At 69.7% G+C, this 96,145-nt stretch carries 89 protein-coding genes and 2 pseudogenes; 47 read left to right on the top strand and 44 right to left on the bottom strand.

Annotated elements, in window-relative coordinates; translation table 11 throughout:
- The coding region (locus tag HH310_RS37795) for an adenosylhomocysteinase (protein ID WP_211192704.1) at window positions 1-265 on the top strand (265 nt) is incomplete at its 5' end.
- Between the two features lie 68 nt (window positions 266-333).
- On the opposite strand, the gene HH310_RS37790 is transcribed toward HH310_RS37795, so the two are convergent.
- A complete protein-coding gene (locus tag HH310_RS37790; RefSeq protein ID WP_169180552.1) occupies window positions 334-720 on the bottom strand; it encodes a MerR family transcriptional regulator in 387 nt (128 codons plus the stop codon).
- Between the two features lie 113 nt (window positions 721-833).
- On the opposite strand from HH310_RS37790, the gene HH310_RS37785 reads away from it, so the two are divergent.
- The 3 genes from HH310_RS37785 to HH310_RS37775 all read left to right on the top strand — a co-directional run bounded on the left by HH310_RS37785 (window position 834) and on the right by HH310_RS37775 (window position 4,317).
- Window positions 834-2,144 (top strand): alpha/beta fold hydrolase, encoded by a 1,311-nt coding sequence (locus tag HH310_RS37785; protein ID WP_169180551.1) that lies wholly within the window; start codon window positions 834-836, stop codon window positions 2,142-2,144.
- A gap of 606 nt (window positions 2,145-2,750) precedes the next feature.
- Complete coding sequence (locus HH310_RS37780) at window positions 2,751-3,089, top strand: DUF488 domain-containing protein (protein WP_169180550.1); 339 nt, start codon at window positions 2,751-2,753, stop codon at window positions 3,087-3,089.
- Between the two features lie 154 nt (window positions 3,090-3,243).
- Window positions 3,244-4,317, top strand: a complete 1,074-nt coding sequence (locus HH310_RS37775) for a D-alanine--D-alanine ligase family protein (RefSeq protein WP_169180549.1) — start codon at window positions 3,244-3,246, stop codon at window positions 4,315-4,317.
- A 10-nt stretch (window positions 4,318-4,327) separates the two neighbouring features.
- On the opposite strand, the gene HH310_RS37770 is transcribed toward HH310_RS37775, so the two are convergent.
- Window positions 4,328-5,638, bottom strand: a complete 1,311-nt coding sequence (locus HH310_RS37770) for an ATP-binding protein (RefSeq protein ID WP_169180548.1) — start codon at window positions 5,636-5,638, stop codon at window positions 4,328-4,330.
- 279 nt (window positions 5,639-5,917) lie between these two features.
- Between HH310_RS37770 and alr the strand changes: the two genes are divergently transcribed.
- Window positions 5,918-7,108 carry an alanine racemase gene (gene alr, locus HH310_RS37765; RefSeq protein ID WP_248294812.1) on the top strand — a complete coding sequence of 397 codons (1,191 nt, stop codon included), beginning with the start codon at window positions 5,918-5,920 and terminating at the stop codon, window positions 7,106-7,108.
- Here the strand turns inward: alr and HH310_RS37760 are convergent.
- Genes HH310_RS37760 through HH310_RS37750 form a run of 3 tightly spaced genes read right to left on the bottom strand, consistent with a single transcriptional unit; the run spans window position 7,090 to window position 10,372 of the window.
- On the bottom strand, window positions 7,090-8,583 hold the full coding sequence (locus HH310_RS37760; protein WP_169180547.1) for a diguanylate cyclase: 1,494 nt from the start codon (window positions 8,581-8,583) through the stop codon (window positions 7,090-7,092). The genes alr and HH310_RS37760 overlap by 19 nt on opposite strands.
- Window positions 8,584-8,639: 56 nt before the next feature.
- Window positions 8,640-9,776, bottom strand: coding sequence for a sensor histidine kinase (locus HH310_RS37755; RefSeq protein WP_169180546.1), 1,137 nt, complete (start codon window positions 9,774-9,776; stop codon window positions 8,640-8,642).
- On the bottom strand, window positions 9,776-10,372 hold the full coding sequence (locus HH310_RS37750) for a response regulator transcription factor (protein WP_169180545.1): 597 nt from the start codon (window positions 10,370-10,372) through the stop codon (window positions 9,776-9,778). Before HH310_RS37750 ends, HH310_RS37755 begins: the two co-directional genes overlap by 1 nt.
- Window positions 10,373-10,504: 132 nt before the next feature.
- Here HH310_RS37750 and HH310_RS37745 point away from each other — a divergent pair, with 132 nt between their 5' ends.
- Genes HH310_RS37745 through HH310_RS37730 form a run of 4 tightly spaced genes read left to right on the top strand, consistent with a single transcriptional unit; the run spans window position 10,505 to window position 15,666 of the window.
- Window positions 10,505-11,530, top strand: coding sequence for an iron ABC transporter substrate-binding protein (locus HH310_RS37745; protein WP_169180544.1), 1,026 nt, complete (start codon window positions 10,505-10,507; stop codon window positions 11,528-11,530).
- Window positions 11,527-13,050, top strand: coding sequence for an iron ABC transporter permease (locus HH310_RS37740; RefSeq protein ID WP_169180543.1), 1,524 nt, complete (start codon window positions 11,527-11,529; stop codon window positions 13,048-13,050). The genes HH310_RS37745 and HH310_RS37740 overlap by 4 nt, the downstream gene beginning before the upstream one ends.
- Window positions 13,047-14,063 carry an ABC transporter ATP-binding protein gene (locus tag HH310_RS37735; RefSeq protein ID WP_169180542.1) on the top strand — a complete coding sequence of 339 codons (1,017 nt, stop codon included), beginning with the start codon at window positions 13,047-13,049 and terminating at the stop codon, window positions 14,061-14,063. The genes HH310_RS37740 and HH310_RS37735 overlap by 4 nt, the downstream gene beginning before the upstream one ends.
- A gap of 58 nt (window positions 14,064-14,121) precedes the next feature.
- Entirely contained in the window at window positions 14,122-15,666 is a 1,545-nt protein-coding gene (locus tag HH310_RS37730; RefSeq protein ID WP_169180541.1) for a M1 family metallopeptidase, read from the top strand.
- A gap of 33 nt (window positions 15,667-15,699) precedes the next feature.
- Here HH310_RS37730 and HH310_RS37725 read toward each other — a convergent pair whose 3' ends face one another.
- Complete coding sequence (locus HH310_RS37725) at window positions 15,700-16,704, bottom strand: sialidase family protein (protein ID WP_169180540.1); 1,005 nt, start codon at window positions 16,702-16,704, stop codon at window positions 15,700-15,702.
- 120 nt (window positions 16,705-16,824) lie between these two features.
- Here HH310_RS37725 and HH310_RS37720 point away from each other — a divergent pair, with 120 nt between their 5' ends.
- Together HH310_RS37720 and HH310_RS37715 are read left to right on the top strand one after the other, a co-directional pair.
- Window positions 16,825-17,529, top strand: a complete 705-nt coding sequence (locus tag HH310_RS37720) for a bifunctional 2-polyprenyl-6-hydroxyphenol methylase/3-demethylubiquinol 3-O-methyltransferase UbiG (RefSeq protein ID WP_169180539.1) — start codon at window positions 16,825-16,827, stop codon at window positions 17,527-17,529.
- Between the two features lie 8 nt (window positions 17,530-17,537).
- Window positions 17,538-17,909, top strand: coding sequence for a VOC family protein (locus HH310_RS37715; protein WP_169180538.1), 372 nt, complete (start codon window positions 17,538-17,540; stop codon window positions 17,907-17,909).
- On the opposite strand, the gene HH310_RS37710 is transcribed toward HH310_RS37715, so the two are convergent.
- Together HH310_RS37710 and HH310_RS37705 are read right to left on the bottom strand one after the other, a co-directional pair.
- Complete coding sequence (locus tag HH310_RS37710) at window positions 17,878-18,465, bottom strand: TetR/AcrR family transcriptional regulator (protein WP_169180537.1); 588 nt, start codon at window positions 18,463-18,465, stop codon at window positions 17,878-17,880. The two genes, HH310_RS37715 and HH310_RS37710, sit on opposite strands and share 32 nt — an antisense overlap.
- Window positions 18,466-18,478: 13 nt before the next feature.
- Complete coding sequence (locus HH310_RS37705; RefSeq protein ID WP_169180536.1) at window positions 18,479-20,878, bottom strand: PEP/pyruvate-binding domain-containing protein; 2,400 nt, start codon at window positions 20,876-20,878, stop codon at window positions 18,479-18,481.
- Window positions 20,879-21,138: 260 nt separating this feature from the next.
- Between HH310_RS37705 and ribA the strand changes: the two genes are divergently transcribed.
- The 3 genes from ribA to HH310_RS37690 are packed head-to-tail and all read left to right on the top strand — an operon-like array spanning window position 21,139 to window position 22,740.
- Complete coding sequence (ribA, locus tag HH310_RS37700; RefSeq protein ID WP_169180535.1) at window positions 21,139-21,813, top strand: GTP cyclohydrolase II; 675 nt, start codon at window positions 21,139-21,141, stop codon at window positions 21,811-21,813.
- Window positions 21,810-22,286: a deaminase gene (locus tag HH310_RS37695; protein ID WP_169180534.1), complete on the top strand. Its 477-nt coding sequence runs from the start codon at window positions 21,810-21,812 to the stop codon at window positions 22,284-22,286. Before ribA ends, HH310_RS37695 begins: the two co-directional genes overlap by 4 nt.
- Window position 22,287: 1 nt before the next feature.
- On the top strand, window positions 22,288-22,740 hold the full coding sequence (locus HH310_RS37690; protein WP_169180533.1) for a MarR family winged helix-turn-helix transcriptional regulator: 453 nt from the start codon (window positions 22,288-22,290) through the stop codon (window positions 22,738-22,740).
- Here HH310_RS37690 and HH310_RS37685 read toward each other — a convergent pair whose 3' ends face one another.
- The 4 genes from HH310_RS37685 to HH310_RS37670 form a co-directional block, all read right to left on the bottom strand.
- Complete coding sequence (locus HH310_RS37685; RefSeq protein WP_312034589.1) at window positions 22,741-23,211, bottom strand: GNAT family N-acetyltransferase; 471 nt, start codon at window positions 23,209-23,211, stop codon at window positions 22,741-22,743.
- 161 nt (window positions 23,212-23,372) lie between these two features.
- Window positions 23,373-24,752: an IS607 family element RNA-guided endonuclease TnpB gene (gene tnpB, locus HH310_RS37680; protein WP_169180531.1), complete on the bottom strand. Its 1,380-nt coding sequence runs from the start codon at window positions 24,750-24,752 to the stop codon at window positions 23,373-23,375.
- Window positions 24,749-25,330 carry an IS607 family transposase gene (locus HH310_RS37675; protein WP_169180530.1) on the bottom strand — a complete coding sequence of 194 codons (582 nt, stop codon included), beginning with the start codon at window positions 25,328-25,330 and terminating at the stop codon, window positions 24,749-24,751. Before HH310_RS37675 ends, tnpB begins: the two co-directional genes overlap by 4 nt.
- A gap of 67 nt (window positions 25,331-25,397) precedes the next feature.
- Window positions 25,398-26,072, bottom strand: coding sequence for a maleylpyruvate isomerase family mycothiol-dependent enzyme (locus tag HH310_RS37670; RefSeq protein WP_169180529.1), 675 nt, complete (start codon window positions 26,070-26,072; stop codon window positions 25,398-25,400).
- A 36-nt stretch (window positions 26,073-26,108) separates the two neighbouring features.
- Here HH310_RS37670 and HH310_RS37665 point away from each other — a divergent pair, with 36 nt between their 5' ends.
- A complete protein-coding gene (locus tag HH310_RS37665) occupies window positions 26,109-26,633 on the top strand; it encodes a hypothetical protein (RefSeq protein ID WP_169180528.1) in 525 nt (174 codons plus the stop codon).
- Between the two features lies 1 nt (window position 26,634).
- On the top strand, window positions 26,635-26,976 hold the full coding sequence (locus HH310_RS37660) for a hypothetical protein (RefSeq protein ID WP_169180527.1): 342 nt from the start codon (window positions 26,635-26,637) through the stop codon (window positions 26,974-26,976).
- A 38-nt stretch (window positions 26,977-27,014) separates the two neighbouring features.
- On the opposite strand, the gene msrA is transcribed toward HH310_RS37660, so the two are convergent.
- Window positions 27,015-27,530 carry a peptide-methionine (S)-S-oxide reductase MsrA gene (gene msrA, locus HH310_RS37655; protein WP_169180526.1) on the bottom strand — a complete coding sequence of 172 codons (516 nt, stop codon included), beginning with the start codon at window positions 27,528-27,530 and terminating at the stop codon, window positions 27,015-27,017.
- Window positions 27,531-27,576: 46 nt separating this feature from the next.
- On the opposite strand from msrA, the gene ligD reads away from it, so the two are divergent.
- The gene (gene ligD, locus HH310_RS37650; protein ID WP_312034584.1) at window positions 27,577-28,512 is read left to right on the top strand and encodes a non-homologous end-joining DNA ligase; all 936 of its coding nucleotides are present in this window, start codon (window positions 27,577-27,579) and stop codon (window positions 28,510-28,512) included.
- Window positions 28,513-28,573: 61 nt separating this feature from the next.
- A complete protein-coding gene (locus tag HH310_RS37645) occupies window positions 28,574-30,442 on the top strand; it encodes a hypothetical protein (RefSeq protein WP_312034583.1) in 1,869 nt (622 codons plus the stop codon).
- Here the strand turns inward: HH310_RS37645 and HH310_RS37640 are convergent.
- Window positions 30,439-31,221, bottom strand: coding sequence for a GNAT family N-acetyltransferase (locus tag HH310_RS37640; protein ID WP_169180524.1), 783 nt, complete (start codon window positions 31,219-31,221; stop codon window positions 30,439-30,441). The two genes, HH310_RS37645 and HH310_RS37640, sit on opposite strands and share 4 nt — an antisense overlap.
- Window positions 31,222-31,318: 97 nt before the next feature.
- Between HH310_RS37640 and HH310_RS37635 the strand changes: the two genes are divergently transcribed.
- The 5 genes and pseudogenes from HH310_RS37635 to HH310_RS37615 all read left to right on the top strand — a co-directional run bounded on the left by HH310_RS37635 (window position 31,319) and on the right by HH310_RS37615 (window position 36,872).
- The gene (locus HH310_RS37635; protein ID WP_169180523.1) at window positions 31,319-31,879 is read left to right on the top strand and encodes a dihydrofolate reductase family protein; all 561 of its coding nucleotides are present in this window, start codon (window positions 31,319-31,321) and stop codon (window positions 31,877-31,879) included.
- 43 nt (window positions 31,880-31,922) lie between these two features.
- A complete protein-coding gene (locus tag HH310_RS37630) occupies window positions 31,923-32,828 on the top strand; it encodes an NADP-dependent oxidoreductase (protein WP_169180522.1) in 906 nt (301 codons plus the stop codon).
- 5 nt (window positions 32,829-32,833) lie between these two features.
- Window positions 32,834-33,574: pseudogene (locus tag HH310_RS37625) on the top strand (class I SAM-dependent methyltransferase); the annotation flags it as partial.
- 1,366 nt (window positions 33,575-34,940) lie between these two features.
- Window positions 34,941-35,288, top strand: coding sequence for a cupin domain-containing protein (locus HH310_RS37620; RefSeq protein ID WP_169180520.1), 348 nt, complete (start codon window positions 34,941-34,943; stop codon window positions 35,286-35,288).
- A gap of 186 nt (window positions 35,289-35,474) precedes the next feature.
- A complete protein-coding gene (locus HH310_RS37615) occupies window positions 35,475-36,872 on the top strand; it encodes an MFS transporter (protein WP_312034582.1) in 1,398 nt (465 codons plus the stop codon).
- Here HH310_RS37615 and HH310_RS37610 read toward each other — a convergent pair.
- From HH310_RS37610 to HH310_RS37600, 3 genes are read right to left on the bottom strand one after another with little or no spacing between them, the layout of a single operon-like run.
- Window positions 36,866-37,342, bottom strand: coding sequence for an SRPBCC family protein (locus tag HH310_RS37610; RefSeq protein WP_169180518.1), 477 nt, complete (start codon window positions 37,340-37,342; stop codon window positions 36,866-36,868). The genes HH310_RS37615 and HH310_RS37610 overlap by 7 nt on opposite strands.
- Window positions 37,339-37,689: a metalloregulator ArsR/SmtB family transcription factor gene (locus HH310_RS37605; protein WP_169180517.1), complete on the bottom strand. Its 351-nt coding sequence runs from the start codon at window positions 37,687-37,689 to the stop codon at window positions 37,339-37,341. The genes HH310_RS37610 and HH310_RS37605 overlap by 4 nt, the downstream gene beginning before the upstream one ends.
- 21 nt (window positions 37,690-37,710) lie before the next feature.
- Window positions 37,711-38,637 carry a sigma-70 family RNA polymerase sigma factor gene (locus HH310_RS37600; protein WP_169180556.1) on the bottom strand — a complete coding sequence of 309 codons (927 nt, stop codon included), beginning with the start codon at window positions 38,635-38,637 and terminating at the stop codon, window positions 37,711-37,713.
- Between the two features lie 110 nt (window positions 38,638-38,747).
- Between HH310_RS37600 and HH310_RS37595 the strand changes: the two genes are divergently transcribed.
- From HH310_RS37595 to HH310_RS37575, 5 genes are all read left to right on the top strand, one after another.
- On the top strand, window positions 38,748-40,235 hold the full coding sequence (locus tag HH310_RS37595; RefSeq protein WP_169180516.1) for a hypothetical protein: 1,488 nt from the start codon (window positions 38,748-38,750) through the stop codon (window positions 40,233-40,235).
- Window positions 40,228-40,872, top strand: coding sequence for a hypothetical protein (locus tag HH310_RS37590; protein WP_169180515.1), 645 nt, complete (start codon window positions 40,228-40,230; stop codon window positions 40,870-40,872). The genes HH310_RS37595 and HH310_RS37590 overlap by 8 nt, the downstream gene beginning before the upstream one ends.
- A 622-nt stretch (window positions 40,873-41,494) precedes the next feature.
- Window positions 41,495-42,205 (top strand): SDR family NAD(P)-dependent oxidoreductase, encoded by a 711-nt coding sequence (locus HH310_RS37585; protein ID WP_169180514.1) that lies wholly within the window; start codon window positions 41,495-41,497, stop codon window positions 42,203-42,205.
- A 27-nt stretch (window positions 42,206-42,232) separates the two neighbouring features.
- Complete coding sequence (locus tag HH310_RS37580) at window positions 42,233-43,240, top strand: DUF1152 domain-containing protein (RefSeq protein WP_312034579.1); 1,008 nt, start codon at window positions 42,233-42,235, stop codon at window positions 43,238-43,240.
- A gap of 132 nt (window positions 43,241-43,372) precedes the next feature.
- Window positions 43,373-43,780: an SRPBCC family protein gene (locus HH310_RS37575; RefSeq protein WP_169180513.1), complete on the top strand. Its 408-nt coding sequence runs from the start codon at window positions 43,373-43,375 to the stop codon at window positions 43,778-43,780.
- A gap of 90 nt (window positions 43,781-43,870) precedes the next feature.
- Here HH310_RS37575 and HH310_RS37570 read toward each other — a convergent pair whose 3' ends face one another.
- The gene (locus HH310_RS37570; protein WP_211193121.1) at window positions 43,871-44,158 is read right to left on the bottom strand and encodes a hypothetical protein; all 288 of its coding nucleotides are present in this window, start codon (window positions 44,156-44,158) and stop codon (window positions 43,871-43,873) included.
- 202 nt (window positions 44,159-44,360) lie between these two features.
- Here HH310_RS37570 and HH310_RS37565 point away from each other — a divergent pair, with 202 nt between their 5' ends.
- Together HH310_RS37565 and HH310_RS37560 are read left to right on the top strand one after the other, a co-directional pair.
- A complete protein-coding gene (locus tag HH310_RS37565) occupies window positions 44,361-45,065 on the top strand; it encodes a hypothetical protein (RefSeq protein ID WP_169180512.1) in 705 nt (234 codons plus the stop codon).
- A 368-nt stretch (window positions 45,066-45,433) separates the two neighbouring features.
- The gene (locus tag HH310_RS37560; protein WP_169180511.1) at window positions 45,434-47,233 is read left to right on the top strand and encodes a DUF6461 domain-containing protein; all 1,800 of its coding nucleotides are present in this window, start codon (window positions 45,434-45,436) and stop codon (window positions 47,231-47,233) included.
- A gap of 112 nt (window positions 47,234-47,345) precedes the next feature.
- Here HH310_RS37560 and HH310_RS37555 read toward each other — a convergent pair whose 3' ends face one another.
- The 4 genes from HH310_RS37555 to HH310_RS37540 are packed head-to-tail and all read right to left on the bottom strand — an operon-like array spanning window position 47,346 to window position 50,813.
- Window positions 47,346-48,530: an ABC transporter permease gene (locus tag HH310_RS37555; RefSeq protein ID WP_169180510.1), complete on the bottom strand. Its 1,185-nt coding sequence runs from the start codon at window positions 48,528-48,530 to the stop codon at window positions 47,346-47,348.
- Window positions 48,527-49,213, bottom strand: a complete 687-nt coding sequence (locus HH310_RS37550) for an ABC transporter ATP-binding protein (protein WP_169180509.1) — start codon at window positions 49,211-49,213, stop codon at window positions 48,527-48,529. Before HH310_RS37550 ends, HH310_RS37555 begins: the two co-directional genes overlap by 4 nt.
- Window positions 49,210-50,298 (bottom strand): HlyD family efflux transporter periplasmic adaptor subunit, encoded by a 1,089-nt coding sequence (locus HH310_RS45650; RefSeq protein ID WP_169180508.1) that lies wholly within the window; start codon window positions 50,296-50,298, stop codon window positions 49,210-49,212. Before HH310_RS45650 ends, HH310_RS37550 begins: the two co-directional genes overlap by 4 nt.
- Entirely contained in the window at window positions 50,295-50,813 is a 519-nt protein-coding gene (locus tag HH310_RS37540) for a hypothetical protein (RefSeq protein ID WP_169180507.1), read from the bottom strand. The genes HH310_RS45650 and HH310_RS37540 overlap by 4 nt, the downstream gene beginning before the upstream one ends.
- A 171-nt stretch (window positions 50,814-50,984) precedes the next feature.
- Between HH310_RS37540 and HH310_RS45645 the strand changes: the two genes are divergently transcribed.
- The gene (locus HH310_RS45645; RefSeq protein ID WP_169180506.1) at window positions 50,985-52,328 is read left to right on the top strand and encodes a histidine kinase; all 1,344 of its coding nucleotides are present in this window, start codon (window positions 50,985-50,987) and stop codon (window positions 52,326-52,328) included.
- Window positions 52,325-52,981: a response regulator transcription factor gene (locus HH310_RS37530; protein WP_169180505.1), complete on the top strand. Its 657-nt coding sequence runs from the start codon at window positions 52,325-52,327 to the stop codon at window positions 52,979-52,981. Before HH310_RS45645 ends, HH310_RS37530 begins: the two co-directional genes overlap by 4 nt.
- Before the next feature lie 76 nt (window positions 52,982-53,057).
- Here HH310_RS37530 and HH310_RS37525 read toward each other — a convergent pair whose 3' ends face one another.
- Window positions 53,058-53,603, bottom strand: a complete 546-nt coding sequence (locus HH310_RS37525; protein ID WP_169180504.1) for a hypothetical protein — start codon at window positions 53,601-53,603, stop codon at window positions 53,058-53,060.
- A gap of 110 nt (window positions 53,604-53,713) precedes the next feature.
- Between HH310_RS37525 and HH310_RS37520 the strand changes: the two genes are divergently transcribed.
- Window positions 53,714-53,944 (top strand): hypothetical protein, encoded by a 231-nt coding sequence (locus HH310_RS37520; protein WP_169180503.1) that lies wholly within the window; start codon window positions 53,714-53,716, stop codon window positions 53,942-53,944.
- Between the two features lie 791 nt (window positions 53,945-54,735).
- The gene (locus HH310_RS37515; RefSeq protein WP_169180502.1) at window positions 54,736-55,218 is read left to right on the top strand and encodes a glyoxalase/bleomycin resistance/extradiol dioxygenase family protein; all 483 of its coding nucleotides are present in this window, start codon (window positions 54,736-54,738) and stop codon (window positions 55,216-55,218) included.
- A gap of 4 nt (window positions 55,219-55,222) precedes the next feature.
- Here HH310_RS37515 and HH310_RS37510 read toward each other — a convergent pair whose 3' ends face one another.
- Genes HH310_RS37510 through HH310_RS37500 form a run of 3 tightly spaced genes read right to left on the bottom strand, consistent with a single transcriptional unit; the run spans window position 55,223 to window position 57,231 of the window.
- Window positions 55,223-55,759 carry a pyridoxamine 5'-phosphate oxidase family protein gene (locus HH310_RS37510; RefSeq protein WP_169180553.1) on the bottom strand — a complete coding sequence of 179 codons (537 nt, stop codon included), beginning with the start codon at window positions 55,757-55,759 and terminating at the stop codon, window positions 55,223-55,225.
- Between the two features lie 21 nt (window positions 55,760-55,780).
- Window positions 55,781-56,575, bottom strand: coding sequence for a GNAT family N-acetyltransferase (locus HH310_RS37505; protein WP_169180501.1), 795 nt, complete (start codon window positions 56,573-56,575; stop codon window positions 55,781-55,783).
- A 2-nt stretch (window positions 56,576-56,577) separates the two neighbouring features.
- On the bottom strand, window positions 56,578-57,231 hold the full coding sequence (locus tag HH310_RS37500; protein WP_169180500.1) for a hypothetical protein: 654 nt from the start codon (window positions 57,229-57,231) through the stop codon (window positions 56,578-56,580).
- 90 nt (window positions 57,232-57,321) lie between these two features.
- Here HH310_RS37500 and HH310_RS37495 point away from each other — a divergent pair, with 90 nt between their 5' ends.
- Window positions 57,322-57,897: a hypothetical protein gene (locus HH310_RS37495; protein ID WP_169180499.1), complete on the top strand. Its 576-nt coding sequence runs from the start codon at window positions 57,322-57,324 to the stop codon at window positions 57,895-57,897.
- A gap of 45 nt (window positions 57,898-57,942) precedes the next feature.
- Here the strand turns inward: HH310_RS37495 and HH310_RS37490 are convergent, their stop codons facing one another.
- Window positions 57,943-59,097 carry an acyl-CoA dehydrogenase family protein gene (locus HH310_RS37490; protein WP_169180498.1) on the bottom strand — a complete coding sequence of 385 codons (1,155 nt, stop codon included), beginning with the start codon at window positions 59,095-59,097 and terminating at the stop codon, window positions 57,943-57,945.
- 103 nt (window positions 59,098-59,200) lie between these two features.
- On the bottom strand, window positions 59,201-61,936 hold the full coding sequence (locus HH310_RS37485; RefSeq protein ID WP_169180497.1) for an AAA family ATPase: 2,736 nt from the start codon (window positions 61,934-61,936) through the stop codon (window positions 59,201-59,203).
- Window positions 61,937-62,282: 346 nt separating this feature from the next.
- Here HH310_RS37485 and HH310_RS37480 point away from each other — a divergent pair, with 346 nt between their 5' ends.
- Window positions 62,283-65,045 (top strand): LuxR family transcriptional regulator, encoded by a 2,763-nt coding sequence (locus tag HH310_RS37480; protein WP_169180496.1) that lies wholly within the window; start codon window positions 62,283-62,285, stop codon window positions 65,043-65,045.
- On the top strand, window positions 65,042-67,600 hold the full coding sequence (locus HH310_RS37475) for a LuxR family transcriptional regulator (protein WP_169180495.1): 2,559 nt from the start codon (window positions 65,042-65,044) through the stop codon (window positions 67,598-67,600). The genes HH310_RS37480 and HH310_RS37475 overlap by 4 nt, the downstream gene beginning before the upstream one ends.
- An 11-nt stretch (window positions 67,601-67,611) precedes the next feature.
- Here HH310_RS37475 and HH310_RS37470 read toward each other — a convergent pair whose 3' ends face one another.
- Window positions 67,612-68,877 carry an ATP-binding protein gene (locus HH310_RS37470; protein WP_169180494.1) on the bottom strand — a complete coding sequence of 422 codons (1,266 nt, stop codon included), beginning with the start codon at window positions 68,875-68,877 and terminating at the stop codon, window positions 67,612-67,614.
- Between the two features lie 159 nt (window positions 68,878-69,036).
- Here HH310_RS37470 and HH310_RS37465 point away from each other — a divergent pair, with 159 nt between their 5' ends.
- Both HH310_RS37465 and HH310_RS37460 read left to right on the top strand, forming a co-directional pair.
- The gene (locus tag HH310_RS37465; RefSeq protein WP_169180493.1) at window positions 69,037-69,387 is read left to right on the top strand and encodes a PadR family transcriptional regulator; all 351 of its coding nucleotides are present in this window, start codon (window positions 69,037-69,039) and stop codon (window positions 69,385-69,387) included.
- Window positions 69,384-70,367, top strand: a complete 984-nt coding sequence (locus HH310_RS37460; protein ID WP_169180492.1) for a permease prefix domain 1-containing protein — start codon at window positions 69,384-69,386, stop codon at window positions 70,365-70,367. The genes HH310_RS37465 and HH310_RS37460 overlap by 4 nt, the downstream gene beginning before the upstream one ends.
- 71 nt (window positions 70,368-70,438) lie before the next feature.
- On the opposite strand, the gene HH310_RS37455 is transcribed toward HH310_RS37460, so the two are convergent.
- The 4 genes from HH310_RS37455 to HH310_RS37440 form a co-directional block, all read right to left on the bottom strand.
- Window positions 70,439-71,491: a 3-isopropylmalate dehydrogenase gene (locus HH310_RS37455; protein WP_169180491.1), complete on the bottom strand. Its 1,053-nt coding sequence runs from the start codon at window positions 71,489-71,491 to the stop codon at window positions 70,439-70,441.
- 1 nt (window position 71,492) lies between these two features.
- Window positions 71,493-72,077, bottom strand: a complete 585-nt coding sequence (gene leuD, locus HH310_RS37450) for a 3-isopropylmalate dehydratase small subunit (RefSeq protein ID WP_169180490.1) — start codon at window positions 72,075-72,077, stop codon at window positions 71,493-71,495.
- Between the two features lie 15 nt (window positions 72,078-72,092).
- Entirely contained in the window at window positions 72,093-73,520 is a 1,428-nt protein-coding gene (gene leuC / locus HH310_RS37445) for a 3-isopropylmalate dehydratase large subunit (protein WP_169180489.1), read from the bottom strand.
- 210 nt (window positions 73,521-73,730) lie between these two features.
- A complete protein-coding gene (locus HH310_RS37440) occupies window positions 73,731-74,672 on the bottom strand; it encodes an alpha/beta hydrolase (protein WP_169180488.1) in 942 nt (313 codons plus the stop codon).
- A gap of 104 nt (window positions 74,673-74,776) precedes the next feature.
- Here HH310_RS37440 and HH310_RS37435 point away from each other — a divergent pair, with 104 nt between their 5' ends.
- From HH310_RS37435 to HH310_RS37425, 3 genes are read left to right on the top strand one after another with little or no spacing between them, the layout of a single operon-like run.
- Complete coding sequence (locus HH310_RS37435; protein ID WP_169180487.1) at window positions 74,777-75,646, top strand: helix-turn-helix domain-containing protein; 870 nt, start codon at window positions 74,777-74,779, stop codon at window positions 75,644-75,646.
- On the top strand, window positions 75,643-76,002 hold the full coding sequence (locus HH310_RS37430) for a DUF2255 family protein (protein ID WP_169180486.1): 360 nt from the start codon (window positions 75,643-75,645) through the stop codon (window positions 76,000-76,002). Before HH310_RS37435 ends, HH310_RS37430 begins: the two co-directional genes overlap by 4 nt.
- A 1-nt stretch (window position 76,003) precedes the next feature.
- Window positions 76,004-76,240 (top strand): hypothetical protein, encoded by a 237-nt coding sequence (locus tag HH310_RS37425; protein WP_169180485.1) that lies wholly within the window; start codon window positions 76,004-76,006, stop codon window positions 76,238-76,240.
- 28 nt (window positions 76,241-76,268) lie between these two features.
- On the opposite strand, the gene HH310_RS37420 is transcribed toward HH310_RS37425, so the two are convergent.
- Window positions 76,269-77,090, bottom strand: a complete 822-nt coding sequence (locus tag HH310_RS37420; RefSeq protein WP_169180484.1) for an AraC family transcriptional regulator — start codon at window positions 77,088-77,090, stop codon at window positions 76,269-76,271.
- A 429-nt stretch (window positions 77,091-77,519) separates the two neighbouring features.
- Between HH310_RS37420 and HH310_RS37415 the strand changes: the two genes are divergently transcribed.
- Window positions 77,520-77,885 carry an alpha/beta hydrolase fold domain-containing protein gene (locus HH310_RS37415; RefSeq protein ID WP_169180483.1) on the top strand — a complete coding sequence of 122 codons (366 nt, stop codon included), beginning with the start codon at window positions 77,520-77,522 and terminating at the stop codon, window positions 77,883-77,885.
- 668 nt (window positions 77,886-78,553) lie between these two features.
- Here the strand turns inward: HH310_RS37415 and HH310_RS37410 are convergent.
- The 7 genes from HH310_RS37410 to HH310_RS37380 form a co-directional block, all read right to left on the bottom strand.
- A complete protein-coding gene (locus tag HH310_RS37410; RefSeq protein ID WP_169180482.1) occupies window positions 78,554-79,615 on the bottom strand; it encodes a LacI family DNA-binding transcriptional regulator in 1,062 nt (353 codons plus the stop codon).
- A 155-nt stretch (window positions 79,616-79,770) separates the two neighbouring features.
- Complete coding sequence (locus tag HH310_RS37405) at window positions 79,771-82,218, bottom strand: alpha-L-rhamnosidase (RefSeq protein WP_169180481.1); 2,448 nt, start codon at window positions 82,216-82,218, stop codon at window positions 79,771-79,773.
- A gap of 62 nt (window positions 82,219-82,280) precedes the next feature.
- Window positions 82,281-83,534, bottom strand: a complete 1,254-nt coding sequence (locus tag HH310_RS37400; protein WP_169180480.1) for an ABC transporter substrate-binding protein — start codon at window positions 83,532-83,534, stop codon at window positions 82,281-82,283.
- 40 nt (window positions 83,535-83,574) lie between these two features.
- A complete protein-coding gene (locus tag HH310_RS37395) occupies window positions 83,575-84,396 on the bottom strand; it encodes a carbohydrate ABC transporter permease (protein ID WP_169180479.1) in 822 nt (273 codons plus the stop codon).
- On the bottom strand, window positions 84,393-85,274 hold the full coding sequence (locus HH310_RS37390) for a carbohydrate ABC transporter permease (protein ID WP_169180478.1): 882 nt from the start codon (window positions 85,272-85,274) through the stop codon (window positions 84,393-84,395). Before HH310_RS37390 ends, HH310_RS37395 begins: the two co-directional genes overlap by 4 nt.
- Window positions 85,271-86,326, bottom strand: a complete 1,056-nt coding sequence (locus HH310_RS37385; protein ID WP_169180477.1) for a LacI family DNA-binding transcriptional regulator — start codon at window positions 86,324-86,326, stop codon at window positions 85,271-85,273. Before HH310_RS37385 ends, HH310_RS37390 begins: the two co-directional genes overlap by 4 nt.
- 66 nt (window positions 86,327-86,392) lie before the next feature.
- Window positions 86,393-87,199, bottom strand: coding sequence for an aldo/keto reductase (locus HH310_RS37380; RefSeq protein WP_248294809.1), 807 nt, complete (start codon window positions 87,197-87,199; stop codon window positions 86,393-86,395).
- A 350-nt stretch (window positions 87,200-87,549) separates the two neighbouring features.
- Here HH310_RS37380 and HH310_RS37375 point away from each other — a divergent pair, with 350 nt between their 5' ends.
- Complete coding sequence (locus tag HH310_RS37375; RefSeq protein WP_169180475.1) at window positions 87,550-90,882, top strand: glycosyl hydrolase; 3,333 nt, start codon at window positions 87,550-87,552, stop codon at window positions 90,880-90,882.
- A 206-nt stretch (window positions 90,883-91,088) separates the two neighbouring features.
- On the opposite strand, the gene HH310_RS37370 is transcribed toward HH310_RS37375, so the two are convergent.
- From HH310_RS37370 to HH310_RS37360, 3 genes are read right to left on the bottom strand one after another with little or no spacing between them, the layout of a single operon-like run.
- Window positions 91,089-91,838, bottom strand: coding sequence for an SDR family NAD(P)-dependent oxidoreductase (locus HH310_RS37370; RefSeq protein WP_169180474.1), 750 nt, complete (start codon window positions 91,836-91,838; stop codon window positions 91,089-91,091).
- Window positions 91,835-92,686, bottom strand: coding sequence for a fumarylacetoacetate hydrolase family protein (locus HH310_RS37365; protein ID WP_312034577.1), 852 nt, complete (start codon window positions 92,684-92,686; stop codon window positions 91,835-91,837). The genes HH310_RS37370 and HH310_RS37365 overlap by 4 nt, the downstream gene beginning before the upstream one ends.
- Window positions 92,687-92,716: 30 nt before the next feature.
- Entirely contained in the window at window positions 92,717-93,460 is a 744-nt protein-coding gene (locus HH310_RS37360; protein ID WP_312034576.1) for an IclR family transcriptional regulator, read from the bottom strand.
- Window positions 93,461-93,469: 9 nt separating this feature from the next.
- Between HH310_RS37360 and HH310_RS37355 the strand changes: the two genes are divergently transcribed.
- The 3 genes and pseudogenes from HH310_RS37355 to HH310_RS44475 all read left to right on the top strand — a co-directional run.
- A complete protein-coding gene (locus HH310_RS37355) occupies window positions 93,470-95,224 on the top strand; it encodes an IlvD/Edd family dehydratase (protein ID WP_312034588.1) in 1,755 nt (584 codons plus the stop codon).
- Window positions 95,224-95,898, top strand: coding sequence for an SDR family NAD(P)-dependent oxidoreductase (locus HH310_RS37350; protein ID WP_169180470.1), 675 nt, complete (start codon window positions 95,224-95,226; stop codon window positions 95,896-95,898). The genes HH310_RS37355 and HH310_RS37350 overlap by 1 nt, the downstream gene beginning before the upstream one ends.
- A gap of 12 nt (window positions 95,899-95,910) precedes the next feature.
- A pseudogene (locus HH310_RS44475) lies at window positions 95,911-96,145 on the top strand (hypothetical protein); the annotation flags it as partial.

The raw sequence follows: 96,145 nt of genomic DNA, 5'->3' as shown, positions 1-96,145 counted from the left end.
CAACCTGGGCAACGCCACCGGCCACCCCAGCTTCGTCATGTCGAACTCGTTCACCAACCAGGTGATGGCCCAGATCGAGCTCTGGACCAAGCCCGGCGAGTACGACAAGCAGGTCTACGTACTGCCCAAACACCTCGACGAGAAAGTCGCGCGGCTGCACCTGGACGCCCTGGGCGTACACCTGACCACACTCACCAAAAAGCAGGCCGAATACCTGGGCGTCGACGTGAACGGCCCGTACAAGCCGGATCACTACCGCTACTGAAAGTCGGTGCCGCGTCGGCCGGCGCCCAGCTAAATGCTGGTGACGACCCAGGCGTCAACGGGGATCACTCACGACGACGGGGCAACCGAGGTGGCGGCCAGTTCGCGTGCCTCGACCGCTCGGCAATGGGCGAGCTGCTGCTCGGCGAGTTTGCGGACCTGCTGCAGCGACGCGATCCGCTCGTCGATGAGCTGGATCCTGTCTTTCAGGCTCGCCTGGGCGCGGGCGTGATCCAGTGAGCCACCGCTCATCTCCTGGGCGAAGACGAGTATGTCGCGCAGCGAGAATCCCAGCGACTTGCCGGACGCGATGAGGCCGGCCGTCTCGATGTCTCTGTCCGTGTATTGCCGGTAGCCGTTCTCACCACGGCTGCCGGAGAAGAATCCGACCTTCTCGTAGAAGCGGATCGTGTCGGTACTGACGCCGACCCGCTTGGCGAATTGACCGATCAGCATCCGTTGAGCCTCCGTTTCAACACGAGCGGCCGGGTGAGGCAGGGATCACCCTGGACCTTGGAGCCTACTCCAAGGTTTACGTTTCGAGTCGATCGACACTCAAGGAGGCCCTGATGGCTGTGACTCATCCGGAACCCGGCCTGGCGGTGGAAGGCCTGGACGGCTTCAGCCACCGCTACGCCGAGGTGAACGGCACCCGTATTCACTACGTGATCGGCGGGTCCGGTCCGGCGGTGGTGCTGGTGCACGGGTTCCCGTTCACCTGGGCGCTGTGGCGTGAGGTGATGCCGTTGCTCGCGGCGCGGGGCTACACCGTGCTGGCGCCCGATCTGCGCGGCATGGGCGACTCCGACCCGGCCGCGAGCGATACGTTCGCCAAGACGAACGTCGCCGAGGACATCCGGCAGATCGTGCTGAGCCTGGGACTTGGCCCGATCAATCTGGTCGGCATGGACGTCGGCGGAATGGTGGTTTATGCGTACGCGTCACGGCATCCCGACGAGGTGCGTCGGCTGGTGCTTTCCGAGACACTGATTCCCGGGTTCGGACTCGACGAGATGATGAACCCCTCGGTCGAGGGCGGCACCTACATGTTCGGCTTCGCCGGACAGGTCGACCTGGCCACCTTCCTCACCAAGGGCAAGGAGGCGGAGTACCTCACGCCGTTCTACCGGCTGACTTCGGTCCGCGAGGACGCTGAGGAATTCGGCGTCGCCACGTATCTGCCGTATTTCACCGGGCCGGACGGTATCCGGGGCGGCTTCCAGCACTACGGCGCGATGATCGCGGACGGCAAGGCCAACCGGGCGGAGTTGACGACCCGGCTGCCCATGCCGGTGCTGGTGCTCAACGGCGACCACGGCTACTACCGGACCCAGCTCCTGGCCGGCGCGCGGCAGGTGGCCGAGCACCTCGAAACCGACGTCATCGCACAGGCGTCGCACGCCTACGCGTTCGACAACCCGCAGGCCACCGCGGCGCGGTTCGGTCGTTTCTTCGCGGTGTCCGAGGTTGAGCGGCTGGTCGTCGTCGACGAGATCCGGCAGTTCATGGCCGGATACGCCTACCACGCCGACCACAAAGAGTTTGACAAGCTCGCTCAGATGTTCGCGCCCGAGGCGACCTTCACCGTCTATGACCCGCAGGGCGAGCAGGTCGCGCAGATGACCGGCCCGAAGGAGATCGAGCACGTCATCGCCGGCAGCGTGGGCGACGCGACAGCAATCCACCACCTGTTCTCGTTCACGACCGAGGTCCACTCGCCGATCTCGGCATCCTCGGTCGTCAACATGGCGGACTGGATCGACGGCAGCACCCTGAAGGTGCGCGGATACGGCCACTACCGAGGAGAGTTCGCCAAGGTCGACGGAGCCTGGCGAATAGAAACGCTCGTGCAGACCCGGCTGCGTACGGACGTGCTCTAAACGCGTCCTAACCGTGGTGACCCGGTCACAGTGTGGCTCCGGTGGCGCGGTGGCGCCAAAGCTGAGGCGCTGTCGTTCGCGCCCGGGCGGTCCTGCTATGTGGACACCGCGGTCACATCACGGATTTTTGTGAACCTTGGAGAGTTGCGCCCACATACGAGCCATAACTCTCCAAGGTTCACCTTCGGCCGGAAGAATGTGCCGGGCGAAAGCCTCGTTACGTGACAAAGGCACTCTCTACAATGGACGCCAGTCCCACATCGCGGACGCTGGGTCCATGATGCGTGCGCGGGTTTCAGCAGGCGGTCGCCCGTCTCACGGAATGGAAGCGCCGCGCAGCCGCGCGCCGAGCCCGCCCGTCCAGCAGCCCAGCCGATCCGACAAATCTCAGGAAATGTCGGATATGCGAGAGGGGTGGCCGGTGACTGGCCGGCCGGCTTCTCGATGATCCGGGTGGCGCGGGTGGCGCGTCCGGCAACGCGGGCGGCGCGGCGGGCGAGAGGACGCGTGGCTCGGTGGACGGCTGGAACATTCGGTGCGGCTGATCGGGCATATCAGCTCCCCTGGAGGCCCTCACGATAGGGCCGGGCGGCCTACGCTGGGGGCGTGACCTTTCGCGTGAAGCGGGTCTACGACGCGCCGTCGCCGGACGACGGGTACCGCGTTCTGGTCGACCGGCTCTGGCCGCGCGGGGTCACGAAGGAGCGCGCGGCGCTCGACCTGTGGGCGAAGGAGGTCGCGCCCAGCACCGACCTGCGGGTGTGGTTCCACCAGCATCCGGACGAGTTCGACGTATTCGCCGAGCGGTACCGGACCGAGCTCGACGCCAACCCGGCAGCGGTCGACCGGCTGCGTGATCTGGCGCCGGTGGTGACACTGCTCTACAGCGTCCACGACCGGGAGCACAACCACGCCGCACTGCTCGCCGAGTACCTGGGGGACTGACGCTGTCCTTTGTGGGCGCGTGAGCAACGCGACACCGTACGTATCGGGCGAAAAGGTGAACTGAGCAACAAGTGGTCTTCCCTTTGAGCACCAGCATCCCGGATGATCCGCGGGCTGGAGAAGCGAAAACAGCTCAAACGTGGAGTGATGCGACGTGACCCCATCTGTCCGGGTTGCCGTGATTTTCGGCGGGCAGAACACCGAGCATGGTGTCTCGCTGAAGTCGGCGGCCAGCGTCATGCAGCACCTCGACCGGGACCGCTACGAGGTCGTGCCGGTGCGGATCACCGTCGAGGGCGAGTGGATCGTCGGCACCGACCGGCAGGCCGGGACGGTGGACGAGTCCACGCTACGGCTGATGACGCCGGACCGGGCCGAGCCGCTCAGCGCGGCGGAGAGCCTGTTCCGGGCGATCGAGGCGATCCGCAACGTCGACGTCGTCTTCCCGGTGCTGCACGGCGCCTTCGGCGAGGACGGCACGGTGCAGAGCGTGCTCGAGCTCGCCGGGGTGGCGTACGTGGGAAGCGGTGTTCTGGCCTCGGCCGCCTCGATGGACAAGGAGTTCACCAAGAAGATCCTGGTGGCGGACGGGCTCACGGTGGCCGGCGGGGTGGTGCTGCGCGACGACGAGCAGGTCGGTGACGGCGATCGGGAGCGTCTGGGGCTGCCGGTGTTCGTGAAGCCGGCGCACGGCGGGTCGAGCATCGGGGTGTCCCGGGTCACCGACTGGTCGGCGCTGGCCGCGGCGGTCGAGGTGGCGCGTCTGTCCGACACGAAGGTGCTGGTCGAGGCCGCGGTGCCGGGGCGGGAGATCGACGTCGGCGTGCTGCAGATGCCGGACGGGCGGATCGTCGCGTCGCCGCCGCTGGAGATCCGGGTGGCGACCGAGCACGGGTTCTTCGACTTCGAGGCGAAGTACGAGCAGGGCATCACCGAGTTCATGGTGCCGGCCGACCTCGAGCCGGGGCACACCAAGCACCTGCAGGAGGAGGCCGTCCGGGTGTTCCGCGCGCTGGGCTGCGCCGGGCTGCTGCGGGTCGACTTCTTCATGGCCGCGGACGGGGCGCTGACCGTGAACGAGGTCAACACGATGCCGGGAATGACGGCCATGTCGCAGTTCCCGCGGATGTGGCAGGCGGCCGGCACCGACTATCCGGCGCTGCTCGACCTGCTGCTCCGCACGGCCCTGGTGAACCGCCGGCCTGCAACGCCGGCCCTGCCGTCCTGAAGAAAGACCCCTAGACGAAGGTCTCGCGACGCCACAACAAGTTGTTGAGCACTTCCAGACCCCGATTCAAGTGGCGGCGGTACGTGCTGAACGGCAACCCGAGCCGTTCCGCCGCCGCCTCTTGAGTGGGCGCGGTCCCCAGATACGTAGCGGTCAGCGCCCGATACGCCTTCAACTCCCGGGGATCCTCCCCCATGGCGTCCAAAGCCGACCGGAGCACCCCGCGCAGCGTCTCGGCCCGGTCACCATGAGCGTCCACACTGGTCACCATGCGGCTGTGCACCAGCGAGTTCACCGCGAGCAGGTCGGGCCGGCGCCACGCCCGCAGCGCGTCCCGCACGGCCGCCTCGAAGTCGGTGCGGGTCAACGGCTCGGCGGCGCCGGCGCTCTCGATCCGGGACCGGACCACCTCGTCGCGCGCCGGGTCACGCCAGCGGAGCTCGGCGCGGATCGCGTGCCGCACGTACGGCCGCATCCGCACCCCCTCCGAGGTCGTCTCGGCGTACGGGAGATCGCACAGCCACCGCAGCAGCGTGACCTGATCGCCGTCCGCGACCGTCGCCCGCAGCAGTTTCTCGGTGGCCAGATCGGCGTACGCGGCGACCTCGACGGCCTCGCGATGCGCGGCGGACGGCAGCTCGCCGATGACCTTGCGGACCAGCGCCTGCGCCAGGTGCAGACGCAGCTGGTCGTCGTCGAGACCGGCGGCGGCCGCCTCGGCGGCGAGGCGCAACGCGAGCGGGTGCCCGCCGGCGACGTCCAGCAGGAACGCGAGCCGGGCGCGCGGCACCGATTCGTGGTCGAGCAGCGCCTCCGCCTCGGCCGGGGCCAGTTCGCCGAGGCGGATGACGCGCAGCACCTCGTGCCAGCCGGGGTCGGCGGTCCATTCGAGGGTCGGGGCGCCGCGGCCGGCGAACACCACGACGGTGCCGACCGGCAGGCCGGGCAGGAACTCCTCGCGCAGCCACATCTCGGCCTGCTGCCACTGCTCGAACTCGTCGAACAGCAGCACCGGGCCGGGGGTGCCGGACAGGCTGAGCGGCTGGGCGGCGAGCACGGCCGCGACCACGCCGATCGGGTCGTAGCGGTCCATCCGCACGATCGGGCGGCCGGCGCGCTCGGCCTCGGCCGCGAACCGGCGCAGCAGCGTCGATTTGCCGATGCCGCCGGGCCCGTGAATATAGCGGAAAGTAAAAGCGCAGTCACCGGTGAGCGCCGCGCGGAACGACTCCATCTCGGCCTCGCGGCCGACGAAGGCCCGGTTCCGCGCGAATCGCAGATATTGCTCCAGGCGGGCGCCCGCGTGCTCCTGTCGAGCCATGGCCGGCACGGGGTTCCCTTCGTTCGTCAATTGAGGCACCTGCGGGATATCGGAATCGGACCGGATCGAGCATAGCCACGGCCGGCGAGCGGAACGTCGCCGCAGGTCCAGACCTTGATCGCGGATACCGGTAAAACCGCAGGTGAACCAATTCGGGGTGATATTGCGAATGTGATGTCGGTTACCAAAGGGCGATTGACGAACGTAACAACTCTCATCTCGGAATAGACACTGTGCGTGTTTCCCCGGTGACAAAAAGAGATGCGGATTGAGCAGTGAATGACCTACAAAGTGAGCACCCCGGTCGGTCAGCATCGACCGAATGTGGATCACTGTGCCCAGCGGGGAGGAATGCCGGTGACGGCGATGGCCGAGGTCGTCGTGGATCTTGACGCGATCGCCCACAACACCAGGCTGCTCGCTTCGCTGGCGGGCCCGGTGATGGCGGTGGTCAAGGCCGGCGGATTCGGTCACGGTGCGCCGGCGGTCGCGCGCACCGCGTTGCAGTGCGGCGCCACCTGGCTCGGCGTCGCCACCGCTGCCGAGGCGCTGGCCCTGCGCGCGCAGGGCATCACCGCGCCCACGTTGTTCTGGCTCTACCCGCCCGGCGAGACCTTCGAGGACGTGCTGCAGGCGGGCGTCGACGTGTCGGCCGCCACGCTCGGCGCGCTGGAGGCCCTCGCCGACGCGGCCGACCGCACCGGCACCGTGGCGAACGTCCACCTCAAGGTCGACACCGGCATGTCCCGCGGCGGCGCCATTCCCGGCGAGTGGGCCGAGCTGTTCGGCTGGGCCCGCAAGTACGAGAACACCGGCTCGCTGCGGGTGCGTGGCCTGTGGACCCACCTGGCCAACGCCGAGCAGCCGCACGACGCGGGCCTGCGCTCGCAGCTCCGCCAGTTCGACGTGGCCCGCGACGCCGCCCGCGCGCACGGCCTCGAGCCGCAGATCCTGCACGCGGGCAACTCGGCGGCCGCGCTGCAGCTTCCCGAGGCGCGCTTCGACCTGGTGCGGGTGGGGATAGCGCTGTACGGCATCGAGCCGATCCCCGGGCGCGACTTCGGGTTGCGGCCCGCGATGAGCGTCCGCGCGCCGGTGGTGCTCACCAAGCGGGTGCCGCCGGGCACCGGCGTCTCGTACGGTCCGGACTTCCACACCGACCGGGAGACCACCCTCGCCCTGGTGCCGCTGGGCTTCGCCGACGGCGTGCCGCGCCAGTCGAACGGTCACGGTGAGTTTCTCGTACGCGGCGTGCGCTGTCCCGTGGCGGGCCGGGTCAGCATGGACCAGGTCGTGCTGGACGTCGGCGACCTGCCGGTGCAACCCGGCGACGAGGCGGTCATGTTCGGCCCGGGTGCCGACGGCGAGCCGACCGCGGGCGAGTGGGCCGCGTGGGCGGGCACGAACGCGAACGACATCCTCACCGGTATCGGCGAGCGGGTGGTGCGCCGCTACCGCCCGGCTCGCTGAGGAAGGCCGCCCGACAACGGGAGGGCGGCCGCCGCCACCTGGTTGCGGCCGGCGTTCTTCGCCGCGTAAAGGGCTCGGTCCGCGGCCCGGATCAGGTCGTCGATGTTCTCGAAATCCGAGGCCACGCCGGCCATGCCCACCGAGACCGTGATGGGATGCCGGCCGATCGGGGCCGCCGCGATCCCCTGGCGGATGCGTTCGGCGATCTGGCGGCCCACCACCGTGTCGGTGTCCGGCAGCAGCACCGCGAACTCCTCGCCGCCGTAGCGGGCCACCAGGTCGCCCGGACGCACCAGGCGGCTCAACCGCGCGGCCACCTCCACCAGGACACGGTCGCCCACGTGATGGCCGTACGTGTCGTTGACGTTCTTGAAGTGGTCGATGTCCAGCAGCAGCACGCCCAGCGGATGCCCGGCCCGCCGCGACCGGGCCGCCTCGGCTCGTAGCGCCTGTTCCAGGAAGCGCCGGCTACGCAACCCGGTCAGCCCGTCGGTGATCGCCGCCCGCCGCTGCGCCGCCACCAGACCGGTCATCCGGGCCAGCACCAGCAGGAACAGGATCATGCAGACGACCGCGGCCACCCGCACGTGCGGCGCGCCGCCGTACGACTGCACCAGCAGCGTCGCCGGCGCCACCATCGCGGCCAGCGCCAGCGTGGTCAGCCGGCCCACGGTGGCGTCCGGGACCGCGGCCGAGGACGCCGCGACCAGCTTCGGGGCGGACGGGTGCAGGACCCCCGCCGCGAGCAGGAAAGCGGACGCCATCCACACCGCGTCGAGGTGGTTACCCGGGCGGTAGGTGCCGTTCAGGGACTGGATGCTGTAGGCCGCGCCGGCGTACAACTCCAGCGCCAGGTGGCCGCCGAGCATCCCGAGCGCGGCCGAGCGGGGCCCGGCGCCGAGCAGCAGGCGCGACCCGACGGTGATCAGCATCAGGTCGCTGACCGGGTAGGCGACCGACACGAACGTCGTCAGGTTCCCGGTGGTCACCGCCATCGTGGGCGCGATGATGAACTCGTACGTGAGATAGGCGGCGCTGACCGCGACGATCGCCGCGTCGACGGCGCTGGCGCCGTCCCAGCCGGGGGTGCGGCGCCGCACGATCAGCAGCAGCGCGCCGGCCATGAACACGTAGTGGCCCAGGTATCCGATGTCCGCGACGCTCGGGTACGAGACCTGGCCCTGGACCAGCGCGAGGAAGTAGAACACCGAGTCGGCGGCGACGGTGCACGACGCGCTGGCCGCCATCAGCAGCATCACCGGCCGCAGCCCCCGGTGCCGCCAGGCCGTGACCAGGCAGGCCACGGTGAGCGTGCAGTAGGCGCTGACGTAGAGCGCGACCTGCGTGCCGGCCGTGGCGCTGCCGAGGCTGACCAGCCACATGTACGCGACGATGACCACCGGAGCGGCCGCCAGCACCACCTGCCACGGGGGCACCCGCCGTGCCGCCACGGCCGCCGCGACCACTTTGCTCATCCTGGAACGGTCGCCCCGCACGGGTGCAAAACCCGCCCGGATCGGTTGCAGAACGGTTAGAGGTCCACCGTCACCGTCGTCCCGGCCGCGGACGAGTCGATGCGCATCCGGCCGCCGGACGCGCGCACGGAGTGCTCCACCAGCCGCAGACCCACGTGCCCCGGCGGACGCGCCGCGGCCGGCGAGAAACCGCACCCGTCGTCGGCGACCACCAGCCGCCCCCCGGACGCCCGCACGGTCACCTCCGACGCGCCCGCGTGGCGGACGGCGTTGCGCAGCAGCTCCCCCGCGATCCGGTGCATCGGCACCGCCGCCGCGCTGCGCACCGGATCCACGACGATGGTCACCCGCGGCGGCGACCCGGAAGCCACCGCGCTGATCTCGGCGACCAGCCGGTGCAGGGCCGCCGCGCTGATCGGCTCGTCCGGGACCAGCTCGGACAGCAGCGTCCGCAGCGAGCGCACCTCCCCCGCGATCACCCCGTGCGCGCGGGCCACCAGTTCCGGCCGGCCGGTCTCCAGCAGCAGGCCGCTGCCGGCCAGCGACGGGATCACCCCGTCGTGCAGGCGGCGGGCCAGCTCACGGCGGGTCAGGTCGGCCGCGGCCAGGCCGTAGCGCGACACGTCGGCGAACCGGCGGGCCATCATCAGCGACAACGGGACGGTCGCCGCGGCCAGCACCAGCAGGCCCAGCAGCACCACCGGCAGCAGCACCGCGGTCACGTGCGCGGTGGTGCCGGCCACGTCCACCGGCACGTACAGCTCCAGCCGCATGTCGTTGCCGGCCGGGTCGTGGAAGTCGAAGAACGCCTCCATCCGGGAGCCGGGCAGCGCCAGCTCGTACCGGTGCGCGGCGTCGTGCGGCACGGCCTGCACCACCAGCATCGGGACCGTGCTGGTCAGGCCCACGACGCGCGGCTCGTCGGACGCCACGATGGTGGCCCGGCCGCCGGACACCCGGAACACCTTGACGCGCTGCACCTGACCGGCCGCGAGGTACGGGCGCAGGTCGGTGAGCAGCGCCGCGGGCGCGACCGGCCGGGTCAGCACCGCGGCGGCGATCCGGCCGGCCGAGCCGTGCGCCTGCCGGGCGGCGTCGGCCTTGGCGTACCGCCAGACCCCGAGGGTGACCAGCGCCCCGACCAGGACCAGCACGATCGCGGTGAGCAGCAGGTGGCGCGCCAGGACGCGCATCAGTACCGCGCCCCGGGGTTGATCAGGCCGAGCCGGCTCGCGGTCACCACCGCGTCCAGCTGGGTGCGCACCTCCAGCTTGGCCATCAGCGCCTTGATGTGGTCACGTGCCGTGTAGACGGAGATACCGAGCGTGGCGGCCAGCCGGGTCGCGTCCTGCCCACGGCCCAGTTCGCGCAGCACGTCGTACTCGCGCGCGGTCAGCGCCACCGGGCTCTGCCGCAGGTGCGGCGCCACCACCGGACGTGCGGGCGAGCCGAGGCGTACGGCGGAAATGATCTCGGCGAGACCGGCGTCCTTGGCCAGGAAGGCGGCGGCGCCCGCGTCGAGCGCCCGGGCGGCCAGGTCGGCGCGGGGATGGGCGGTGAGAACGACCACCTTCCCGTACGCCCCGAGGGGTTCCACGAGGTCGAGGCCGCTACCGTCGGGGAGGTCGAGGTCCACGATCGCGACGTCGAAGCCGACCGCCGCCGCGCGGGCCAGGGCGTCGCGCACGGTGCAGGCGATGCCCGCGCAACTCATGCCCGGCTGGGTGTCGACGGCGAGGGCGAGCGATTCGGCGAACACCCGGTGATCGTCGACGAGGAGCACCTTCACATCCCGAAATCTAGGGAGCCGAGGGGCCATAAGGGAAGCCTAACCTTTCTTCGTCACACCGAAGTCCCCCGAAGTCCCCCGAAGATCACGAAGATCACGAAGATCACGAAGATCAAGGTTCAAGGAGCCCTCGTGCGCCGTTCCCTAGCCGCTCTGGCCGCCGCCACCGCCGCGGCACTGCTCGCCGTCGCCGGATGTTCGTCCGGCTCCGACAGCGCCTCGGCGACCACCAAGGCGGACAAGCCGACGCTCGTCCTCTACAACGCCCAGCACGAGGACGTCGGCAAGGCGTGGGCCGACGGATTCACCAAGGCGACCGGCATCAAGGTCGACGTCCGCAATGGCAGCGACTTCGAGATGGCCAACCAGATCGTCGCCGAGGGCAAGGCCTCCCCCGCCGACGTCTTCATCACCGAGAACTCGCCGGCGATGTCGCTGCTGTCCAGCAAGAGCCTGTTCGCGCCGGTGGACGCCGCCACGAAGGCGCAGGTGCCGGCCCGGTACGCGTCCAGCGCAGGCGACTGGGTGGGCGTGGCCGCACGGTCCACCGTGTACGCGTACCACACCGGCGCGCCGATGCCGAAGTCGATCCTGGATCTCGCCAAGCCGGAATGGAAGGGCAAGTTCGGCATCTCGCCGAGCGGTGCCGACTTCCAGGCCATCGTCAGCGCCGTCTACGCGGTCGAGGGCGACGCGGCGGCGACCACCTGGCTCAAGGGCATCAAGACCAACGGCAAGATCTACCGGGGTAACACCGCGATCCTGCAGGCCGTCAACGCCGGGCAGGTGCAGGGCGGCGTGATCTACCACTACTACTGGTTCAACGACCAGGCCGACGGCGGCAAGAACAGCAACAACACCAAGCTCGAGTACTTCGGCCACCAGGATCCCGGCGCGTTCGTCAGCGTCTCCGGCGGCGGCGTGCTCAAGTCCAGCAAGCACCAGGCCGAGGCGCAGCAGTTCCTCGCCTACATGAGCGGCAAGACCGGCCAGGAGATGCTGTCGGCGGGCACCGCCATGGAGTACTCGGTCGGCAACAACGTGCCGGCCAACCCCAAGCTCACCCCGCTCGACCAGCTCGACTCCCCGAACGTCGACCTGAACACGCTGAACGGCCCGAAGGTCATCTCCGAGATGCAGCAGGTCGGCCTGCTGTGATCTCCCGCGTCGCGGCGGCGGGCACCGTTCGGTACCCGCCGCTGAGGCTTGCCCTGGCGGCGGTGGTCGGCCTGCTCAGCCTGGTCCCGCTCGGCTACGTGGTGGCCAGCGTCGCGTCGGCCGGATCCGGGATCGGCGACCTGCTGTGGCGGCCCCGCGTCGGCGTGCTGCTGGTGCACACCGTGCTGGTGGTCGGGCTCGGGTCGGCGGGCTCGGTGCTGGTCGGCGGCGCGGCGGCCTACCTGGTCGAGCGGACCGGCCTGCCCGGGCGCCGCGTCTGGACCGCGGTGCTGGCCGCGCCCCTCGCCGTCCCCGCGTTCGTGATCAGCTTCGGCTGGTCGTCGTGGCAGCCCGGGTTCGCCGGGCTGCTGCCCTGCGTGCTGGTGTCGACGCTGGCCTACTACCCGCTGGTGTTCCTGCCGGTCGCGGCCGCGCTGCGGGGCCTGGACCCGGCCGTCGAGGAGGCCGCCCGCGCGCTCGGCGACGGCCCGGTGCGCACCTTCTTCCGGACCGTCGTGCCGCGGCTGCGCCCGGCCGCGATCGGCGGCGCGCTGCTGGTGGCGCTGCACCTGCTGGCCGAGTTCGGGGCGATCCAGCAGCTTCGCTACGACACGTTCACCACCGCCATCTACGACCAGTACCAGTCGACGTTCGACGGTTCCGGGGCATCCGCGCTGGCCGGCGTGCTGGTGCTGCTCTGCCTGCTGGTCCTGGGCGGCGAGGCGGGCCTGGCCGGGCGGCGGCGCACGGCCCGGATCGGCGGCGGCGCGGCCCGGGTCAAAACCGCCAGGACCAATCGTTTCCGGTACGCCGCCCCGCTGCCGTTGACGGTGATCGTGGTCGCGTCCCTGGGCGTCCCGGCCGGCGTCGTCGTCTGGTGGCTCGTGACCAGCACGTCCACCGCGTTCCCGGCCGCGCTGCTGGCCCGCACCGCCGGCTCGACGGTGCTGCTGTCCGCCGCCGGCGCCGCGATCACCACCGCGCTCGCGCTGCCGGTGGCCTGGCTGGTCGAACGCCGTCGCGGGCTCGCGCCGAAACTGATCGAGCGGGCCGGGTACGTGGGGAACTCGCTGCCCGGCATCGTGGTCGCGCTCGCCCTGATCACGATCGCCATCCGGTACGTGCCGTCGCTGTACCAGAGCACCGCGATGCTGCTCGCCGCGTACTCGGTGCTGTTCCTGCCGCTGGCCGTGGTCAGCCTGCGCGCCTCCTTACGCCACATCCCGCCCGAGCTGGACGACGTGGCCCGCTCGCTGGGGCTGCGCCCGGCCGGCGTGCTGTGGCGGGTGACCGTGCCGCTGGTCGCACGCGGCGCCGGGGCGGGGGCGGCGCTGGTGTTCCTGGCCGTGATGACCGAGCTGACGGCGACGCTGCTGCTCGCGCCGATCGGCACGAACACCCTCGCCACGCAGTTCTGGTCGTACTCCTCAGAGCTGCACTACGGCGCCGCGGCGCCCTTCGCCCTGCTGATGATCGTGCTGGCCGCGCCGGCCACCCTGTTACTGACGAGGCGGGCATGAACGGACTCGAAGTCAAGGCCCTGACCAAGTCGTACGGGGCTACCACGGTGCTCGACGGGGTCGACCTCACGGTGCCGGCCGGTGGGTTGACCGCGGTCATCGGGCGCTCCGGCGGTGGCAAGACCACGATGCTGCGGCTGATCGCCGGCTTCGACCGGGCCGACTCGGGCAGCATCAGGATCGGCGACCACCCGGCCGACGGGCTGCCGCCGGAACGCCGCCGGATCGGCTACGTCACCCAGGAGGGCAGCCTGTTCCCGCACCTCACCGTCGCCGGGAACATCACGTTCGGGCTGGGCTGGCGGGATCGGCGGCGGCAGAGCCGGGTCGGCGAGCTGCTCGAACTCGTCGGGCTCGGGCAGGCGTACCGGAAACGGCAGCCGCACCAGCTCTCCGGGGGTGAGCAGCAGCGGGTGGCCCTGGCGCGGGCGCTGGCGCGGCGGCCCGACCTGGTGCTGCTCGACGAGCCGTTCTCGGCGCTGGACGCCACCCTGCGCGGCACCACGCGGCGGGCGGTGCGGGCCGCGCTGGCGGCGACCGGGACGACGACCGTGCTGGTCACCCACGACCAGGACGAGGCGCTGTCGATCGCGGACCGGGTGGCGCTGCTGCGCGACGGGCGGATGGTGCAGGAGGGCACGCCGATGGACGTGTACCGGGCGCCGGTCGATCCCGCGGTGGCGGCGTTCCTCGGGACGGTGTGCTCGCTGGACGCCACCCTCGACGGGGACGAGGCGGACACGGTGCTGGGGCGTCTGGGGACGCCGCTCCGGGCGTACGGGAAGGGAATGGTGCTGATCCGGCCCGAGCAGATCGTGCCGGCCGCGGACGGGCTGGCGGCCATCGTGGAGGGTGTCGCGTTCCACGGGCACGACGGGCTGCTGACGCTGCGCGCGAAGGACGCCACGCTGGTGGCGCGCTGGGCCGGTCATCTGCTGCCGCGGCCCGGCGACGAGGTGCGGATCGCGGTCGAGGGATCGGCGATCGCGAGCTTCCCGGACACGGTCGGCTGACCGGAGCTGACCGAATCGGGGTAACTACATATTCGAATGTGTTCTAGGCTCGGCGGTCATGGAAGCTGTAACGCGCACGTTTTCAGCCCGCCTGGTGGCGGCCGGTGCGGTCGCCGTCCTCGGCGCAGGGGTCGCGGCCGGGCCGGCGTACGCCCACGGGCACGACCACGCCACGCCCGGCGCTGCCGGGGTGGGAGACCGGCTGTATCCGCTGAACGGCAACGGCGGATACGACGTCCAGAACTACGACTTACACCTGACCTACCCGAAGAAGGACCCGGCGCAGCAGGTCACCGGCGACGTGACCATCACCGCGGTCGCGACGCAGGATCTGTCCCGCTTCGACCTCGACTTCGGTGGCGACTCGCTCGCCAAGGTGTCGGTCAACGGCCGGACCGCCAAGTTCAGCCGCGACGGTGACGAACTCGTCATCACGCCGAGCCGCTCGCTGGACAAGCACAAGAAGTTCACGGTGACGGTGTCCGGATTCACGGCCACCCCGATCGCCCCCGACGCGGACTCGCCGGTCGGCTTCGTGGTGACCCCGGACGGCACCATGCTGGCCGGTCAGCCGTCGTCCTCGCACAACCTGTTCCCGTCGAACGACCACCCGCGGGACAAGGCCACCTACACGATCACGCTGACCGCGCCGGTCGGCTGGACCGGCACCGCCAACGGTGTGCTCGTCTCGACGAAGACCAGCCACGGCTACCTGTCCTCGACGTACCGCGAGAAGAACCCGATGGCGAGCGAGCTCGTCCAGGTCGCCGTCGGTGACTTCGTCGTGGTCAGCCGCCCGCCGGTCAACGGCGTCCCGATCCGCGACGTCGTCCCGACCCGCCTGAAGGATGAGCTCCTGCCGCTGTACGCCGACGAGCGTGCCGAGATGAAGTGGATGGAGAGCAAGGTCGGCAAGTACCCGTTCGAGAACTACGGGTCGCTGGTCATCGACGGGGACCTGGGCTTCGCGCTGGAGACCCAGACCCTTTCCCTGTACGACACCTCGTTCTCGGGGTACCCGTCGTACATTCTCAACCCGATCCTGACGCACGAGCTGGCCCACCAGTGGTTCGGGGACAGCGTCGCCCCGTACGAGTGGAGCAACGTGTGGCAGAACGAGGGCCACGCCACCTGGTACGAGGTTCTCTACGCGTACGAGACCGGCACGCTGCAGCAGTACGCCGGTGTCGCGACGCTGGAGGATTACTACAAGAAGGTGTACGCCCGCGGTGACGTCTACCGGCAGCGCTACGGTCCGGTCGCGCACCCGCTGAAGGCCGACTCCATCTGGGACGTCTTCAACCCCAACGTGTACGACGGGGGTGCGCTCGTCCTGTACGCCCTGCGCCAGCAGGTGGGCGACAAGAAGTTCCAGCAGATCGAGACGACCTGGGTGCAGAAGTACAAGGGTGAGTCCAAGTCCTCGGACGACTTCATCGCCCTGGCCTCGAAGGTCTCCGGCCAGAACCTGACGTCGTTCCTGCGGGCCTGGCTGTACGACGCGAAGACCCCGCCCATGCCCGGTCACCCGGACTGGACGGTCACCCCGGTCGCGACGGCGCCCGCCAGCGCCGCCGCCCCGATGGTCGCCCGCGCCAACTGAACCGATCGAAGGGTCCCGCCTCGGCGGGGCCCTTCACCCTCGGTAGTGGTCCGTCTCGGTGAAGATGCCGACGACAGTGCGCTTCGGGATGTCGAAGCCCAGCGTCAGGAAACGGCCGGGCGCCAGCTCCACACTGGACGGGTTGGCCTGGTCGGGGTGGCCCGAGTCGTAGATCTGCACGTCCGGGTACCCGTCCCAGGTCTCCAGCGGTCGCGTGATCAGACGGCCCACGGTGTCGCGGTGCTCGGCGAAACGGTGCGACAGATCGCCGTACGTGAGCAGCACCTCACCGGTGCTCAACAGCAGCGCGTGATGCGACGAGGCCGGCATGCCGGTCGGCTGTGCCTCGCTCCACGTGTGACCGCCGTCGGTCGAGCGCGCCAGATACGCACGGTCGGCGGTGGTGCGGATGAGGGTGACGAGCTGACCGTCCAGCACGGTCAGGGTCGGCTCCTGGAAGTGGATGGTCTCGTCCTCGCCCAGCAGCACCTCGCTGGCGGCCGGCCAGGTGCGGCCGCCGTCGGTGCTGCGGACCACCGTCGCCCGCGCCAGCGTCCGGCCGGGCAGCTTTCCGTAGATCGGCATCAGCAGGTCGCCGCCGGGCAGCTCGGCGGCCGCGCCGTGCGAGCAGGCACCGCCGTCGCCGGTCGACGCCGTCCCCACCGGTGCGGCCTCGCTCCACGTGCGGCCGCCGTCGGTGCTGCGGCGCACGAACGTTCCGTGCACGGTGTGTCGCGGCTTGGTGCCCCAATCGATGACGAAATAGCTCAGCAGCAGCGTGCCGTCGGCGAGCCGGGCGAGTTTCGGATCGCGGTCGTCCCACGGCCCGTCGACCGCGACGCGGGGCTCGTCCCAGGTCTCGCCGCCGTCACCGCTCTCGACGACCAGGATCCGGCCGTCCGCCCGGACGTGACCGGCGCTCTCCCGGAAGGCCGCGAGCAACCGGCCGTCCTTCGCGTCGGAGAGGTGCACGACATCTGGAAAGTGTGCCTGAAGACCCTGCCCGGCCTCGGCTACGGTGGTGATACGGGTGGGCACCGACCCTCTTTTCCGGTGTGTTCACACCAGGTAATTGCATGCATTTCGCTCTCACGGCATGGGTGAGCCTATCGCCGGGAATCTGTACGGCATCGCTGCCCCGCGGACGAGGAGACGCCAGTGCGACACGACGAGGTGACCAAGCTCGCCGCGCTCGAGGACCGCCACTGGTGGTATGCGGAGCGCCGATCGCTGGTGTCGAAGCAGCTCAAGCGGCTGGGTCCGCCGAAGCCCGGCGACCAGGCGCTGGACATCGGCTCGGCGGCCGGGGGCAACTCGGCGGTGCTGGCACGGCATGGCTGGTCCGTGACGGCGGCCGACCTGTCGACGACGGCGGTCACCCTGGCCGCGTCGCGGGGCATTCGGGTGGTCAACTCGGACATTACGCGTCTTCCCGTCAAAACCGAAAGCCTCGGCCTGGTCACCGCATTCGACGTGCTGGAGCACGTACCGGACGACAAGAGCGCGATCGGCGAGATCTACCGGGTGCTGCGCCGCGGCGCCACCACGCTGATCACGGTGCCGGCCTCGATGTCACTGTGGAGCCAGCACGACGTCGCCGTCGGTCACGTCCGCCGCTACAGCCGCGCGGAGCTGATCTCCCTGGTCGCCGGCTCCGGCCTGCGGATCGCCGACGTGTTCAGCTGGAACGTGCTGCTGCGCCCGATCGCCGCGTGGCGCCGCCGCCAGTCCACCGGCAGCGACCTGGACCGTCCCGCCGCCGTCGTCAACGCGGGCCTGCGCGCGATCGTCGCCGCCGAGCGGGTCCTTCCGGTCGGCCGGATGCCCGGCGTGAGCCTGGTATTGCGCGCCCACAAGGCATAGTGAGGCGCATGGGCGTCTCGCTGCACCACATCGTGATCGATTCGCGCGACCTGCCGGCCCAGGCCCGGTTCTGGTGCCAGGTGCTGGATTGGAAGGTGCTCTCGTCGCGGGAACGGGAGATCGTCATCGGGAGCGACGTGGACGCTCCGGTCGGCATCTGCCTGATGCCGGTCGACGATCCGAAGACGGTGAAGAACCGCGTGCATCTCGATCTCACCCCCGGTCCGGACGGCCGGGACGCCGAGGTGGAGCGTCTGCTTTCCCTTGGCGCGCGGCGGGTGGACGTCGGTCAGACCGGCGCGGAGTCGTGGACGGTGCTGGCCGATCCGGAGGGTAACGAGTTCTGCGTCATCCGTCCGAAGCGGACACTTGTCGGCTGAACAGCAGGTCCAGGTGGGCGTCCAGGGCGGCCAGGGCCTGCTGCTGGGTGTACTGGCCGCTCAGCAGGTACATGCCGAGGCCCTCCATCAGCGCCAGCACGCCCGCCGCATTCTCGTTCCGGCCGCGCGGCAGCAGGCCGGCGACGAACTCGACGAGCTGCGCGGTGTCGGTGCGCAGCGACGGCTCGGTCGCCGGACGCACCGCCGTGTACGCCAGGAACGCCAGCGCCACCCGCCCGTCCTCGCGCCCCGCGTCGTCGAGTGGCAGCACCGCCGCCAGGAACGTGCGCAGCAGCAGCCGGGGCGCCGGGTCCGGGCCGAGCCGCGCGACCGCCTCCCCCACCCGTTTCTGGCCGCGCTCCCGGACGACCGACAGCGCGAATCCCATCATCTCGTCCTTGGTCCGGAAATAGTGCTGCACCATCCCGGCCGACACACCCGCCTCGGCCGCCACGTGCCGCAGGCTCACCGCTTCGAGGCCCTGCTCGGCGGCGACCCGCATGAGGGCGTCCGCGATCAGCGTCCGCCGCTCGTGGTGATCGACCTTCTTGGGCATGGCGACGATCGTTTCACAGGGCCGGCGTCACCGTTCCGGACGCGCCGTCCACGGTGATGACCTGGCCGGTGACGATCCGGGTGGTGGCGCCGGGCACGCTGATCACGGCCGGGATCCCGTACTCGCGGGCCACCGTCGGCCCGTGCGCCATGATGGCGCCGGTCTCGGTGACCAGGGCGGCCGCGGTCAGGAACAACGGCGTCCAGCCCGGGTCGGTGGTCGAGGCCACGAGGATCTCCCCGGGTTCGATGTGGGCGGCGCCCGGGTCGTCGATCACCCGCGCCGGTCCGGTCACCCGCCCGGCGGCCGCACCGACCCCCTTGAGCACGCCGCCCTTGTCGTCCCCCGCAGGCAGCGTCGCCTCCACGTCCGTGCCGTCGGACAGAATCGCCACCGGCACCGCCTTGCGCCGCAGCTCCCGCCGGTGCACGGCCTTGCGCGCCGCGACGAGCTCGGTCTGATCGGCCCCGTCGAGGGCCGTCGCGACCTCATCCAGCGTGAGGAACATGATGTCCCCGGCATCGCCGAAAAGCTCCGACCCGATCAACAGCAATTGCTCCCGTACGGCGTGCAGCCGGTACAGTCCGGCGAACTTCCCGGCTTCGCGCAGTCCGGCGAGCTTCCGGGCCCGGCGCAGCAGAAAGATCGCGAGCCGCCCGCGTACCGGACGTCGCTTTTTGACCCGCGCGGCCAGCTCCTCGAGGGCGGTGGTGGCCGCCCGGGCCGCGGCCGCGAACCGCCGGTCGGGCGCCTGTTCGGGGTCGGTGATGCGCAGGTAGTTGGCGATGACGGCGAAGACCGGCGCGGGGTCCTCGGCCCAGCGTGGCACCCCGACGTCGGCTTCGGCGGCGCCCCGATGCCCGTACCGGGAAAGGAAAGCCCCGAGTCCGATGTCCGGCAGCGTGCCGGCGAGATAGCCGACCGCCAGCTCACCCGGCGGGGTGTGCAGCAGCAGGTCGCGGTGCGGGGTGGCCGCCGCGGCTTCGGCGAGGTGCCACAGCGCGAGGTCCATCTCGATGGTGACGTTGTGCGGGACGCCGCGCGGCACCGCGTGAATCTCATCGGCCGTGGCAACGCCGTTGAGCAGCGAGGCGGGCAGCGCCGACGCCAACATGCCGGCGACGATCGGCCAGGTCAGATCATCGGCGGCCGCGTCGCCACCGGCCGTGCCGCCGCCGGCCGTCGCGGCTCCGCCGACGTTGTCCCGGACGAAGGCCAGCCGCTCGGCCGCCGTGCGCAGCCCCTCGGGCGCCGCCGAGCCGATCCGGAGCCGTTCCACCGCGTCGAACACCCGCACCCGCGCCGCGTCCGGCCTGGCGAGGGCCCGCACGATGCCGCGCAGCGCCCGCACCGCCGCCCCGAGTGACGCATCCCCCGGGCGGCCTTTGCCCGCCGTGGCGTCCGGCGCGAACCGCGGGTCCTGCAGGATGTGTTCCATCACCGCTTGCGCCCGCGGCCCGAAGTCCACCGCCATGAGCTTGACGAGCCGTTTGCGCGCCGCCGGCCGCCGGGCCATGTCGGTCAGATCGCCGTAGAGCCGCCCGCCGATGTCCACGATCTCCACGCGCATCCCGAGCGAGGCGACCATGGCCGCGACGACTTGCTGGAGTGTCGACATCCCCATCGGCGTGACCGGCCGCAGCATCCCCTGCACGTTGCCGAACTCGAGGTAGACGCGCAGGTCCTCCCTCTGCGGCGGCAGCGGGAACAGCGTCGTGATGGGCCGCGACTGCAACAGCCACAACCCACCGTCGCGGTCCACCGCCCACTCCACATCCTGCGGCACCCCGAAGTGCGCCTGAACGCGCTCCCCCGCGCCGCGCAGCGCAACGCGCCACCCGTCCTCGCCCCCGGTCGCGGGCAGGATGAAGTGCCGCACGTTCTCGCGGCCGTCGACCACCGCGGTGCCCAGCCCGGCCGCCGCGTCGACCAGCATCTCGGTGCGGTTGCCGGTCAGCGGGTTCGCGGTGAACAGCACGCCCGCGGTCGCCGCGTCGACCATCCGCTGGACCACCACGGCCATGCGCACGGTCGCCGGGTCGATGTCGCGGGCGTCGCGGTAGGCCGACGCCCGGCCGCTGTGCAGCGACTCCCAGCACTTGGCGATCGCCGCGAGCAGCTCCTCGTCGCCGGTCACGTTCAGCAGCGTGTCGTGCTGGCCGGCGAAGCTCGCGTCCGGCAGATCCTCCGCCGTCGCGCTCGACCGCACCGCCACCGGGCCGCCGCCGAGCCCCGCGTACGCGGCCAGCACCTCGGCCGACGGGATCACGCCCTGCCGATACGCCTCGGTCGTGACGCAGAAGCCGTCCGGCACGCGCTCGCCGGAGCGGATCAGCTCGCCGAGGCCCGCCGCCTTGCCGCCGACCAGCGGAACCAGCCCGGCACGCGCCTCGGACAGGGGTATCACCAGCACGTTTCCCACCCCACTATGCAATACGACTGCATTGCATAACACCGTACCCGGCTTCGCAATGCAAGTGCAACGCATCCACCGGACCCATCAACCTGTGTTATGGATCGCCGCCGGGAACAGGGCCCGCGGCATACGGCGTTAACGCGCCGGGGCTTGGAACGGGAGGTGGCGTGACGTACGACATCGAGATTGTTATTGAAGTTTCAAAGTCAACCGCCGACTCTTATTACTGAAAGTTCAACAACCTGACGGAGGTTGGCATGACGGCTTCGATCAGCGAGGAGACGACGCTGGAGGTTCCCCCGGCATCGGTACGCACGCGCGTCGCCGTTCCGCTCAGATTCCCCGACGGATACCGGACGAAGGCGGACGTTTTCACCTTCACCGGCCTGGTCGACGGTCGCGAGCACCTCGCGCTCGGCCTGGGCGACTGGCAACAGGCGCTGCACGACGCCGCGGGACCCCTGGTCCGGCCGCACAGCGAATGCCTCACCGGCGACGTGTTCGGCAGCGAGCGGTGCGACTGCGGCCCGCAGTTACGCGAGGCCGCCGAGCGGATCAGCCAGACCGGTGGATTCCTGCTCTACCTGCGCCAGGAGGGCCGGGGCATCGGCCTGTACGCCAAGCTCGACGCGTACGCCCTGCAGGACAGCGGCCTCGACACGTACGCGGCGAACGTCGCCCTCGGCCACGGCGAGGACGAGCGTGACTACACTGTCGCCGCGCAGATGCTCCAGGCCTTGGACGTCGACCGCATCCGGCTGCTGAGCAACAACCCGGACAAGGCCGTCCAGCTCGACGCCCTCGGCGTGACGGTCACCGACCGCATCCCGACCGGCGTGCACCTGACCGGCGCGAACGGCCGGTACCTGGCCGCCAAGCGCGACCACACCCACCACACACTTGACCTGCCCGAGGGATACGACGCGGCATGAACACAAAGGAAATCGACCGCAGGCGGCTGAAGGCGGCCATCGAGCTCTCCCGGCTCTCGCCGCCCGCCGACTCGCACTACGCGGTCGGGGCGGTGATCACCGACGCGAACGACAACGTGCTCGCGACCGGCTACACCGCCGAGGGAGACCTGCACAATCACGCCGAGGAGGCCGCGTTAGCCAAACTCGCCGGCCGTGACCTCGACCTGTCCGGCGCCACCATCTACACCTCGCTGGAGCCCTGCACGATGCGCAAGTCGCGGCCGGACACCTGCACCGAGCTGATCGTCGCGGCGGGCATCGGCCGGGTCGTGCTCGCGCTGCGGGAACCGTCGGTGTTCGCCGACTGCCACGGGGTCGAGGACCTGACCGCGGCCGGCGTCGAGGTGGTCGAGATGCCCGAGCTGGGACGCCTGGTCGCCACGATCAACGGCCACCTGCTCGCCCCGGCCCCCACCGCGGACGCCGCCTGACATGGAACCGAACTGGCTGGAGGAGGACGAGCTCACGACGTGGCATCACGTGGTGCAACTGTTCATGCTGCTCCCGACGGCCCTCGACCGCCAGCTCCGGGACGAGGCCGGCATTCCGCACGCGTACTACATGATCATGGCGATCCTGAGTGAGCAGCCTGATCGCTCGATGCGGATGACCGAGCTGGCCAAGAACACCGGGACCACCACGAGCCGCCTCTCGCACGCGGCCGCGACGCTGGAGGAGCGTGGCTGGCTGCGGCGGGAGGCGTGCGCGTCGGACAAGCGCGGCCAGACCGCCCGGCTCACCGACGAGGGGATGGCGGCGGTCGCGGCGGCCGCTCCCGGGCACGTCGCCGAGGTGCGCCGGCTCCTCTTCGACCACCTCTCCCCCGACGAGAACGAGCAGCTCCGGGCGATCCTGGCGAAGGTGCTGCCCACCCTCAAGGCCTGATCAGCCGCAGTAGGTGAAGACCAGGTGCCGGTACGCGGCCATCGACGAACTTTGGACGAGCCAGCATCCCGGCAGTACGCCCGGACGGGTCACCGACCGCACCAGCGCCAGGGCCGCCGCGTTCTCCGCCTCGGTCTCCGCCTCGATGTGCCGCACGCCCGCGTCGATGCACCGCCGGACGAGGCCGAGGACCAGGCGCCGGCCGACGCCCCGCCCCTGCCACTCGTCCGCGATCATGATGGCCATGTCGGGCGGCCCGCCGCCGGGCGGCCGGACGCACTCGGCCAGCCCGACGATCTGTCCGCGGTGGACCGCGGACTGCCGCAGCGACGGCCGCATCAGGCTTTTCACGTAGGACGGTGGCAGCGAGCGGGTACCGGTGTGAAAGCGCCGGGACAGCGTCCCCGTCGAGAACAGCGACTCCGCCGATCGGAGTCTTTGGAGATCGCCGGCATGCCACGGCCGGGTCACCAGGTGTGAGCCCACGCCACCCGTGACGACCGTTACGGCCGAAGGTTCACCGTATGTAACGCACGTCTCAGGTCCGGGCGTGGCAGGGGCACGCGGCCGCGACCGGGACTCCGGCCGGCGCCGGGGCGCCGCCGAGTCAGTGGTGCCACTACCGTTACCTTTCAGTGCTCTCTGGTGAGAGCATGATTCGCAGTCCCGCCTTGCGGTGGGGCGGTCCCGGTCTGACCGGCTGGTGCCGTGCCGGGTTGACGCTTCACGGCCACCTGCCCGCGTACGCGGGTCTTCTGGTCGGCTCCACGTCCAGCCACCGAGCCACTCCCGGCGGTGTCGAACTCGGCCGCGAGTGTGGCCAGGTTGAGTGCGGCGTTGAGGTCGCGGTCGATGACCAAGCCGCACGCCTGACAGTGGTACACACGCTCGTTGAGGGCGAGTTTGGTTTTCACCGCGCCACATGCTGAGCAGGTTTTCGAGGACGGGTACCAGCGGTCGGCGACGAGTAGCCGGCCGCCGTTCCATCCGGTCTTGTACGCCAGTTGGCGGCGGATCTCGGCGAAGCCGGCGTCGGCGATGTGGCGTGCCAGTTTCCGGTTGGCGAGCATGCCGGTGACGTTGAGGTCTTCGACCACGACGGTGCCGTGTTCGGCCGCGAGGCGGGTGGTGAGTTTGTGCAGGTCGTCACGGCGCAGGTTGCTCACGTGGGCGTGCGCGCGCCCGAGTCGGGCCGCCGCCCGTTGCCACCGTTTCGACGGACGCCGGCCGGTTCGCCGGTCCGGGCCGCTCTTACGCGACAGCGCCCGGGCGAGCATCCGCATCCGCTGCAGGGCGGTGATCAAGTGACGCGGGTTGGCGACCAGTTCCCCGGTGGACAGCACCGCGAGATGTTTGATCCCGACGTCGACACCGACGATCGAGCCCGGCCGTGCCGGGCTCAGCTGCGCGCGCTCGACCTCGACGGTGAACGACACATGCCACCGTGCTGCGTCACGCCGCACCGTGGCGGACATGATCCGCGCGGTCGCGTTGTCGAGACGACGGGCCAGTTTGCGGGCCGACTCGTGCAGCTTCAACCGGCCCAGCCGGGGCAGCACCACATGCATGCGATCGGGTTCGACCCGGATCGCTCCGGTCGTAAACCTCACCGAAGCGGTGCTGCGGCGACGCGACTTGAACCGGGGAAACCCGACCCGGCGTCCGGCGCGTTTACCGGTGCGGGAGTCGGCCCAGTTCTTCAACCCGCGCGCCAGGGCGTCCAAACCCGTATTGAACGCCTCCTTCGACACCTCGCCCCACCACGGCGCGACCTCGGGCTTCGCGGTGTTCCATGCCTTACGCAGGCCTGCGAGCGACCAGGACAGAGACGGCGTCAGCAACTGCTCGGGCACACCATAGGAGCGTTCCGCAGTCCGCTGCTCCATCACGGCCTTGACCTTCGCGAGCGCCCAGTTATGCGCGACGCGGGCCGCCCCGGCATGCGCCAGGACCTCGCGTTCCTGGCGCGGATTCAGGTCGAGGGCGAACCGGTACGCCTGGATCGTCTTCACGCCGGGGCGCTCTCGGTGACGGCCTCGACGGCCCGGCGGACACGCTTCGCAGCGCCGCGGCGGCCGTAGAGGCGGGCACACAACGAGGTCAGGATCTCGGTCACGTCACGGACCAGGTCGTCATCGAATTCGGCCGCATCGACCACCAGCAGACGGCGCCCCTGCGCGGTCAGCGCCGCCTCGACATACTCGGCGCCGAACCGGGCAAACCGGTCCCGGTGCTCGACCACGATCGTCGACACCGCCGGGTCCCCCAGCAACGCGAGCAACTTCTTCCGATCACCGTTCAGTGCGGACCCGACCTCGGTCACCACCCGGTCCACGCCGAGCTTCTGGCCGGTGGCCCACATGGTGACCCGGGCGACCTGCCGATCCAGGTCCAGCCTCTGATCGGTCGATGACACCCGGGCATACACCACAGTCTGCCCGCCGCCGGTGGTCACACCGGTGACCGGCTCCCCCACCATGATCAAGCGACCAAGGCGGTAAGCGGGAACAGGCAATGTCCCGGACTCGTAACGCCGACGTGCCGTCGCATACGAGACTCCCGTGGTCGCCGCCCACTCCTTCAAGTTCACAATGCCGACTATAGCCGACTAATGAGCACTAATGACAACCAACATGCCAGCAGTTGCTACTCTCCGATCAGGACACCAGCGGCCCGCGCAGCGCGGCACGGGCGGCGTCGTGGTCGCCGTTCAGCGTCGCCCACGGCATCGGGCGGCGACCCCACAGCGCCAGCAGCAGGTCGGCCGCAGTGCCGGTCAGCTCGGCGACCGGCTCGCCCGGCCCGAGCACCCAGGAGTCCCCGAGGTCGGTGGCGGTGAACCGGACCGCCGCCGCGGGCGGGGTGGCGCGACCCTTCTTCACCTGGCGCGGCACGAAGACCTCGATGACCTCGGCGATCCCGTCGCCGCACAACGTGGCATCCAGCTCGGCGGGCCGGACCAGCGCGTGCTGGGCGTCCCAGCGGTGGATGAGCGTCTCCAGGCACCGCCGCCGGCGCCAGAACGCGACGGTGCGCGGCGGCGCGAACGTCCAGGCCTCGGTCCCGGGGTCGATCTCCAGGGTGCTGGTCAGGACGCGAACCGTGTCGGCGAACCAGGGCGCGATGTCGTCCGGCGCGAGCGGCGCTTCGTAGTCACCGCGCCGCTCACGAACCGCGGTGGCCGCCCACAGGTTGCCCCGCCCGAGGTGTTCGGCCAGGTCACGCAGGTCCCAGTCGCCACAATGCTCGATCGGCACCGAGAGGTCGTCGCTCAGACAGTCCTGAAAGGTGGTCAGTTCGCTGCGGAGAAGCGCCAGGTAATCGAGCTCCATGACTGGACTGTAGTCAAGCAGGCGCATACTTCGCTGGTGCGCGTGTGGCTGGAGACGCTGCGGGCAGCCTGGTCGGTCGAGCCGGTCAGCATCCGTTCGCCGCGACCGTTCGATGAGGTCGTTCGCCGGCTGGGCAGCGGCACGGTGATCGCGAGAGCCCCGGACCGCGCGGTGATCCGGCTGCGCCCCGCTGCGCGGAAAGTGGCCGCCGTGTGGTCACCGGTCCTGCGCGGCCGGCTCGTCCCCGATCGGGCGGGCAGCGACGGCGACAGCCGCGGGTGCAGACTGGACGGTGTGATCGGCTGCGAGCCGGAGCAGCGCGCCCTCTGGCTGATCTGGCTCGGCGCCATCGCGCTGGCCGTCGGGATCATGGCGGTATCCGCCGTTAACTACGCGGTCAGTGGGCACGGGCGGGACGCGCTCGACAGCGTCGGTCTGGCCACCGCGGCAACGGCCATCGCCCTGATCCTGCCCGCTTGCGTCGCCTACAGTTACCGGCGGCGCAGGGGACAAACCGCCTACCTGCGCTCCCGGATCACCGCGCTGATGGAGGTGGATTGACGTGCCCGCGTGGTGGGACAAACTGGTTGGTGAGCGGGTCAGTGTCCGTTCGCCGATTCCGTTTCCGGAGGCCGTCCGCTGGCTCGGTGCCGCCGTGACCGAGGCGTCCCCGCAGCGCGCGACGATCCGGCTGCGCAGCACCGCGCCGACCCCGAACTCGCGGGACCTGCCGCCGCCGGTGTTGCGGGGCCGGCTCGTCCCGGACGGCGCCGGATGCCGGTTCGACGGGGTCATCGTGCTGCTCGGCCATTCGAGGCGGGCGCGGCAGGTCGGCTACCTCCGGTCGTGGATCACCGGGGCGCTCGCCGTGCCGTACTTCGGGGCACGCCGCACGCAGGACTGATCCTGGTGCGGGTGCACCGGCGTACGGGGGAAAGAATCTCAGGCCGTGGCGACGTCGCGCTTCGGCAGCACCCAGCCCGGCCTGGGGAAGTGGCAGGTGTAGCCGTCGGGGAGGCGCTCCAGGTAGTCCTGGTGCTCGGGCTCGGCCTCCCAGAACGGGCCGGCCGGCTCGACCTCGGTGACCACCTTGCCGGGCCACAGACCGGAGGCCTCGACGTCGGCGATCGTGTCCTCGGCGACCCGCTTCTGCTCGTCGCTGGTGTAGAAGATCGCCGACCGGTAGCTCAGCCCCACGTCGTTGCCCTGCCGGTTGCGCGTGGTCGGGTCGTGGATCTGGAAGAAGAACTCTAAGATCTCCCGGTACGAGGTGATCGACGGGTCGAAGACGATCTCGATCGCTTCGGCATGCGTGCCGTGGTGGTAGTAGGTGGCGTTCGCGACGTCGCCGCCGGAGTAGCCGACACGTGTGCTGATCACGCCGGGGCGGCGGCGGATGAGTTGCTGCATGCCCCAGAAGCAGCCGCCGGCCAGGATGGCGGTCTCGGTTTGGCTCATAGCGCAACGCTACCTGCCGTGCCTCGCGCGGGTGTCCAATGGTTTGGTGGGATTTCCCGACCCGGTGCCCCCGATGCTGGCCACGCTCGGCACGCTGCCCAGCGGCGGCGGCTGGGCATATGAGTATAAATGGGATGGCGTGCGGGCCGTCGTCTACGTGCAGGGCGACGACGTGCGCATCCTGAGCCGCAACGAGCGGGACGTCACCGCCGCGTATCCCGACATCGCGGACACGATGCGCGGCCTGGGCACCATGATCCTGGACGGCGAGATCGTCGCGCCGGACGCCGACGGGCGGCCCTCGTTCGCCCGCTTGCAGCGCCGGATGAACGTGCACGAGCCGAGTGTGGCGCTGATCTCCGGTACGCCGTTGCACTACAACGTGTTCGACCTGCTCGGCCTGGATGGCACGTCGCTGCTGGCGGCGCCGTTCAGTGAGCGCCGCGCCGGGCTGGAGTCGCTGGCCGACGTCCGGGTGCCGCCGTCGTTCGTGCTCGACGAGGCCGGGCCGGTGGTCGCCGAGTCACGCAAGCGCGGCCTCGAGGGAGTGGTGGCCAAGCGGCTGGACTCCCCCTACTCCCCCGGACGCCGGTCGCCCGACTGGATCAAAGCCCCCTTCATCCGTACGCAGGAAGTGGTGATCTTGGGGTTCAAGGAGGGCGAGGGTCGCCGGGCCGGCACGATCGGCGCGCTGCTGGTCGGTTTGTACAGAAAAGGCAAGCTTTCGTACGTCGGTGGGGTGGGCACCGGCTTCACCGACTCGGCGCTGCGGGCGCTGCAGGACCAGTTGACGCCGCTGGCCGTGGCCGAGCCGGCTGCCGACGACGTGCCGCGGCGCGACGGGCGCGGGGTGACGTGGGTGTCGCCGAGCGTGGTGGGCGAGGTCGAGTACCGCAGCTTCACCCAGGACGGCCGGCTGCGGCACTCGTCGTGGCGTGGCCTGCGACCCGACCGGAACCCGTCCGAGGCGAAGCTCCCGTAGGTGGTTGCTCCCAAGAATGAAGCGGCGTAGACATAGATAGCCACCGCTTCGAGGAGTGCCCGTGCGTCGTCGGCTCCCGCTTCTGGCTGTTTCCGTCCTGATCCTCGCCGTTCCCTCCGTCGCCGTCGCGCATCCCGTCGAGGCGGGACTCCTGCCGTTCCCCAGCAACCGCTTCACGGTGCCGGACCGGACCAGCCCCACCGGGCTTCGGGTGCGTTTCGGGGCCTCCGCGCTGCCGGCCAATGTGGCCGGCAAACACATCGACCCGGCCGAGTGGAACCGGCAGGACGGCTTCAGCCCGGGCACGCCGATCCTGGCTCAGGTCCCGGATCTCGATCCGGTGGCCAGCGGCATCGCGCCGGTCACCGACATCGGACGCTCGCTGGCACCGGACGCGCCGATCGTGCTGCTGAACACGCGCACGTGGGAGCGCACGCCGTACTGGGCGGAGCTGGACGCCCACGCGACGAGCCGGCCGCTGCTCATCGTCCGGCCGGCGGTGGCGCTGCGCGAGGCGACGCGTTATGTCGTGGTGCTGCGGGGTTTGCGCGACCACCACGGGACGTTGATCCGCGGGCACTCGCCGGTCGACCTGCGGCGGGCGAGGATCGACACACGCGAGGTGTATCTCGCGTGGGACTTCACCGTGGCGAGCGCTGCCGGGCTCACCGGGCGGGTCCTGCGGATGCGCGACGACGCGTTCGCGAGGCTGGGCAAGCGGGCACCGGCGTTCACGGTCAGCCAGGTCACGTCTTTCACCGCGGAGCAGGATGCCCGTATCGCGCGGCAGGTGCGCGGGACCGTGACCGTGCCCAGCTATCTCACCGGGGACGGCGGTCCCGGGTCACGACTCCACTATGGATCATCCGCGCCCGGTGCGCTGCCCACGTCGCCGGGTGGGTCGCTCGCGGCCGACTTCGTCTGCAACATCCCGCGCAGCGCCAGTGCCAGCCGGCCGGCGCACCTTTCGCTTTACGGGCACGGGCTGCTCGGCGCGCCCACCGAGATCAACGCGGGCAACGTCAAGGACATGTCCCAGGCGTACGACTTCATGTTCTGCGCCACGAGCTGGATCGGTCTGTCCTCGGCGGACATTCCGTTCGTCGCGCAGACGTGGACCGATCTGAGCACGTTCCCGGCGGTGCCCGACCGGTTGCAGCAGAGCTTCCTCAACTTCCTGTTCCTGGGGCGGGTGATGCTCGCGCCGGGCGGGTTCGCCGCGAACCCGGCGTTCCAGGACGCGGACGGGCGCAGCCTGCTGGATCGCGCCGGCGGGATGCACTACGACGGCAACAGCCAGGGCGGGATCAACGGCGGGGCGCTGACCGCGATCGCCCAGGACTGGACGCGCTCAGTGCTGGGTGTGACCGGCATGAACTACAGCACGCTGTTGCAGCGCAGCGTCGACTTCGCGCCGTTCCAGCAGCTGATGGATCAGTCCTATCCGGACAAGACCGACCAGCAGCTGATTCTCGCGCTGATCCAGATGCTGTGGGACCGCGGCGAGGCGAACGGGTACGCGCAGCACCTGACCTCGTCGCCGTTGCCGCATACTCCGGTGCATCAAGTGCTGATGCACGTGGCCTTCGGCGACCACCAGGTGTCCCCCGCGGCGGCACAGGTCCAGGCGCGGACCATCGGGGCCCGGCTGCATACTCCCGCCCTGGCGCCTGGTTGGTCCGACGAGGCGCAGCCGTTCTGGGGAATCAGACAGATCCAGAAATATCCGTATCGTGGATCGGCGCTGGTGGTGTGGAACAGCGGTCAGGCATTCGCGCCACCGCCCACGAACCTCGCCCCCAGCGGGCCGGAGTTCGGCACCGATCCGCACGAGTTCCCGCGCGCGCAACCCGAGGCGCAGCAGCAGAAGGCGACGTTCCTGCTCACCGGAAAGGTGGTCGACGTCTGTTCCGGCGGGCCGTGCCCTTAAGGGCGCCAGACCCACGGGGTGGTCGTGCTGACCGCGTGCAGGCCGAGGCGCTGCAGGATGGGGGCGCTGTCGGTCGAGGCGTCCACCAGGAGGTATTTGATGCCCCGGGCGGTGGCCGTCTGGGCGCGGCGGGCCACCAACGCGCGGTAGATGCCCTTACGACGCCACCCCGCCAAGGTGGAGCCGCCCCACAACGCCGCGAACTCGGTGCCGGGCATGATGACCAGCCACGCCGCGGAGACGACCTCGCCGCCCGCCTCGGCGACCAGCACGACGATGTTGTCCGGGGCGGTCTCGATGCGGTTGTGCAGGTCGTCGGCCAGCCACGACCAGTCCTGCGACCACACCTCGGACTCCATCGCCGCGATCCGGCGCAGGTCGGCCGGGTCGGTGGTGGCGCGGATCGTGACGCCGGCCGGGGTCTCGCCGGCCGTGATCAGATCGGCGGCCAGGCCGACGACCACGGTCTCCTCGTCGTCCGGAGTGAACCCGGCGAGGCGTAAGCGCTCGGTCAGGTCGGCGCGGTCGTGGCGGTACGTCTTCCACTCGACGGCCTGGTCACGCGCGGCGAAGCGGTCACGCAGCCGGATGATCAGCGCGTCCAGGTCGTCGCCGTCGAGGGTGTCCAGGTCGCGAGCGAAGATGAAGCCCTGCGTGGGGGTGGTGATCTCCAGGGCGGGGCCGTCCCACGACGGGGTCCAGCTGGACGGCAGCCGCGCAGCGATGGTCCCCCGGACCTGCGCGTCGTGCAGGGCCAGAAGTTCGTTCGGTGTAGTCATCGCGGCGCAGCATGTCATCGGCTGCGGGCGATCGGCAAGCAGTGCAGAATTTTCCCAGCCGGCTTGACGGTACGAGCGCGTTCAAGGAGAGCGAACCATGCGAAAGATCATCTACTGGGTGCACGCGTCGGTCGACGGGTTCATCGACGGGCCGGACGGTGAGTTCGACTGGCCGGTGATGGGTCCCGAGCTGTCCGCGTACTCCGAAGGGCTCGACCAGCACGTCGACACCCTGCTGTACGGGCGGCCGGTGTGGCAGATGATGGTCGGGTTCTGGCCGGACGCCGAGGCGGTCTCGCAGGACCCGCACACGCTCGCCTTCGCACCGTTCTGGCGGGCCACCCCGAAGGTCGTGTTCTCCCGCGGCTACCCCGGTGACGAGTGGACCGAGCGCGTGATCCGGGACGACCTGCTCGCCCAGGTGACCGCGCTCAAGGAGCAGCCGGGCGAGGACATGCTGCTCACCGGGGGCTCCGGCCTGGCCGCCGCGCTGACCGATCTGGGCCTGGTCGACGAGTACCACATCGCCGTGCACCCGGTGGTCCTCGGCGGCGGCCGCAAGCTGTTCGCGGATCCGAAGCACCGCCTCAACCTGCGGGCCGCCGAGTCCCGCCTGCTCGACGGCGGCGTGGTCGTGACCAGCTACCAACTCCGCTAGGCCCACCCTCCTCGTAGGATGTTCGAAACAGAGGGAGGCGTCTATGCGTGCGGCGATGGTCACCGCGTTGGGCGGGCCGGAGGTCCTGACGTTGGTCGAGCGGCCCGATCCGGTGCCCGCGAAAGGCGAAGTGATCGTCCGGGTGCGGGCCGCGTGCGTGCATCCCGCCGACATCGCCGCGCGGGTGGGGCAGATTCCCGGGGGCCCGGTGCCGCCGCCGTTCATGCCCGGCTGGGACATCGCCGGCGAGATCGTCGCGACCGGCGCCGAGGTGACCGAGTTCGCCGCGGGTGAGCAGGTCGCCGGGATGATCCCGTGGTATCTCACGCGCGGCAGCATCGGCGCCTACGCCGAGCTGGTGGCGGCGGATCCCGACTGGCTGGTGCCGATCCCGCCCGGCCTCGACCCGATCGCCGCGGCCACCGTCCCGCTCAACGGCCTCACCGCACGCCGCGCCCTGGACATGATGGCCCTCACCGAGCCCACCGACGTGCTGGTGACCGGCGCGAGCGGCGGCGTCGGCGGCTTCGCGGCGCAACTCGCGACACAGCAAGGGCATTCCGTGTACGCCTCGGCCACGCACGACGACGAGGACTGGGTACGCGGCCTCGGCGTGCACACGGTGGTCCCCCGATCGGCCCAGTTACCGACGGCCACGGTCGTGCTCGACGCGGTGCCGCTCGGCGAGCCGGCCGGTGCCGCGGCCCGCCCCGGCGGGGTACTGCTGAGCACCCGCCCGACCCCGCCGGTCGACCCCGCCAAGCGGGTACGCCAGGAGGTGGTGCTCGTGCAGCTCGACCGCCCCGCGCTGCGCCAGCTCCTCGAGTCGGTGGCCAAGGACCAGCTGCGCACGAGGGTCGCGGCCACGTTCCCGCTGGCCGAGGCGGCCGAGGCCCACCGGCGCTTCGAGGCCGGCGCGGTCCGCGGCAAAATCGTCCTGGTCCCGTAATGGCCGGCGCCCGTCTGTACGACACCATCGGAGCGACCTACACCACGACCCGCCGCACCGAACCACGGATCGCCGCCCAGGTCTGGCACGCGCTCGGCGACGCGCGCACGGTGCTGAACGTCGGGGCCGGCACCGGCTCCTACGAGCCGGCCGACCGCGACGTCACCGCCGTGGAACCGTCATCGCTCATGCGTGCGCAGCGTCCCGCGGGCGCGGCGCCGTGCGTGGCCGCCGCCGCGGAGAGCCTCCCGTTCGAGGACGGGTCCTTCGACGCCGCGATGGCTTTCGCCACCATCCACCACTGGCAGGACCCGATCGCGGGCCTGCGCGAGATGCGCCGGGTCGCGCGCCGCGTCGTCGTCTTCACGCACGACACGACCGAGGCCGGCTGGTTGCAACGGTTCTGGCTCACCCGCGACTACCTGCCCGAGGTCCGCGCCCTGATCGCCGGCCGGCCGTCGCTGACCGAGCTGGCGAGCGCCGTCGCGGGCCGCCTGGAGCCGGTGCCCGTCCCGTGGGACTGCGTCGACGGCTTCTTCGAGGCGTACTGGCGCCGCCCCGAGGCGTACCTGGAAGAGCAGGTTCGGCGGGGTGTGTCGGTGTGGTCGAAGGTGGGGACGGAGGCGGAGCGGCGGGCCGTGCGGCAGCTCCGCGACGACCTGGTCTCAGGCCGCTGGGCCGACCGCAACCACGACCTGGTCACCCTCGAGACGGCGGAGCTCGGCCTGCGCCTGATAGTGGCGTGACTCAGCGGCCCGGGCGTTCGCCGGCGCCGAGCCGTCCGTCAGCCATCAGCGCCCCGGTCATTCTGGGCGAGAAGCAGGGTCGCCAGCCGGTAAATCTCAGCCAGCGTTGCGCCGACGTCACCGTCGTCGGACGGGTATGTGTCGTTGATGCTGCCCATCCCGGATCTGGCGCACACAACGTGCGGTAGAGGTGGTCGCGGGTGCGGAGAGCAAGGACGGCCAAGGTCATGACCCAGGCCGGACAGGAAAGCTGAGCCGCTCCGCCTCCGCGGCGGCCAGCGGAGGGGTCGGCTCTGCCGATGCAGCCCAGGTCGTTTCGTAGCCCGGCGGCCCCGATCGCAGCGTGGTGGCTCAGGACGGACATTTGCCGCGCGCCGCCGGGCGGGGCGCTGCAGCCGGCGCCCTATGAGGCCATGATGTGGGATCCGTGCCCGTTGTATGGGACTGGCGACCACATCGTGGCGGCGGGTCCGCAATGTGAGATCCGCGTCCACAATAGAGCGTCTTTCCTGCACTTTCGTACCCTTTGTTCGGCCGCTTTCCCCGACGTTTCGTAGACCTTGGAGAGTTATGGCTCGTATGTGGGCGCAAGTCTCCAAGGTCTCAAGAAAGCCCAGCATGTGGAACTGTTCAGCTGTTTCTCGCGCCGCTCGCCCTGCGATGAGTTGGCCTTGCGCGGCGGACCTGCGCGGACTCCACTCTGTGGGGAGCCGGGACCTTCCGGTGGTGGCGGGTGCCCACACGGGGGTGGGGGTGGCTGCGGTGTGGGCAACCGCAACCTCCTCGGCGTCGCCGCTGCCCACACCGGGGTGGGGGTGGCTGCGGTGTGGGCAACCGCAACCTCCTCGGCGTCGCGGCTCCCCACGCCCGGGTGGGGCGGCCACTGTGGGCAGCTGGGACCTGCCGGGTCTGGCGGCGTCGCCTCGCACGGGGGCTCCCAGCCGACGGAACCAGCTGAACAGTTACAGCATGTGGCCGGGATCGCCGCATAGTGGGATAGGCGGACGAGGCGCGCGCCGACTGGAGACATTGCGTGGCTCGTCAGTCGTCTCGGCGGCGGATCTCGGTCGTGAGCTGCGGCCGGTCGCGGCTTGCCGGTTGCTCGACCCGCACGGCGTCCTCGACCCGCACGCCGTCAAGATCCGCCGCGGCCCGGCGCGGGAACAACGCGGATTCGGACCCGGACCCGCATGTGCCGCACGCTCTGGGTGCTGGCCGTCGTTCCGGGTTCCGGTCGCCCGGCCGGGGCGGCGCCGATATATACAACCTTGCCCCGCGGAAAGCCGCATCATCGCATCTCACGGTGCCGAACTGCCGCTACGGTCGTTCCATAGGGAGGCCAGGCCGAATCGATTCGAGGTGTGCCATGAACGACGACCCTGTGGTCAGCAACAAAGATCTCTACCGCGTGATCATGGAGAACGACCGGGTACGGGTCCTGGCTTACGCCGACATGCCGGGCGACCGGACCACCCCGCACCGCCATCCGGACAGCGTCATGGTGACGTTGAGCGGCTTCCGCCGGCGGTTGTCCGCCGACGGCCGCGACATCGACGTCGAGCTGGCGGCCGGCGAGGTGCGCTGGCTCGACGCGCAGGAGCACTCCGGCGAGAACATCGGTGACACCGAGTGCCGGACCATCTTCGTCGAGCTCAAGGAGCCGAAACCCGCCGGCACCGACGGCACGGCACGGCTTGGCCCGACGCTCTCCTGAGCGGGCCGCAGGCGGTTCACCATCGTGGCGAGCGACTCCGGTGATCTTTGATACCCGCGAGGTTGCGTACATCCGGGAAAGGGGCACATGCCTGCTGGTGTTGGGTCACTTCGGAAACACGAGAGGACCCACGCTATGCAACCGAACGCCGCGTCACCATCATCGCCGACCCGATCCTTGGGAGTCGTGCTCGCCGCGGTCGGAATCCCGGCCTTCATGGTGGCGCTCGACAACCTCGTCGTCGGAGTCGCGTTGCCCCGGATCCGGGACGATCTGCACGTGTCGACGGCGGGCCTGCAGTGGGTGGTCAACGCCTACACGCTGCCGTTCGCGGCACTGCTGCTGACCGCCGCCGCGCTCGGCGACCGGGTCGGGCGGCGCGCCGTCTTCATCGCCGGGATCGTGGTCTTCACGCTGGCGTCGGCCGCGTGCGCGTTGTCGACGCAGGACTGGCAGCTCAACGTGGCCCGCGCGGTCCAAGGCGTCGGCGGCGCGGCGGTCCTGCCCTTGTCACTGACCCTGCTGGCCCACTCGGTGCCGGACAAAGTACGCACCTTGGCGGTGGGTATCTGGGGCGGCGTCTACGGCCTCGGCGTGGCCATCGGCCCGGTGGTCGGCGGGGCGATCGTCGAGTACCTGCACTGGCACTTCATCTTCTGGCTCAACGTGCCCATCGGCGTCGTCGCGGTGGTGCTGGCGACCACCGTGCTGTCCGAGTCGCGCGGCCCCGGGCACCGGCTCGACCCCGTCGGGGTGGTGCTGTCCGCCGGTGGCCTGCTGCTGGTGGTCCTGGGCGTGGTGAGCGGACCGCAGGACGGCTGGGGCTCGACCCAGGTGCTCGTGGAGCTGATCGCGGGCGCGGCGGTGCTCGTGGCCTTCGTCCTGTGGCAGGCCCGCAACAAGGTGCCGATGATGCCGCTCTACCTTTTCCAGTCGCGTGGCTTCGCCATCGTCAACGCGGTGACCTTCACGTTCAGCGCCGGGGCGTACGGGGCAATCTTCCTGACCAGCCAGTATTTCCAGACCGCGCAAGGTCTCAGCCCGCTCGCCGCCGGCGCCCGCATCCTGCCGTGGACGCTCATGCCGACCCTGGTGGCGCCGCTGGCCGGGCACTTCGGCGACCGGCTCGGCCCGCACCGGCTCATCGCGGCCGGGCAGATCCTGCTCGCCGGGGCGTTGATCTGGCTGGGTGCCGGCGACGACCACGTGAACACCCCGTACGTGGATTTCATCGCGCCGTTCATCCTCGCCGGTATCGGCATGGCCTTCACCTTCGCGCCGATCAGCAATCAGGCGATGGCCACCGCCCCGGCGCACGGCCGGGGCATCGCGTCAGGCGTGAACAACACCGTCCGCCAGACCGCTGTCGCGGCGGGCGTGGCGGTCGCGGCGTCGATCTTCAGCAGTTTCGGTTCGTACGCCTCCCCGCAGTCTTTCGTCGACGGACTGCGCCCCGGCGTCATCGTGGGTGGCTTGATCGTCGCGGCCGGAGCCCTGTTCGCCCTGTTCATTCCCGGCATGTTCCCGCGACGGGCGGCGCCCGCCGCCCCGGCCGAGCCGGCCCCGTCCACGGTGAGTCATTGAGGGGCCTGCTCCTCGAAATACTCCGTCATCGCCGGGTAGTAGTCGTTGAAGTCCGGCATCGGCCCGCCGTCCCGGGAGGCGACCAGCGCGTCCAGGTAGAACTCCCAGCCCGGGCCGATGTCGCCGACGCCCTCGTCACCGGTCAGGTGCTGGGTGAAGCGGAGCTCGGTCACGTCCGCCGCCGCGGTCAGCACCAGCTCCAGCCGCCAGCCACCGCCCGACGACAGGGCCAGCCGGGCCGGCGGCTCGCAGGCGTCGATGGTCATGTCCATCCACGGCTTGCCCTCCTCCTGCACCATCTGGACCTTGATCGTGTGTCCCGCGCCGGCCTCGCCCTGCCAGGGGCCGAACCACCGAGCCGTACGCGCCGGCTCGGTGAGGCTGGCCCAGACGTCGTCGATGGGCGCCCGGAACGTGCGGGTCAGCACGAGGTCGCCGCCGAACAGCCGGCCGGTCGGTGTCGGGCTCATGCGCTCTCCCTCTGAGATGGTTGCCGCGACCGATCGCGGCGCGTGCGGTAGACCTCGGTCTCCAGCGCGTCGAGGTGGTGCTCCCAGCCAGACGGCCGGCGAAGCCGCTCCAGCCACTCGGCCAGCTCGTCAAGCGGCTCGGTGACCAGCGTGTAGACGCGCCGCCGCCCGTCGCTCGCGGCGGCCACCAGCCCCGCCGAGCGCAACACCCGCAGGTGCCGGCTGACGGCCGGCCGGCTGATCGCAAACCGGTCGGCGATCTGCCCGGCCGACAGCGACTCGCCGCGCAGCATCAGCAGGATCTCCCGCCGCACGCCATCGGCGATCGCGCCGGCCACCTCGTCCACGGCGAAAGCGTAACCAGCAGGTTACGCTTCCTGCAACGCCAACGCGGGCTTCGGATGGAAAAGCTTCATTTTCCGTACGCGTCCCGACTGCATCTTGTGCAGCCACACCGCGTTGGGCGGGCAGTGGAACGGCTTGTCCGGCGGGTTGAGCATCTCGGTTTCCCAGATCAGCACGTCGGGGCTCGCCACCACATGCAACAACCGCTGCCGTACGCCGTCGTCCAGGTCCTGGGCCATCCCGGCGATGATGGCTTCGCGGCCGTCGAGCCGCACCCCGCCGCCGGCGATCACCGTCGCGTCAGGCAGCCACATGCTGTAGACGACGTCATCGAAGTGGCCCCGCATCGCGTCGTCGATCGCGTCCGAGGCCTCCCGCCGGCGGCTCGCCGCGTACGCCCCGGCATCGGCGTGCGCCGCGTCCACGGTGTCCTGCAAAGCGGAGGCGAGTTTCCCCCGCGCATGGCTCAGCCGGCTACGCACGGTGCCCACCGGCAGGTCACACAGCGCGGCGATCTGCTCGTACGAGTTCACGTGGCTGAAGTGCCGCAGCAGCATGACCAGCCGATCCGCCTCGGAGAGCTCGCCGATCGCGTGCCACACCCAGTCACGCAGCGCACTGTCGTCGACCGCTTCCTCCGGGCTCGGGAAAGGCCCCGGAACCTGGTCGACGTCGGGGCTGGTCACCGGCGTACGGGATCGCAGAAACGCCCGGCAGATGTTGCGGACGATGGTGCGCAACCAGGCACCAGCCGAGTCGGGGTCGCGCAGGTCGCCGATCCGCCGCAGCGCGACCATCATGGCGTCCTGGACGGCGTCCTCCGCGTCCGGGCCGTAGCCGAGGATCGCCAGCGCGACGGCCCGCATCCCGGCCTCGTGCGTGCGCAGCAACAGCCCCAGCGCCGACGCGTCACCGCCCTGCGCCGACCGCACCATGTCGATCTCGGTCATGACAGTCACGCCGAAGTACGGTACGCGTGCGCGGTGCCATCGCCCACCGGTTGGTGACGCCCGTGACAGGAGCGCTACGGTGCCCCTTCGACTTGGCGAAAGGGAGACAGGTGGATCGTGACCGGCTGCGCCAGGCGGTCGTGGACTTCGTCGAGCACCACGACGACCGCCTGCTGCTCGACGACGCCACCCGGGCCGAGGCGGCGGAGCTGACGCCCGGCGACGCGGCGGACGCCTGCCTGCTCGCCATGTTCATGACGTGTCACCAGGAGGCGATGCGCGACCGTGACCCGTCGATCCTGCCCGACCTGGACTGGCCGATGCAGGTGCTGGCGTCGAGCATGTCCGACGAGGTGCCGCCGTCGCTGCGCGAGCTGGCGCTGACCGTCGCGCGGCTGGTGTCGCCCGAGGCCGAGTTGCGGTCGGCGCTGCGTGCGCTGGCCGCCGCGCTGGCCGCCGACGACCCGGACGGGCTGGATGCGGCTCTCGGGCGCGCTGCCCACGCCGTACGCACGCCGGATCTGTTGCCGCACCTGGAGCATCAGGCCTGGTATCTGATCGCCGCCGGATGGTGGCGCAAGTATCTGGCCGGCGGCCAGCCGTCGGACCTCGACGACGCGCTGGCGGCGAGCGCGCGCGACGTGGCGGTCGCCGGCGACGAGGATCGGCGCGAGGCCGCGGTCACGCACGCGACGCTGCTGGCCGAGCGGGTGCGGGCGGGCGGTGCCGAGCGCGACGTCCGCGACCTGGCCGCGCTGAGCCGGGAGGCGGAGACCCCGGAGCTGGCGGGTGCGTTGCGGGACGCGCGGCTGGCCACGTTCCGGGCGACCGGCGACCCGGACGACCTGGACGAGGCGATCCGGCTCGGCGGCACCGAGCTCATTCACGACGCGTCACTGACCGGTGACGATCTGTCCACCCTGTGCTTGCGTCTGCAGGAGCGGTTCCGGCGCGACGGCGACCTGAGCGACCTGGACGCGGCCGTCGCCTGCGGGCGCCGGTCCGTGCAGATGCCGTACGCCGGGCCGGTCGAGCTCGCACACCGCCTGGCGAACCTGTTCGGCGCCCTGGCGCAGCGCGCCGACAACGGACGTGAGCAGGAGTATCTGGACGAGGCCATCGAGGTCGCCGACGTCGCTGTCGAGTTCCTGTCGCGCGCGGCCGACCCACCGACCAGTGTCCTGCGCGGTCTGCAGGGCGATTTCCTCGTACGCCGGTGGCAAATCACGCACACCCGCGGTGACCTGGACGCCGGGATCGAGCAGCTCATCGCCGCGGCGGACACGGCGGCCGCGGACGGGGCCCCGGAGGCCCGGCACCGGCAGGCGGCCGCCGAGGCGCTCATGCACCGCTTCCGCCGCCGCCGCAACGCCGCCGACCTGGACTCGGCCGAGCAGCAGCTGCGGCTCGCCGGTTCGGCCGCCGACCCGGTGCTGCGGCAGTCGATCGTGGCGGCCCGGCACCACCCGCCGAAGCTGTACGTGCAGCCCGCCGACGGCGAGGGCATGCCGTCGCCGCACGCCCTGGCCAACCTGCACGCCTGGAACCAGGGCCAGCCCCGTACGTCCGGTTTGGACTGGGTGCACACCCATGACTGAGCCCCGGGTGCTGTTCGTCCGCACCGCGCGCAACGACCAGCGCAACGTCGTCGTGCTGACCACCCTCGCCTCGGCCGTGCAGGGGTTAGCCCGCCTCGAGGTGGTCGGCGACCCCCGCGACCTGCACACGCTGGAGACCGGCTCGATCCCGGCGGCCGGCGAGCAGCGCATCGCCTCGGCCGACGTGATCGTCCTGCACGTCTCGCCGAAGGACATCGACTTCCCGGACTTCCCGTTCACCCACGTCGGCCCGCCCCGCGTCGAGGATCTCGGCGACGCGGTGCTGGGCGATCGCCCGCTCGCCGGCCGCGGCCTGCTGCGCGGGATCGGGGTGCTGGACACGCTGGGCCGGCTGCCGGACACGCTCGTCGTGGTGGACGGCTTGTACCAGGGCGCGCTGGACGACCTGATCGCGCTCGGCGGCATCCTCGGCGAGGCCACCGACGAATACGGCATCCCGGTGACCCCGCGGCTGAGCGCGGCGGACCGCCAGGTGGGCCTGTTACGGGAGGCGTTCCGGGGCATCACGTACGACTATGACCCGTCCGCGGCCGCACCATTGCCGGGTCTCGCGCTGGCGTTGCGCACGGGCGTCTCCGACGTGATGGGGCGGCGATCGGGCTTAGCCTCGGCCTAGACGAGTAAGCGCTAACCGGGTGTGGCAGTTGCGCGGTGCTGCCAGAGCGTTGTGGCGATCCGTTCGCGGCCGGGCGGTCCCGCTATGTGGGACACCGCGGTCACATCATGGATTTTTGTGAACCTTGGAGAGTTGCGCCCACATACGAGCCATAACTCTCCAAGGTTCACATTCGGCCGGAAAAACCTGCCGGGCGAAAGCCTCGTTACGTGACAAAAGCACTCTCTACAAAGGACGCTGGTCCCACATCGCGGACGGTGGGTCCATGATGCGGGCGCGGGTCTCAGCAGGCGGTCACCCGTCTCACGGAATGGAAGCGCCGCTGCGGCCGCGCGCCGATCCCGCCCGTCCAGCAGCCCAGTCGACGTGATAAATATCGGGAAATGTCGGATATGCGAGAGGGGTGGCGGGGGCTGGCGGACGGACGGCGATCAGATCGCTGACTCACCTGCGGCCACTGACTCGGCTACCGCCACTGACTCGGCTTAGGACTTACTCGTCCAGTGAGCGGCCGGCCGCCTTTCCACCGTGGCTCTGATCACGCGGCTCTGGACTTTTTAGTCCATTTTGCGGCTAGAATTGCCCGGGCGAGGTGGACACCTCCCAGTTAAGGGGCTTGGAAATGAGCAACGAGCGCGGACCCAAGGTGGCTGTCGTCACCGGTGCGTCCCAGGGCATCGGGGCGGCGATCGTCGAGGCGTACCGCAAGCTGGGTTTTGCCGTGGTGGCGAACTCGCGCAGCATCACGCCGTCGGCGGACCCGCTGGTCCTGACCGTGCCGGGCGACGTGTCCGACGCGGCCGTCGGGCGGCGGATCGTGGAGCTGGCGTTAGAGCGCTTCGGGCGGATCGACACGGTGGTCAACAACGCCGGCGTGCTGGTCTCGAAGCCGTTCACCGAGAACACGGCCGACGAGTACGCGCGGGTCGTCGCCACCAACCTCGACGGCTTCTTCAACGTGACACGGCCCGCGGTCGCCGCCATGACCGGCGGCGGCCACGTCGTCAGCATCACGGCCACGATCGCGGACAACGCCGACCGTCACTTCCCGTCGTTCCTCGCCTCGCTGACCAAGGGCGGCCTGAACGCGGCCACGAAGGCGCTCGCCATCGAACACGCAGCCCGGGGTGTGCGCTTCAACGCGGTCTCCCCCGGCTTCATCAAGACGCCGCTGAATCCGCCCGAGATCCGCGACCTCATGACCAGCCAGTCCCCGCTGGGCCACATGGGCGAGGCGTCGGACATCGCGGACGCCGTGGCGTACCTGGAGACCGCGACGTACGTGACCGGCGAGATCCTGCACGTCGACGGCGGCCGGGGAGCGGGCCACTGAGCTGAGCCCATCCGCGATCATCAAACGGTGATCACGACGCCTCCTCCACCGACGGGCAGCGGTCGGTTCGACTTCGTCCGCAACTCGCTGGCCACGCCGCCGCTGTTCGCCGCACTGGACACCGCCCGCAGCGTGCTGATCGCGGGCGCGGGCGGGGGCTTCGACGTCTACGCCGGGCTCCCGCTGGCCATCGCCCTGTGGAACAGCGGCGTCACCGTGCATCTGGCGAATCTGTCATTCACCCCGCTCGAACTGGTCGACTTGGACGCCTGGGCGGCACCGAACGTGGCCTTGATCCAGCCAGACACGGCAGGACCAGACGACTACTTCCCGGAACGCTCTCTCGCCCGCTGGCTGGCCACCAACGACCTCCCCAGGCGGATCTACGCGTTCTCGAAGGTGGGCGTTCAGCCACTGCGGGCGGCTTATCAGCACCTGGTCGACACACTCGACGTCGACGCGATCGTACTGGTGGACGGCGGCACGGACATCCTGATGCGCGGCGACGAGGCCGGCCTGGGAACGCCGGTGGAGGACATCACCAGCCTCGCCGCTGTCGCGGCACTCGACGTCCGGGTCAAGCTGGTGACCTGCCTCGGATTCGGTGTCGATGCCTACCACGGTGTCGTGCACACCCAGGTCCTGGAAAACCTCGCCGCACTCGACCGGGACGGTGGCTACCTGGGCGCCTTGTCCATTCCGAACGCCAGCAGAGAAGCCGCGCTCTACCGAGACGCCGTCGCCGACGGGCAAGCCGCCACCCCGCTTCGGCCCAGCATCGTCAACGGACAGATCGCCGCCGCCACCTCTGGTGCCTTCGGCGACGTGCAGTTCACCCGCCGCACCAGCGGCACCGAACTGTTCGTCAATCCGCTGATGGCCATCTACTTCACCGTCGACCTCGATAAGCTGGCCGCGCGATGCCTCTACCTCGACCGCATCGAACACACCCACGGCATGCGACAGGTCGCCAAACGAATCGAAGCCTTCCGGGACGAGACCGCCACCCGAATCCCCCGAGCCTTCCCGCATTGACGAACGTCCTGGACAGGTCGCAACTCGGCTGGGCGGCGGCGCCTTCGTTGGTTAGCGGTGGTTTGCCGGTCGTCGGTGCCGTGCTCGCTCCAATAGACTCCGGCTCCACACAGCGTTGGGAAGTATCGAATCATGGCCACGGTCCGTGTCGAAGTCCTCGTCAAGGCGCCCGCGCCGCGCGTGTGGGCAGCCATCTCGGATGTCGGCGCGGTACACCGGCGACTCCTGCCCGGCCGGGTGGCCGACACCCGCCTCGAGGGCGACGTCCGCATCCTGACGATGCCGGACGGGTGGCAGGTACGGGAACTCATCCTCGCAGTCGACGACAGCATGCGCAGGATGGCGTACGCGGTGATCGAAGGTCAACGACTGCCGCTGACCTACCACCACGCGGAGTTCCAGGTCTTCGACGACGGCGACCACAGCCGGCTCGTATGGCTCACCGACGTCCTGCCGCATGCGATGGCTGATGCGGTGCGGGCCCGGGTCGAGCGCGGGATCGAGGAGATGAGGGAGGTGCTGGAGCTCAACGAATCCTGAGGCGCGGGTCGTCGCCGGGCCCGGGCGGCCCGGCAAACCCGACCGGCCCGAAGCGTGCGCCCATCCGGGCCCTGCCATGGCGTCGATGAATCACGCAGTGCGCCGCATCAGTCTGACGAACTCCGCCCGAAGTTCGTCGGCTGGCTCACCGAGCAAGATGTTGCTGAAGACCAGCTCAAGCATCACCCGGGCAAACCGCTCCGAGCGACGGTGATAGCGGGATTGGTTCGACTCCTCGACCGCCCTCACGATGCGCCAGCCACCCTCAACAGCCGAAAAGGTGGCGGCGAAGATCTCGTAACCGGTCCAGCTGCGACTCAAGTGCGCCTGCCGGCCCTCCACGAACGCATCCCACTTCTCGTCCATGTTGCGGGCCACGCACCCCAGCCTGATCAGCTCCCATTGATCGTCAGACCACACGCGAGTGGGCAACTCGGCCATAGGTCGTGGAGCAGCAATGGGAAAGTATATCGGCAGGGACGACCGGGTGACCGGCGACAGGGGCGTCACCGATGGATCTTACTAGGGCGCGTCGGCCCCTTCTGAATGTGGTGACGCCCGGTCGATGGATGATGGTGTCGTGACACAAGACAACGGCGACGGCACCGACTCGCTCCGCTTGGCGATCGTGGACGTGGCGCTCCCCGGCAGCAGCGGCTTTGCGGTAGAGGTCCATGTCAACGGGACGGAAATGACCTCGCCACGCGGGGGCCTGGGCATGGACCCGTACGACCTGCTCATTCCGGCGAACATGTTGCTGGCCACGCCGGTGCCGCGGAGCGTACAGATCGCCCGCTGTAAATGCGGTGACAACGGCTGTGCATGGATCAACGTGACCATCACTCGCGACGGCGGCGTGGTGCGCTGGGAATGGGCCTCCGGGACGCCCAAGACGTTCAGCTTCGCGGCCGAGCGGTACGACGCCGAGGTCGACCGCGCCGCCGATGACCATTCGTGGGAGACCGCCGAGCGGACTGTCGGCCGGCTCGTCCTGTCGCACGTGGACCGCGACGCGTTGGGCAGCCACGGACTGGCCGTCGACTGGGCAGGTAATAACCTCTACCACCCTGACCAGTTTTGCGTAGCCTTACGGCTGGGTAACGACTACCAGATATTCGTGGATGTCCCGTGGCGGGACCGTGGCTCGGAGGAACTTGCCACTGACGTCTGCGAAACGTTGGCGCGCGGACCCGAGGAATGGCGGGCAAGGTGGAGCGCGATAAGGCCGGCGAACCAGGAACCCCCGCAGATCGCAAGCGCATCATGGCGACGGGAACCCCTCTGACGGATTCTGCCTCGGGCCCACTTCGCCTCCTACGCGGCCACGGAACGGTCGGAGATCCGTGTCGTGTGCGCCGCCACCGCCAACACCTTCCACCACCCCACATGCCGAAATATCTACCGGAACCGTGCCGATGATGATCATCGCCCAGTCCATTCACATCATTGAAGGCCTCATCGACTCTGATGCTTCGCCAATTCCCTCAGCGGCCGTACCGTACGTAACGGGACGACCAGGACAGCGGCCGCCACACCGGCCCACTGACATGCCTTCGTCCGGGGAGCGGTCGCGCTTCCCACTTTCCTGACCGTCGCAGGATCGGGATCGCAGAAGCCACGTACCCGGCAGACGGGTTGGGGCAGGCTGGATGTGTGGTTGCGGAGGACTATGCGTGGGCGATCGAGTCGTACGCGCTGAGCCTGGATTTCTGTCTGACGTTCGTGCGGGGGCTCGAGCCGGACGAGGTGATCGCGCGGCTCGGCGGCGCGGACCCGGTGCCGATCGTGTCGGCCGAGGCGGCCCTGGGTGCGGCGCAGGCCGTGCAGGAGTGGGTCGACGAGAGCGGCGGCACCCACTCGAGCGAGCTCGACTTCGTCGCGGTGACCCGGGCCGGCGACTGGGCGATGATCATCGAGCCGAACGGGTTCCTTTGCACCGACGACGCGGTGGTGCGGTCGCTGTCCACGGGCGGCGAGATGGTGTCGTTCTATTACAACGAGAACACCACGCCCCAATTCGCGTGGTCGGTCGGGGGCGTCACGGTGGTTGCCTTCGATCCCGGCAGTCCGGCCTATCGGCACGGCATCGATCGCAGCCGGCTCGACCCGCTGCTGGTGGAGGTCGGGTTCGGGCTCGATAACGAGGGCCAGGACTTTGACCAGGAGTTTCAGCAGCGCGCGCTTGCGCTGATGGAACGGATCACCGGCGTAGGGTGGGATGCCGCCTTCCTGCAGACCGCGACGTTCCACTGCGCCGGCGTCGCCGGGGCGGGCCGCCGTGTCGAGCCCTGGTACGCGGAGGTCCGCGAGGAACTGGCGGCGTACGCCGAGGATCCGGACGAGTGGGTCGACGACGATTTCGATCGGTGGGGCGAGCGTGGGGTCACCGACCGGCGGGTCAAGGCGCTCGGGTCGGCCGGGACGAGGCTCTACGAGGAGGACCGCGAACTAGCCCTGGCGATCGCGTACGCGCCGGAAGAGCTGATCGAACGCATGAGCGAGTGGGCGTGGGAGCGCCCATTCCGCGCCGCCGGGGTCCTGGACGAGCCGTGGCTGGCGCCGATCCGAGAGCGGGTGCGCCGCGGCGAGGTGGTGCCGCCGGAGGACGTGCGGCTGGTCGAGGAGCGGCTGGACCCGTACCTGCGCACCGTGTTGCCACCGTGGCTTCGCGACGACGAGGGTCAGCGGAGCAACACCGCGCGAGGGCTGGTGGTGCAGTGGGACTCGTACGGCCCGGCGGCCGACCTCTGCTGGGCGTTCGCCCGGGCCGAGGGGGCCGGGGGCGGTTCGTGGCCGGAGATGTTCGCCGCCCTGCGCCGGGATTTCCCCGAGCTCGATGAGATCGTGGCCCCGCCACCACCACCGCCGCCTCCGGAACGGGACGCCGTGCGGCGCAAGCGCGAGGCCCAGGAACATCAGGAGGAACAGGGGCGGCTGGCCGACCTGAAACGCACGTGGGGAGGCCGGATCCCGTCGAATCCGCGGTTGCTGGAGCCCGAGGTCTCGGCGCGAGCGCTCGGTCTGGTTCCGTACGACCGGGATCTGATCGACCTGGTCGCCGACGCTGAGCCAGCGGACCAGCGGAGGATGGCCGTCTGGGCGGCCCGCTACTGCTGCACCCGATCCGGTCTGATCGCGCGCGACTGGGCCGAGGCGGGACTGGATGCCCTCGAGAACGGTGATCCGCCGCCGCCGTGGTTCGCCGACCACGACGCCGCGTTCGCCCGCCTGTTCGACGTCCCCCGGGAGAGCATCACCCACACGGGCAGGTTCTCGATCGGCGATGCCGAGCCGACGCCGCGGATCGATCCGGAGATCCTGGCGATACACACGGTGGTGATGGCCCGCGACGCCGACCCGCTGATCGCGGCGATGGACACCGTCCACAACGCCGTGGCGCTCGACCCCGACTCCGCCCCCGTTGCCTTCCGCGCCGCGTTCGGTCGGCCATAACCGGCATCCCCGTTCGGAAAGGACAAGATGACAAGGCAGTTAGCCGCGCTCAAGCGCCGCAGCCAGCCTGCAGTCAAATGTGGTCGGGACCGAAGCCCTGGCCCGCCACGCGTCAGGAGGTGCGTAGGGCGTCGGTCGGGGAGAGCCGCGCGGCGCGCAGGGCCGGGTAGAGACCGGCGCATCCGCCGATCACCACCGCCGCGACAAGGCCCGCGCCGGCCGCGTAGGCGGGGACCAGGGTTTGCCAGCCGCGCGCGGTGGCCATGGCGTACGTGAACAAGACACCAAGCACCACCCCGATCGCGCCGCCAGCCATGCCCAGTAGCAGCGATTCCACCAGGAACTGGGCGCCGACATGGCCGCGGGTGGCGCCGAGTGCCCGGCGCAGCCCGATCTCGCCGCGTCGTTCCAGTACGGAGATGACCAGGACGTTGGCGATGCCGATGCCGCCGACCAGGAGTGCGACCGCGCCGAGGCCGAGCAGCAGGATGGTGGTGCTGCCGCTGACCGCGAGACGTGCGGTGAGGGCCTCGGACGGGCGGCTCACCGCGACCTCCTCGGGATGCTCCGGGTTCGCCGCACGACCGAGCAGGCCGGCCACCACATCGGTGCGCTCGGTCTGTGCGCGTACGAAAATCCTTGTGGGGTTGCCCTGATAGCCGAAGTCGGCGGTCGCGACGGGAGCGCCGATCAGGGCCGCGGTGTCGAGCTCGGGCGCGAGGTCGACCGGCGCCAGCACCCCGACCACGGTGTACCAGTGGTCGCCCAGGTAGATCCGTGGGTGGTCGGTGACGTCGCGGATGCCCAGCACCGTGGCGGCGTAGTTGCCGAGCACGACCGCCGGATATCGGGCCAGTGCGGTGTCGAGGAAGCGGCCGTGCAACAGGCTGCCGTCGAGCGTGTCGAGTAATTGTGGGTCGGTGGCGCGTACGGACAGGCCGCCGGTGCGCACACTCGGAATTCGGTCGGTGCGGTAGACCCGTACCGGCAGCGTCGCGGTCGCGGCGGAGGAAAGCACTCCTTCCGTACGCCTGACGCCGGTCGCCGCGGTGGCCGGGAGTTCCGCCTCATCGCCGCTGACGGTCTTGCCGTTGGCCACCGTAAGCAGGTTGGTGCCGACCCGATCGATCTCGGCGAGCACGTCGGCCTGGCTGGAGCGGGTCACGCCGAGCACCGCGACCATGGCGGCGATCCCGATGGCGACGCCGAGGATGGACAATGCCGCCCGCCCGGGCCGGGACCGAACGCCGACGGTGCTCACCGGCAACAGGTCGGCCGTACGCAGGTGAGACCTCACGACACGCTCCCGCTGTCTCGTAGAAGCCGGCCGTCACGTAACTCGACGCGGCGGCACATGGCCCCAGCGATCCGCTCGTCGTGCGTGATCACCACGATGGTGACGCCGTCGGCGTTGAGCTCGTGCAGCAGCGTGACCACATCCTGACCAGCGACCGAGTCCAGGTTTCCGGTGGGCTCGTCGGCCAGCACCACGGCGGGCCGGCCGACCAGGGCGCGGGCGATCGCCACCCGCTGCCGCTCGCCGCCGGACAGATGCGCCGCCCGAAAGCCGGCACGGTGGGCGAGGCCGACGCGTTCCAGCGCGGCCCGGGCGGCCCGCCGGCGGTCGGCGGCCGGCACCCCTCGATAGAGCAGGCCGGTGGCCACGTTCTCCACCGCGCTCAGCCGGTCCAACAGGACGAACTGTTGGAAGACCACGCCGAGCCGGTGCGCGCGGACGCCGGACAGCTGCCGGTCGCGCATCTTCTCGAGCGCCTGCCCGGCGATGCGAACCGAACCTGCGGTCGGGTAGTCCAGGCCGGCGGCGAGATTGAGCAGCGTGGTCTTCCCGGAGCCGGACGGGCCGAGGACGGCCACCAGCTCGCCACTGTGCACGGCAAAAGTCACGCCCCGCAGCGACTCGACCGGCGGGGTACCCGGGTAGACCTTGCGGACGTCGATCAGCTCAAGGACAGCGTTCATCCGGCCGGCACCTCCACGGACTGCCCTTCGCGGACTCCGTTGACAATCTCCACCTGGCCGCTGCTCTCGTCGAACCGGCCAAGCTCGACCGGTACCAGCCCACCGCCGGCCAGCCGGACCTGGTAGCCGCCGCCCGGACGGGCGAGCAGCGCGGCGATCGGTAGCAGCAGCACGCCGGTACGGGTGCCGGTGGTGATGTCGACCGTCACCGGCGCCTGGTCGAGCTCGAAGCCGCCGGGCAGCTGGATCGCGACGGTGACCGGGATGGTCGCCTGATCGGGGTCCTGGCCGGGGGACGGGTCGGTGGCGGGGAGCTGCGCGGCCGGTCCGATCCGGGTGACCCGGCCCTGGATCGGGTCGGCGTCCGGGAGCGAGACCTCGACTTTGTCACCGACATGCACCGTGTCACGGCCCGACGTGTCCAGTTGGGCGGTGACGGCCCGATCGGTCGACGTCCCGGTCAGCACGGTCGTCCCGGGACCTACGGCGGCGCCGATCCGGGCGGCCACCGTGGCAACCCGCAGCGGCCTGGGCAGGAAGACGACCTGGCCCTGGCCCAGCCGGCCGGTCCGCTGGTACGCGGCGCGGCCCCAGGACGCCTCCCAGCGCCGGATCGCCGCGGCGGTGGCGGCGCTGAAGTGGCGGTCGACCGTCATCCGACGACGCGGGTCGAAGCCCATGGCGGCCAAGTTGGCTTCCAGCTGCCGCACGTCGGGGCCGTCGCTCATCCCGTACCGGAAATCGCGGTAGACCGGGACGGCACCCAGCAGGAGCCGGACCGGGGAGTCGGACACCCGGTAGAGGATGCCGCCGCGGCCGACGGTGGCGCCGGGCGCGGGCGCCGCGGTGAGCACACCGGGTGTGCCCAGGTGGTCGACGGCGAAGGAGCCGGTGTAGCCGAGGATGCCGCTGAGCTGAGTGTGTTCGCTGAGCGTGCCACGGACCACCCGGGCCGTTGCGGTGGGCACCTCGGCCGCGGGTGTCTCGGCGGTGCCGGCGTCGGAACGGGCGGCATAGGTCACGCCCGCGGCGAGCGGGACGGCCACCACGATGGCGATCACGACCCCGGCGCCGCGCCGGTTCACTTCTTGCCTCCGCCGCCACTGATGCTGATCTTGCCGCTCCAGATGCTTTTGCAGGCCTGGTGCACCTTGTCGGTCAACGCGGGATTGGCTCCGTTGGCCACCGAGGTGCCGGTGAGGTCGAAGGAGCCGTCCTGTTTCGGGTCCGGGAAGTCGGGGACGCCGTGCGCACGGGCGCACTTCGCGTACTCACCGAGTTTGCGGAGGTCATCGGCGCTGAGCTGCGCTTTCGGACGGAACGCGTCGGCCGGGTACCTATCCTCGATCGACTTGCACGCGTCAATGATCGACTTGCGCTTGCTGAGGTCTTCCTTCCAGTTGTAGCCATCGGCCGGTGGGAAAGAGAGATACCCGTCCGGGGTGAGCTCGGCATCCGGCATCCGCGTGAGGCCTTTGCCACGCAGGCATTGGACCCACTCCTGGCCGAGTGCGAGCAGTTGCTGCCGATTGGGTGTGGCGCGCGGGGTCGCCGCCGGGCTGCCCGGGTCACAGCCGGGCATCGCGGCCAATCCGGCCACGACCAGGGCTGTGCGGAGCAATGTGGACGCTGATCTGGTCATGCATTCACCGTGGCGGTCCCGTCGATCGAAGTCGTCGGACCCTGGTCGGGGCTTCCGCCCTCGCGTGGTACTTGCGAAGTAGCACCTGAGTCCGACGCCGTCGCGGCCGGAAGTTCCTACGATGGGGGCATGCCCCGACCGGTGACGCGGCGCCTGATGACCGACACCGCACTGGCGCTGGCGTTGTTCGTGCTGACCGTGGGCCCGGGCCTGGTGAACGGCTTCATCGTGCGGGATGCGGGCGGGCAGAAAGCCGGTGAGACGACGGCGAGCTACCTGGCCCGCAGCGGCCTCCCGACGGACGTCGCCTGGTGGGTGTTCGCCGGCCTGGTGCTGGCCGGCCTGATGATCAGGCAGCAGAGTGCGTTCGCTGCTCTGATCCTGGTCGCGGTCGGGACCTTCGGTCATCTGGTGAACCAGACCAAGTTCCAGCTCCTCGACCTGGCGCTTCCGGTCGTGGTGTACACGGTGGCCACGGTCGCCCGCAACCGGCGCATCGCCCTCGCCGTGCTGGGGTTGGTCATGGTGCTCACGTACACGGCGTCGCTCGCCAGCCGACTGGTCGACGCCCGGCAGCAGAAGATGGTCGTCGCCGAGAAGCTGGCCGAGCAAAGGCAGGAAGCGGAAGGGCAGCCGATCAAGACGGTGCAGCCGATCGACGCGATAACGCCGGGCGTCCTGGTCGACACCGGTCAGTCGGTCCTGGAGATGTGGCTGCTGCTGGTCGCGGCGTTCGCGGTCGGCGACGGCGTGCGCAGCCGCCGGGCGCACCTGGCGGCCCTCGAGCAACGTGCCGCCGACCTGTCGCGCGAGGAACGACAGCGGGCGGCTCTCGCGGTCGCCGCCGAGCGGGCCCGCATCACCCGGGAGTTGCACGACGTCGTGGCGCACGGGATGTCGGTCATGGTGGTGCAGGCGCAAGGCGCCGCGGCCGCGCTCGACCGGCATCCGGAGCGGGCCGCGACCGCGCTGCAGCACGTGATCGAGCTGGGCCGCTCGTCGCTTGCCGAGATGCGCCGGCTTCTCGCTACCGGGCGCAGCGATGCGGCGAGCGACGCCCAGCTGACCCCGCTGCCGGGCATCGGCGCGGTGCCCGCGCTGGTCGATCAGTTGCGGTCCGCGGGGATGCGCATCGACCTGCTGATCGACGGGGTGCCCGAGACGGTGCCGGCGGCCGTCGACCTGTCCGCGTACCGGATCGTGCAGGAAGGTCTCACCAATACGCTCAAACATGCGGGCCCGCAGGCCGAGGCCGAGGTGCGACTGGATTTCAGTACGGCGTGCCTGCGAGTGGTGGTGGCGGACAACGGCGCCGGACCGGCCGAGGGTGCGGACGGCCGCGGCAACGGGTTGCGCGGTGTCGCGGAGCGGGTCGCCATGCTGGGCGGCGTCCTGGAGACCGGGCAGAGTGGACGCGGCGGGTTCCGGCTGGGAGCGACGCTTCCCCTGTCGTCACCGGCGGTCGAGCGGTGAGCGTCCGGGTCGTGCTTGTCGACGATCAAACTCTGGTCCGTACGGGATTCCGCCTGGTGCTCGACGAGACCGGCGACATCGACGTGGTGGGCGAGGCGGCCAACGGCAACCAGGCCCTCGACGTGGTCGCGCGCACCCGCCCCGATGTGGTGCTGATGGACGTACGCATGCCCGGCCTCGACGGCATCGAGACCACCCGCCGCATCCGATCCGGCCCGCACCCCGCCCGGGTGATCATCCTGACCACCTTCGACCTGGACGAGTACGTGCTGGCAGGCCTCCGCGCCGGCGCGAGTGGCTTCCTGCTCAAGGACGCGCTCGCCGCCGACCTCGTCTCAGCGGTGCGCGTCGTGGCCGCCGGCGAGGCGGTGGCAGCCCCCAGCGTGACCCGCCGCCTGATCGCCCACTACCTCGGCAGCCCGGCGGCACAGCCGGCCAACGGCGAGCGCCTTGCCGCGCTCACCTCCCGGGAACGGGAGGTCCTGGCCCTGATCACTCGCGGACTGTCCAACGCCGAGATCGCCGCGGTTCTGCGCCTGTCCGAAAGCACCGTGAAGACCCACGTCGGCCGGGTCCTGGCCAAGCTCGACCTGCGCGACCGCGTGCAAGCGGTGATCCTCGGCTACGAATGCGGTCTGGCCGAACAGCCGTAGACCCCGCGGTGGCTGACCGGCCGTTCCCCGGCCGCCGTTTGCGGTGTCAGCGATATCGACCCGGGCGTCTTTTGTTTTAGTCGGCGGACGCTGTTCCTGCTTGTACGCGCTTCGCAAAAGAGCGAAGGCCGAGCCGACGATCGGCCTGCTCGTCGCTGACCTCACTGCAGCGGACCGCGAGATCCTCAAGAAATGTAAGCATGGGCCCCTTGTGATGGCCGTACTCGCGCTCGTGCAGGACGAAGGGTTCGATCGCGCTCCAGACCTTCCGCACGCGATATCTCATCATGTATACGACGATCTCATCATCAACGACGTCGAATATGACCATCGCAGCCAGCGCCTGAAAGTAGTAGGCGACGTTGATTACCCGCTCTTTAGCGGGACTAGGGAGATTTGCGATGCCAAGCTTGGGATCGTGCTCGACGGCCAGGCCAGCCTCTACGTACTCGATATCACGCATGAAGTCAGCATTTCTAAAATCCTGAACCATGTGTGCGAGTAATGGCAGGTGATTCGCCTGCCTGACGTAGCGAACTTGCCTCAGCGCGAACCAGGACGAAATGACGAGCGCCACGACTGCTACACAAATCGCCAGGACATTGAGGATCGCTCCATTCATCACTCGACTGTGACTGACAGCGTCAAGACGGTCCTTACCTCCGCGACGGCAGGCCTCAGTCATCACTCCGTTCCAACCACGATCGACTACGCTGTCATCGGCAGATCCGTATGCCGGGCAAGTGGCACAATGAGATCCGCGCTCGCCGCGCGCGGGAAACCGGCATGTGGGTTGCGTCCGCTGATGTCACCGGCGAGCGCGGCGGCACTCACCTCGGCTTGGGACCGACGGGCTTCCTCAACCCGGCGGCCGAGGAACTCGGCCACGTTCCGGTAGGCAGGCCCGGGATGGTCACCGTGGACATTGACCTGCCGGCCCAGCCGAACCCCGATGGCGTGTAACGACAGCGAGCTGCGTGGCCACCGCCGAGTAAGTCCTGACCGTGGTGGTAGGCGGTGAGTGATCTGGTCACGGTGTAGCTCCGGTGGCGCGGTGGTGCCAGAGCTGAGGCGCTGTGGCGATGCGTTCGCGGCCGGGCTGTCCCGTTATATGGGACACCCGCAGTCACATCATGGACTTTTGTGAACCTTGGAGAGTTGCGCCCACATACGAACCCGAACTCTCCAAGGTTCACATTCGGCCGGAAAAACCCGCCGGGCAAAAGCCTCATTACGTGACAACGATACTCTCTACAATGGACGATGGTCCCACATCGCGGACGGTGGGTCCATGATGCGGGCGCGGGTCTCAGCAGGCGGTCACCCGTCTCACGCAATGGAAGCGCCGCGCGGCCGCGCGCCGAGCCCGCCCGTCCGGCGGCCGAGCCCGTCCGATAGATATCGAGAAATGTCGGATATGCGAGGGGGCTGGTTGAAGTGCTGGCGATCAGATCGCTGATTCGCCTACAGCCACTGACTCGGCTTAGGACTTACTCGTCTAGCTACGGTGGTCATCCGTTCGGCTGCGACAACCGGGACGGGCTGGCCTCATTTCTTCGAGAACGGCGCGACCCACGATCGTGACCGGCAGTGCCGAGCCGCCGATGACGAGTCGCCGGGGGCAGCCCACAGATCGCCACCACCGCCGTGACCGCGATCAACAGAATGCCCGGCAGGCGATGGGCGCGCTTCATGAGCGAACATGATGCCATTGCGGTCAGCCGATGGCCGGAATTCCGGCAAGGGTTGAGGGCATGACCATCCAACTATCGGTTCCCCACGGCGGCGCGGTGCTCAATCCCTTCGTCATCGTCGACGACGCGGCCGGCTTCGTCGGCTTCCTATCCGAGGTCTTCGGCGTGCCGGAGACCACCGAGGCACGCACCCAAATGCCCAACGGCAAACTGATCCATGCCCAGGTACGCCTCGGCACCGTCGACCTGATGGTCGCCGACCGCCTCGACGGCTGGCCCGCACGCCCCGGCCTGCTGCAGGTGTGGGTCAGCGACCCGGTCGAGACCCTGCAGCGCGCCGCCGGCCTAGGCTCCACGACGGTCACCGAACCGACCCCGTTCTACGGCGAGACCACCCTCGCCCGCATGCTGGACCCGTGGCAGAACCTCTGGTGGCTGTGGACCCCCACCCCGGGCCAGCCCGACCCGGTACCAGCGTGGGAAGGCGGACCTGACGTCGTATTCGGCACGCTCGACAAGGCGTTGCGGTCCCTGGCGCGCTGACCGGTCAGCCGACGAGCAGGTCGCGGCGCGGCTCCGGCGGTCCCAGCGTGGTCGCCGACGTACCCCGCCGCACGAACTCTCCCCCGCGGGGCCAACGAGTGACAAACTGGTCGCCGGTGGCGTCGTCATAGCGTACGAAAGTGATGTCGTTGATCTGGACGGCGAACAACCGGAACTCGCCCGGTATCGGATGCCAGCCGAGCGCCTCCGACACCGCGGCGGCATAGCGCTCCTGGACGTCCACGCTGGTCTCGGCGCGCGCCGTACCGCGGACCTTGAATTCGCCCTCCCCACCGTCGCGACTCGTGATGACGCTGTGCACGAGCACCCGCGGGTCGCGGAGAAGGTCACGCGCCTTTGTGGACGCCGGCATCATCGACAGCCAGAGTTCGCCGTCCAGCAGGAAGGGCTCGACCGGGCTCAGCCGCGGCGTGCCGTCCCGCCGGATCGTCACGACCAGCACCACCCCGGGACCGACCAGCCGGCGCCGACCGGCCTCGGCCAGCTTCGGCTGTCGTTCGTCCACCTCGGACCATCGCATCACTATCGCCTCCTCCCCTCGCTATACCCCGATCGGCGGCATCCATTGGTAATGGGTGGACGTGGTGATCTCGTGGAAGCCGCTCCGGCGCAGGATGGGCGCGCTGGCCGGGGACGCGTCGACGTGCAGCAGCCGGAAGCCGCGCGCGGCGGCCTCGCGGGCCCGGGCGGCGAGCAGGGCGCGGTAGAACCCGCGGCCCCGCCAAGCCGGCAGGGTGGTGCCGCCGAGCAGCGCCACGAACTCGGTGCCCGGGTAATACACCACCCAGGCGGTGCAGACGAAGCGGTCACCGGCCTCGGCGGCCAGGAGGGTGATCTGGCCGGGATCGGCCAGGATCCGGGAGATGAGGTCGTCGGCCACCCACGAGCAGTCGAAGCCCCAGACCTCGCTCTGCTGGTCGGCGACGCGGCGCAGGTCCTCGGCTTCGGTGATCCGCCGCAGCGCGACGTCGCGGGGCAGGTCCGGTTCGGCGGCCACCTCCGCGGCGAGGCCGAGCAGCACCGTCGCCGGCTCCTCGGCGACGAACCCGGCGGCGACCAGGCGTTCGGGAAGATCGGCGGGCAGGTCGTGGGACCGCAGCTTCCACTCGACGCCCTGGCCGCGGGCCCGGAAGTAGTCCCGCTGGCGGGCGATCAGCCGATCCAGCGCGGCACCGGTGACGCCGACGTCGCGCGGCGCTCGGATGCGCCCCATGTGCCCGCCGACGACCCGCAGGATCGGACCGTCGTACTCGTAGGTCATGCCCAGCGGCACGGCACCGGCCGGCAGGCGCATCTGCGCGTCGTAGGCGGCCAGGAGAGCGGCGGTATCGACCATGGTCACATGATGCCCGTGTCGGACGAGAGCCAGCGCCGCCAGCTGGCCCGCCGGACGGGATTCTCCGGATGCTCCGCGACGTGCAGAAGGAACTGGGCGCGCAGGCGGACCAGGGGATCGTCCGCGTCGCGCAGCGCCTCGATCCGGCCGGCGAAAGAGGTGTCGAGGACATGGCGGACCAGCGGCGCGTACATCCAGTCCTTGCAGCGGTACGGTCGCTGGACGGCGGAGACGATCAGGTCGCCGATGGGTGGCCGGATCTGCTCGGGCACGCCGCCGCGGTCCAGCCGCCGCAGGATCACCTCTTTCGTCGTCCACGGCGACCACATCCACGAGCCGGGCGCCTTCCACTCCTCGGGATAGTCCGTTTCCCAGCGCAGAAACAGAACCAGAAATTCATCGGCCTCCGCGGTGATCGGTCCGAGGATCGTCTGCTCGCGGTGCCAGCGAAAGTCGGCCTGGGCCTGGTCCATCTCGGCGGCCAGGTGGGGTTCGGTCGGCGCGGGGGTCCCGGCCTGGGCCCAGATCCGGTTCGACCAGGTCAGCGCCTCGGCAGCGGCGGCGAGCAACGCCCGGTGCCGGTTCAGCGCACGGTGGCGCACCACGTCATCGGTCGCGACGAGGTCGAAAACCCACGAATGGCTCTCCGCGTCCACGGGCCTAGCTACCCAGGCGACGGTGAATGTCGGTGAACACGCTTCCAGTGTAGAAGGGCGCTTGTTGCACGGTCGGCTCATGCTGCAGCCATGGGGGCCTTTCTGCAGCCGGGCGAGCGGATCCTCTGGCAGGGCCGTCCGTTACGGCATCGGCTGTTCCGGCGTGCCGACCTGTTCCTCGTGCCCGTCAGTCTCTTATGGTTCGGCGTCGTCTTGTTCTGGGCGGCCCGTGTGCCCGTCCTCTTCGTGGTGTGGGGCGTGCCGGCACTGCTCGCCGGCCTGTACATTTTCGCCGGGCGGTTCGTCGTGCGGGTCGTCACATCGCGGCGCACGCGATACACGCTCACCAGCGCCCGATTGGTGGTCCAAGGCGGCTTCACCGGCGAGCGATGCACCATTGTCTATCTAAAATCGTTGCCGCCGCCGGTCATCTCGGTGCGCGAGGACGGGACCGGGAGCCTCGCGTTCGGCGAGTTCCCCACCGTCTCCGACGCTTTCGAGGAGGCCTGCCGGCGACGGCCCGGTTTCTTCTTCTTCACCCGCCGCATCGAGGGATGGCGTCTCTGGGCCAACGAGCCGGGCAAGACGCCGGTGCTCTGGGACATCGCGGACGTCCGCCGGATCCGCGACGTCGTGGCCCACGCGCAGAGCCGGGGCGGTGCCTGATCACCCCTCCCCCTCCACGGGGTGATCAGGCGCTCACCGTGCGGCCTAGAAGAGCGGAACCGCAGGATCAAGCCCCAGCCGTACGCGGCCAGCCGCCTCCAGAAGCGCAGCCGAGTGGTTGGCGTGCTGCAGCGCGACCATCCCGTCCCGGAACAGCCGCTCCACCCGGTTGCCGACGTACACCGACGTCGAGCTGCCCAGCTCGTACATCGCCACCAGCACCTGGCGGCTGACCTCGGCGGCGTGGCTCATCGCGGCGCGCAGCGCGGCCCGCTGCTCGAGTGTGACCGGCTCCCCCGTGCGCCCGGCCTCCTCCAACGTCCCCGCCGTGGCGAACAGCAGCATCCGCGCCGCCTCCAGCGCGGCCTGCGACCCGCCGATGACCGCCTGGGTGCGCGCCTGCTCGGCGAGCGTGCCGCCGGTGAACGTCTTCTTCTCCGGGGCCAGCCGCACGGTCTCGTCGATCGCCGCCTGCGCGACGCCGAGGACGACGGCGGTGCAGCCGGGGATGACCAGCGCGGGGATGAAGCCCCGGTACGTGGGCCGGTCGATGCGGGCCGGCTGGTCGATGCGGGCCGCGAGGTCGGCGGGCACGAAGGCGTCCTCGACGACGACGTCGTTGCTGCCCGAGCCGCGCAGGCCGGTGACGTTCCAGGTGTCACGCACGGTGAGCTGGTCCCGGTGCACGGGGAACAGCCGTACGTCGGGGGTGCCGGCCTCGGTGAGGCGGGGCGCGCCGTCCTGCATGACGATGGCGATCACCACGGTCCAGTCGGCGTTGTTGACGCCGCTGACCAGTTTCCAGGTGCCGGACACCCGGTAGCCGCCGTCGACCGGCACCGCGACGCCCGGCATGCCGGAGTTGGCGAAGACCGGCTCCGGCCCCGGCCCCCAGATCCGGGCGGCGCCCTGCTCGTCGAGCAGCGCGCCGATGAAGCCGAAGTTGGCGTTCCACACGACCCACGCCACCGAGGCGTCGAGGCGGCCGAGCTGCTCGTACACGCTCAGCGCCGTGGTCAGCGACACCTCGGAGCCGCCGAACTCGGTCGGCGTGAGCATCCGGAACGCGCCGGCCTCGCGCAGCTCGGCGACCAGCGTCGCGGGAAGATCCCGGCCCGCCTCGATCTCGTCGGCCGCCGCGCTGATCGCCGGCGCGAGCAGCGCCGGCAACGCCGCAACGGACTCTTGGTGCAAACTCATTCGAAACTCCCCATTCCCCTGACCCGCCGCAGGATCGCGGACAGGTTCCTGCCCACGAGATGCGCGGGGCCGGGAAAAAGTTCGGCCGGATCGAAAAATATTTTCAGCCGCTGTGCAGCGCGGACAACGCGTCGCGCAACGCCGCCCGCGACGTGATCCCCAGCTTGGGGAACGCGCGGTACAGGTGAGCGGCCACCGTCCGCGGCGACAGCGCGAGCCGTTCCCCGATCTCCTTGTTCGTCATGCCGGTCGCGGCCAGCTGGGCGATCTCGCGCTCCTGCGCGGTCAGCGTCGCCCGCGGCTCGGAGCCGGCCATGCCGGTGGCGCGCAGCTCGTTCTCGGCGCGGCGCGACCACGGCACGGCGCCGAGCCGGCCGAAGATCTCCTGGGCCATGGCGAGCTGCCGCCGCGCCTCGGTGATCTGCCGGCGACGGCGCAGCGTCTCGCCGTAGCACAACCGGACGCGGCCCAGCAGGAACGGCCACTGCTCGACGTCCGGCCCGGCCAGGGCACGTTCGAACAGGCGTACCTTGTCGGCGTCGTCGGCCGCGAGGGCCTCGGCGCCGTGCAGCGAGAGCGCCAGCCGCGAGGACAGTCCGTCGAGCTGAGCCTCCCGGGCGGCCGCCACGTGCGCGCGGGCCTCCTGCTCACGGCCGGTGCGCATGGCCGACTCGACCAGGTCGAAGACCACCCAGAGGGCGTGCGGCATGTGCGAGCGCAGCACACCGGCCGGGCTGATCTCGACGGCCGCCTGGTACGCGGACTCGAAGTCGCCCCTGGTCAGCGCCGCCATGCAATAGATTTCGTACGCCATGGCGCTGACCACGAGCGCACCACGGGCCCGGCCCCACTGGTCGAGCTCCTCGGCGCCGGAGACGGCCTTGTCGTCGCCGCGGGCCGCGCGCACCAGGTTGAGCACGTAGCCCTCGAAACACCACGTATACCGCAGGTAGCCGTGCCCGCTGGACAGTTCGCTGCCCTCCGCGACGAGCTGCTCCGCCTCGTCCCACCGGCCGTGTTTCCAGGCGTCCACGCTGAGGTTGACGATCGCGTTGATCGCGGCCGCGGTCGCGCCGCCCCGGCGGCCGTCCTCGACGACCCGTAGCAGCGCCTCGCGGCCCTCGCCGATACGGTCGGCGAAGACGGACGCGACGGTGAGCCGCATGATCTCGGCGGGGTTCTCCATCCGCGGCAGCCGGTGCAGTTCGTCCTCGAGCAGATGGACGGTCGTCGCGCCGAGCCGGGCCGGGTCGCCGTGCATCGCGCTGAGCAGCACCAGCGAGGTCGGCACGTCGTCGCCCAGGTATTTGACCGCGGCGTAGTACGGCGGCCACAGCTCGGCCCGCCCGCCGAAGTAGCAGACCACGATCAACAGGTAGAGCGCGTCGGACAGGGTCTCCCGGTCGGCGCTGTCGGCGTGCGCCTGCAGCGCGAGCGTGAGCAGCCGGTGCGGGGTGTCCACCACGGACTCCCGGTTGAACAGCAGGCTGGCGGCCGCGGTGGACAGCTGCAGCGACCCGGACGGGTCGTCGGCGGAGCGGCTGGCGCTCTCCAGCAGTTCCTCGGCGTTGCCGAGCTCGCCGATCAGTTCGGCGCCGATGGTCGCGGCCTCGGCCAGCCGGCGGACCCGGGCGGCCTGGTCGACGCTGAGCTCGGCGGCCCGGGTCAGCGTCTCGACGCTGGAGACCGCGTCACCGCGGGCGAGCACGATGTGCGCGGCGCGTTCCACCACGCCGGCGATGGCGTCGTCCGGTTCGACAGTGGATTCGGCCAGGTGAAAGGCGCGGCGCACCGGGTCCGGTGAGCGGTCGGCCAGGGACCGGTGGGCGCGGTTGCGTTCGCCGGGGGTGGACAACTCGACGACGGCGAGGCGGCTGAGCGGGTGCCGGAAGCTGAGCCGGCCGGACTGCGGGTCGAGCGAGACGATGCCGTCGCGCAGGGCGGGGTCGAGGTTTTCCAGGTCGGCGGTCGAGCCCACGATGACGCGCAGGTCGGCCGGGCCGGAGAGCGCCGCCATCAGCAGCAGGCTGCGGGTGGCCGCGGGCAGGTCGGTGATCCGGGAGGCGAAGACCTCCTGCAGCTTGCGGCTCATCGGCAACGACGAGGTCGAGGCGCCGGAGCGTACGGCGGGAAGTTCGGTGAGCGCGAGCGGATTTCCCTGGGCCTCGTCCACGATGCGCCGGCGGGCGCGCGGCGACAGATCCGGGAAGCGCTGCTTGAGCAGTTCGTCGCTGGCGGCGTCGTCCAGCGGGTGAAGCATGAGCTGCGGCATGCCGCTGTGCTCGAAGAAGCTGGTCTCCCCGGTGCGCTGCCCGATGACCAGCCCGGCCTGCAGCCCGCTCAGCCGGCGCGCGACCAGGCCGAGCACGATCGCGCTGGGCCGGTCGAGCCAGGGCAGGTCGTCGACGACGAGCAGCACCGGTGCGGCCTGGGCGAGTTCGCCGAGCAGAGCCAGGATCGCGTTGGACACGGCCAGGAAGCTGGGGGCCGGCCCGGTCGCCAGGCCCAGCGCCACCCGCAGCGCCTCGCTCTGCGGGCCGGTGGTCAGCGCGGTGTCGCGCATCACCGGTAGCAGCATCTGGTTGAGCCCGGCGAAGCTGATGTCGGCTTCGAACTCGACGCCGGCCGCGCGTAGCACGAGAAGGCCGTCGGCCATCGCCATGTCGCCCGCCGCGTCCAGCAGGATGGTCTTGCCGATCCCCGGGTCGCCGACGATCAGGAGGCTGCCGCCCCGCCCGCGCTTCGCAGCGCGCACCGTCTGAAGGATCATCCGGAGTTCGGCGTCGCGGCCGACAATACGGGGGGTGGCCGGTGCCGCCTGCACACTACTCTCGGTCAAGGTTTCCGGACGCCTCCTCGTGGACGCATGCCCAGGTGGGGCGCATGCTGGGTGGAGTGGGCCGTCTTCGGCCGATCCTGCTCCAATGCTCTTGGTAAGGCAACGTCGGTAACATCAGTACTTTTACTTAACCAAGCCCGCCGGGCCATCGAAAGGGCAACACCAACCATCGACATTTGACGCTAGCGCGCCGCAAAAACGATCATGTCGATTCGGCCCGGTTGTGGCGCCGGCCATACACGATGTGTGCCGGACCACGCGCGACCAGCGAAAACGTGTCCGGCGTCTCGCAAGTGAGCAAACAATGACTGATTCTTGAGCGGTCACCGGGGCGTTGGCTGTTGTCATGCGCAGCAGCGAAGCGGTGGTCGACGCGGACGCCGTCCTGGTCGGCCGCGAAGCCGAGTGGCAGGGGGTGTCCGCTTTCCTGGACGCCGCACTCCCCTCCGGCCGCGCCCTGATCATCTCCGGGGAGCTCGGCGCGGGTAAGACCGCCATGCTGACTGCCGCCCGAGCCGACGCCGAGGCCCGCGGAGCACGGGTTCTCGTGGCGGCCGGCTCGCCACACCAGCAGATGAACGATTTCACCGCCCTCGCTCGTCTGCTGGCACCGGTTGAGGACCGTCTCGACGTCCTCCCGGAACAGCTCGGCGCCGCCCTGGCCGGGGTTCTGGGCCTCGGCCCGGCGGCGCCGGCTGGTCCGATGCTCGTCGGCAACGCCACGTTGCTGCTGCTGCGGGCGATCGCCGACGAGCGGCCGGTCCTGCTGGTCGCCGACGACATGCACCGGATGGACGAGCCCAGCGCGTCCACCATCGCCTTCGTCGCACGACGGCTGCACGGCACCCGGGTGGCGGTGCTCGGCGCGGTCAACGTGACCCAGTGCGGACCCGCCGACCTCTACGGCTTCCCCCGCCAGGAGCTGCCGGCACTGTCCGGCGAGGCGGTCGACGAGCTGCTCAGCCGCCGGTTCCCGCGGATGGCGGCCGGCGTGCGGAACCGGATCCGGTCCGAGTCGCGGGGCAACCCGTACGCCGCCCTGAGCTTCGCCGGGGCGCTCACCAGGGAGCAGGAGAGCGGCGACACCCCGCTGCCGGCCGTGCTGACCATCGTGCCGGCGCCCGGTGACGTGCTCGCCGACCGGCTCGGCTTCCTGCCCGCCGACACCCAGCGCGCGCTGCTGGTGGCCGCCCTCAACGACAGCGGCGACCTGCGGGTGCTCAACGCCGCCTGTCCGTACGGGCGGGCCCTGGCCGTGCTCGAACCGGCCGAACGGGCGCGGCTGGTCACCATCGACGAGGAACGTCAGCGGCTCGAGTTCGCCCACCCGCTGATCCGGTCGGTGATCGTGGCGCGGGCCCCCGGTCCGGCCCGCCGCCGGGCGCACCACGCGCTGGCCTCGGTGCTGTCCGGCACCGACTCGCCACGCGCCGCGGCACATCTGGCCGAGGCCGCGTCCGGGCCGGACGACGCGGTCGGCGGCGCTCTGGAGCAGGCCGCCCTGGTCTACCTGGGCAGTGGGCGACCGCGCGCGGCGTTCACCGCGATGTCCCGGGCCGCCGAGCTGACCGCCAGCCCCGAGCTGCGCCGGTCCCGGCAGGCGAAGGCGAACTACCTGGACGTGCTGATGGTCAGCGTCCGGACCGGTGCCCGCCCGGACGTTCCGGAGCTGCTGGTGGGTGTCATCGCCCAGGCGTACCGGGAATCGCAGCGGGACCCGGCGGCGGCCTGCCGGCTGGTGGCCGGGGCGCTACGCGACGCGGTGAACCCGCCCCCACCGATCGTGCGTGAGTCGCTGCAGTCGCTGGTCACCTTCGCCGTCATGGCCGACCAGCCGGGGCTGTGGACCGAGTTCGAGGACGTGCTGGTCCGGTACGCCGATCTCGCCCCGGCCTCGGTGCGGATCTTCGCGGGCGCGTTCGGGCCGGGGTTCGTCGACGCCACGCTCGCCGACGTCGACGCGTTCCTGGACGACATCCGGCACGAGTTCAACCCGGCGATCGTGCTGCGGTCCGGGCTCGCGCTGACCTACCTGAGCCGGCTCAGCGGCACCCGGGAGCAGATCGCGCGGTGCGTCACCGAGGGTGAGGCGGACGGCGCGGTCGGCGTCGCGCAGCGTGCCCGCAGCATTCTCGCGCTGGACGCGTGGGCCTCCGGCATGTGGGACGAGGGGGTGCGTGTGGTGGCGCGCGCCGGGGCGGTCTCCGAGCAGATGGGCTACATCTCGCCGAACAGCCCGCTCTTCCCGGCCGTACGGGGTTTGATCGCGGCCGCCCGTGGCGAGTGCGAGATCAGCGCGGAGTCGGTGGCCGAGCTCGACGTGTGGGCCGGCCGGCGGCACAACGGGTTCGCCCGGCAGTTCGCCGACCACATCCGGTGCCTGGGCGCGCTGTCCGCCGGGGACGCCGAGGCCGCGTACCGGCACGCGACCGCGACCGGCGGCCCCGGCGAGCTGCGCCCGTACCGGCCGCACGCGGCCTGGCTGGTATTGGACCTGGTCGAGTCGGCGGTCCGCTCCGGCCGTCGCGACGAGGCGGCCGCGCACGTCGAGGCGCTGCGCGGCTGGTCCGCGACCCCGCTGTCGGCGCGGCTCCCGTTCGTGCTGGCCGGATGTGAGGCGATGGTCGCGGACGACGTCGAGGCGACCGCCCTGTTCGAGCGGGCGGTCACCGCGCCCGAGGCGCAGCAGTGGCCCTTCGACCTGGGGCGCATCGAATTGGCGTACGGGGATCATCTGCGTTCCCGGCGGGACATGCGCGGCGCCCGGCTGCACCTGACGAACGCTCTGCGGTGGTTCCACCGCCTCGACGCGTTGCCCTGGGCGAACCGGGCGGCCGAGCTGCTGCGCGCGACCGGGTCGAGCGTCACCGAGCCGGTGCCGGCGGCGGCGCTGTCCCCGGTGGAGCTGCGGATCGCGACGCTGGCCGCGGCCGGGCTGACCAACAAGCAGATCGGCGACAAGCTGTTCCTGTCCGGCCGTACGGTCGGCACCTATCTGCACGGCATGTTCCCCAAGCTGGGAGTCTCGTCGCGGGCGGCGCTGGCCGACGCGCTGGCGAACTGCACCACGGAATTCCCGGAGCCGGCGCTGGCCGGTGATCGGGCATGACGCTCGTGGATCACCCACTGGATCTGACCCGGCGGTCCCGCCGGCCGCGCCACCACGACGGCCGCGACCCGCACGCCGAAGCCGTCGACAAATTCGTCGCCCGCCTGAGCCGGACCGGCGACGCCATGATCGTGAGCGCGGACCGTGGCCCCGCCCGGACCCGCCTGCTGGACCGTGCCATGGCCGCGGCCGAACGATCCGCGTTCCGGGTGGTGCGGACCGCCGGCCTGGAGTTCGAGGCCGCCCTGCCGTACGCCGCCCTGAATCAGTTGCTGCTGCCGTTCCTCGAGCACCTACGGGTGCTGCCGGCTGCGCAGCGGGCGGATCTGAGTGTGGCGCTCGGCCTCGCGAACGGCATCGTGTCCGGCGACGTGGTCGCCCCGGCCGCGCTCACCCTGCTTGCCGAGGTGACCCGGGAGCAACCGGCGCTGTTAGTGCTCGACGGGCTGCACCGCGCCGACCCGGACAGCGTGGCGGTGCTGGAGTTCCTGGCGCCGCGGCTGAGCGTGCTCACCCGGGCCGGGCTGCTCGCGGCCGGATTCGGGCCGGCGCCGGGCTTTCGCACCCTGGTGTTGCCCGCCCAGCCGCACCGCGAGGCCGACGACCTGCTGCGCCGGGTCGGGCGGCTGCCGGTCGAGACCCGCCGGGCGCTGCTGGAGCTCGCCCTGAGCCGGACCCGGACCGGGTTCGGCGAGTCGCTGCGGCTGGCCCGGATGGCCGGACTGATCACTGTGGACGAACCGGCCGGCACGGTGTCGTTCGCCGACGCGATGACCGCCACCGTGGTGCTGCAGGCGTCCACCAGCGAGGAACGCCGGCAGGCACACCGCCGGCTGGCCGACCGGCCGGACACCGACGTGGCGGCCCGCACCCACCACCTGGACCAGGCCACCGTCGGACCGGACGAGGAGGTCGCCGGGCTGCTCGAAGGGGCCGGCCGGGCGGCGCTGGCGACCGGCGACGCGGTCACCGCCGCCGCGGCGCTGGTCCGGGCGGCGTACGCCAGCGTGGCCCCCGGCGAACGCAGCCGCCGGCTCGCCGAGGCGGCCCGCGTCAAGGCGCAGATCCCGGGCGCCGGGGCCGAGGTGTCCGGCCTGCTCGCCGAGGCGCGGCTCACCGACCCGGCCGTGGTGGAGAGCCTCGCGGCCGTGCTGGCGCGGGCGAACGTGCTGCTCAACGGCATCGGTGACGTGCGCGGTGCGCATCGGCTGCTGGTCGCCGGGATCGAGGAGGGCGACCGGCGCGGCGAGCGCGGCCCGGCGCTGGCCGAGGCGGTGCAGAACCTGCTGCTGGTCTGTGTGGTAGGCCACGACCGCACCATGTGGGACCAGTTCGACGACATCCTGGCCCGGCACACCGACGACCTGCCGCGCGAGCTGGTCGGCGCGGCGACGACCCTGGCACGGCCGGGCACCGCCAGCCCGGCCGTGCTGGGCCGGCTCGACGACGCGATCCGCAACCTGAACGACGAATCCAGCCCGAACACGGTGTTCCGGGTGTCCGCGTCGGCGTACGGGGTCGATCGTCTTTCGGGGTGTTGTGACGCGTTGCGCCGGGTGGTCGCCGGGACCGACCCGGAGAAGGCCGGCACCGCCGTGCTGACCGGCATGATGATGCTGGCCTACGAGGACATGCGGGCCGGGCGCTGGCAGCTCGCCCGGCAGGAGGCGGGCGAGGGCGTCCGGCTCAGCCGCAAGATCCGCATGCCACTGCAGGAACTGCCCGGCCGCTACGTGCAGGCGATCATCCACGCGGCGACCGGCGAGTACGAGGAACTGCGGGTGCTGGACGCGCAGGCCTTCCAGTGGGGGGTGCCGCGCGGCGTCAACTCGGTGCGGGCGCACATGGGGCACGCGACCGGGCTGGGCGCGCTGAGCCGCGGTGACTACGAGGAGGCGTACGCGACACTGCGGCCGGTGGCCGCCCCCTTCGACCCCCATGACCGGTACGCGCCGTGGATGCTGCTCGACTTCGTCGAGGCGTGCATGAGCACCCTGCGCGTCGACGAGGCCCGCGCACACGTCGCGGCGGCCGCGGATGCTGGGGTGCCCCGGCTGTCCCCGCGCAACGCGTTCATCCACGCCGGGGTGTCCGCGATGGTCGCCTCGGACGACGCGGCGGACGCGCTGTATACGGCGGCGTTGTCCGACGGCCTTGTTGAGGCCGGCACCTTTCACCGCGCCCGCATCGAGCTCTCGTACGGTCGCTGGCTGCGCCGGCAGCGGCGCCCGCGCGACGCCCGGCGGCTGCTGCGCGAGGCCCAGTCCACGTTCCAGCGCCTGGGCGCGGTGCCGTGGGCGAACCGGGCCGGCGCCGAGCTGGACGCGACCGCCGGCACCCGCAGCGGCGAGGCCGGCAAGCTCACCCCGCAGGAGCAGGTGGTGGCCGAGCTGGCCGCGGCCGGCCTGACGAACAAACAGATCGGCGAGCGTCTGCAGGTCTCGCACCGCACGATCGGCTCCCACTTGGCGCGGGTCTTCCCCAAGCTGGGCGTCACCTCGCGGGCCGCCCTGCGCGGCGCCCTGGAAGCGGCAAACCGCCCGGATCCCGACTGAGCGAGCTGCCCCTACGGGCCGAGCAATGCCAACGGGACGACCGCGACATTGTCGCGCCGACGGTAGGCGCGTTCGCCGGCGTAGATGACGATGGCGTCGATCAAGTCGTCGCCGATGCGGTCCCGAAGCCAGTGCAGGTGTTTGACGTCGGTGTCCTCGACACGGTCCGCCAGCTTGACCTCGACGCCGAGCACCCTGCCGTCGGCATGCTGAACGATCAGATCCACCTCGTGATTGTTGCGGGTCCGTAGGTGACTGACCCGCGCCTCACTTGCTTCGGCGTACGTGTGAATGCTGAGCGCCGCAAGGTGCTCGAACAAGGCACCGAGGATCGTGCCTTCGGACAAGTTGACGCTGCCTTGCTCCGCGCGTAGCAGTGCGATGCTCTCGAGCCCGAGCAGGCGCGCGGCCAGCGCCGGGTCGGCGAGCTGATGCTTCGGAGCCTGCCCGAGCCGGTCAAGGTGGTTACGGCCGGGAATCCACGGTGGTATCTCATCGAGCAGCCACAGTGACGACAAGGCGTCTCGATACGTGAGTGTGGTGTCCTTGGCCGGCTTGTTGGCCGGCCCGGCGGTAGCGGCATCGAGGATCTTCGAGTATGCCGCCGTTGTCGACGTCGCGGCGGCATAGGCAGCGAGCCATGCCCGCAGCACGGCTGGACGGCGAACCGGGTAGCCCTGCTCGGGGAATTCACGCTGCACCACGTTCTCGATGTACGCATCCAACTCGGCTCTTCGGACGCGAGGCGGTAATCCGCGGATGGCGGGAAAGCCCGAAGCGGTGATCTCCTCGACATAGTCGACCAGGCGGAGCTGGGTGGTGCCGTCGATGTCGCGGACGCCGGTAAGGAGCGCAGCCAAGCTCACTGACGGCGTCCCGATGCCCCGTTCCGCCAGACTCAAAGGACGCATCCGCATCGGGACGATCCGTCCAGCGCCTGAGTGGATCACCGTTCCGCGAGGCGCTGAGCTGCCCGCAATGATGAAGTGCCCAGGCGGGGAGCCGGCATCGACGGCGTGGCGTACCTGATCCCAGACCTCCGGTAGGCGCTGCCATTCGTCGACGAGCACTGGCCCGGGCAGGCGCGTCAAAACGGCGGGATCGGCGGCGAGTATCTCGCGTTGGGCAGGAAGGCTCAGATCGACGACTGATACGGCGCGTTGCATCGCCGTCGCTGTCTTCCCGACCCCCTTCGGACCGTGGATGGATAACGCACGCAGATGTGGCTGAAGCTCGTCCAACGCGCCATCTATGATCCTGCGCCGGTACTCGACCATGCGGCTAGTCTACCAAACGCAGGGTCTCTACTCTTCCATTAGCATGGCTTTTAGTCTGCCAAACGCCCCGCTCGACGATCCATCGATCAGCCAGGCATGTGCACGGCACTTTGGTGTGGCGCATTGCTATAGTGTGTGAGACACAGTATCGTGTTGGGCATGACAATCGATGCGACGCTAGCCGGCCACCTGCAAGAGCTGCGGCGCGGCACGGTCGTTGTCGCGAGCCTCGTCGTGCTGCGCACCCCGGGCTACGGCTACTCGCTGCTGGAGACCTTGAGCGCGGCCGGCTTCGAGGTCGAGGCGAACACGCTGTACCCGTTGCTGCGCCGCCTGGAATCGCAGGGCCTGCTCGTCAGCGAGTGGAACACCGACGAGGCCCGCCCGCGCAAGTTCTACCGCACGACCCCGCGGGGCGACGACGTCGCCGGCGCCCTGCGCACCGAGTGGACGCGGCTCGACACCGCGATCGGCGACCTCAACCCCACCACCCCCGGGAGACAGAAATGACCACCACCACGCTTGTCGACCGCTACGTGTACACCGCCCTTCGCCGCGTGCCCGAGCAGCAACGCGCCGACATCGACCGCGAGCTCCGCGCCTCCATCGAGGACGCGGTGGAGGCCAGAGTCGAGGCCGGCGAGGCACGCGAGCAGGCAATCGAGAACACCCTCACCGACCTCGGTGACCCGTCGCGGCTGGCGGACAATTACGCGAACCGTCCGCAGTTCCTGATCGGCCCGGAGCTCTTCCCGGTCTGGCGCCGCCTCATGACGATGATGTTCACGATCGTGCTGCCCGTCGTCGTGGCCGTCACGGTGATCGTGCAGCTGTTCGACGACCCGGACTTCGGCAAGGTCATCGGGGGCGCGATCGGCACCATCCTCACCGTCGGCGCGCACCTGGCCTTCTGGACCACCGCGCTGTTCGCGGTCGTCGAGCGCACCGGCTACGGCAAGGCCGAGCTGCGGACCACGTGGTCGCTGAAGGACTTACCGCGCTACGAGCCCGGGGCGATGAGCCGCATGCAGCTCGCCGCGTTCCTGGTGTGGCCGGTCATCGTGGTCGCCGCCCTGGTGCTGCAGCAGTTCACGTTCACCGACGTCCCGGTGCTGGACCCGGAGTTGTGGTCCTTCTGGTTGCCGTTGCTCATCGTGGTCACCGCGCTGCGCGGCGCCTGGGGTGTCTGGGTCTACCGCCTGCGCACCTGGACCCGTGCCTCGGCCGTGGCGAACGCGGTGCTGGTGCTGGCCGCCGCGATCCCGCTGATCTGGCTGCTGGCCACCGATCAGCTGTTCAACCCGGCGTTCGCCCCGCTCGCCGACGCCGGCCTGGGCGAGGACAAGCAGTGGATCACCGTGGTCGCCATCGCGGGGGTGGGCCTGAGCGCCCTCTGGGACGTGGTCGACACGACGATCCGGATCGAGCGTTCGATGCGCGGCCTGCCCACCAAGGTCGCCGGCACCGGCGGCAGCTACAACTTCGGGTAGGCCAGTGCCGAGTTGATGAGTCCGGCTCTCGTGCGAGGACGACTTCGTCCACAGCGCACGAGAGCCGACTCTCAGCCCACGCCCTCCGAGGCGCGCGTGGCGGCGTCTTCGGCTATGCGGTCGCCGACCGCGGTGGTTCGTAGTGTGAGCTCCGGGGTTCTGGAGGCTAGTTCGGCCGCGACCGCCTCGGTCACCCGGCGTGCCTCGTCGTGATGGCCCAGGTGGTCGAGCAGGAGGGCGGCGGAGAGAATGGCGGCCGACGGGTCGGCGGTGCCCTGGCCGGCGATGTCCGGGGCGGAACCGTGTACCGGTTCGAAGGTCGACGGGTAGCGCCGTTCGGGGTTGACCGAGCCGCTCGCGGCCATGCCGATGCCGCCGGTGACAGCCGCGGCTATATCAGTGAGGATGTCGCCGAACAGGTTGTCGGTGACGATCACGTCGTAGCGCCCGGGATCGGTCACCAGGAACATCGCGGCGGCATCGACATGCTGGTATTCGGTGGTGACCTCGGGGAACTCCGCGGCCACCGCGGCGAACGTGCGCGACCAGAGACCGCCCGCGTGCGCGAGCACATTGGTTTTGTGCACGAACGTCAGATGGCGGCGGTCGCGGTGCCGGGCTCGGGCGAACGCGTCGCGGATGACCCGCTCGACGCCGTACCGGGTGTTGAGGCTTTCCTCGGTGGCGATCTCGGCGGGGGTGTCGCGGTGCAGGGTCCCACCGGCGCCGGCGTAGAGGCCCTCGGTGCCCTCCCGGATCACGATCATGTCGATCTCCCCCGGGCCGGCATCGGACAGCGGGCTCCTCGTACCCGGCCACAGGCGCGCGGGACGCAGATTGACGTACTGGTCGAAGTCGAAACGCAAGGTGAGCAGAAGACCGCGTTCCAGTACGCCTGGGGGCACGCTGGGGTCGCCGATCGCGCCCAGCAGGATCGCGTCGTGAGCCGCCAGCTCGTCCTGCACCGACTGCGGGAGGACCTCGCCAGTGCGGTGGTAGAGCCGGGCCCCCAGGTCGTAGCCGGTGAACTCATTGCCGGGCAGGACGGCTTCGATCACCTTGCGGGCCTGCGCGGTCACCTCCGGGCCGATGCCGTCGCCGTCCACCACGGCCATCTTCGCCATGTCAGAACCCCTTGGTGCTCGGCTTGAAGGCCGCACGGTCGTTCTCGTACGCGGCGATGGCGTCCTCGTGGCGCAACGTCAGGCCGATGTCGTCGAGCCCGTCCATGAGCCGCCAACGGGTGAAGTCGTCGATGGGGAACGTCCAGGCGAAGCCGTCCGCACGCACCTCGCGCGCCGCGAGGTCGACGTCGACCAGGGTGTCCGGGGCCAAGTCCCACAGGGTTTCCACGGCGCTCTGGTCGAGCTGAACCGGCAGCAGACCCTCCTTGAGGGCGTTGCCGCGGAAGATGTCGCCGAACCGGGGCGAGACGACCACCCGGAAACCCCAGTCCCGCAGGGCCCACACGGCATGCTGACGTGACGATCCGGTGCCGAAGTTGTGCCCGGCGACCAGAATCGAGGCGCCGGCGAACACCGGATCGTTCAGCGCGAAGGCCGGGTCCTCGCGCCACGCACGAAACAACGCGTCCTCGAAACCGGTACGGGTGATCCGCTTCAAATACTCCGCCGGCAAAATCTGATCGGTGTCCACATCGGACCGCCTCAGTGGCAGCACGGTGCCACGGTGAGTCACGAACTTGTCCATGAATATTCCCGGTTCTCAGAGATCGGCGGGCGCGGCGAGCCGGCCGGCCACAGCGGTGGCGGCGGCAACCTGCGGCGAGACCAGGTGCGTGCGCCCGCCCCTGCCCTGCCGGCCCTCGAAATTACGGTTGGACGTGGAAGCGGCGCGCTGGCCCGGGCGCAGCGTGTCCGGATTCATGCCCAGACACATCGAACAGCCGGCGAACCGCCATTCCGCGCCCGCTTCGACGAAGACGCGGTCCAGCCCTTCGGCCTCGGCAGCCGTACGCACCTCATCGGATCCCGGAACCACCAGCATCCGCACGCCGTCGCGAATCCGCCGGCCCCGGATCACCTCCGCGGCCGCACGCAGATCCTCGAGCCGCCCGTTGGTGCACGAACCGAGGAACACCACATCGACCGGGATCTCCCGCAACGGGATGCCGGGTCGCAAAGCCATGTAGTCCAGGGCCCGTACCGCGGCATTGCGGTCGGTCTCGTCGGCGAAGCCGGAAGGATCCGGCACCACATCGTCCAGCGGCACGCCTTGACCTGGATTCGTGCCCCATGTGACGAACGGGCTGACCGCGCCGGCGTCGAGGAACACCTCGGCGTCGAACACGGCATCGTCGTCGGTCACCAACGTTTTCCAATACGCCACCGCGGCCTCCCAATGCTCGCCGCGAGGCGCGTGCTCGCGACTGCGGAGGAACTCGAACGTGGTCTCATCCGGGGCGATCATCCCGGCTTTCGCGCCCCATTCGATGCTCATGTTGCAGACCGTCATCCGGCCTTCCATGGACAGCTTCCGGATTGCCTCGCCGCGATATTCGACGATGTGGCCGGTGCCGCTGCCGGTGCCGGTCTGTGCGATGAGGGCGAGGATCAGATCCTTGGCGGTGACGCCGGTACGCAGTTCGCCGGTGACCGTGACGGCCATCGTCCTCGGCCTGGCCTGCGGCAGGGTCTGGGTGGCGAGGACCTGTTCGACCTCGCTGGTGCCGATGCCGAACGCCAGCGCCCCGAACGCACCGTGGGTCGAGGTGTGCGAGTCACCGCAGACGATGGTCATGCCCGGCTGGGTGAGACCGGACTGCGGGCCGATGACGTGCACGATGCCCTGCCCGGCATCGCCGAGGGAATGAATTGGGACACCGAATTCCGCGCAGTTCTTCCGTTGCGCTTCGACCTGCGTACGAGAAATGGGGTCGACGATTGTCAGAAGTTCGCCCCGCCTCGCATGGAACGACCCGTCGGCGTACCCAGTCGGGGTGTTGTGATCCTCGGTGGCCAGGGTCAGATCGGGACGCCGTACCCGCCGCCCCGCCAGCCGCAGACCGTCGAACGCCTGCGGTGTCGACACCTCGTTGAGCAAATGCAGGTCGATATAAAGCAGATCGGGTTCACCGTCTGCCGCGCGCACCACGTGGTCGGCCCAGACCTTCTCGGCCAAGGTTCTCGGCATTGCTTTTGCCTGTTCTGCAAGAATTCTTCGTTTGGCCGCCTCGGCGTCGTTGCCGGTGTCCCACCTTAGTTCCATCGCGAGCTGCAACTGCGCAACAGGTGAAACCATGCAGATCAAGAGCAATACTGTGCAGTGGTTGTCCATCCTCACTACCGGGATGATCGCGCAGCCCGCTCTTCCGTTGTGAGTGGAGCGCTGACCGGAGCGAGATCACACCTCGAGCGCGACGACGTCAGGCGTCAGTTCGGCGGTGAAGAAGCCGGCGAGCCGCTCGACGGCCGGGTCGACGTACTCCGGCTTGTCGTAGAGATCGACGTGGCTGGCACCGTCGACCCACAGCAGCTCCTTCGGCTCGCGGGCACCGTTGAATGCCTCGTTGCTCATGTGCCGGGTGATCGCCTCGGTACCGACAATCATGAACAGCGGCCTCGGGGCGATCATGGCGATGAACCTGAACGGGTCGAAGGCGGCGATCCGGTCAATACTCGACCAGGTGAACTTCTTTGCCGACCGCGGGTGCTGACCGCGGTCGGTGCAGTAGTACTCGAAGCCCTCGAAGCCGTGCTGCCCACCCAGAGCACGCGCTTCCTCGGCGGTGTCGGGGAAGATCGGGAACGTGCCGACGCCTTCGCCGCGGGCCTCAGCGGTGCGGGCGGCTGCGGCCGCGTCGAGCATCGCCTGGATGACGGCGGGGGCCTGCCTGCCGTCGGCGCCTTCGCGGAACTGGCGGCCGATGTCGGCGGCGCTGATGGTCGCGACGGCCCGGATGCGGTGATCGGTTGCCGCGGCCGGAATGACGTAGCCGCCGGAGGCGCAGATGCCCAGCGCGCCGATGCGCGTCGGGTCGACCTCGAGCCGCGCGCTCAGGAACGAGACCGCTGCCTTGAGGTCCTCGACGCGCTGAGCCGGATCCTCGAGGCCGCGCGGCAGGCCGCCGCTCTCGCCCTGGTGGGCAGCGTCGAAGGCGAGGGTGATGAACCCTTGCTCGGCCAGCCGGGACGCGTACAGGCCGGCGGCCTGCTCTTTGACGCCGCTGGCCGGGTGACCGACGACGATCGCGGGGCGAGGCCCATCCGTGTCTCCGTCGGGGAGGTAGAGGTGACCGGCCAGCGGGATGCCGGCGCTGTCAAAAGTGACGTCGATTCGGTTCATGCCCTCCACAGTCCGGCGCCGTCGCCGATCGCAACAGCCGCAGGTCTCTTCCGGGGAAGGATTCTGCCCTCCCAGCGACCCCAGGCTGATTACAGAATGGCTACATGACCTCGGCCGACCTGAACGAGCTCGGAGCCTTCCTCAAGGCCCGCCGCGCCGAGCTGAGCCCCCTCGAGACCGGCCTACCCGAGACCAAAGCGACCCGCAAGGTTCCAGGGCTGCGTCGCGAGGAGGTCGCACAGCTCGCGGCAATCAGCGTCGATTACTACACCCGGCTCGAACAGGGCCGGGTCCCCGCGTCCGCCTCGGTACTCGCCACTCTCGCCTCAGCGCTGCGGCTCGATGACGATCAGCAGCGCTACCTCTACGAAATCGCGGGTAAGGCCGACGCCCGACCGCGGCGCCGCCGTGGCCGGCAGAACCTGCGACCGGCGATGCGCCGGCTGCTTGACCGGCTCACCGACACTCCGGCGATGGTGCTAGGCCGCCGTTTGGACGTGCTGGCCTGGAACGATGCCGCGGCAGCACTGTTCACCGATTTCGCGGCGATTCCCGCCGCACAGCGCAACTACGTGCGGATCGTCTTCACCAATCCGGTCGTCCGGGCATTGCACACTCGGTGGGAGCACGACGCCCAGGATGCCGTCGCCGCCCTTCGGATGGAGGCCGCGGCAGACCCCGACGATGCCGAGCTGGCCCGGCTGGTCGGCGAGCTGGCCGTACTCGACACCGACTTCCGTACCTGGTGGGCAAAACGGCGAGTCAACAGCGCGACCTACGGAACTAAGTACTACCGCCATCACCTCGTCGGTGACCTGACTCTCGACTGCGACACCTGGATGAGCCCGGACGGCAGCGGCCAGCGCCTGTTGGTTCTGACCGCCGAGCCGGGATCGCCGTCCGACGAGGCCCTGCGCATCCTCGCTTCCTGGACCGCCCCGGCTGCGTCCGCCGAACGACAGGAGTTCAGATGAGAACCTGGTCGAAATCTCAGCTCACGTCCCTGGGGGACGCGTTCTCTCTGCATTTCTCCGCCGGCCCGGCGCGGCCCGATGCACCAGAGGTCGAGATCGGCATGGTGGTGGTCGGCAGCGACCTGTTCGTACGGGCGCTGCGCGGACGAGCGTCACGCTGGTATCGCGCCGGCGTCCAGTACCGCCGGGGCCGCATTCGGGTTGCCGGCGTCACCACCGAGGTCGCAATCGCCGCCGCCGGCGAGGTGCAGGCAGACCTGATCGATGCGGCGTACCGCCAGAAGTACGACACGCTTGCCTCGTTGGCGGTGGGCTCGGCGTCGCGGGAGGCCACGCTTCAGATCTCACCGTGGTGACTTGATCTCTATACGATCGAAGCGCTCCCCGAACGGAACCGGACCCGGCCCGCTGGTACGCCTCGTCGAACCGGCCCCGCACGGCCGCCACCGTGGCCAGGTGGACGAGATGGGTGGCCCGGCCCTGCCCCAACTCGGCGGCCAGGCGTTCGCCTTCCTCCGCCTCGGCATACGCCAGGTCGTAGTCGCCGACACCGATCAACTCGGCCGACTGCTGCGCGAGCGGGAGCGGCAGTAACCCGACCAGGCCGCGCCGCCGGGTCAGCTCAACACCCAGATTCGCGGGCGCGGCCTTGGGGGTGGATCCGGCGCCCTTCGTGCCGCCAGTCGGCCGGCGCTTTCCCGAATTTTTGACGGAAGGCGCGATTAAAGGTCCGGATATTGGCGAACCCCGTCATCGCCGCGACTCGCCAGATCTCGATCCCCATGTTCTTGGGGTCTGCCAGAACGTTGTAGGCGGCCAGCAGTCGCTGCGTCCGGATGTAGGCCCCAGGTGTCGTGTCGGCGCGCTCGAAAAGGTGGTAAAGGTGCCGCACTGAGACGTGGTGAATCCGCGCCAATACTTCAATGGCCAGCGGCTCAGAGATATGATCCTTTATATACCTCTTTACCATATCCAGCAGCACGTGGTCCGAGCCGTCCGGGAGGGCGGTCTCAGGTCCCCGCAAGGCCATGACCAGTAGAGTGATCGCCGCCTGTCCGGCGTCCACCCGCTGCACAGCGGTCAGCTCGGCTGCGGACCGGTCAAGTTGATCGATATAGCGGCCGAGAAGGCTCGTTGCCGCGGAATGAATCTGCAGGGCCTGGATGCTCTCACTAACGTCTCTTACCCGTGGCGGAAGCGAATCCCGCGAAAATTTCATCAGCTGGGTTTCGCTATTTCCCGCCGTAGTCAGTTCCCACACGCTACGGGCCTGGTAGAGAACAACGTCTCCAGGGGCCGTCGCAGCAAGTCTTCCGTCCTGATGAACTCGAAGGTTCCCGGATGTACCAACAGAGATTCCTAGTAGTTCATCGCCGGTAGACTCGGCCGCGAGGCGTAGCGTGCGGGCGACATGGAGAGAACCGCCCGCCGTCGTCAGCCTCATCAGGCCTATCGAATTGCTCAGCCCCTGCTCCGTGAACCGTACACGGCTACCCGGCCCGGCCCGGACGACTGACGGAATAAAACACTCGCTCGCAAGCCGATCCATCTCGTCGCGGGATAGATAATCACTTTTCACTGCCTCACCCCAGCGAGCCGGCGTCCAGCCTTTCTAGGTAGGGCCGAGTTCGCAGACGGGACGAGTCTGCTCCGCCCAGCACCGTCATAAGAATGGCTTCGTCATGCACGTTTGGACCTTGACACGTCCCGGACACGCCTCCAATGCCTAATACGTCAGGCTGGCACACGATGGGCATCATGGCTGGTCAGCAGCTTCTGCGACGTGAGCCACTCCCCCGGTCGGCCACGGCGTGTTGGGAATGAAATACCGCGTTGTCGCGGCACGCGCCGCTGCCCGTCGCGGGCCGCGGCGATGTCCGGGTTCGTCGACATGCGGACCCACGTCATCGCCGCGGCCGGCGCCGACACGACGTTGCCCGCTCTTATCCTGGACAACGCCGCCCGCAGGATCGCGGACGAAACAGACGTTGCCGTTATCACCGTCGACTACCGCCTGGCACCGGAAAATCCTTACCCCGCAGCACTCGAGGACTACTATGCCGTACTGCGATGGGCTTCCGACACTGTCGCCGTACTTGGCGAAGGCGCCGGCGGCGGCCATACGGTTGCGACGGCGGTGTCCAGCCGCGACCGGAGCGGCCCGCCGGTGGCTGCTCTACTCCTGGACGCGCGCCCACCCTCGACGACCGCGGCTACACGCGCTCGATCAGAGAGTTGACGGACACACCGATCCTGCGTGGACCTGACCTGCCGCTCATCTGGCAGCGTTACCTCGGAGGCCTGCGTCCCGGCGGCGAGGACGTGCCGGCTTACGCGGCTCCTGGCCGGGCCACGATCGACGATGGGGGAAGGGGCCGCCCGCCAATACCGTGAAGCGCACCTGGGGCAAGCGGCTGATTATCCATCTGCGGTAGCTCGCGGAAGGCTCGGACGCGGTAATCATGCTGTACTCGATGTCGCGATCCGCCATGGCGCGCAGATCACGGCCACGCGACGGTGTTCGCTCCACGACGACGTTGAAATAGGAGCTCTCAACGTGGTCCTTCGAGGTCGGCCAGCTCGCACTCGACGGCGGAGGTCGCCGGTTCGCAGGTGGGGTCCGGGCGAGAATTTCGTGACCGGTGCCGGGGGGCGGACGGACCGGCTTAAGACGTTCAGTACGTGGCTGCGCCAGCTGCTCAGTGCGACAGGGCGGAAACACGAACAGCGATCCGCGCGCCATCGGAGGCCAACCGAAGATCCGTAGCGCGGCCCATCGTGCCGCTCGCCGCGGTAACAACCGCAGCCTTACCAGTTAGATCGGGACGACTCTCTTCCTCTCTTCGAGAACCTGACCGGGACAACGGGGGTACGGTTTCCCTATCGAGAGTGGCAGATAGGCTGGCCTCATCGTGGAGTCGGTGCACCCGATGTGAGGCCGGCGGCGTCTCGCGTGCTCGACGTGCGAACGATGAGTCGTGCTTCGTGGGTTTCGTGTACCGCTTCGTCGCGGCCGTCGACGCGTTCGAGCAGCAACGCGGCAGCGCGCTGTCCCATCTGGTGACCGTCCTGGTTGACGCTGGTCAGGCTGATGTTCGGGTGGCTGGCCAGGCGGGCGTCGTCGTAACCGGCCACGGCGATGTCGGCGGTGGTGAGCCCGCGTTCCGCGATGGCTCGTAACACGCCGAGGGCGGCGTCGTCGTTGCCGGCGAAGACCGCTGTTGGTGCGTCGCCCCTGTCGAGCGCGGCGTGCATCGCGCGTCGTGCCGGTTCTTCCTCGTACCGAGCCGTGATCACCTGGATGTGCTCGCTGAGCCCGGCCTCACGCATGGCGGACTGGTAGACCGCGCGGCGGATGGCTTGCGGTGTGGTCCGCAGCCGGCTCGTGCCCGGGTCGACGTGGGCGAGGTGCGCGATGCGCTGGTGGCCTTCGCCCAGCAGATGCGCCATGACCAGCCTCGCGCCGGCCGCGTCGTCCCCGGCGATCGTGTCGTAACGCTGGGATACGTCGTGGCGGCCGAGCTGGACCAGCGGGACCTTGACGGCCAGAGCTTCGAGCCAATCGGGCTTGGCGAGCGGCGCGATCGCGATGATGCCGTCGACCTGCCGGTCGTAGAGAGCTTCGAGGGCGCGGTGACCTATGCGGTGCTCGTCGTCGGCGGGCGCGACGATCACCTGGTAGGGGGTGTCCCTCAGATGAGCGGTCACGCCCTCCACGATGTCGGAGATGAAGTAACTGCCGAAGTGTGGGATGACCACCCCGACGGTGTACGCGGAGCCACGCATGACCCGGGCGGAGATCTGCGGACGGTAGTTCAGGTCCGCGATGGCCTGGTTGACCCGCTCGCGCATGGCCTTGCTGACCCCGTAGGCGTCGCGCAGGACCTTCGAGACCGCGGCCCGTGAAACCCCCGCCGCGTCGGCGACGTCGTCGATGGTCGCGCGGCGGGGCTCGGAACGACTCGGCAAGGCCTCCTCCGCGGAAGCTCGGAACGGGTGTAGACCGGTTCACAGAGAGTAGACCGCCGCGATCGACGGGACAACAACATCGGTCCGACGCCGCAGCACGCCGGTCTTCCGCGTCGGAGAGCATCGGCGACGCTCTCCGATCGCGTGTGCGGAGCTCAGGCCTGTTGGTCGCGTGCTTCCTGCAGTTGGTTCACGGCGGTTTCCACCTCTGCGCGCACCTGTTCGGCCAGGAGGAACAGGACGCTCGTCAGGTCGCGTTCGCGGACCCAGGCGTTGCTCGACGCGAAGGCGTCCGCGGCCGCCGGGTCGTGTGCCTCGAGCACCCCGAGCACGGTTTCGTACGCCTCGGGATCATCGATCAGCACGTCCAGCGGCGTTTGGAGTCCGTCCAGGGCCGGCCGTTCCGCGGTCCGCAGGGGGGCGTGGATCGCCCATTCGTGCCGGCCGGAGCCCACTTCCTGGCCGCGCACACGGGCGGTGCTGCCGGGTGGGACGTTGACGGCAAGCTGAACGGTCTCGCCGGCGCGGTCCCAGCGAACAGATGCGGTGCCGTAGCGGGTGTCCAGAGACGCCTGGGCCCAGTCGAACTCGGGCAGGAAAAGCGGGTCGACATCGATGACGTGATAGCCGGGCTCGCCCGGTGCGAGGCCGGCGATCCTGCGGTGCAGCCAGTCGGCGACGGCGCCGAGGGCATAGTGGTTGAAGGAGGTCATCTCGCCCGGGTTGATGGTGCCGTCGCGTAGCAGGCTGTCCCAGCGCTCCCAGATCGTGGTGGCGCCGACGGTTACCGGATAGAGCCATGAAGGTTGTTCGGTGTGCAGCAGAAGCCTTCCGGCGATCTCGGCGTGCCCGGTGTCGGTGAGCGCGTCGCAGATCAGTGGTGTGCCGAGGAAGCCCGCGGAGATGTGGTAGCCGCTGCGGCGCACGAGGGTGGCCAGCCGGTCGCCCATCGCTTGCCGGGCCTGGTCGCCGGGGGCGAGGCCGAAGGCGATGGTCATCGCATAGGCGGTGACGGTGTCGGACACCAGCCGATAGGCCCCGGTGACGAATTCAGCCCGGTAGGCGGTGCGGATTTGGTTAGCACGGTAGGTGTATTTGGCGTGGTCGGCCTCCTTCCCCAACAGCTGGGCGGTGTCGGCGACGATGTGCGTCGAGCGGTACGCGTAGGCGGTCGCAACCAGGTCGGTGGCGGTCATCGGCCGGCCGGGGTCGTCAGGGGGTGCGGCGGGGTCGAGCCAGTCGCCGAACTGGAACCCGTTCTTCCACAGTCCGCCGGTGCTGTGGTCGGCGATGACGTCGGCCCAGGCGGTCATGCTCGCGTACTGGTCACGCAGGATCTGCAGGTCGCCGTAGCGCTGGTAAAGGGTCCAGGGGACGATGGTCGCGGCGTCGCCCCAACCGGCGACCGGGGTGGTGACGTCGCTGATGGGATCGGGCACGACGGTGGGGACGGTGCCACCTCGGCGTTGCTGTTCGGCGGTGAGGTCGCGCAGCCAGGAGGCCAGGAAGGCGCGGCAGTCGTAGAGGAACGCGGCGGTCGGCGCGAAAACCTGGATGTCGCCGGTCCAGCCGAGGCGTTCGTCGCGTTGCGGGCAGTCGGTGGGCAGGGCGAGAAAGTTGCCGCGCATGCTCCACCGCACGTTTTCGTGCAGGCGGTTCACCAGCGCATTCGAGGTGGCGAAGGTGCCGGTTGGCCGCATGTCGCTGTGGACGACGACGGCGGTGATCGCGGCTGGGTCGAGTTCACCGGGCCAGCCATCGATCTGCGCGTAGCGGAAGCCGTGAAACGTGAAGCTCGGTTGCAGCGTGCGGGGCCCGTCGCCGGCAAGCAGGTATGTGTCGGTGGCTTTGGCTCGTCGTAGCGGACGGGTGCCCAGTTCGCCGTTTTCCAGGACCTCGGCGTGCCGGATCCTGATCCGCTGACCGGCCGGGCCGTCGACGGTCAGCCGCACGAAGCCGACGAGGTTCTGTCCGAAGTCGACGATGGTCGCGCCGGAGGGGCTGGTCAGAATCTGTTCGACGGCGCGGGCCTCGATGACGCGTACGGGAGGAACCTCTGCTCCTGATGCGGCCGGAAAGGGATTTCGTTCCCGGCGTACGGGGATCCAGGTGGTGGGTTGTTCGCGCCGCGCGTCGTAGGTTTCACCGTCGTAGATGCCGCTGGCGGTCAGTGGTCCGTCCTCGGTGGTCTCCCAGCTCTCGTCGGTCGCGATCACCCGCGTGCTGCCGTCGGTGTCGTCGAGAACGAGTTCGAGAGCGAATTGTGGCTGATCGCCGTAACTATGGCCGAGGTTGTCGAGATGGCCGAAATCTTCGGTGTACCAGCCGCCGGCCAGGCTCACGGTGATGGTGTTGCGGCCCGGCCGCAGCAGTGCGAGCACGTCGGTTTCCTGGAAGAGCAGCCGGTCCTGGTAGGCGGTCCAGCCCGGTTTGAACAGGTGATCGTCCACCGGCCGGCCGTTGAGAAAAACCTGGTAGAGGCCGCGGGCGGTGGCACGCAAGCGCGCACCGGTCAGCCCGGCCTCGGCGGTGAACTCTTTTCGGAACAGGACGGGGCGGGCGCGTCCGGCCGGCGCCGGGTGGCTGACGAAGCTGGCGTGCAAGATCTTGCTCCTCCGCTGTGGTGCGGCGGGTGCGCACCCCAAGGGTGCGCACCCACGTCTGGCTATTTGACCTGGGCCTGCATGTCCTGCAAGACCTGGGCGGGGGTCTTCTTGCCGAGGAACATGTTCTGGATACCGACGAGGTGAGCGTTCTGAATGCGGGCGTTCGGCCAGCCGGTGTCCGGGAAGGCGCTGACCTTGCTCGCGGTGACGAGCTCGTTGAACGTCTTGAGCACGGGGCTGACGGTGAAGGCGGAGTTCGGGATGGCGGGAACGACGCCGCCGAGCGTGGTGGCGAACTTGTTGATGTTGGTGTCCTGCGCGACGAAGTCGACGAACCTCAGCGCCAGTTCCTTGTTCTTGCTTTTCGCGTTGACGCCCAGTCCGACGCCGGGTGAGGCGGCGATGGCGGTCGCGTTGGGGTCGTCGGTGGCCGGCAACGGTTGCAGGTCGTACGTCACGGCGGTGTTCTGCTGCTGCAGGTTGCCGAAGACGCCGCCGACCTGAACGATCGCCAGCGCCTGTCCCTTGGCGACCGGTGGCAGCGTGTTGTCGAAGCTGACGCCGTTCGGGTCATTGGTGAAGCAGTTCGCATTCTTCATGTCGAGGTACTGCTGCTCGACGGTCTTCCACGCGGAGTCGGGGAACGTTGCCTTGCCTGCGGTGAGGTCCGCGTTCCAGTTCGGGTTCTGGGCGTAGACGAGCGTGGGTGCCAGGGCATACGGGACGAGCTGGGTGACCCAGGTGTCGGAGAGGCCGAGCGAGAACGCGACTTTGCCTTTCGCCTGCGCATCGCGGCAGAACGAGAGGACCTGGGCCCAGGTGGTGGGAATTTTCAGGCCGGCGCCTTGTACGGCCTGGGTGTTGTAGAAGGCGCCGAGCGGCTGGAGTACGCCGGGGAACATGTAGGTCTTGTTGTCGTAGTCGGTGACCGATTTCAACGATGCCGGGATCTTCGATGCCCACGCTCGGTCCGACAGGTCGACGAGGTATCCGGCCTTGGCCAGCGTGGCCTCGCTGATCGTGTTGCCGCCCTGTCCCGGCTGCACCGAGAGCACGTCGGCGCCGCCACCGGATTGCAACTGGGTGGGCTGGGTGCTTTGGATGTCGTCGGTCTTGGCGTACGTGGCGTTGACCGTGACGCCCGGATTAGCCGTCCGGAAGTCGTTGATCAGGGCGTCGTAGGCGTCCTTGTAGTCGGTGGAGGCGTAGAAGGTGATCGTGTTGCTGGACGAGTTGTCCGAGCCGGAACTGTTCGAACAGCCGGTCAGCAACAGGGCGAACCCGGTCAGGGCCGCGAGAAGACGTCGGTTCATCGGAGCCTGCTTTCAGAGACGTAGAACGGTCTACACGGAGTCAGCCTTTGAGGCCGCCGGCGAAGCCTTTGATGACGTAGCGCTGCAGGATCAGGAAGAGAACGAGGATCGGGATCGAGGCGAGGATCAGCCCGCCGAAGATCAGCGGCCAGTCGGATCCGTACTGGCCGACATAGCTGTAGAGCGACACGGTGATCGTCTGCAGGTCCCCGCCGGACAGGTAGAGCCGCGGGGTGAAGAAGTCGTTCCAGATGTTGATCGTGTTGAGGATGACCACGGTGCCGGTCACCGCCCGCATCATCGGGAAGACGATGCGGAAGAACGTGCTGACCGGGCCGGCGCCGTCGATCTGGGCGGCTTCCTCGAAGCCGGTCGGCAGCGCCCGGATGAAGTTGACGTAGAGAAACACCGAGAACGGCATGAGCTGCGCGGAGTAGAAGATGACCAGCCCCCAGACGCTGCCGAGCAGCCCGGCGGCACGCATCGCCTGATACAGCGGGACGGTCGCGAGCTGGAACGGCAGCAGCAGTCCGAGCAGAAACGCCAGGTAGGCCGCCTTGGACCAGGTGGAGGTGAGCCGGGCGATCGCATAGCCGGCCAGCGAGGCCGCACCGATCAGCACAATCAGGCTGACCACGACGACGGTGGCGGTGTTGACTACCGCATTGACGAGGTGGGCGCCGGTGAGCGCGTCACCGAAGTTACTGAAGGTGGGGTGGACCGTCGGCCGTAGCGGACCGGTTTGGTCGTCGCGCGGTTTGACGGCGACGTTGAACAGGATGTAGATCGGGCTGACGAACACCAGCCCGGCCAGCACCATCACGACCTCGAGGAGGCTGGTACGCCAGCGGTAACGGTTCATGCCCGGGCCTGCTTCCGGAGTCCGAGGTACTGCACGAGCGACAGCAGGATCACCAGCACGGTGAGCACGACTGCCATGGCGCTGCCGAGCCCGAACTCGCCAAACTCGAACGAGGTGCGATAGATGACCGTCGAGAGGGAGTCGGTGCTGCCGCCAGGCCCGCCGTTGGTCATCGCCACGATCTGGTCGTAGAGCCGCAGCCCGGCGATCAGGCTGAGCGTCAGGTTCACCATGAACGCCGGAGCCAGAAACGGTCGCACGACGGAGAAGAAGCGCCGGACCGCACCGGCGCCGTCGATCGACGCCGCCTCGACGACGTCCTGCGGAACGCCCTGCAGCCCGGCCAGGTAGATGACCATGGTGGAGCCGGTGAACTGCCAGACCACGGCGACGATCAGGGAGAACAGCGCCAGTCTCGGTTCGCCGAGCCAGGGCTGGCGCAGCGAGCCGAGCCCGATCGCGGACAGTGCCTGGTTGACAGCGCCGTCCGGGTCGAGCAGGTACTTCCACAGGTAGCCGCTGACCAGCGGGCTGACCACGAACGGGGCGAAGAACAGCACCCGCAGCCAGTTACGGCTTCGGATCCGGGAGTTGAGCGCCACGGCGAGCAGCAGCCCCAGCACGTTTTGCAGCACCATCACCGCGGCCGCCATGACGAGGGTCTGGATCAGCGGCCCGACGGTGTCGGTGCTGCTGAAGATCGTGCGGAAGTTGGCCAGACCGATGAACGTGCCGGCATCGCCAGTGGTGGCGTCGGTGAGCGCGTAGCCGGAGCCGATCACGCTGGGCAGCAGCACCACCGCGCCGTAGATGACGATGCCGGGCAGCAGGAACCACAGCGGCACCACGGCCCTGCGCCGTCGAGTCTTCCCGGTCATGTCTCAGTCCTCTCCGGCCGGTCAGCCGGCTCTCCGGCCGACCGGCCGGTCGAATCGCGAACCACCAGCCGCGGGGCGAGCACCTCGTGGACGGGCTCGGCGCGGCCGCCGATGCGTTCGATCAGCAGGGCGGCCGATCGGCGGCCCATCTCGCGGCCGTCCTGGTTCACGCTGGTCAGCCGAATCGCGGGGTGGCTGGCCAGCCGGGCATCGTCGTAGCCGGCTACGGAGATGTCCGTGGTGCTCAGGCCGCGCTCGGCGATCGCCCGAAGCACACCGAGGGCGGCATCGTCGTTGCCGGCGAAGACGGCGGTCGGGGCGAGACCGCCGTCCAGGGCGACACCCATGGCACGCCAGGCCGCCTCCTCCTCGAAACGGCCTTCGACCACGGCGATCTCGCCGGCCAGCCCCGCCGCCGTCATCGCCTGTTCGTAGCCGGAGCGGCGGATGCCGTGCGGCGTGGAGCCCAGGCTCTGCCGGACGCCGTCGATGTGGGTCAGGTGCGCGACCCGCCGGTGGCCCCGGGCCAGCAGGTGGTCCATCACCAGAGCGGTGCCGGCCGCGTCGTCACCGACGATCGTGTCGTAACGGTCGCTGCGGTCGTGCCGGCCCAGCTCCACCACCGGCACCTTGCGGGCCAGTGCGGCGAGCCAGTCCGGCGCGACCAGCGGCGAGATCGCGACGATGCCGTCCACCTGACGGTCGTAGAGCGCCTCCAATGCCCGGCGGTGGTCGGCGTCGACCGGCGCCAGGATCAGTTGATACGAGGTTTCCCGCAGTTCCGCCATCGCTCCGTCCACCACGTCGGCGAAGAACTGGTTGCCGAAGTGCGGGATCATCACCCCTACCGTGAAGGTGGAACCACGCATCGCCCGGGCCGAGACTCGCGGGCGGTAATCGAGTTCCTCGATCGCGCCCTTGACCCGTTCCTGCATGGCGTCGCTGACCCCATAGGCGCCGCGCAGCACCTTGGAGACGGCGGCGCGCGAAACCCCTGCCGCCGCGGCGACGTCGTCGATCGTCGCGCGGCCACCGGGCGTTCCTACGGGCATTGACGCCTCCCATTCGTAGAACGATCTACAGGAACGTAGACCGTTCTACGCGATGCGTCAATACCGTTACTTGTGTGTTAACTGCTGATCAATCAGCGCGAGGTCGCCCATGGCGAGCGGGCCGGAATGGGCGGACTGGCGGATCGTCTCCGGGCGGCTGGCCCCGACCAGAGGTGTGACGTGCGCGCCCTGCGCCAGCACCCACGCCAGCCACACCTGTGGCACCGACAGTCCGAGCCGGGCAGCGACGCCGGCGACCACCGGATCATCGCGTCGCGCGGCCGGTCCGCCGAGGGGCAGGCACGCCAGGTAGCGCAGACCGGTCGCCGCACAGTACGCAACCGTGGGCAGGTCGGCGCGGTCGGCCAGGGAGAGCCGGTTCTGCACTGCGGCGATCGCCGCCTCGGCACGTGCTTGTTCGATCTGCGCGACGCTGACGTTCGACAGGCCGATCGCCGCGACCTTGCCCGCCGCCTGGAGCTCTTTCAGCGCCCCGACACTCTCGGCCAGCGGAACCCGTGGGTCGACGTGGTGAAGCTGGTACAAGTCGATTCGGTCGACGCCCAGGTTACGCAGGCTCGTGTCACAGTTCGCGCGTAATGCTTCGGGGCTCGCATCGACCGGGAAGTCATCGCCGTCGCGGTAGTGACCGCCCTTGGTCGCGACCAGCGCCTCACGTCGGCCCGGTCGCTGCGCGAGCGCACGCCCGACGATTTGTTCCGCATAGGATTCGACGCCCTCGCGAGTGTACGCCAAGGCGGTGTCGATCAGCCGGACACCGCTGTCCAGCGCGGCATGCACCGTCGCGATGGCCTGCTCGGCCGTGATGTCTTTGAATGCGAGCTGGGCGGTGCCCAGGCCGATCCTGCTCATGTGCCTACTCCTCCGAAACATGCAAGCCGGCGCCTCCGTTGAGACCCATGCGGGCACACCGGCTCGCGGCGCGAGAGCCGTAAAAATTCATCGCGCTGGATCGCCGGACGCTCCTTGACACCTGATCAGCATGATCCTAAGAATGGATACCGTTCTACGAAACACGACGGTAATCCCCCGGACAACTCCTCCAGTGCTATCGCGGTGCTCGGCGGCGGTGGTCGACTGCCACACGCTGGAACCGCCGATGGATCGCGCCGCGGAAATGAATCGTTTCAAGTCTATCGCCGCGGCCCGCGTGGCCTTGAGGAGTCCGCCCGCCAGGAAAGGACAGTGCGTTGAGCGATGCAATGAAGGATGGTTCCATCTCACGCCGCGGGGTGCTGCGCGGCGTCGGGGCGACGAGCGTCCTGGCCGCCGCCGCGACATGGGCGACGCCCGGGTCAGCCAGCGCGGCCGGGCTTCGCGAGGACAAGTCCGGTGGTGAGTCGTCCTCGGCCAAGGCCGGCTTTGCCCGGCACCTGGAGAGTAAGTACATCGATCCCGACCGCGTCTACAGCGGCGACGTGCGCTGGTGGCTGGGCGATGCGGCGCACACTGACGAGACGTTGCTGGAGCAGCTTCAGGCGTTGTACGACGGTGGTTTCCGGGGCGTCGAGCTCTGCATGCAGGACGACGCCGGCGCGCCCAACAATCTGTACGCCTACGGCTCGGCGATGTGGAGCCACAAGTGGAACCTGATCATGAACAAGCTCCTCGACCTCGGCATGAGCGTCTACCTGACCTCCGGCACCAACTGGTCGACGTCCAACGTCCCCGGCCTGGACCCGGACAGCCAAGCCGCGATGCAGAACCTCACGCTGGCCACCGCCACCGTGACCGCGGGCAGCAGCATGAGCGCCCTGCCGGCTCCGGCGGCGAACGCCCGCCGCGCCGGCGCTCGTTTCGTCACCGCCTACGCCTACAAGGCGGTGTCGGCCACGGTGGTCGACGCCGCGACGCGCGCCGACCTGCCGGTGACGCAGGGCGCCGACGTCTGGACCCAGAACCTCACCTGGACGGCTCCGAACGACGGTGACTACCTGGTCTTCGCGATCTGGACCCAGGGCACGTACCAGACGTCCAGCCCCGCCGTGACGCCGAGCTATGCCACCAACTACTTCGATGCGCGCGGAGTGGCTGCTCTGCGCGCGTTCTGGGAGACCCACTACCTCAGCGATGCCACGCTCCGGCGGAAGATCCTCAAGGGTGACGTCCAGCTGTTCATGGACTCGCTCGAGATCACCCCGGGCACCTCCGGAATCACGTGGTGGTCGGAGGACATGGCTGCGGAGTTCAGAAAGCGCAAGGGCTACGACATCATGCCCTTCATCTTCCTCATGTACGGCCTGCCCCAGGTCAACGCCGTCTACAACGCGTACATCGATCGCGCGAAAGGCACCTACGATCTCGCCGGCGACGCGAACCGGCGCGAGAAGATCATCAACGATTTTCTCGATGTGCTGACCCACATGTACATGGAGCGGCTGCTGATCCCGCTCAAGGAGTGGCTCAACTCGGTCGGCATCGAGACCCGGGCGCAGATCTCCTACGGCCGCTCCTTCGAGATCTCCGAGCCGATCGCGGCAGTGGACTATCCGGAGGCCGAGAACTTCAACCAGTACGACCAGGTGGACATCTTCCGTCTCTGGAGTGGCGGCGCCAAGCTGACGAACAAGGTGCTCTCCAGCGAGTCGGGAGCGCAGTTGCCGCAGTACGGTCCCCGCCAGCTGCAGCTCAAGGACTTCTACCGCACCTACGCGGCCGGTTTCCAGCGCATGATCTGGCACGTCTGGGCGGCCCAGTTCGCGTACGGCAACTACGGGTGGCCGGGCTTCAGCAAAAACTTCTTCCACCCTGGCACCCGGCACCCCAGCGCGCGCGACTACGACGAGTACAACGCGCACCTGGGGCGCGTACACCAACTGCTGCGCACCGGCCGGGCGCGCTCGGATGTCGGCTTCATCCACAACAACTGGAACCAGGGCATGGCGTTCCGAGCCGAGAACCACGGGACCAACCCCCAGGTCTCGCAGATGAACTGGCAGCTCGCGCACATGGGCGTCTACTACCGTTCGACCGAACTGCAGGACAACGGCTACACCTACGACTACTTCAGCCCGAGGTTCCTGTCCGAGGACGGCGTCCACTTCGACGCCCGGACCAAGACCATCGAGCCCGCCGGCTACAAAGCGATCGTCCTCTACCAGGACTGGCTCGACATCGCCGGTGCGAAGAAGATCCTGTCCTGGGCGAAGAAGGGCCTGAAGGTCGTCATCCTGGGCAAGGCCGCCTCGCGGACGCCGTTCAACGACGGCGCGGACGCCGAGCTGAAGAAGACCGTCGACGCACTGAAGAAGCTGCACACGGTACGGACCGCGACGATCTTCGACCCCATCGACGACTACTTCAGCGCCACACCGGGCGGCTACCACGACAACGTCATAGCCAAGCTGCAGGAGATGGACGTGTACCCGTACGTCGGGTACGCCGGGCCGAACCAGCAGTTGCTCACCCAGACGCGCGAGGACAGCGACGGCAACCGTTACGTTTACGTCTACAACTACGACGACGGCTCCTACCGCAGCCAGAGCCTGCGCCCGGAGGTCCGGGACGCACCCAATCCCGGCCTGAACATCAAGACCGACATCGTGGTCGAAGGCGAGTTCACGCCGTACTCTATCGACGCCTGGACCGGCGAGGCGACGCAACTCGCAAACTACGCGTGGCACCGCGGCCGCACGGTGGTGCCCGTCGACCTCGACTACAACAACGTCGCGTTACTCGCCTTCGAGAAGTCCAAGGCCGGGCACGCGCCCAACGCCGCGCGCGTCGAGGCCACCAACGCGGACAGCTCGTACGCTCTGCCGGACGCGGTAGTGATCCGCGCCGGCACCAGCCGCCGCCTCACCACGCGGTTGAGCAATGGAAAGCAGTACCGCACCGACGTCACCGTCCCCCGCCCCTACGACATCACCGGCTGGAGCCTGACCGTCCAGTCGTGGCGGCCCAACAGCATCGAACGGGACCTGGTCCGCACCGAGACCATCGACGGTCTCACGACCGTCAACACGCTGACCTCCACCGTCACGACACCTATCCAGGTTCAGCTGGACACGCTGACCACGTGGGACAACATCCCGCAGGTCGGCAAAACGGTCTCCGGAACGGGCCACTACGAAGCCGGCTTCACGTGGGATGCGAGGAAGGCCAGCGGCGCGTACCTCGACTTCGGCGCCACGATGACCGAAAGCATGAAGGTCTGGATCAACGGCCAGAAAGTCGGCGGCCACGTGTCCACCAATCCGACCAAAGTCAGGAAGGACGTCGGCGGCGTGGGCAAACCGACCATCGATGACGGGACGGGCCGTCAGGTGCCCCTCGTGGGAACGAACGAGTGGACCGGAGGCGTCAGCCTCACCAAGCCCGTCATCGACATCAGCCGCTACCTCAAGAACGGCGCCAACCAAATCGTCATCGAATACAGCTCCACGCTGCAGAATGTCCAACTCGATCGCGGTGTCATCCCCCAGCAGCAAGAGCTGAGGTCCTGGTGGGAGAACGACCAGGTCTACCTGAGCTACGGGCCTCAGCAGGCCAAGATCGTGCCCTTCGTCGAGGTGAAGTACTCCACAAAGCGCTGAAACTGAACTGCGTCCCGCTCCGGACACAAGCTTCGGTGGAAATCACCGGTCTGGCGGGTTCTCACCGAACCATGCGGACCCGCCAGGCCACGCACGCATGCGCAGATCAGGTGTCCGGCCGTCGCGCGGCCAGCGCGGGCTCCGCGAGTTGACTTCCTGCCGCCGTCGCGACCCGAGAGCCCGGGACTGGGTCCCGGGCTGAGCGGTCACTTCTTGGGCAGGCGCAAGCCCTGCATGCCGCCGTCCACTGCCAGCGCGACGCCCGACGTTGCCGACGCGAGGGGGCTCGCCAAATACGCGATCGCCGCCGCCACCTCGTCGGCGGTGACTAATCGGCCGGTCGGCTGGCGGGCCTCCAACGCCGCCCGCTCGGCCACCGGATCGTCCGCCTTCTCCAGCAGCCGGCCGATCCACGGCGTGTCCGCCGTCCCCGGGTTCACGCAGTTCACCCGGATCCCCTCCCGCAGGTGGTCGGCGGCCATGGCCAGGGTCAGCGACAACACCGCACCCTTGGTCGCCGAATACAAGGCCCGCTTCGGCAAGCCCGCGGTGGCCGCGATCGAACACGTATTGACGATCGCCGCGTGCGACGAGCGGCGCAGCGCGGGCAACGCAGCCCGGGTGACCCGCACGATGCCCTGCACGTTCACGTCGAACACCCGCGCCCACTCGGCGTCGTCGTTCTCCTCGACCGTGCCCTGTGCGCCGATCCCCGCGTTGTTCACCACGATGTCCAGCCCGCCCAACGCGGCGACGGCGTCCGAGACCGCGTCGCGTACGGAGGCATCGTCGGTGACGTCCGCGCGAAAGCCCAGCAGCGGCTTGTCCACGTCGGGGTTGAGGTCGAGCACCGCCACCTCGCAGCCGCGCGACGCGAGAAGCGACGCGGCCGCCAGGCCGATGCCCGACGCACCACCCGTCACCAAAGCCCGTAGCCCGTCGAATTCGAGGCTCATCGCGGCCCCACCACGCGCTGACGGGCCGTCCCGAGCCGCGTGATGCTCAGCTCCATCACGTCGCCGGGCTGAAGGTATTTCTCGGGCTTCAAACCCTGGCCGACCCCCGGCGGCGTGCCCGTGTTGATCAGGTCGCCGGGCTCCAGGACCATGAACTGGCTCAGGTGGTGCACGAGGAAGTACGGGTTGAAGATCATCGTCTTGGTGTTGCCGGTCTGGCGGCGGACGCCGCTGACGTCCAGCGTCATGTCCAGGTCGTTCACGTCGGGGATCTCGTCGGGCGTGGCGAGCCACGGGCCGGCCGGGTTGAAGGTCTCGGCCGACTTGCCCTTCGACCACTGGCCGCCACGGTCGTACTGGAAGGTGCGCTCGCTGACGTCGTTGACGAGCACGTAACCGGCGATCGCCCCGGCCGCGTCGGCGACATCGTCCAGATAGGACGTGCGGCTGCCGATGACGATGCCCAGCTCGACTTCCCAGTCGGTGCGGTCCGAGCCGCGCGGGATGCGGACGTCGTCGTACGGGCCGATCAGCGTGTTCGGTGACTTGGTGAACAGGATCGGCTCGGACGGCACCGGCAGGCCCGCCTCCGCGGCGTGGTCGGCGTAGTTGAGGCCGATGCACAGGATCTGGTGTGGCCGGGCGATGGGCGCGCCGATCCGCTGGTCGCCGAACGGCAGCACGTCGCCGGCCTCGAACCGTTCCTCGACCTGCTCGGCCAGCCGCGCGAGGCCGCCGCTGCCGAAGAACCGCTCGTCGTAGTCGGTGGTCAGGTCGGACACGTCGATGTAGTAGTCGTCGTCGGCGCGGACGACCGGCCGTTCGGCGCCGGGGGCACCGATGCGCATCAAGAACAAGCTGCTTCTCCTGTCAGAAAATCAGAACGCGACGATCGCCTTGATCGCCGCCACGTCGTCGATCAGCTTCTGCAGCGGGGTGCGGTACGCGAGGCCGCTCACGCTGATCGCCCCGCTCGGCACGCTGGGCGAGGTCAGGAACGCGGGCACGGCCAGGCAACTGACCCCCTCCTCGTTTTCCTGGTCGTCGGTGCCGAAACCCCGCTCCCGGGTGCGGACCAGTTCGGCGTGCAGGGCCTCGACCGTACCGAGGGAATGGGGGGTGGGGGTCTTCAACGGCTGATCCCCCACCCAGGCGCGCACCTCCTGCTCGGTGCGCAGCCGGTCGGCGAGCAGCAGCTTGCCCACGGCGGTGGTGTGCGCCATGTTGCGGCCGCCGATGACGGACGTCAGGCGTACGGCTCCGGCCGGTGGATCCAGCTTGGAACGGTAGACCACCCAGCGGCCGTCCAGGGTCGCGTAGTGCGCGGTCTCGCCATAGCGCGCGACCAACGCCCGCAGCACCGGCAGCACGCGCACGTGGTCGGGGCGGGCCTCGTGGTGCGCGAACGCCAGGCGCAGGAACTCGTCGCCCAGCACGTACCGCCCGTACCCGTCCTGGGCCGCGAAACCCGCCCGCCGCAACGCCGCCAGCGCGCGATGGACCGTCGGTTTCGGGCTCGCCATCGTGCGGGCCAGGTCGTCCAGGCCGATCCCGTCCGGGTGGCGGGCGAGCTCGGCCAGCACGGCCAGCACCCGGTCGGCACCCACCAGCCTGTCGGTCACGTTCCGGATATTAGACCGAGGTTCCGGGAAACGGAAAGACGGACTACGGTACGGGACATGCGTAGCGCTCAGTGGTACGGCGGTGACGATCGGAACAGCTACATCCATCGGGCCTGGATGCGACGAGGCTTACCGGCCGACGCGTTCGACGGCCGGCCACACATCGCGATCGCGAACACCGCCTCCGACCTGACCCCCTGCAACTCCCATCTTGACGAGGTCTCGCGCAGCGTCGCGGCGGGCATCCAGCAGGCCGGCGGCATCGCGCTGAACCTGCCGGTGGTGTCGATCGGCGAGACGCAGGTGCGGCCCACCGCGATGCTGTGGCGCAACATGGCCGCGATGGCCATCGAGGAGATGCTGCGGGCCAACCCGATCGACGGCGTCGTGCTGCTCGGCGGCTGCGACAAGACGATCCCGGCGCTGCTGATGGCGGCCTCGTCGGTCGACATCCCGGCGGTCGTGGTGCCCGGCGGGCCGATGCTCACCGGCACCTTCCGCGGCGTCCCGCTGGGCTGCGGCACCGACGTCTGGAAGCTGTCCGAAGAGGTGCGTGCGGGCACGCTGAGCGCGGCCGAGTTCCAGCGCTCGCAGGGCTCGATGATCCGCAGCCGCGGCCACTGCAACACGATGGGCACGGCCTCCACCATGGGATTGCTGGCCGAGGTGCTGGGCATGACGCTGCCGGGCATCGCCGGGACGCCCGCGCCGGACAGCCGCCTGCTGGAAGGCGCGCACGCGACCGGGGTGCTCGCCGTCGAGCTGGTCGGCAAGGATCGGCGGCCCAGCGCGGTGATGACGCGGGCGTCGTTCCTGAACGCGATCGTCGCGCTCGCCGCCATGGGCGGATCGACGAACGCGGTGGTCCACCTGCTCGCGATCGCCGGCCGATTAGGCGTCGAGCTGACCCAGGACGACTTCGACCGTACGGGATCCGGAGTGCCCTTGCTGGTGGACCTCCAGCCGGCCGGCCGGTTCCTGATGGACGACCTGTACCGGGCGGGCGGCCTGCACGCCGTGCTGGCCGAGGTGCGCGATCTGCTCGACCCGGCCGCCGTCACGGTCACCGGGCAAAGCCTGGTGGACTATCTGAACGGCGTTCCCGTGTACGACCGTGAGGTGATCCGGGCCCGCGACGAGCCCTTGCAGAGCGACGCGGGGATCGCCGTGCTCTACGGCAACCTCGCCCCGGACGGCGCCGTGATCAAACCGGCCGCCGCGTCGCCGGAGCTGCTGCGGCATCGCGGGCCGGCGGTCGTGTTCGACTCGGTCGAGGATCTGCAGGCCCGGCTCGACGACCCGGCGCTCGAGGTCACCGCCGACTCGGTGCTGGTCCTGCGCGGCTGCGGTCCCAAGGGCTATCCCGGCATGCCCGAGGTGTCCAACATGCCGTTACCGGCGAAACTTCTTGCCCAAGGCGTACGGGACATGGTGCGCATCTGCGACGGCAGGATGAGCGGCACGGCGTACGGGACGGTGGTCCTGCATGTGACGCCGGAGGCGGCAGCCGGCGGACCCCTCGCGAAGGTCCGTACCGGCGACATGATCATCCTGGACGTGGCGTCGCGCCGGCTGGAGGTGGACCTGCCGCCCGGGGAACTGGAGGCACGGGAGCCGTCGCCGGCCGCCGTACGGGCGTACGCGGCGCCGAAACGGGGCTGGGAACGGCTCTATGTGGACACCGTCGGACAGGCCAACACCGGCGCCGACCTGTCCTTCCTGGTCGGGTCGAGCGGATCGCAGGTCTCGCGGGAATCGCACTGATGCGCACCGCGGTGGTGACCGGCGGGATGAGCGGCATCGGCGCGGCCTGCACGGCCCGGCTGGCGGCGAGCGACGTCAAGGTGTTCACGCTCGACCTCGCCGACGGCGCCGACCTGCAGGTGGACGTCTCGGATCCGGCCGCGGTGCACGCCGCGGCCGACAAGACCGGGCCGATCGACATCCTGGTCAACGCGGCCGGCATCGTCGGGCCGAACGCCCCGCTGTGGGAGATCCCGCTCGACGGCTGGGACCGCACCTTCGCGGTCAACGTGCGCGGGATCGTGCACACCTGCCAGGCCTATGTGCCCGGCATGCTCGGCCGGGGCTGGGGGCGGATCGTCAACGTCGCCAGCATCGCCGGCAAGGACGGCAACCCGAACATGTCGCCGTATTCGGCGTCCAAGGCCGCGGTGATCGCGCTGACCAAGTCGCTCGGCAAGGAGCTGGCGACCAGCGGGGTGCTGGTGAACGCGGTCGCCCCGGCGGTCATCGAGACCCCGATGAACGCGGCCACCGATCCGGCCGCCCTGGCGCACATCACCAGCCTGATCCCGATGAAGCGGACCGGGCGGGCCGAGGAGGTGGCGGAGCTGATCGCCTGGCTTTCCGGGGACGGCGTCAGCTTCTCCACGGGCGCTGTGTACGACATCAGCGGCGGGCGGGCCGTCTACTAGGCCGGTCAGAGCGTGCCGAGCAGCTGGCAGAAATCGTCTTTGTATCTGGCGGGAAATGTCCGATGCATCAGGCCCGACGATGCTTGCCTGGAACCTTCCGGCCTCTCCGGCGTGCTGATGAAAGGGCTACTCATGGATATCGGCGTGGTGCTCCAGAGCAATCCGCCCGCTCGGACCGTGATCGACTTGGCGAAAAAGGCGGAGGCGGCCGGTTTCACGCATGTGTGGACGTTCGACTCGCACGTGT

This window comes from Actinoplanes sp. TBRC 11911 (assembly GCF_012933445.1).
In the GTDB taxonomy this organism is placed as follows: domain Bacteria; phylum Actinomycetota; class Actinomycetes; order Mycobacteriales; family Micromonosporaceae; genus Actinoplanes.
This window is presented reverse-complemented; position numbering and strand designations above follow the sequence as displayed.

Coding starts and splice junctions, on each gene's coding strand:
- HH310_RS37415 (WP_169180483.1), top strand. CDS start 77,520: ATGTCCGGGTTCGTCGACATGCGGACCCACGTCATCGCCGCGGCCGGC.
- HH310_RS37525 (WP_169180504.1), bottom strand. CDS start 53,603: ATGAATGGAGCGATCCTCAATGTCCTGGCGATTTGTGTAGCAGTCGTG.
- HH310_RS37475 (WP_169180495.1), top strand. CDS start 65,042: ATGACGCTCGTGGATCACCCACTGGATCTGACCCGGCGGTCCCGCCGG.
- HH310_RS37600 (WP_169180556.1), bottom strand. CDS start 38,637: ATGACCGAGATCGACATGGTGCGGTCGGCGCAGGGCGGTGACGCGTCG.
- HH310_RS37735 (WP_169180542.1), top strand. CDS start 13,047: ATGAACGGACTCGAAGTCAAGGCCCTGACCAAGTCGTACGGGGCTACC.
- HH310_RS37370 (WP_169180474.1), bottom strand. CDS start 91,838: ATGAGCCTCGAATTCGACGGGCTACGGGCTTTGGTGACGGGTGGTGCG.
- HH310_RS37380 (WP_248294809.1), bottom strand. CDS start 87,199: ATGAGCAGGATCGGCCTGGGCACCGCCCAGCTCGCATTCAAAGACATC.
- HH310_RS37730 (WP_169180541.1), top strand. CDS start 14,122: ATGGAAGCTGTAACGCGCACGTTTTCAGCCCGCCTGGTGGCGGCCGGT.
- HH310_RS37715 (WP_169180538.1), top strand. CDS start 17,538: ATGGGCGTCTCGCTGCACCACATCGTGATCGATTCGCGCGACCTGCCG.
- HH310_RS37620 (WP_169180520.1), top strand. CDS start 34,941: ATGAACGACGACCCTGTGGTCAGCAACAAAGATCTCTACCGCGTGATC.
- alr (WP_248294812.1), top strand. CDS start 5,918: ATGACCTACAAAGTGAGCACCCCGGTCGGTCAGCATCGACCGAATGTG.
- HH310_RS37710 (WP_169180537.1), bottom strand. CDS start 18,465: ATGCCCAAGAAGGTCGATCACCACGAGCGGCGGACGCTGATCGCGGAC.
- HH310_RS37435 (WP_169180487.1), top strand. CDS start 74,777: ATGACCTCGGCCGACCTGAACGAGCTCGGAGCCTTCCTCAAGGCCCGC.
- HH310_RS37575 (WP_169180513.1), top strand. CDS start 43,373: ATGGCCACGGTCCGTGTCGAAGTCCTCGTCAAGGCGCCCGCGCCGCGC.
- HH310_RS37790 (WP_169180552.1), bottom strand. CDS start 720: ATGCTGATCGGTCAATTCGCCAAGCGGGTCGGCGTCAGTACCGACACG.
- HH310_RS37785 (WP_169180551.1), top strand. CDS start 834: ATGGCTGTGACTCATCCGGAACCCGGCCTGGCGGTGGAAGGCCTGGAC.
- HH310_RS37400 (WP_169180480.1), bottom strand. CDS start 83,534: ATGAACCGACGTCTTCTCGCGGCCCTGACCGGGTTCGCCCTGTTGCTG.
- HH310_RS37755 (WP_169180546.1), bottom strand. CDS start 9,776: ATGCGCGTCCTGGCGCGCCACCTGCTGCTCACCGCGATCGTGCTGGTC.
- HH310_RS37365 (WP_312034577.1), bottom strand. CDS start 92,686: ATGCGCATCGGTGCCCCCGGCGCCGAACGGCCGGTCGTCCGCGCCGAC.
- HH310_RS37385 (WP_169180477.1), bottom strand. CDS start 86,326: ATGCCCGTAGGAACGCCCGGTGGCCGCGCGACGATCGACGACGTCGCC.
- HH310_RS37495 (WP_169180499.1), top strand. CDS start 57,322: ATGGGGGCCTTTCTGCAGCCGGGCGAGCGGATCCTCTGGCAGGGCCGT.
- HH310_RS37430 (WP_169180486.1), top strand. CDS start 75,643: ATGAGAACCTGGTCGAAATCTCAGCTCACGTCCCTGGGGGACGCGTTC.
- HH310_RS37610 (WP_169180518.1), bottom strand. CDS start 37,342: ATGAGCCCGACACCGACCGGCCGGCTGTTCGGCGGCGACCTCGTGCTG.
- leuD (WP_169180490.1), bottom strand. CDS start 72,077: ATGGACAAGTTCGTGACTCACCGTGGCACCGTGCTGCCACTGAGGCGG.
- HH310_RS37395 (WP_169180479.1), bottom strand. CDS start 84,396: ATGAACCGTTACCGCTGGCGTACCAGCCTCCTCGAGGTCGTGATGGTG.
- HH310_RS45645 (WP_169180506.1), top strand. CDS start 50,985: ATGCCCCGACCGGTGACGCGGCGCCTGATGACCGACACCGCACTGGCG.
- HH310_RS37470 (WP_169180494.1), bottom strand. CDS start 68,877: ATGGTCGAGTACCGGCGCAGGATCATAGATGGCGCGTTGGACGAGCTT.
- HH310_RS37630 (WP_169180522.1), top strand. CDS start 31,923: ATGCGTGCGGCGATGGTCACCGCGTTGGGCGGGCCGGAGGTCCTGACG.
- HH310_RS37440 (WP_169180488.1), bottom strand. CDS start 74,672: ATGAACCGAATCGACGTCACTTTTGACAGCGCCGGCATCCCGCTGGCC.
- HH310_RS37465 (WP_169180493.1), top strand. CDS start 69,037: ATGACAATCGATGCGACGCTAGCCGGCCACCTGCAAGAGCTGCGGCGC.
- HH310_RS37635 (WP_169180523.1), top strand. CDS start 31,319: ATGCGAAAGATCATCTACTGGGTGCACGCGTCGGTCGACGGGTTCATC.
- HH310_RS37350 (WP_169180470.1), top strand. CDS start 95,224: ATGCGCACCGCGGTGGTGACCGGCGGGATGAGCGGCATCGGCGCGGCC.
- HH310_RS37520 (WP_169180503.1), top strand. CDS start 53,714: ATGCCGGGCAAGTGGCACAATGAGATCCGCGCTCGCCGCGCGCGGGAA.
- HH310_RS37480 (WP_169180496.1), top strand. CDS start 62,283: ATGCGCAGCAGCGAAGCGGTGGTCGACGCGGACGCCGTCCTGGTCGGC.
- HH310_RS37460 (WP_169180492.1), top strand. CDS start 69,384: ATGACCACCACCACGCTTGTCGACCGCTACGTGTACACCGCCCTTCGC.
- HH310_RS37770 (WP_169180548.1), bottom strand. CDS start 5,638: ATGGCTCGACAGGAGCACGCGGGCGCCCGCCTGGAGCAATATCTGCGA.
- HH310_RS37585 (WP_169180514.1), top strand. CDS start 41,495: ATGAGCAACGAGCGCGGACCCAAGGTGGCTGTCGTCACCGGTGCGTCC.
- leuC (WP_169180489.1), bottom strand. CDS start 73,520: ATGCCGAGAACCTTGGCCGAGAAGGTCTGGGCCGACCACGTGGTGCGC.
- HH310_RS37375 (WP_169180475.1), top strand. CDS start 87,550: ATGAAGGATGGTTCCATCTCACGCCGCGGGGTGCTGCGCGGCGTCGGG.
- HH310_RS37695 (WP_169180534.1), top strand. CDS start 21,810: ATGAACACAAAGGAAATCGACCGCAGGCGGCTGAAGGCGGCCATCGAG.
- HH310_RS37670 (WP_169180529.1), bottom strand. CDS start 26,072: ATGGAGCTCGATTACCTGGCGCTTCTCCGCAGCGAACTGACCACCTTT.
- ribA (WP_169180535.1), top strand. CDS start 21,139: ATGACGGCTTCGATCAGCGAGGAGACGACGCTGGAGGTTCCCCCGGCA.
- HH310_RS37510 (WP_169180553.1), bottom strand. CDS start 55,759: ATGCGATGGTCCGAGGTGGACGAACGACAGCCGAAGCTGGCCGAGGCC.
- HH310_RS37505 (WP_169180501.1), bottom strand. CDS start 56,575: ATGGTCGATACCGCCGCTCTCCTGGCCGCCTACGACGCGCAGATGCGC.
- HH310_RS37390 (WP_169180478.1), bottom strand. CDS start 85,274: ATGACCGGGAAGACTCGACGGCGCAGGGCCGTGGTGCCGCTGTGGTTC.
- HH310_RS37490 (WP_169180498.1), bottom strand. CDS start 59,097: ATGAGTTTGCACCAAGAGTCCGTTGCGGCGTTGCCGGCGCTGCTCGCG.
- HH310_RS37760 (WP_169180547.1), bottom strand. CDS start 8,583: ATGAGCAAAGTGGTCGCGGCGGCCGTGGCGGCACGGCGGGTGCCCCCG.
- HH310_RS37550 (WP_169180509.1), bottom strand. CDS start 49,213: ATGAACGCTGTCCTTGAGCTGATCGACGTCCGCAAGGTCTACCCGGGT.
- HH310_RS37590 (WP_169180515.1), top strand. CDS start 40,228: ATGACTGAGCCCCGGGTGCTGTTCGTCCGCACCGCGCGCAACGACCAG.
- HH310_RS37455 (WP_169180491.1), bottom strand. CDS start 71,491: ATGGCGAAGATGGCCGTGGTGGACGGCGACGGCATCGGCCCGGAGGTG.
- HH310_RS37640 (WP_169180524.1), bottom strand. CDS start 31,221: ATGACTACACCGAACGAACTTCTGGCCCTGCACGACGCGCAGGTCCGG.
- msrA (WP_169180526.1), bottom strand. CDS start 27,530: ATGAGCCAAACCGAGACCGCCATCCTGGCCGGCGGCTGCTTCTGGGGC.
- HH310_RS37515 (WP_169180502.1), top strand. CDS start 54,736: ATGACCATCCAACTATCGGTTCCCCACGGCGGCGCGGTGCTCAATCCC.
- HH310_RS37690 (WP_169180533.1), top strand. CDS start 22,288: ATGGAACCGAACTGGCTGGAGGAGGACGAGCTCACGACGTGGCATCAC.
- HH310_RS37420 (WP_169180484.1), bottom strand. CDS start 77,090: ATGAGGCTGACGACGGCGGGCGGTTCTCTCCATGTCGCCCGCACGCTA.